The following is a 115,343-nucleotide window of genomic DNA, read 5'->3' as shown; positions in this document are numbered from 1 at the left end:
TTTTAACTCAAGCTACACAAAGTAAAATTTAGCTTTGCGTAGCTTGAGTTTTTAAAATAATCTTCAAAACATAAAATATTTATCTTTTTAAAACATCTTTTTTTAAGTATTTATAATTTAAAAATCTGGATTAAAATTTCTCTTAATAACCTCTTTTAGCAATATTGTTTTAGCAAGTTCTTGCATCAATAAATCAACTGATTTAAAACCACAAGAATTAAATGAATATAATTTAAAACTTAACTCTTTAAATCTAAATGTTAATAAACTAAGAGGTTTAATCAACACTTAAAATAGCAACTCTCCTTCTTCTCAACAACAAAAAATTAATGCAATAAATCACAATTTGCAACAATTTTCAAAAAATAAAAATATCAACAATTTAAAAAAGGTAGATGCTTTTATTTCAACAATTGAATCTTGGTTAAATATATTGTCAATTGAAATTAAAATTGCTCATGATAATCTTAAAAATAATTTTAACATGTTAGTTAGTTATTACAATTCCTTAGTTAAATCTCAACTATATGACCATTCTCTTTGATTGAGTAAAACATTTGAAAAAAATATCAGAAATTGAGCATAAATTAAAAGGAATACCAAACAATGAGTTACCATTACACTCTAAAAAATATTATCTAAACTTGAATTCCGAAATTCAGAATTTATACAAATCAATAATCAAAGAACAAAATTTCAATAAACAAACGTTGCAATCAGAGGGTAGTTATGAAAAAAATAGATTATCTTGATTATTAATCCCCATTTCTCTTCCATTCATAGCTCCCGCTTGCAATAACCACTCGTTATCACTCGATACAGACAACAACCAAACAGTTCTGCAAAAACAAGCACAAATCAATATATTAATCAATAAACTCAATAAAATTACTTTCAATAATTTAAATAACATTAGCCAAGATCTTAAATCCAAAATCAACTTAGCTATTGATAAAAACGGAATTTCGAAATCTTCTTCATATGATTACCAATTATTCAAAGTAGTTTATCAACACGCAAAAAAACGAAGACGGTATTAGAGCTGATACATTAATTTGGCTCGCAATCAATTAACAGCAAAACCGATTAGGATGAATGAATCCTCTGATAAAAATTATCAGATTGTGCCTGTTTTAAATCCTCTTGCTGAAATTGGATTTCCAGGCCGAGGATTTAAAACGGGTTATGTAATTTTTAGACCAAAACGAAATGGTGAAAAATTTACAATTCGCCAATATCCTAATTATTCACCACTCCAATTTGGACGAGGTAATTCAGGTTCATTATTATTTATTTGAGATGGAGATTATAGCGTGACTTGACAGGCTGAGCTAATGGCGTATTTAGCAATGGTAGTTTTTATCACACTATCAACAATAATTTTTACGGCATAAACTGGAATTATAATTCACCACTAGATTTGAAATCGTTTAATGGCTATATGATTTTAAGACAAGCTTAAACCATCCATTTAAATATGCTGTTTTATGATTTTACAAAGAAATTAAAATAACTAATCTATAAAAATACGCCCATTTAAATAGGGGCGTATTTTTAAATGATAATACTTAAGGCTTCGCTATATAAAAACCCTAAAAGTTTTCCAATTTATTGGACAAACTTTCAGGGTTCATCTTGTCAATAGACATTTTATTTTTTTGATTTATGTTGGATTAAATATTTATAAATTCCGCCGCCTTTATTTCGTGGCGCAACTTCATGTGCCAATTCTTTTAATTCTTTTGGAGAATTACTCATAGCTACTAATTTACCAACAACACCTTTCATACAAGCATCTGACATTGAGTCGCCAATATGTACTGAATTAGTTAAGTCAATTCCCTTAATGCGTGCATACTCAATAGCCGCTTTTGCTTTATTTGTGTTAATATCAGTAATTTCTATAACATAATTCTGACTAGATAGCGATCCATATACATCGTGTCCTAATTCCTGTTCAAGTTTTTTTAGCGTTCTTTTAGCACTAAAAGGACTTTTAAAAATAAATGAAATTTTAGTTATTGAATCAAACATATCAATATCAAAATCATTTACTAAGGCTATTGATTTCATTCATTTATTAACAAATAATTTTGCTAATACACGTGAATATGAACTTTTGACAAACAAGTGTTCCCCGTGAGTATCATAAACCACGAAACTTACTTTATTTTTCTTAGCAAAATTAACTAAATTATTAATTGTATCTATCTTAAAAGTAGTGAATGAAACAAGTTCGTTATTAATATAAACCTCAGCACCAGATGAGCAAATAAAATCTTCAACTTTTAGCAATTTACGAACTTGTTTTACCCGATAATCATTATAAGAACGCCCTGTAGAGACAACTACGTTAGCAAAATTATGCATAATTAAGATTGCAATTTGGTTGCGTGCAGAAACACGAACAAAACCACGTTGATCAAACAACGTGCCATCTAAATCAATAAAATATGTAGGTTTATAAATTAGCATTGTTTTATTATATAAGAAAGTTAAAAATTCAAAACATTATTTAATTAGCTGAATATGGTTTATAAAACCACAAAAAAATAAAAAAAGCAGCTCCCTATTTTCCCATCTCTGGTATCGTCGGCACTACAAGGCTTAACTACTGAGTTCGGAATGGTATCAGGTGATCCCTTGCGCTATAACCACTTGTGAATATATAATACTATAAATAAAAAATATCCAAAGAAAAAAATTATTTTTTATTTTCAGAACAATATCCTTCCTTTAGTTGTTCTATCTCTTCATTTGATAATTTAATATATTCACCTTTCGCAAGATTCTCAGGCAATACAAGATTGCCAAATTTAATTCTTTGTAAATAAACTACCTTATAACCAAAATAACGCATCATTTGCTTAACTTGATGAAATTTACCTTCAAAAATAGTAAGCAAGCATTCACGTGTGCTATCAGAAAACTCAAATTTGTATTTTTTTACACTATAACCTTCTATTTCGATTGGTTCTCTATAGGTTCTAATTCTTTCATCAAAATCTTTATCGACTATAACCTTATACACTTTTGGTACATGGTTTTTCGGTTTTAAAACTCAATTAGCTCATTTTCCGTCATTAGTTATAATCAATACACCTTCAGTGTCTTTGTCTAACCTTCCGACGCTGAAAAAAACATTGCGATCCAAGTCAATAAGATCAAAAATAGTTTTGTGTATATTATCAATATTGGCACACACAAAACCTGCTGGCTTATTTAATAAAAAATAGCTAAACTCTTCATAAAAAACTAGTTTATCATCAAGAAAAATTTGATCTATCTCTAAATCAATATTTATAATCTTTTTTACAGTATTTTCGTTAATTTTTACTCGTTTTTGTTTAATAAGCGAGTGTATTTGGGATCGTGAATATTGTGTTGCATTAGCTAAATACCTATCGATTCTGATTTTTTTGTTATTCATTTATCCTTCAGTCATCAACCGGAGTTGAATTTTTTAATCATTCAATAACTCTTGGATACTGTTTCTTTTTAAAAATAATATATTGAGACTTTAATGAATTTATAAGATAAGCTGATGCCTGAGGATTCACTTGTACGTTTGGACTAATATTTACGGCTGTTTCGTGTTGCAGTTTAATTGATTTTTGATTGTTTTTTAATCCCAAAGCAATTCTCTGTTTAAGAATGTTATTGCTAGAATTAAAATGCGATCATGTGCCTGCTACATATACTAAAAAATTCTCCTCAAAAAATTGTTCATCAAAAACACTGGATAATTTAATTGTTTTTAAACCTTCAAAATGAACATCGTCAGCATCTTCAACAGTTTGGAAATTCTTATAAATAAGAAAATTATTTGTAATATCACTCGCTTTTAAATCATTATCTATAATTACTGTTTCAAATTTATTTTTATTAAATTTTAAAAAATCAACATAACCAAATAATTTAGCGTCAATTCTTAAAGTTTCTATTTTTTCTTTTTTTAACACACTACATGACAACGGCAACGCAGAAGCAAAGAACCCTAGCGTGCTTAATGTTAATAATTTTAATTTACTTTTCATTTTTAAAATTTTATCAAAAAATATAAGAAGCTGTGTTCACACATAAATTTAAAGTTAACAAAAAAACACGCTTTTTAGCGTGTAAAAAAAATAAAAAAAGCAGCTCCCTATTTTCCCATCTCTGGTATCGTCGGCACTACAAGGCTTAACTACTGAGTTCGGAATGGTATCAGGCGATCCCTTGCGCTATAACCACTTGTGAATATATAATACTATAAATAAAAAATATCCAAAGAAAAAAATATTTTTTTTATAAATTCTTTAAGCAAAGTGCCCCCTGTAAAAAATGGGGGCACTTTGCTTAAAGAGTAAATAGTGTATTTTATGTCAGTAATACTTAATTAGCTTTAACTGGGTTTAATTTAACTGTTTGTACCTTATCATTAATTAATTTTTTGACAAAATCAGTTCTTAGATTACCATCAAAACCATTTTTATACTCGCCATGCCCCTGCATCAATGCCACGGCATTTGAATATGTGTCAGTATATGTTACATCTTTTGTAAACAAATAATTTATACCAATTAAATTAAAACTTGAATCAATTACCATTGATCCTGATGAGCCGGGGCCTAATATATTTTTCCTTTGCTCATATGGGGCATAAGTATAAAGTTGTGAATGTTGAGTTAAAATCGTCTTCGACATTCCGTGTTCATCTTTAATAAATGGTTTTAAATACTTCTTATAATTGTCATTGTGAGAATTTCAATCTTTATTTTCATTTTCGTCATATTTTACTCATAACGACTGAAATACGTCTTTATTAACTATTCGATTTTGCGTGTTTATTATCCCACCAGTCGATTTGTTATATTTAAATGAGAAGGATGCTAAACCTTGACTAAAATCCGGATTAAAGTATTCATCAACATTTACTGGATAGCCGCCGTAAAACTGTGTTTTAATTGGATGAAATAACTCATTTTTACCAAGTCCAATATATCAATCTTTTTCTTTTTCTGGGTAATATTTCAAAATTTCATCCAGTTTTGGCAAAATATGCTTTAGGTTGTCTTTATGTATTTTCAAACGCAATATCACAAAATCAGCCCCGGCGTTTTTAGTGCCACCAATTCTTGTTGATTGGTCATAAACTTCAAGGTGTTTTTTACCAGTTTCTGCATCAATATCTCAAAAACCATCAGCATAATAACGTGGAGTATAATAAGGAGAAATTAAATATTGTTCATATGCTTTCGCAATTGGGAAATATGAACCACTTTCTGAGTTGACAAAATTATTACCTTTTAGACTTCTTGTTTGATAGCCTCTGGTTCCAAAGAAGAAGCCTCCTTGTCTTGGGGTTACTTGCTGATTAAGATCGCTAAAACTAAAACCACCATTTCATTGTTTAGATTTTTCATTGTTACTATCAATATCGAAATACAGTGATTTATCAAATATTTTGCGTAAACTAAAAACGTGAATATTTGTAGCAACTAAAAATTCATAAAAACCTTGTTTTTCGACTTCAGGATTAATTACTCTATCAACTACTCACATCGTGCCATTTTCATTGACGTTTTGGATACCTTTATCTTTTTCAAAAAAGTTTCTTTCTCACCCTTTGGCATATCAACTAAACATAAAGCTTCTATCATAAATATAATTATAAAAATCATCATTCATTTTAAGGTTATTAACTTTTTGTTTATCAGCCTCTATCAAGAATTTTTCACCATTTATATTTTCAATCAATATTGCAATTGATCCTACTTCATCATCAAAATTAGCTTTAATATATTTAATATTTTTAATATCTAAATTTTTTGAAATTGATTGCAAGCTGGCATAGTAAAAAAATTGACTTAAATTAGAAGGTAAAAAACCAAAAGGATTTTTTGAAACCAATTTATTAATAAATTCTGATTTATCAATGACTTTAGCATTTAACTTGTCATTTTCATCAAATTTATCTAAATAAACTTGCTTAACCATTCCATCTATTGATAAAGATCGATTATAAAATTCTACTTTTTCATGGGTTGTTTGACCATAATCGCCATATACACCTATTTTGTTTGTAAAACTTCAAAACTTATCGGTTTGCGATTTATCAAAACTGCCCGTAAAATCAATTGAGTTGCCATAATTTCCCGTTTTTAAAAAATTATTGATTCCTAAAAGCGCTTCATTATAACTTTTAGTCATTTTAAAAATCTCATTTGAACTGAATTTTTGCATTAATTCAATTTCTAAGAAATGTTTGTCGGCAATTCTACTTAATATATTTTGTTTTGATTCTTCATCACTGTTAATATTTGGCTTTGAAGGATTGATTATTTCCTCTTTTTTCGGTTTAGCATTCATATTGTTTAGCTTAGAATCATCTTCGCTTTGAGAGCCTAATGGTTTAGCTATTTGTTCATTTTTAGTATTAGAATTAATTTGGCTATCAGGATTTTGTGAATTATTTGGCAGAGCACTATTTAAGTTTTTATTTGTCGGATCATTTGTATCGCTATTATTATTATTTGGTTTTGGATGTATCACTTTTTTGTCACTCATCTTTATTGGTGATGTTTTATCTTTATCTAAATTTATTTGGGGTTTTAGTTTTTCATCTTGTTTAGAATCACCATCCTTGTTCAAAGGTAAATTTGTGTCATCTATCGTATCTTTATTCTTAACTTTGAAGCCCTCAATTAAAAATATTTTTTCGTGTTCTTCGCTAAAATTATTTTTTGAGACCAGTCTTATTAAAATTTTTGCCGAATCATCTTGCTTTGAAATTATTAATATTTTTTTAACTTTAACTGCATCGCTATTTAATTCAATTAAAATATCTTTATCTTTAAGATCATCTACATAAATATTTTTCTTATTTTTAACAGTAACTTTTAAATCAATATTATTTCAATCGATACCCTCAGTTAATATATTATGTTCTTCTTTAATACAAGAAGAAACCATATTAGAAGGTACAACAACCAAAAAACTAAATAAGGGAAGTTTTAATTTCATAAGCCTCCAATTTCTTTACTTAATATAACATTTTTTTAAAAAAAATAAAAAAAATGACCTAAGTCATTTTGGTCACTTTCATGAAATGGTACGTCCTAGAGGATTCGAACCTCTGACCCAATGGTTAAAAGCCATTTGCTCTACCTGCTGAGCTAAGGACGCATTTGTTTTTTTAGGGTGGGCTGTGCCCGTATGGTACCCAGAACTGGACTTGAACCAGCACGGAGTTAACCTCCGAGGGATTTTAAGTCCCTTGCGTCTACCTATTCCGCCACCTGGGCAACTTAAAAATTGCTACTTAATTATAAGGTATTTTAAATATTACAAAAATATTTTTTTATTTATTTTTTTGAATTGCTAATAATCAAAACTAGCAAGAAAATTGTAGCACAATTAAATTATTAACAAAATTTAGATTAACTAAATATTTTTTTTGAAAAAAATTTTTTTCATGGTAATATTTTTTAGTAACTTATTTAAGTTACAAAATGTTATCCTTTTTATATCTTAATTTTTTTATACATTCTTAAACGACTAGATATAGTTGTTTTTTTATTATTTAACCTTAAATAATGCAAAAATATGGAAAAGGGCGCTATTTGCTTCCTTTTTTTTTTTTTTTTTTTATGATAGTGGCACATTTATTAAAAAACAAAGAGATGATAAGTCTGCTTGTCATAAAATGAAAGGAAAAAATGAAAAAATCATTAAAATTAACACTATTTTTATCTCCAATCGCTTCATTAACAGCATTACCGTTACTTGCTGCATCGTGTAGTAAAGTTAAACAAATTGAAGATCTAAATAAATCAGGTCAAAATGATTCGAGATCAAATACAGATCAAGAAATGCAAAAGGACTCAACTACCGGAAATACAGCAGATAATGCTGGAAAAAGTGGTGATCAAGCTCAAAAACAAAACGCTGATACATCAAGCTCAACTTCTCAACCTGGAGCAGGTTCAACTACCGGAAATACAGTAAATAATGCTGGACAAAATGGTGGTGAAACTAAAAAACAAAACGCTGATACATTAAATTCAGCGCCTCAAGCAGGAGCAGGTTCAACTACCGGAAATACAGTAAATAATGCTGGAAAAAGCGGTGATCAAGCTCAAAAACAAAATGACCAAACCGGAAGCTCAACACCTCAGGCAGGAAATGGTTCAACTACTGAGAATGCAGCAAATAATGCTGGAAAAAGCGGTGATCAAGCTCAAAAACAAAACGCTGATACATCAAGCTCGGCTTCTCAACCTGGAGCAGGTTCAACTACCGGAAATACAGTAAATAATGCTGGAAAAAGCGGTGATCAAGCTCAAAAACAAAATGACCAAACCGGAAGCTCAACACCTCAGGCAGGAAATGGTTCAACTACTGAGAATGCAGCAAATAATGCTGGAAAAAGTGGTGATCAAGCTCAAAAACAAAACGCTGATACATCAAGCTCAACTTCTCAACCTGGAGCAGGTTCAACTACCGGAAATACAGTAAATAATGCTGGACAAAATGGTAGTGAAACTAAAAAACAAAACGCTGATACATCAAATTCAGCGCCTCAAGCAGGAGCAGGTTCAACTACTGGAAATACAGTAAATAATGCTGGACAAAATGGTAGTGAAACTAAAAAACAAAACGCTGATACATCAAGCTCAACTTCTCAACCTGGAGCAGGTTCAACTACACAAAGTTCGGCAGATAAAACCGATGAAATCAAAGACGTTAATACCGAAACATTAAATAGCGGAAATCATTCATCAAACGCTATTATTTCACAAAAATCTAGCAAATTAGAAATGTTCCAGTTCGGACTATGAAAACCAAACCAGAATATCGACCAACATCATTTTTTCTTAAATTTGAAAACATCAATAGAAAATTACGAGCAGTCTATAAAAAATAAAAAACTTTATGCTTACATAAAAAGTCCAAACGGGAAGGTTTTTGTTACCTATTTAAACCAAGGTGAGACAATAACAGAAATAAAAAGAGAAAACAAAGATATATGATTTTCAGTCCCTTTATTTCCTTATTTAGATAAAAGCGATCCTCGTGGTACATATATTATTTTTGCCGTAAAATTAGAAGATAAAGATAATGCAGAAAATTTATTATCCAGAGAAGCATCAACTGAGTTTAAATTAAAATAATCAATTTCATGTATTCTTAATTAACTTTCGCAAATTTTTACTGTTAAAAATTATATTAAATCAAACTAAAACACAGTTATGAAAATTCATGATTGTGTTTTAGTTTGATTTAAAAAAATAATAAATTCTAAAATTTTTATAATTAGTTGTAAAATGAAAGAAAATCACAAACATAAATAAAAAGTCTCAATTCAATTAAATTACTTAGAACTAAAAATGTAAAATATTTATATTCTGGAGAAAACATGAATAAAAATAAATTTGTTAAATATAAAGTGTTTGGTAAGCCTTATTTTTGAACATCAACTATTGCTTCTATTCTTGCGGTTTTTATTTCTTTTATTTGAACCTTAAATTATTATCCCTTTTCAATTGCCTCAAATTCAGAATCTAAAAAAACTTGAATAATTATTTATTCTGTAATTATAGCTCTAAGTGCATTTGTCGCTTTTTATGCTTTTGTTGTTTTAATTTTGATTAATTCATTTGTTGTTAAGATTGAAAAAATGTACGATCCACGAAGTGAAGCTGAGTACGAAAAAATTCAAAAAAATATTGAAAAACAAAGCAAAATACTGGACATTATCTCACTTAATAAACATATTTCCTATGATATTTATTTAGTTAGTAAAGAATAAATTTAGCACTATAGAAAGTGATTAATTTGTTCTATCTTTAACTTTTTTACCTTAAATAATGCAAAAATATGGAAAAGGGCGCTATTTGCTTCCTTTTTTTTTTTTTTTTTATAATAGTGGCGCATTTATTAAAAACAAAGAGATGATAAGCTTCGCTTGTCATAAAATGAAAGGAAAAAATGAAAAAATCATTAAAATTGACGCTATTTTTATCTCCGATTGCGTCATTAACAGCATTACCGTTACTTGCTGCATCGTGTAGTAAAGTTAAACAAATTGAAGATCTAAATAAATCTGGTCAAAATGATTCGAGATCAAATACAGATCAAGAAATGCAAAAGGACTCAACTACCGGAAATACAGTAAATAATGCTGGAAAAAGCGGTGATCAAGCTCAAAAACAAAACGCTGATACATCAAGCTCAACTTCTCAACCTGGAGCAGGTTCAACTACTGGAAATACAGTAAATAATGCTGGACAAAATGGTGGTGAAACTAAAAAACAAAACGCTGATACATCAAATTCAGTGCCTCAAGCAGGAGCGGGTTCAACTACTGGAAATACAGTAAATAATGCTGGAAAAAGCGGTGATCAAGATCAAAAACAAAACGCTGATACATCAAGCTCAACTTCTCAACCTGGAGCAGGTTCAACTACCGCTAATACAGCAGATAATGCTGGACAAAGTGGTGGTGAAACTAAAAAACAAAACGCTGATACATCAAATTCAGCGCCTCAAGCAGGAGCGGGTTCAACTACTGGAAATACAGTAAATAATGCTGGAAAAAGCGGTGATCAAGATCAAAAACAAAACGCTGATACATCAAGCTCAACTTCTCAACCTGGAGCAGGTTCAACTACCGCTAATACAGCAGATAATGCTGGACAAAGTGGTGGTGAAACTAAAAAACAAAACGCTGATACATCAAATTCAGCGCCTCAAGCAGGAGCAGGTTCAACTACTGGAAATACAGTAAATAATGCTGGAAAAAGCGGTGATCAAGCTCAAAAATCAGGTACAACTGAGCAAGCAGACTCAACCAAAACACAAGCGCAAGGACAACAAAGTGCTTCATCAGCTCAAAAACCAGGCGCAACTAAGCAAGCAGACTCAGCTAAAACACAAGGGCAGGGACAACAAAACGGTCAAAAAACTATGATACCTACTCAATTCGGAATTACCAAGATAGGTAGTCAATATCATTTTTATTTAAATTTAAAAACATCAGTTAAAAATTATGAGGAGCTAATAAAAGATAAAAACCTTTATGCCGAAATAGAAACAACTAATGGATACTTAGATGTTTATAAAAGTCCTTATGCCGATATTAATGTAATAAAAGATGGCGAAAATGTGCGATTATCTATTCCTTTATTCCCTTACATAACCAAAGATGGATACCCAAAAGGTCTATATAAAGTCAAATCTTTATCATTAAACAAGGATTATAAAAACAATTTGCTAACGCAAGAGAGTCCAACAGCAGAATTTAATCCAGAATAATTAATTTAATTTTATTTTTACACAAAATTATCACTTTTTCTATCTTAAAGCTAAGAAAATTATAAACCAAATTTAAATACATAACTTATCCCTTATTCTCATGTTGATTTATAGCTTAGTGTATACCCGTTTAAATTAAGTATAAATTAAAACTAAATAAAACTCATTGTATGTTGAAGCCACGCAAATAAATATTATTGTGTGCCTTGAATTTTTAATTGCTATTTTTAATTTTTTAAAAATCTGTATTATGCTAGCAACTTATTATCATTCATTCCATTAAAAGACACTATCAATAGACCCAATAATTTAAATAAAATATAACCTTTATTCCCAAAGGTTATATTTTTAATTTTAGTGGATATACCATATGGCGGGGGTTAAAGGAATCGAACCCTTGCAAACAGTTTTGGAGACTGCAGTACTACCATTATACTAAACCCCCAAAGTAATGGTTATTTAACCAATACATTGATTTTATAGTGTTTTTTACTATTTGCCAAATTTAAAGTGGCAAATATCACCATCTTTCATAATGTAATTTTTTCCTTCTGAGCGAATTTTGCCAGCCGCTTTTACATTAGCTTCTGAACCATAACTTATAAAGTCATCGTATGAAATGATATCAGCTTTAATGAATTTATTTTCGAAATCACTATGAATTATTCCTGCGCACTGCGGAGCTAGCATTCCGTCGTTAAATACCCAAGCTCTAACTTCAACCTGACCAACTGTAAAATAAGTTTTTAGCTTTAATAGATCAAAAGCTTCTCGTGTTAACAAATCAAGTCCGCTATATTTAATTTCGTATGAACTTAGCCATTCTTGCGCTTCTTCATCGGCCATTTGCGATATTTCACTTTCCAGTTGCACGCAGATTGGCAATATTTTTTCACCATTGACGCATGATTTTTTAAAACTTTGAAAAAGAGGATCTTCTTCATAGTTTGCTATTTGTTCAGCTGAAAGATTAGCCACATAAATCATAGGTTTAAAAGTCAAAAGATGATAACCCTTGATAATTTTGATTTCATCATCAGTTAAATTGCTTAAAACTCTTGCGGCTTGACCTTGTTCAAGTAATGATTGCAATTTTAAACATAAATTTTGCTCTATAATTGCCATTTTATCGCCCGATTTAGCTTTTTTAGCAATTCTATTTAGAACATTCTTGACAGTGTCAAGGTCAGCTAATGTTAGTTCCATATTGATTACATCTTTATCATTTACCGGATTAACTTCATTGGCTACGTGCATAATATCCTTATTCTCAAAGCAACGAACAACATGAATTATTGCATCTACTTCACGGATATTTCCTAAAAATTTATTTCCTAGCCCTTCACCTCTTGATGCGCCTTGAACTAATCCCGCTATATCGACAAAGTCAAAAGTGGCAGGGACAATTTTATTTGGGTTAACAAGTTTAGCTAACTCATATAATCTTTTATCTTTTAGCGGTACTGAGCTAATATTTGGTTCAATTGTCGTAAATGCATAATTACTTGCTTCAACTTGATATTTTGTTAAGGCGCTAAACAGCGTGCTTTTACCAACGTTAGGTAATCCAACAATTCCAGCTTTTAGTGACATCTGACCTCCAAATAATAGTTATTTTACCAAAAAACAAAATTTCACCCGATAAAATTAATCAATTATCAGTTCTTTATACTGATAAATATTGAAAAAAATATGCGCTTAGCGCATATTGCATCTATAAGCCACGTTCTGTACCTGTTTAGGCGCCGGTAATTTATCTAATCAAATGATTTTTCGTTTTTGTTCAGTTTCAAAAACGAAATTCCCCTACCAAAATTTGGGTTTCTAGCTCATGGAGTTTACCGCGTTTCACAATTCTCGTCTCTGTGGCACTAGTCGTCTAGGCCTAAGCTTATTGGGCTTAGCATGAACACTACTTGCGTCGCAGCAAGTGCTAGCGTGGACTTTCCTCTACTTGTTAAGCAGCTACCGGCCAATGCATAAAGAATTATATTACTTTTGTAATTTAACTAAAACAAAGTGCATTTTTAATAATCATTATTAAAGTAAAATGCAAAAATCAGGTTTTTTGTTCTTTAAACAATGTTTATAAATTCTGTGCAATAATTAAGTAAAAAGTTAATGGGTTATATTTTACGTATATAAGTTACAACTTATAGAAGTAGCTGTTAATAAGTAGTAAATTTGTAAATAACATGTCTAAACTTTAATGCGATGAAGTATTTAATAAGATAATTAGTACTTTAAAATTCGGTAGTATTTAACTTATTTTTACCTGAAATAATGTAAAAATATGAAAAAGGGCGCTATTTGCTTCCTTTTTTTTTTTTTTTTTTATGATAGTGGCACATTTATTAAAAAACAAAGAGATGATAAGCTCCGCTTGTCATAAAATGAAAGGAAAAAATGAAAAAATCATTAAAATTGACGCTATTTTTATCTCCGATTGCATCATTAACAACATTGCCGTTACTTGCTGCATCGTGTAGTAAAGTTAAACAAATTGAAGATCTAAATAAATCTGGTAAAAATAATTCTGGATCAAATACAACTCAAGAAATGCAAAAGGGCTCTGCTTCTGGAAATAAGTCGGGTAAAGCAGATGCAGAAAACGCTAGTGGATCAGGTGCTCAAACACAACAAGGTCAATCATCAGCTTCAACAGTAACAAGCTCTGCTTCTGGAAATAAGTCGGGTAAAGCAGATGCAGAAAACGCTAGTGGATCAGGCACTCAAACACAACAAGGTCAATCATCAGCTTCAACGGGAACAAGTTCTATTTCTGGAAATAAGTCGGGTAAAGCAGATGCAGAAAACGCTAGTGGATCAGGCACTCAAACACAACAAGGTCAATCATCAGCTTCAACGGGAACAAGTTCTATTTCTGGAAATAAGTCGAGTAAAGCAGATGCAGAAAACGCTAGTGGATCAGGTGCTCAAACACAACAAGGTCAATCATCAGCTTCAACAGGAACAAGTTCTGCTTCTGAAGACACTGCAGGAAATACTGAACAAAAGGGCATTAATAGCTCTAAGTCACAAAAAGAAAATGACGATCTAAAAAAAATTCTAACTCCAACTAATATCAAAATAAGTAAAAAGGGAAGTAATCAAGATCAATACCATATCTACCTTGAATTAAAAACATCAATTAAGTATTTTGAACAATTTATAAAAAATAAAGAATTTTATATCGAATTAGAAGGTTCTAAGGGTTATAGTGATGCTAAGGCTAATGATTTAGTTGACCAAAAAGGTATGACTACTACAACAGTAGAGTTAAAAAGAAATGCTGAAAATGTATGGTTTCAAATTTCTTTATTCCCTTATTTAAATAAATCCTTAGGCGATACAGAGGGTAAATATAGAGTAACTATTATAAAATTTAAAGATACAGATAAAAACAACCTTTTATCTAAAGTTTCAGAACCAGTTAATTTAATTTATTCATAAATATCTAGTACAAAATAAGCCTAAAAATTTTATTCATCCTTAAAAGAAATACTAAAAATCAATTTCGCGATGCAAAAATAGTAACAAACGTATTTAAGGGAATTGAATAAAAAAATCCGCCAAAAAGCGGATTTTTGATTATTAATCTTCGTCGTTGTTTTGAATATTTCTTGTTTTAATAACTTGGTCAGCAATATTTTTTGGAGTTTTTTCGTAGTGATCAAATTGCATTTGGTAGTTTCCACGTCCTGCTGTCATACTACGTAGATCTGTTGCGTATCCAAACATTTCTTTCAACGGAACATGAGCACGAATAATGTGAGCACCATCATTACGTGTTTCGTTATTTACAATTTGTCCTCTACGACGTGTTAAATCACCCATAACATCACCGAAGTAGTCTTCAGGAATAACACAAGCAACGTCCATGATTGGTTCTAGAAGAACTGTTCCTAATTGGTCTTTTGCTTTTGTAAGTGCTTTAGAAGCCGCAATTTTATAAGCCATTTCTGATGAGTCGACATCATGGTATGATCCATCAAATAATGTAGCTTTAATGTCAATCATTGGATAGCCAGCTAAAATACCACTAGCCATTTTGTCTTCAAGACCTTTTTGAATTGATTTAATGTATTCTTTTGGAATTTTTCCGCCAACGATTTTATCAACGAATTCAAAACCTTTATCTTTGTTTGGTTCAAATTTAATTCATACGTGACCGTATTGACCTTTACCACCAGATTGTTTAATGTGTTTACCTTCAACCTCAGCTTCTTTGGTAATTGTCTCACGGTATGAAACCTGTGGTGCACCGACTTTGGCTTTAACACCGTGTTCGCGTTTTAAACGGTCAACAATAATGTCTAAGTGTAGCTCACCCATACCGGCAATAATTGTTTGCCCTGTTTCTTCATCAGTATATGTTCTAAATGTAGGGTCTTCAGCAGCTAGTTTTTGTAGACCTAGAGCTAATTTTTCCATAGCATCTTTTGATTCTGGTTCTAAGGCTTGTGAAATAACTGGTTCTGGGAAAACCATTTTTTCAAGCACGATTTTTTCCGCTTTTTCAGCAACTAGAGTATCACCTGTTGTAGTTGCTTTTAAACCAACTAACGCACCAATGTCACCAGCGTAACATTCATCGATTTCTTCACGTGAGTTTGCGTGCATTTTAATTATACGGCCAATACGTTCTTTAACGTCTTTTGTTGTGTTATAAACGTATGTTCCTTTTTTCAAAATACCGGCATATGTACGGAAGAATGTTAGTGATCCAACGAATGGGTCAGTCATAACTTTGAAAGCAAGTGCCACAAAATCGTGGTCATCTGTCGCTGGAACGGCAACTTCTTTATCACCTAAATAACCTTTAATAGCTGGAACGTCTAGTGGGCTAGGTAGGTAATCCACAGCTGCTTGAATCATTTTCTTAACACCTTTGTTTTTAAAACTTGTTCCACAAATACATGGGAAGAAAGTAGATGTTAAAGTCGCTTTACGAATCATTGCTTTAATTTCATCTTCTGTTGGCTCATGACCTTCAAGAAGCTTCATCATAAATTCATCATCGTATGTTGAAATTGCATCAATCATTAGCGCTCTTTTTTCTTGAGCGATTGGCAATAAGTCAGCTGGAATTTCAGCAATTGTTGGGTTTTCTTCCGGTTTTCCATCATAGTAGTAAGCTTTCATTTCTACTAAATCGATGATACCTTCAAATGTAGATTCGGCACCGATTGGTACTTGAATAGCAACTGCATTTCCGTTAAGTCTTGATTTAACTGAGTCAACTGACATGAAGAAGTCAGCACCCATTTTATCCATTTTGTTTACGTAAACAATTCTAGGAACCTTGTAGTTTGTAGCTTGTCTTCAAACTGTTTCGGTTTGAGGTTCAACACCACTTTGGGCATCAAGTACAGTAACTGCACCATCTAATACACGAAGCGAACGCTCAACCTCAACTGTAAAGTCAACGTGTCCTGGTGTATCGATAATATTAATTCTTGTACCTTTTCAAAAAGCTGTTGTAGCAGCTGAGGTAATAGTGATACCACGTTCTTGTTCTTGGGCCATTCAGTCCATTTGTGAAGCACCATCGTGTGTTTCACCTAGTTTGTGAATTTTACCTGTGTGTAGCAAAATTCTTTCTGTTGTGGTAGTTTTACCTGCATCAATGTGGGCCATAATACCGATATTACGGTAATTTTTTAATTCATATTCTCTTGCCATTTTATTACCTTATTATCATCTAAAGTGAGCAAAAGCACGGTTGGCTTCAGCCATTTTGTGTGTGTCTTCACGTTTTTTGATTGCTCCACCTGTTTTATTTGATGCATCAATAATTTCGTTTGCTAAACGAACATCCATTGTTTTTTCATTTCTTAGACGTGAGTATTGAACTAGTCATCTTAGTGACAATGTTTGTTTTCTACGTGCTGAAACTTCAGTTGGAACTTGGTAGTTTGTACCACCAATTCTTCTTGTTCTTATTTCTAGTTGTGGAGTAATATTTTCAATAGCTAATTGAAATACTTCCATCGGGTCTTTATTTGTTTTTTCTTTAATAATATTGAAGGCTGAATACAAGATATCTTGGGCGATAGATTTTTTACCATCTAGCATAATTGAGTTAATCAATTTTGTAACTAGAACAGAGTTAAAAATTGGGTCAGCTAATACTTCTCTAACTGGAGCTTTGTGTTTTCTTGACATAATTTCCTCTTTCCTATTCTAATTAATTAGATGCTTTTTCTTTCTTAGTACCATATAGACTTCTACCCTGTTTACGGTTATTTACTCCCGCTAAATCTTGTGTCCCTCTAACGATGTGGTATCTAACACCAGGAAGGTCTTTAACTCTACCACCTCTAATTAAAACTACTGAGTGTTCTTGAAGGTTGTGTCCTTCTCCCCCGATGTAAGCGGTAACTTCCATACCGTTTGATAATTTAACGCGAGCATATTTACGCATAGCTGAGTTAGGTTTCCTAGGAGTCATAGTAGCAACACGAGTACATACACCACGTTTAAATGGTGCTGATTCTTTACGAGAAGCTTTTGTAAGTGTGTTAAAACTTAAATTCAATGCAGGAGCATTTTGTTTACGCACTTTTTGCACTCTACCACTATTAACTAATTGATTAGTTGTTGGCATAATATTCCTTTCTTAAATAAATTTTGTCCAAATATTGCTATTTAAAATAACGAAAACATTATACAACAACTAAGCCGTGTGTATCATAATTTTTAAATTTATTTTTTTGTCGCCAAAATGTCTATAAATAAGGGCTTTTTAATAAAAAAATTAACCTCGCCAAAATATTTTTATAAGTTGCCTTACATAATTATTATTTTTTTTATTACACTTTAATAAATATAGAACTGCGCTCTTGAGCAATTAGAATATAATAATTATTAACATAAATAAAAGGGGTAAAAATGATTGAATACACAAAAAAATCACAGAAGTTTATTCTTTCTAAATCAGACATAACAAAAGAAAAAAACAAAGTTTTGATGCAAGCACTTGCAGAAAATATTAAAGTCTCACCAAAAGAAATTAAAGATTATGCAAAACATAATTTAATAAATGCTCGGTCGCAACAATTTCAAAAAGATGTATTGGAGAATGCCGGAGATATTTTGCCTTTTGGTCCAGTGAATATTGAGTATTTAAACGATGACGACAATTGCGAAGTTCAAATCAGTGTTGAATATTATGAGAAAGACCAAATTTACAAGTTAGATGTTGAAAAAGTTGCTACAGAAACTAATTTTGAATTCAAATTGCCTACAAGAGAAGATTTGGATCACATTTTCAACTCATTTATTGGGAATTACACATATAAAAAAGAGATTGCAAATCGAGAAGTGCAAGAAGGCGATATCGTTCAAGTTAATATTCAATCAACAAAAGATAAAGAAGTAGTACAAAATTTAAAATCAGTAATATTGCAAGCACAAAAACACAATACTTTTTCAATCAACGCAGAACTTATTGGCAAAAATATCAATCAAAAATTCAGTGTGAATGACCCAGATAACACACTATGAACAATTGAAATTGAGAAAATAATGCAGGAAATACAGGTTAATCTTGCAAGTTCAAACGACCAAAAAGAAATTGAAATGCTAAAAGAATTGAACGAACAAAAATCTGATTTAGAAGCTAATTATTTAAAAGAATTTAGTTCAGGTTTATTAAAAAAATATTTAATGAATTTAGTTTTAGCTGTTGACAAATTAAATATTATTGATTTTAGTGAAACTTTTTTAAAAAGCGAGTTAGTCAGATCAATTAATAATCAAATCGGACCTATCCATTTAATCCATGGAGTTTCAACCAGCGAGAATTTGGATGAAGACAACCCTCAACATGAAGAATATATTCAACAAATAGCCTTAAATACACGTTTAACATTGATTCATGAGTTTATTTACTATATTTTATGAAGAAAATATCCAGTTGAAATTACACAAGAACTTTTCGATAATGAATATCGCTTTGCTAATGATATTATCCCTTTAATCAATCCAAATTTTAAAAAACCTACTAATGAAGAAATAAATAATGTTTTATATAAGCAACTTTTAATTCTGCAACTAATTAAAATTCACCACCCGCAAGCATTTGCTCCATTGTGTACTTCATTAGGATTTTCATCAATAATCCATAGTTAATATTTATCAAATAAGCTTAAAAATGAGTGTTTGCGTCTATTTATATTGAGCAAAAACTCATTTTTTTAATAACTAAATAGGGCATCATAATATTTTCGAGTTTTGATATAATTTAAAATATTTATTTGGAGGCTTTATGTTAGAAGTTAGAAATTTAAGTAAAATTTTCAGCGATAAAAAATTATTTGAAAACGTTAATTTGAAATTTACTGAAGGCAACACATATGGAATCATCGGGGCAAATGGGGCTGGTAAATCAACCTTTTTAAAAATGTTGGCCGGCGAAGTTGAACCATCTGGCGGACAAATCATTATTGAAAAAAACCGTCGTCTGAGTGTTTTAAGTCAAGATCATAACGCCTATGATAATTTACTTGTTACTGATGTTGTAGTGATGGGTAATACTGATTTATTTAAAATTAAAACTGAAAAAGATGCAATTTATGCCAATCCAGATGCTACAATGGACGATTACACAAGAGCAGGAGAATTAGAAGAAAAATTCGGGGAACTTGGGGGTTGAACGGCTGAAAATGATGCTCAAGAACTTCTTTCAGGGTTGCAAATTCCAAAAGAAAAATGAGATGTTCCAATGAACCAATTAACTGCTAATCAAAAAATTAAAGTTTTACTCGCTAAAGCCTTATTTGGGAATCCAGACATTTTGATCATGGACGAACCTACCAACCATCTTGACCTACGTTCAATCAAGTGATTAGAAAACTTTTTAGCAGATTATCAAAATGTTGTTATAGTCGTTAGCCACGACAGCGACTTTTTAGATAACATTTGCACTCACATTGTTGATATTGATTATAATGAAGCTAGGGTTTACACTGGCAACTACACATTTTGAAAAGAAAGTAGTCAATTAGCCCTTGAATTAATGAAACAACAAAATGCAAAAAAAGAAGTTCAAATTGAAAAATTAAAACAATTTATTGCACGTTTTAGTGCAAACGCTTCTAAATCACGCCAAGCAACATCACGTAAGAAATCATTAGAAAAAATAACTCTGGATGAAATTAAACCTTCAAACCGTAAATATCCATATATAAACTGAGATATTAACCGTGAACCTGGAAAAGATATTTTAAGCGTTGAAAACCTAAGCTATACCGAAAATGAAAAAGTAATGTTCCAAAACGTGTCTTTCAGTTTATCAAAAGGTGAAAAAATGGTTTTAATTGGTGAAGATGATATTGCTAAAACAAGATTTTTAGAGTGCTTACTTGGAATTAAAAAGCCAACAACAGGCGAGGTAAAATGAGGCCAAACAATTAAAACTACATATTACCCAAATGAAAACCGCGAATATTTTAAAGAAGAAATGTCGATTTTAGAATGAATTTCAAAATGACCTCTTGAAAACTCAACAGAAGAAACAAGAGATGTCAGCGATCAAAGAATGCGTGGATTTCTAGGTCGTATGTTATTTTCAAACGATTCAGTTTTCAAAAGCGTAAGCGTTACAAGTGGTGGTGAAAAAGCCAGATTAATGTTCTCAAGAATGATGCTTCTTGAAGCAAACTTTCTAATTTTAGATCAGCCACTTGACCACTTAGATGCCGAAAGTATAGATTCTTTAATTGCCGGCTTGAAATCTTATCGTGGTGGAGCTATTTTCACAACCTATAACCGCGCTCTTGTAAATCAAGTTGCGAATGTTATTTTGGAAATAGCACCCGATAAAAGTTTTATTTATCACGGAACACTTGATGAGTATGAAAAAATAATGAACTACTAATCATTTTGCTAAAAATACTGTTAAATAACTGATATAAGTAAAAAACAAGGATTTATATTTCCTTGTTTTTTTGAACTTTGTAAGTAAATTTCTTTTTAGATGCATATTCCTTGACTAACTTATTATCCGATGGAACAAGAAGAATTATATTGCTTGGAACCATATTAAATGCATAATCAGAAATTTTTTTAACACTGTTAGGAATAAATACAGATTTTAAATTTTGTAATCCATTAAAGGTAAAATCAACTAACTCTGTGATGCCGTCTTCTAAAATTACTTCTTTTAAATCGGGTTTAGAAGAAAATTCATTACCACCAAATTTAACATTTTTATGTGCAATTACTTTATTTTTGCCACCTTGAACAGTAATTAATTTTGAAAAATCATTATTATAAAGCACACCCTGATAAGATGCGAAGGAGTAGTTTCCTGGTTCAACAATTATTTTTTCTAGTGCTGGAGCAGAAAAGGAATTCTTCCCATCCTCAATTTCATTTAATTCCTTGGGCAAAATTATTGATTTTCTCGGGTTTAAAACAGGTGTAGAAATCAATTTTGAATAATCTTTCGAGTATAAAATACCATCTTTTGCAGCGAAATGTTTATTTTTACTTGAAACTATGTATTCTTTTAAGTGTTGAGGTGCTATTTCATAGTCAATTTTTTCAACATTATCCCCAATATGTAAATGAGTCATATTTTTGTTCGAATATACACGAATACTTATTGATTTAACAGGCATCCCTTTAACGTTTGCAGGTACTTTTAACTCAGTATTTGATCCTTCTTTAAGTTTTAATACTGATAATCCATGTCAATATTTATACAAAATTTGACCTTCTTCAATTGTCGTGTCTAGAACTTCGTCAGCGCGATGATCATTTGAGATCTCAGAACTCGATTTCATAAAATACTGGCTATTAACTATTCCTCAGGTTGCGTCTGAATGAACTCATTTTTTATTTTCTTCATTGTAAAACATAACTCATTGATGTGCTCCTGCAGATGACCAACCCGTAACCATAACGCTCTTAACCCCAATTACGTCTAACATGGCTTTGTATAACGAACTTATTCCACCGCAAACTGCCACTTTATACTTGAAAACATCGTGTGGACTTATATATTGTTTCTCGTCACCTCTTGCATATTTCACGCTCGATATAATTCAATCATAAATGTGCTTAATTCTACCAATAAACGAATCATTTGTACTTTTTTTCATCAGATCATTAACAAATGCTGCGATCTCATTTCTTTCTTTTACACTATAAGAATTGTCCTGATAAGATGTTAAATTCTGTGGCTGGACAATATTTAAAAAATCCTCAACCTGAGTATTTAGAGCAGTGTTTACATCATTTTTTGAGTTATTTTTATTGTTTTTTAAACTATTTTCAATTGCTAATAACTCAGGGTATTCAGGAGTTGAATTTTCTTTTTTTCCTTTTCCTTTATTAACTACACCACTGCCTTTAGTTGGAGCATAGTCTGGTTTTTTGTCTTCTGCGTTTTTCAACTCAGAAGCAAGCGCATTAATTTTATTAAATTCTTCTTCTAATTTGATATTCGAAGCAACTAATTCTTTGTGTTCAGAATTAGCAAAAACAGCTTTGTTTTCATCTAAAAACAAATCGATACGGTCGAGTACAACCTCATATTTATACATTGCGTTTTCATTTGACAATGAAATTTTTAAATCTTTAGCTCGTTTTAATAAATCTTTTCTTTTTGCGATTGCTTCCTGATATTTTTGTAGCTCTTTTGTTTTTTCAGCTTTAATAGGAGCATTAGTCTCTGGTGTGGTTGATAGTTTTTGACTTTTTTCAGCATTTTTAGTAGGTGCAACGCTCGCATTATCACTGTCATTTCCTGTGTTATCCTTTCCTTCTTTATCAGGTTCTGGTTGTGATTTTTTAGCATCTTTAATCTCTGGATTATCTAGTTTTTTCGTTTGGTTACAACTTAAAACTAGAACAATGCTTAAAAAAGTGCTTAAACCGGCTAATGGTATTAATGTCTTTATTTTTTTCATATTAATTTATTTTATAAAAAAATAAAAATTTAATGTTGAAATAAAAAATAAAAAATCTCGCATATGCGAGATTAAATTGTTGTGAAATTATTTGAATTCTACTGTAGCACCAGCTTCAGTTAGTTTTGCTTTTAATTCTTCAGCTTCGTTCATTGAAACATTTTCTTTAACTGTTGCTGGAAGTGCAGAAACTAGTTTGTTTGCGTCCATTAGAGCTAATCCTAGAGTTTCTTTTACAACTTTAACAATAGCTAGTTTTTTGCCATTGTCAGCTGTAATAACAACATTAACTGATGATTTTTCTTCAGCAGCAGGACCAGCAGCAGGAGCTGCAGCAACAGCAACAGCTGATGGATCAATACCGAATTCTTCTTTCATTGCTTCAACTAATTCCATAACTTCTTTAATTGACATTTCTTTTAAAGCAGAAATAAAAGTATCTTTTTCTAATTTAGCCATTTTTAATTTTCCTTTCAATTTACTTAATTAAATATTTAAATAATTATTCACTTTCTTTTTCACTGTAAAGTTTTAAAGAAAGGGATAGTTGTTGTAAAGGTGCAATAAGCGAACGTGCAAGTATCCCCAATGCTTCTTCGTAGTTTGGTAATGAAGCAACCTCGGCAACACCTTGTGCATCAAGTACTTTTCCTTCGAAAATACCAGCTTTAAGCACTAATAGTTTGTTAGTTTTCGCAAAGTTATTTAAAACCTTAGCAGCGGCTAATTCATCTTCATTACTAAAAGCATAAATATTAGGCCCTACTAAATGATCACCTAACGATTCAAAATCAGTGCCAGTTAAAGCATGTTTGAAAATACGGTTTTTATAAACAACAAGTTCAACACCCGCTTTTTTAGCTTCGATACGTAAATCAGTTAATTCTTTAACTGTTAGTCCACGATATTCAGCAACAACAAGTGCTTTAGAATCAGCAAGTTTTTGTGAAATTAGTTTTGCTTGTTCTTTCTTCATTAATTTTGAATGTGTTTCTTTTGCTTGCATAAGCATCCCCCTTTCGTAAATAAATATCGCAATACGAAAAGTCAAAATATGTATGGATATACACTCGGTAACAAATTAAGTTTAAACAGTTACTGTCTTTATGTATTGCAAATGCAATTATATATTAAAATAATAATTTTAAAAATTTTTTAGTCATATAAATTCAATATGTATATAAAGCCATAATAAGTTAACTTTTATCAGTAAAAATACTGAAAAATTCGAATATTTTCACTTTATATCATTAATATATTTAGTTAAATAATAAAAACACCAAAATAATTATTATTGATATAATAAAAAAGATTTATTACTTACTAAATAATATTATCACAACAACTTATAATTCTTCACTATGATAGGCAAATATGGAAAAAAGGAAACTAGTAAAAAATTCACTTGGATTTGATTCGAATTTATACATTTATCAGGATAAAGATATGTTCAATTATTCAGTAGACACAATTTTACTGGGTAATTTTGTCTTTCTTAACAATCGGATTTTACGAATGCTAGAAATTGGAACAAATAATGGTGCTTTATCAATATTTATCAGTGAACGCAATCCGAAATTAAAAATTGATGCAATAGAGATTCAGTCAAAAGCTGTTGAATTAGCTGAAAAAAATGTTAAAATGAACAATAAAAAGGAGCAAATTAACGTTATTCACGCTGATTTTAATGAGTTTTATCAAGAACAAACCAAATTAAATGCAAATAAATACCAATCTATCGTAGTTAATCCACCATTCTATCCACCTGAAAATATGAAATTGAGTGCAAAAACCAGCGAAGAAATGATGATTGCTACTCATGAAATAAAAATAAATCTTGAACAAATTATTCAGGGCAGTGCAAAAATCATAGAACAAAAAGGATACTTGACAATGGTTATCCCTGTCGAAAGGATGGTTGATTGTTTTCAATACATGCGTGAATATAAATTTGAGCCAAAACGAATACAATTCATCATTCCGCGTGTGGATGACAAGCCAAAATTAGTATTAATTGAGTCACGTTATCAAGCTGGTTGAGGAGTACATTTTCTTCCAAATTTATATCTTCATGATCCTGATAACAAAATAGACCACGAGTACTTACCACAAATAAAAGAATTATATAAACCTAAAAAAGTTAAGGAGTTGTAATGAAAAAAACATTTTATATAACTACACCTATTTATTATGTTTCTGGTCCATTGCACATTGGGCATTTATATTCAACAATTATGGCCCGCATAATTGCTAATTATAAAAATATTATGGGCTATGATGTTAAGTTTTTAACAGGGAGCGATGAACATGGTCAAAAAATTCAAAATAAAGCTCTAAAATCTGGATTAAAACCTAAACAATTTGTTGATGAATTAGTCGAATCTTATAAAGAAACCTGAAAAAAATGGTCTGTTCCTTTTGACTTTTTTTCTCGTACAACTTCACCCCGCCATGAAAAAGTAGTAAAAAAAATTTTTAGCTGATTTTTAGAAAATGAATTTATTTATAAAGGCAAATACGAAGGATTATACTCGATTGAGGATGAAGAGTTTTTGACAAAAGCACAAGCTCTTGAAATTGACGGCAAATTTTACCATCCAAGTTCAAAACATGAACTGGTACAAATGAAAGAGGAATCGTATTTCTTTAAAATTGAAAAAATGCAGCAATGATGAGAAAGATATATTGCGCAAAATCCACAATTCTTGCTAACGGAAAAAACACTTAATGAAATTAAAGTCAATTTTGTTGAGCAAGGATTGTCTGATTTATCTGTAACACGTACAAATGTTGAGTGAGCAATCCCGATTGACGAAGATTCTAATCACACTCTGTATGTGTGGTTAGATGCATTATTTAACTATGTAACTGCACTGGGTTATGATCTTGATAATCCGAGCGATAATTACACAAAATACTGAAAAAATGGAGATGAAATAGTTCATATACTAGGAAAAGAAATTTCTAGATTTCACTTTATTTACTGACCTATGTTTATTCAAGCCTTAGGTCTAAGGCAACCTAATCACATTGTCAGTCATGGATTATTACGAGATAAAGATGGTCGTAAAATGTCAAAATCACTGGGTAATGCAGTTGATCCTGACTATCTTTTTGAAAACTATCACCCTGAAATGATTAAATATTACTTTGCAAGTCAAATAATATTCGGTGAAGATGGTAATTTTAGTGAAGAAAAACTAAGAGAAACTATTAATGCTGACTTGGTTAATAACTATGGCAATCTTGTATCGAGAACATTAAAAATGATTGCTAATTCTTTTCAAAATGGTACAAAATATACTCACTCAGACACTGCAATTCACCTTGAAATTGAAAACCAAATTAAAAAATTTCAAGGTGAATTTAGTGAATTGATGGATACATTTAAAGTTGATAAAGCATACCGCAAAATGATTGAATTAAGTTCTAAACTAAACAAATATATTGATGAAACTACTCCGTGAAAATTAACTGATAATTTAGATGAATTAAATTTAATATTAAACAGATTATTAAATGGTATATACGCTGTTTCATGAGCTCTGCAAGCGATTATGCCACAAAAAGTAGCAGAAGTTGCAACTGCATTAAATATTATTTCATTTGACAAAGAAAATATTAATAATTTCAATAAGTTTGATAATATTAAAACTGCTGATAAATTTATGTTTTTTGCTCGTTTAAAATAGAAAGGATGAATTATGATTTGTGTTGTAACAAAAGAAATAAAAATTAAAAAAGAGTCAAGAAAAGACTTTACAGAATATATTAAAAAATGAATGTATTTGTCAAAACAACAGGAATTAAACCTTTCAATGGATGGCTTTTGAATTTCTGATCGCTTCAGTATTATAGAACGTTGAAGTAGTGAGGATAGCTTCCATAAATTTACTAAAACTGCTGAATATAAAGATTTTTTGAACCAAATTGAACAATTTGGTATTGGCGAAATCAAAATTAAAAAATACAAAACACTAATTTAACAAAACACACAATAACCTGTGAGTTTTGTTTTTTATTATTTGCAAAATGAGCTTTATAATGGAGTGTAAATTTTATACAAAAATCTCCTCATTAAGGAGATTTTGATTATGCTATTGTTCATCGTTTTTATCATTTTTTGATTTTTTTGCGAGGTTTTTTAACTCATTTTTTTGTTGTAATTCATATTGCTCACGCCAACGTGGCAATGCAATAATTGAAGTTAAAATAAAAAATATATTAAACCAGGTTAGTAATTCATCTCCAAGTTCAAAGAAACGATAACGATAATAATTTAATGCAAATGGAATGGCAATAATATGCATAATTACAAACAGTATTAACAATGCAAGCATAGACCATATCAAACCATAAGCTAAAATTTCTCCGTTTTTTATTTTGCTACCATAAACCTGAGAAATAATTATTAAACTTAATAAGATTAGAAAAGCTAATGCAAAGCAACTTAAAGAAAACGAGTGAAAAATGAAATATAAAACTTTGTCTTTTTTATGCTTTTTCATTAATTAAAAACTATTTAGCTCTTTTTCTTTTTCAGCAGTCATTTTATTGATTACTTCAATTTTGGCATCAACCTCTTTTTGGACTGCATCTTGGTATCTTTTTTGTTCATCCTCAGTTAGTTCTTCATCATTTTTGATTGATTTCATCACCTCCTGACGAGCATTTCTGATACCAACTTTTGCCTGTTCTGTAAATTTAGTAAGACCTTTAATCAATTCTTTTCTTCTTTCAGAAGTTAAAGCAGGGAATTTTAGTCTCACTTGATGACCTTCATTGATTGGGTTTACACCAATATTTGCATCAGTAATTGCTTTAGTCACTTCTTTCACAATTGAAAAATCATAAGGTTTAATCAATAACTGTGAAGCTTCTGGGACACTAATGCTTGAAAGCTCTTCTAACTTAGTTGGAGTACCAAAATAATCTACTTTAATACCCTTAACAATCTGAGGATTAGCTCTCCCAGTAGAAACTTTTGATAACTCAAAACCGTAATGATTAATAGCTTTTGTTGCGCCTTCTTCAAATTCTAATAAATATAAATCTAGTTCCATTATCTAGTTACCTCCGTAAATTCAATAGTTCCTTCAATCGCTCTTAAAATTGCGTTTTCTTCTTGAATATCAAAAACAATAAGACCGATATTATTATCTCTGGCCATCGCCGTTGCAGTTAAGTCCATAACTTGCAATTTTCTTTCTAATATTTCATCATAAGTAATTTTGTCAAACTTCACCGCATTCGGATTAAATTTTGGATCGCTGTCATAAATTCCTTTAACGCCATTTTTACCCATCAAAATTACTTCTGCTTGTATTTCAGAGGCATAAAGAGTTGCGGCGGTATCAGTTGTAAAGTATGGTCGGCCAGTTCCTCCTGTAAAGATTACAACTTCACCTCGTTCTAAATATTTATCAGCTTTTTCGTTGATATAATATCCCGCTACACGTTCGTCAATGTTCAACGATGAAACGACACGAGTTTTAAGTCCAACTTTTTGAAAACCACTTTGCAAGGCTAAGCCATTCATAATTGTCGCGACCATACCTATATAATCAGCTCTGTTTCTAGGTATCCCATTTTTTTCGGCGCTAGCTCCTCTTCAAAAATTACCACCGCCTATTACCACGCTAACTTGGACGCCTTTTTCAACAATTTTTTTTAATTGTAATGCAATATTTTCGACAAGATTATAATCAATAGCTAAACTCTTAGACTTATTCGCTAAACCTTCGCCCGACAGCTTCACTAATATTCTTTTAAATTTCATTTAATTCTCCCGATATTTAATTATATTATATATAAAATTTATTCATACGCGCGTATGTAATAGCAGTATGTCTATAATTTTTCATCTACACTCATTTTTCAATGTATTTGGTAAAAAATAAAGAATAAATGTGTTTAATTCTTTATTTTATTTATTTAATAAAAAAGCCAATATATTTTATATGAAACCGGATGTAATAAAAAATCCCTTTGAATATACTTATTTAATTGGAACATAATAATTAACATAGTATAATTTAATTTAGAATATTATTTTATGAACAAATTTTTAGTAAAAAGAATAATGCCAGGTATTTTATTTGTCGTAATATTACTAGCAATGTTAATACCTTTATCAATTTTTTCACACAGCAATTTAGTTGCTCGTATTTTTTCTTTTGTATTTATTTGAACCATTTTGTCAATGATTGCCTGAGAATTTTTTACTGCTCAACGACTAAAAATATATTGATCTATAACGCTTACTTTTTTATTTTCGATTGTAGCTTTTTTGCCGCTCATTGAGACTACCATCCCGTGAATGACATCTCCTAAAATTGAACAAGAAAAATCTTCTATTCTTTTAGCTAGATTTATTTCTTATTTATCAATGGATCCTTTCATTATATTAGTCGCACTAGCCATATCGATTTTATTTGTAATTATTGAGTTATTTACGCGCACAAACACACGCCCTGTTGACCGTTTTACTCGTTTTCTTTTAGCTTTTATCACAACATATATCCTCGCAATATTTTCAAAAGTATTTCACGCATTAATTGTATTTGAAGGGCAGTGAAAATACTGATTATCTATCTCATTGATTGCGGCTTCAGTGGATACATTTGGCTATCTTTTTGGTTCAATGTTTGGCAAAAAATGAACATCGGTTCCTTTTGCCCCTCATATTTCGCCACGTAAAACCTGAGAAGGTTTTGTTGGCTCAATATTTATTGGGACGGCAACTGGGTTTGGATTGGTTTTTGCATTCGATTTGTTCAATCACATTAGCTTAAAAATAGCGTTTGCCTTAATCTCACCTTTTGTAGCAGTAATTGGAGATCTTTATTTCTCCGCAATTAAAAGGTTAAATGGTATAAAAGACTATTCAAAAATTATGCTTGGACATGGTGGAATTCTTGATCGTCTTGATTCGATATCCTTTGTCTGTGTATTCACATATATTATCTTGCTTATTAATACTATTTTTGTCGTTTAAAAAAACAAAACCCATTAGTTTTGTTTTTAGTTTGCTTTATTTTGCGAACCGAATTCAATAATCTTATCACGCACAGTCTCTTTAATAGCTTTTACTCCACTAGCTAATAACTTGCGTGGGTCGAAATTTTTGCCTTCAAGATCTTTATTTGCTAAAATAAACTCCCTCATTGCCGCGTGAAAGGCAACTTGTAATTCTGTATTGACATTTATTTTGCTAATACCTAATTTAATTGCTTTTTGGGTTTGGTCTTTTGGAATGCCAGAGCCCCCGTGCAATACCATTCCAATTTGGCAATTATTAGAAAGAGCTTCTAAACGTTCAAAGTTAAGCGATTTTCAACTTGCTGGATATTTACCATGAATATTCCCTACACCAGCAGCTAACATATCTATACCTAAACTTGTAAGAAGTTTTGCTTGTTCAATATCAGCTAATTCTCCTTCACTTGAAACACCATCTTCTTCTCCGCCAATAGCCCCAACCTCAGCTTCAACACTAATATTCAGTTCTTTACATTTTTTTACCAATTCAGCTGTTATTGAATAGTTTTCGACAAAATCTAGGTTAGAACCATCAAACATTATAGAATTAAATCCTGCCTCAATCGCTTTAATGCAACCCTGTGCTGTCCCGTGATCTAAATGCAAAGCAACTGGAACTGAGATATTAAGGTCTTTAACTAACGAACTCACAAGAGCAAATACAACATTATACCCGCCCATGTATTTAATCGCACCTTCACTAACACCTAAAATTATTGGCGAATTCATTTCCTGAGCCACCTCTAAAATAGATTTAGTTCATTCTAAATTGTTAATATTAATGTGTGGCACTGCATAACGTTGTTTATATGCTAGTGCAATCATTTCTTTTGCGTTTACTAAAGCCATTTTATTTTCCAAATCCAGGTCTAATTGATCATTTACCTTGTTGATTGCGAACAAAATTTGAATCAACAGTTAAAAGGCGATATAACTCGCCTAACTTATTAATTCTAATTTTTTCATATTCGACTTCTTTTTCTTCAGCTTCATTAAATCATTTAGATTTAAGCTCAGCTTCAACACCTTCAAAAAGAGTATTAAATTCAACATATACACCATTATCACACTCTTTTAAAGCGATTTCAGATACAATATCAAGCATTGTTTTCATATAACCCCCATTAAATTTATGCACATATTCCTCATTTAAGTAAAAATGCAGTTAAGCTGCAATTTTACTTATTTTCAATACAGAGTAAATAACCCATTCATGTATAAAGAAAGTAGGATAATGCAAATAATCGCAATTAAACACACGATGCCCAGTGTTAAGAATGCCGCTCAAGTTCAACCTACTCTTGGAACGTGGTAGATATAGTGAAGTGGCATATTTTCTGAACTTTCTTTTTTAAAACCTTTTATTACAGTAGTTAATTCTTTTGACTCTCGATTGCCATCACGAAGTAGATATGTCACAACAACTGCATCTTCTTCACGTCTTAATGATGTTGCCACAAAATTAAATTTAGATGTAGCTTGAACATCATCCAATGTGACTTCGCTTAATAATTTCTGTTCTTTATCAGTAATATAAACTGAAATTTCTTTAACCTCTGTGTTTAAGTCATCAACTGAAATTGACATTGTTTTTACCACAGGAGTTTGACGTTTTATTTCTTCTTCAACTTCTATTTTTTTTGTAATAACCGGTTGTTTTTTTGTTTTCGAAGAACTGACATCCACTAATTGTTCTCTATTAATAAACTCAATTGCTTCTTCATCTTTAATTTGAGCTTCTCTAACTTTTTCAAGAATTCTTATAGCAGTTTCTGGTGACGCTGACCTCTAAACGCTCCATCACGGTGGAATCAAACTTTTGAATCACCATCCAATGTGGTTGCTATTCTATTGAATTCCTCAACGCCTTCTGCAAAAGTTTTGAAATTAATAAGTTCTTTGCTATTTGCTTTTTTTAGATTAAAAGAAATATTTCTATCTTCATCAAATTTTTCAGAAAGATAAAATCTATTTAATTTTGTTTTGTCCATTTTTCCTCCAATTTCACTCGTAATATTAGTTTGCGTTTCTTACTAGAATCATTGTGCAAAGAAGTAATACAACTGCTAGTAATACTACTGTTAAAACAAATAAACCTAGAATTTTTTTATCTCTTGGGTCTGTGAAGTGAATAGTGTGATTTTGCTCCAACAAATCAGAAGCTATAATAAATTCCAAAACATCTGGCGTAGCAATATTTTTTTTATCTGCTAGTTTAATTAATGCTTCTAAGCCTCCTAAACTCAATGAACCTAAGGGCATTTTATTTTTATAAATTCAAACTCTTGCATCATTACCTTCAGTCATTTTTAATAATGCTTGGTGTAATTCTTTAATTGAGTCAAAATGTGTTTTTGCTGCCGTTGATGCGTCTTCTAAAACAAATTTTTGATCACTTTTAGACTTAGATTCATAAACAAAGTATTTTAATATTGTGTTTGTGGGCATCTTGTTCCCCTTTCTTTATAAATTTAAATTTAATATTTAATGTAATAATTATACTATATTTTATATCTCATATAAATTACAGCTTTTCTGTATTCACGCACAAAATTAACTACTTATTGCTTTTTTGAGTTGTCAAATATTAATACTTTTTCAGTATAAATTCAGTCAAATTTATAAAAAACAAATTAAAAACGAATATGAAAACTAAAATCAAAATATTAAGCATAACTTTATTACATCTATAGTGATTGACATATTTTTTCAAAAAAATTTCGCATTATTAATTTTTATAATATAATTTATTCACAAATATGGCGATTGTGGTGAAGCGGTCTAACACAGCGGGTTGTGGTCCCGTCATTCGAGGGTTCGAATCCCTTCATTCGCCCCATTTTTTTTATACCTTTTTTCTCTTTGCGTTTCATTAATTTATAATTTTAAAAATGCGCTTACAAGAATACGAAATAAAAAAATCAAGGTTTTATAGTGTTGCTATCACAATAAATTCTAAAGAAGAAATTAAGGATATCTACAATAAACTTTGATCCGAGCATAAAAAAGCTACTCACATTTGCTATGGATATTCATTTATAAAAAATGGGGTTGAAAATGCAGGATACGAAGATGATGGCGAACCTAAAGGTACAGCCGGAAAGCCAATAAGAGACTTATTAATAATAACTAAAACTAACAATCTTGTTATTTTTGTAATTAGATATTTTGGCGGGATTAAGCTTGGTGGTGGCGGTTTGATTCAAGCTTATCGAAATAGTGCAAATATAGCATTAAAGTCATATAGAAATGAGGACAGAAATGATAGCGTTAATCGGTAAAGTGGGAGTTGGAAAATCAACTTTTTTGCGAAATTCTGGTTTAAAAAAAGAAAAAATATTTATATGTGACGAATTTGTGGCAAAAGAATATAAAAAATATGGCATTTTGTATAATGAAATAAAACAAAAAATAGGTACTTTTTTATTAGACGAAAAAGGTGTTTCCAAAAAGAAAATTTTGAAATGATTATTCGAAAATACCGACAATATAGATAAATTAGAAAGAGTTGTATTTCCTAAAATTTTTGATGCGATAAAAAATGGGAATTTTGCGATTGTTGAAATACCAGTTTTAGTTAATAAAAATTTTAATTTTTTATCTTTGTTTTCTGCAGTTTTATGCTTATCTACAAGTGAGCAAAAACGATGAAAAAATATTCAAAAACGCTCTGTGGATAAATTAACAATAAAAGCAATAGATCAGAAAAACAGTACAATTTTAGCTAAAAATCAACTTTTTGGTCAAATACCTGTTGTGGATATCTATTTGGAGAACTTCGAAAGTTATGATCGAAATAAAAAAATTTTAGACCTTGTTAAATTAATCAACTAAAATGATTTTACTATCTGCCTTTAGGCCGGTTTTTTAACGGAGGTTTCTAATGTATAAAAGTATTACTTATCCATATTTTTCGGTTGAGAATTCTACAATCATCTCTGGCGAAGATTTGAAAAATTTGCGTAAGTTTTATGCTCCTATTTTAGGTGCACATGCTATTCTTCTATATGAATACCTTAGAGACCTAGCGATACAAGATGGAAATGAAATAGGTTTTTATGACTATGACAGTATCACATATATGTTGAAAATGGATATAAAAGATGTAAATAATGCCCGTACTATGTTAGAAGCTTTATCACTTTTAACTACTTATGTTGATAATAGGAATCGTAAAACCTTTTTTGTAATTGAAAAACCTTTAGATGCAGATGGTTTTAAAATGAATTTAATTTTAGCTAATAAGCTACTAAAAATTGTTGGTAAAGAAAATTATGATCGTTTAATTAATCGTAAACGCAATTACAAATTAGCTCGTGCAATTGAATTATTAGATAGCTCTGCTCGCTATGAAGATGTTTTTGATGCTGGAGAAGATTTTGATATTCTTTCTAATTCATTTGAATTTAATGAAGAAGCAATGAACACTCAGGTCATGAACGAACTTGTACAAGAAAAAATTGATCTCAATACTTTTGAATACCCAAATGTTTATGAGGCAATTTTGAAAACTGATTCTAGGTCTTTTTTTGGACAAATACAAGGTCAAATTCCAACTGCGGAAATTATAAATTTAATAAAAGATGCTTCTGATAAAGGTTTTAGTTATCAGTGTATTAATTTAATTTTCTTTTACGCTAATGAAGTCAATGGAAAAATTAATTATCAATATGTTAAAAAAATAATTAAAGACTTAATTGCAAAAAATATCTATGATTTTAATCCTCTTGAGAAATATATTGATTCACTTATCCGACAACGAAATAATGTTATTGTTAGCAAAAAAGATTTATATAAAGCTACATACATCACTTCCTTAGAACGTCAGCAAAATGATATGAATAGGTCACATTAATGAAAACACAAGAAACTACTTTTGACGGCATTATTATAAAAGACGTCAAACAATATCGAGAGCTTGCACAAAAAGTAGCTAAGAGTTCAAAACCATTTCTTCGGGTTATGGCAGATTTAAAAATTACTTGGGATGAATTTGATGAGCACTGTGATAAGTTGTTAGAATTAAAAGATATATTGGACGCCCCTAATAATTTTCCTTATAAAATAGAGGTTAAAAGAGATCGATTTAGAAAATTACAATTCTCAAAGACTATTGTTGATAATAACATTACCAAAAACATTAACCTAATTAATCATCTATGATTAAGCGATATAGCAAATGTTCGCACCAATTTAGAGATTTCAAAGACTGCAATCATTTCAGTTCAGCAAAAACAATTAGAAAGTCGAATTGAACTTCTTAAACAGTCATTATTACAAAAATCACATGATTTTCACGTAAAAAACCTTTTTATTGTTAATAAAAAGCCTATTCATTCTGCATCCCTGGGTCAAGCAATTGCGATCAATTTTGCAAAAGAAAAAATTAACTCAGCTTACATCACAACAAATACTCTTTTTAATCATCTTAAAAAAGGTTTTAATGACCCAAGGAATAACAATGTCGAAATAATAAATAAACTTAAAGAAGTTGATATTCTAGTTATTAATGATTTAGGAAATGAGCAAGCAAGTGCATGATTTCTTTTTGATGTAATTAGCGAAATAATTAAGACACGAATTGAAGCTAATAAGCCAAATATAATTTTTAGTACTCTTCTGTTAGAAGAGTTAAAAAATTACTATTCTAAACATAGGGCTTATGTTCAAGATGCACATAAGGTCAATTACTTAATAAATTTTATATCTGAAACATCAATTGAATTTCAAATATAAACACACATTTTCAGTCAAAAATGTGTGTTTTTTATTAAAAAATTAGCAAAAAGGTTATTTAACTACTTCTTAATTCTTCTTAATGTCGGAAATAATAATACATCTCTAATTGAACTGGTTTCAGTTAATAGCATGACTAAACGGTCAATCCCGATTCCACACCCACCTGTTGGCGGCATCCCATATTCAAGGGCGTCAATAAAATCTCAATCAATATCACTAGCTTCATCGTTGCCGGCTGCTTTCTCCTCAATTTGTTTTTTAAATCTTTCTAGCTGATCAATTGGATCAGAAAGCTCGGTATACATATTCGCATACTCTTTTGTATTTATGAATAATTCTGCACGCTCAGTGAATCTTGGATCCTCGCTTTTAGCAGAAAGTGGCGAAATTTCAATAGGGTGTCCATAAACAAATGTAGGTTGAATTAAATCTTCCTCAATTAACTCTTCATAAAGCGCATTTATAATGTGTCCAACTGAGTAAAATTTTTGTATTTTTGCTCCATATTTTTTAGCAACTACCACTGCATCCTCAAGAGTTATATTTCTAAAATCCACACCAGTTTTTTCATTAACTGCATCAACCATATTAATACGTTTAAAAGGTCTTGATAAATCAACTTCTACGCCATTATTAATGAATTTTCACTTACCTAATTTTTCACACAACTCTTTAAATAAAGCTTCAGTACGATTCATCATACCCTCGACATTTGAATATGCTTCATAAAACTCTATTGTTGTAAATTCGGGGTTATGTGTTGTGTCATAACCTTCATTTCTAAAAATTCTTCCTAACTCATAAACACGGTCAAATCCGCCTATTACAAGTTTTTTCAACGGAATTTCAGTTGCAATGCGCAATACAAATTCCTGATTCAATGAATTGTGGTGGGTTGTAAATGGACGAGCTGCCGCTCCAGAAATATAATCGTGTAAAAATGGAGTTTCAACGTCTAAGTAACCTAAATTATTAAAATAATCCTTAATTCACTGTGTTATTTTAATTCTTTTAATAAATTTGTCTTTACTTTCATCATTAACAATTAAATCAACATAACGACGTCTATATCTTTCTTCAGGATCAACAAGACCGTGATACTTTTCTGGTAGTGGTTTTAATGCTTTCGACAATAAATCAATCTTGTCGGCTTTGACAACAACTGCACCAGTCATTGTTTTCATCACTTCACCGCTTACTCAGATAATATCGCCGATATCAAAAGTAGAAACTAAATCAGCATACTCTAAGTTTTCTTTTTTGTTAAAGTATGCTTGAATTTTTCCACGAAAGTCTTTTATTACCAGAAATGGACCTCTTTTAGCAATTAATCTACCTGCAATAGTTCTTATAATGTGTTTTTCGTGCAATTCTTCCTTAGAAAAACTTGAAAATTCTGCTTCTATATCGTCACTGTAGCTAATTTCGCCCAGGTCATAAGCCTTTTTATAAGCGATAACATTTTCCTTTTCGTATTGAATTAACTTATCACGGCGAACTTGTTCTTGTTCAGTATATTTCTCCATTTTTTTCTCCTTTTAATATAGTTAATTTACTTTCTAATTGTACTAGATTATACACTTTATAATATCCCGATAATTTTCATTTCATTTTTTTACTTTTCAAAAACTAAAAAAGATATAAAATAATAGCACGTGGTCGCGTAGCTCAGCAGGATAGAGCACAAGCCTTCTAAGCTTGTTGTCAGAGGTTCGAATCCTCTCGTGATCGCCATTTTTTTATTTTTTTCATATAAAATACAAGATAATTTTGACTAAATACACCCTATATGCCCCGATCGCAACTTTAATCAACCTCTTAATCCAGATTTTTTATTAAACTATTTATTTTAAAGCACTGACACTCAAATATTTTTCAAACTTATACCTAAATTAAAATATATAATTGTACATATATTGTTAATATGGAGAAAAAAATGAAATTTGAGAATATTTTGTTATTTGGGATGCCAAATTGCCAGCCTTTAACAGAAAGAATTGCTAAAAAATTAGGAATCCATGCATCAAAAATTGAAAAAACTGTTTTTGCCGATGGTGAAAGAATGCTAGTAAGTACAGAAACAGTCAGAAGTAAGGATGTTTACGTTGTCGCTTCTACATCAAGACCTGTAAATGACAATTTAATGGATTTATTGTTGTTTATCGACTCACTAAAAAGAGCGAGTGCGCGTTCAATTACTATTGCATTAAGCTACTACGGGTATGCTCGCCAAGACCGTAAAGCCAGCGGGCGCCAACCAATCGGTGCTAAATTAATTGCTGATTTAATTCAAACAGCTGGTGCTACAAAAATTATTGCCGTTGATCTTCACAACCCTGCTATCCAAGGTTTCTTTAATATCCCAATTGATGACCTAAGGGGAGCTTATCCTATTGCACAAGCAGTTAAAAGTTTTAAAGAGCCATTTACAGTTGTTTCACCAGATCATGGGGGTACAATCAGAGCTCGTAAACTTGCTGAATTAATTTCTAATTCAATAAAAATATCAATTATTGACAAACGTAGAGTCGGAACAAACCAAACAGAGGTTATGGGATTAATTGGTAATGTTGAAGGTGAAAACACAGTTATTATTGACGACATTATTGACACCGGAGGTACTATTTTAAAAGCTGTAGATACACTTAAAAATCATGGTGCTAAAAAAATTGTTGTTGCAGCAACACATGGTATCTTTACACGTGGCTTTGAAATGTTTCAAAATAACCCAAATGTAAGCAAAGTCATTGTTACAGATTCAATAGATAATTCAGAGTTAGAAGCAAAATACGATAAACTACACGTAATCAGTCTTGACACATTCTTAGCAGGCGTGATCGAATCGTCTATTACGGGCAAATCTGTAACTGATTTATACGATAAATTAGCAAAAGATATAGCTAAGTAATGAACTCAAAAATTACTGAATATATTCATTTAATTCATGAATTTAACCAGCATAAAAATATATCTGGCTTTAAAACACTGCATGATATTGAAATCTTGGGTGTAAAAGACTCAATAAACACACTCTCAATCGCTGAAAAAGCGGGAGTTAATTTTGATAATGCTAATGTTGCCGATATTGGAGCTGGCGCTGGATTCCCTAGCCTACTTTTTTGCTTCAACGGGACAACTTTAAGTTAACTGTCATTGAAGGTATGGCTACTCGTTGCGACTTTTTAAATGACGTAAAAAATATTTTAAATATTTCAAATCTAGTTGTTTTAAACAAAAGATCAGAAGACACAATTTCACTTTCTGAATCATTTGATATAGTAACAGCCCGTGCAGTTTCAAGTGTTAAAAACATGTTCCTTTTAACTCATCATTTATTAAAAATCGATGGTATACTGTGTCTGCCAAAAGGGAAAAATTATATAGCTGAAGTTGAAGAATTATTAAATCTTTTTCCTAATGAAAAAAATAATATTTCAATTCACGAATATAAAAATGATTCAAATGAGATCTCAGCAATTGTTTTAATTAAAAAAACCAAAAGCACTCCTAAAAAATGACCATTGAGTTGAAAACAAATCTCAAATTACAAATCAAAAGCTCTTTAAGGGCTTTTTTATTGAATTTTTACCATAAAAATGGTAGTTTTTTCCAATTTTAAATAAATTTCAAAATTCTTCAATATCTATAAATGAAAGGAAAAAATGAATTTAATAAACAACCAGTTTAGTGGCGCAACTATGAGCCCCCATCAAAGATACAACGTGGTCAAGGCGTTGGCATCATTGGAAAAAGACAATATAACAAAATCACTTGACCCAATCGAACTTAATCCGAATGCATTTGAAAAAGCTAATAAGAAATATTCAAAATTTATGCAGACCCTTCGTTTATTAAGCCCGGCAAGTGAGCTTATTATAAAAAATGAATTCTGCACTAAAACATATGATAAAGAATGATATGACAAACATTTTTCACGGACCACATACTACAAAAATAGAAAAAAAGCTATAGAGGAGTTTTTGTATTTTTACCTTAATGAATAATCCAGTTGTTGAAAATACAACTGCTCAAATTAACAAAACAACTATTGAGCCATATCATTTTATAACTAAAAAAATATCAAAATGAAGCAATGCAATAAAAGACCAAGATTATAAGTTCGATATTTATAAATTTGGCGACTACTATGTAAACAATTTAGGTTATCAAATATTACGGGGGCGGATTGATGTAAGAAGATTTTTTAATAACGATGCTTTTGTTGTTGCTTTTGTAATTATTGCCCCAAGGATTCAAGATAAAGAAAAATGAGAAAAAACAATAAATACAAATGATATTATCATTAGTGTTAATAATAAAATAATTGATAATAAAGCCGTTAAAATACAACATGCTGAGTACACACTAGATTATCGTCCGGATACTTTGGATACTTTATTTAACTTTCAAAAAACCTCAATTAGTAGGAAACCAGAGGGTCCAATAGATGTTTATTCCGTGGTATTAACCAGTCAACAACTCGGCATTAAATTTAGCGAACTGAATTCCTTGATAATGCAGTCTAGCGATAATGCTGAAATTTGAGAAGTGAAAAAATCGGATAATAAAATTTTTAATTATCGGGTAAGCGCTATTGATGACAAGGTAAAAATAAAAATACCTGAACGTTATCAATTTGATTTCGGCGAACTTAATAACGACACATTAAGTACAGATAAGTTCTATATAAATACTGAAATTTCATTAAAAAAACTTAGTCACAAAAATTTAAACCATTTAGCAACATCAAAATCTTGATTAGAAGATGATGTTCATAAATACAAGGGAGCTAATGAATTAGAGGATGAATATTTTTGACCCCATTTTTGATTAAGTGATTATGGTACTCAATTTCTAAAAAACTCTTCACTGCCCGACTACGGTATAAAAAATTTTGATGGCCCAGTATGATCAAACTTAACAACAAAATCAAACATAAATAAGAAGATTCAACACAATTTATATAGCGGTTCCGAAGATGTTGTTGAATATTATTATAACGCTCCAACCAGGTATGATTATTCAACAAAAACAATAATTGATGATTCCGATAGTGATACAAACGGATTATTCATCCCTTATAGTCAAGCTGGCGAAATTAAAACTTCTTATAATTGATTCTTCAAAAATAAATACAACAATAATGACGCGGACTTAATCAAAGTACAAATTTTAAACAAGAACTTGATTGATAAACCTATTTTAGATTTTGTCAACGGCCAAATCTCCTTGTCAATTAGTGATAGTCCCATCGAACCTAAATTATTGCGATATTCGCTTGATACTAAACAAATTGAAACATATATAAAAATGAATCCTGTTGACCCTAGCTACTTTGAAAAATTCCGTAAAATAGCTAAAAATACTGAAAAAGAAGCAAAAAATGAAGAAAAAAATTCTAATACCATTAGTTAGCGTGGGTTTAATCGGAGCTATTGTTGTGCCTGTTGCAGTAATATCAGCTACTCGTAAATCAGGTTCAAAAATAGAAGAAGCGGAATTTAAAAATATTAACTCTGAAAATGTGTTTCCTAAATTAGAAAATGACGATATCTATCAGTGTATTAGGTATAACGGCAATGATTTTTGACTAGATAAAAGTATTATTGATAAAGTAGTTAGATATGTGAGTTCAAACTTACAAACTAACGCCGACACTTTTGATTTTTCATATAAATGAATAAATAAATATACGATTATTTTTGACTTTGTAGTTAAGAGTGGTGTCGAAACCTATTCACACCAGTATAAAATTGAAGCAAAAATGTAAATAAGTAGTCTATAATTAAAATATGATTTTAAAAGACATTAAAATGGTTTTTATTGATTTAGATGGCACAAGTTTAGACAGTAGAAAAAAAATGTTAAGCCCTCAAAACATTAAAGCAATCAAAAAATATGAAGAACGCGGAATTAAAGTCATTATATCTACAGGTAGATCTTTAAATCCAACAACACTTAAAATAACCTCTCAGATAAGTGAAACGAGAGATATTATTGCCTGAAATGGGGCAAAAGTTGTTAAAAATTTTGTTGAGGTTTTTTCAGCGTCAATTGATCCTCAAATAATTAATGATATAGCTTCATTAATGCAGAAACACAAAATTAACGCCATTGTTAACTCAGATTTTAAAAAACAAACATACACTGATTGTCTATTTATTTCTTGTGCAATTAAATTTAAAAAAGGAACAGTCAATAAAATAAGTGACTTTAACCCACAAGAACCAGTGTATAAAATTATATTTTGGTCTAGAAACAAAAAGAAATATATTCTTTTTAAACAAGAATTGATTTTAAAATTTAGTAATCAATTAAACATCGTTAGTTCAAGACATAATCATAGTGAAATTTTGGAAGTAACAGATATTAAAGCGTCAAAGGGTGATGGTAATCTTTTATTTGCTAAATTATCTAATATAAATAGTGATAATTGCATCCATATCGGTGATACCATGAATGACTCAACAACAATTGGTAAAATGAAATATGTGATCGCAATGAAAAATGCCACAAATAACTTTAAAAAGGTAGCTACTCATGTAAGTCCGTTTAGTTACAAACGTGGTGGGTTGGCTAAAACTTTAAAACATTTCTTGGGATAATACAAAAAAAGACCTAGTTGGTCTTATTTTTTGTTTCTAATCAAGACTCCAACCAATTCAATGTGATGAGTTTGCGAAAACATATCACAAGGTTGTAAAAAAACTAATTTATAACCATTATTTTGCAATAAATCTACGTCACGACACATAGTATGCACATTGCAAGAAATATATCCTATTTTTTCAGGTTGCATTTTTACAATGGTTGCTAAAAAACTTGAACTCAATCCTGCTCTCGGTGGGTCGACAATAACCGTTGTAACTTTTTCTTTAACTTTAAAAATAGTGCTATTTACATCACCAGTTATAAATTCTGCATTATCAACCCCATTTAGTTTGGCATTTTGAATAGCATTTAAAACAGCTTGATTTATTATTTCTAAACCATAAACTTTTTTCACTTTATCAGCAATTCTCAATGCTATTGACCCAGCCCCTGAGTATGCATCAACCACTACATCTTCATTGGTAAGTGATAAATTATCAATTAATGTTGTGTATAAAATATTCGCTTGTTGCGTGTTAACTTGAAAAAAACTATTTCAACCATAATTTATTTGAACATTACCAACCAAATCTTTTAGCGAAGCATCGTCACAGAGTAATGTCTGGTAATTCATTTTTTTCTTATCGTTCCAGGTTACAATTATATTTTTTATATTACTATTTTGACTGATAAATTCCCGAATAAAACTTTCAGTAAAGAGCATTTTATTTTTGACATTAAATATAACAAGCATTTTATTTTCTAATTGCGAAAATCTAAATGTTATCGATTCCAATAAATCGCCCTGTCTTACTATTTTATAATACTTATTAATATTTTTTTGTAGCCATAAAATTACTTTATTAATCTCAGAATATGCTAAATCATATGAAGATTGCTCAACTAAATCATGAGTATTTTTTCTGTACAATCCAAGTTTAATTACATTATTAACAACTTTTACAAATACAGTTAATTTATTTCTATAGCCTCATGGTTTTTGATTAGGAATTATTTTTTTAACATCTTCAAAATGAATATTACGCCCAAATAAATACGTTACAAAATTTTCCTTGAATTCTAACTGTTTTTCATACGGTAACATTGCTAGCGATGTTGAGCCAGAATCCATTAGCGCTTCATTAATAACTTCTTGACGTATCGGGGATAAAACCACTCTTTTGATAGAGCGAGCAAATCCGAACTTATTATTAGCTTTTTGAATAAAAATATCTGCTTTTTCACCAGGTAATAAATTTTCAACGAAAATAGAATAGTTATCTATTTTAACTACACCCATTCCTTCATATGAAAGTTGAGTTGCTTCAACATCTTTTAAAATTTGACCCTTTTTAAATTCCATAATATTTTAATTATATAAAAAAAGATGCAATAGCATCTTTAGTGATTAACATATAAGATAAGTAAAGATAATAAACATTACGCATAAGGTTTATTGAATTATTTAAGTGAAAGGAGCAATATACTCTTAAGCAACGATTCCTGTGGATATCGTAATCGTTCAAATTAGGAACGCATCGTAATCATTATAACACTAGTTTTAGTTTACACAAAATAATTTTCGCCCTTTTTAAAAAATATATTAATAAATGTAACTATTTTTGTATTTTTTTAGAATCCTGACTTACAACTTCATACAGTCTGGTTGAATAAAAATCTTTATAGTCTAACTTAATGTCTGGCTCTACGCCATCCTCTGTATATGGTAAATCTTCAACTGAATTAGGTTCAACATCGCGCGACCCTGTAAATCCATTTGTGCTTGAAATATCAACATTAGTGCCGTCGGGTAGTACCGTCGGGAATACAGAAAACATCCCACCACCGCTTTTTTGGCCAATAACTTTTGCTATTTTTGTGTTTTTAACTATATCGGCAAATAAATTGGCCGCACTAAATGTATTAATTCCTGTTAAAACATACCAATTATACTGAGAATATGAATCATTTTGATTGTATTTGCCATCGCCATTAGTGTCGATATTAAATTTAGTTTCTATATAACTTTGTGAAATTCTATCCTGTAATCAAAATGACAGCTCTTTGTTAGTCAAAAATCCAAGTGATTTTTGCAATGCAGCTAATTCTCCACCACCGTTTAATGAAATGTCTAAAATTATATTTTTGATTCTATTTTCAGGGTCTTCTTTTCTAATTTGAGATATTTTATAATCTAACTCTCAATAAGTGTCGTGTCGTCAACGTTCTTGGGTGTTATTTTGGTTAATAGTTCCAATCTTGAAATCATCTAAAATTATTCTTGCTGTATCACCATAAAATTGAAGAGCATTTCCTTTATATGCTTTTTCTCTTTTCGAAAATAAAAGTTGCATAGTTTGTTGATGATCTGAACGTTTTTGTGAATATTCTTCCCCTTCTTCATTAATTATATTAGTGTACTTATTTGCAAATGAATGTGTAATTAATCTCGAGTGTAAATCGTTAAGGTGTTTATATCAAAGATCTATATATGCTCGTCTATATTCGCGCTCATTTGTGCTTAAAATTTTTTCTTTTAGCTTAATCTTATCAATGAATTCATAAAAATTATTTACATTATACTTAGCATAAATTCTTTTTGCTAGTCCATAATAATTATCAAATAAAAATGCCATAAAATTGTAATTATTTTGGCGCATCAACGGATTCTCCTGAGCGGACGTTTTATAAAACTTAATGTACGAAGAAGGCATGTCAGCACGATTTGCTCGCGACTCATCAAATGATGAACCTAAGAAATTAACACCATTAAATTGTAAATTGTAATAATTTGGCGAGCAAAATAATAAGTTAAAAATCGAAATCGGTAAAAAGACATCACCATCTTTAACCACAACATCTATACCGTACTTTTTGAATTCAAATACACGCAAGTTCTTGCCGTTAAATGTGTAATAGTCCTCTGAATTTGTTCTTAGGAATTGATTATAATCTCTCACCTCTGATTGTTTAACAAATGAAAATGCACTCGCACTTTCAAATTCGACCTGCTCATTTTCACCATTAAAAATCAACTTTTGTTGATTAGCTAAATAACTCACAACATTTTTATTATTTTTATTATTTTTTGATATCAAATTAAGATCAAATAATCCACTTAATTTAGTTATAACCTCACCAACGTTTACATAATAATCTTTGTTTACTTTATGTTTATAAAGATTGATATTATTGCTTGTTATTGAGTATGCTGAACTAATATTATTAAAATTTTTAGCACCTAAATCTTCCAATTCTTCGGGAATATTTTTATTTATTTGTTTCTTTCAAATCGTTTTAGGTTGTAGGCAACTCTGAGTCAATAATACAACTGGCAGAGTTAAAGATAATATCCTAAAACTTTTTAGTGTCCTTAGATTTTTCATAATTTTAATTTTATACTAATTAAAAAATAGTGCAAATTATGCACTAAATTCTTAGTTAACAGGCTTCATAAGCTCTAAAATATTGTCTTTATAATAATCATCATATGAAAGTGTGTAATCTACTGGAACTCCATTTTCTGTATAAGGCATTTCTTTTTTAAATTTAGGACTATAATTTAATCCTCCAATCCATGCATTTACACTTGAAATATTAACGTTTGTTCCATCCGGTAATACTGTCGGCATAATAGCATACATTCCCCCGCCACTTCTATTACCTATTATTTTGGCGGTTCCTGATACTTTAGCTCAGTGTGCAAATAAATTTGCAGCACTAAATGTATTTCTACCAGTCAAAATGTATCAATTATACTCAGGAAAACCATCATTGCCATTAAATTGATTATCTTCATTAGTATCTACACGGAATTTCATATCAGTGTATTGGTTTGCTAAGTTATTCTGAATATATAGATGTATAGGTTTATTACTTAAAAATCCAGCAACTTGTTGCATAGCAAGTGAAGAACCGCCGCCATTTATTGAAATATCAATAATTATATTTTTCACTTTATTTTCTTTATCATCAGCTCTAATTTGCTTAATTGCGTCTTTGAATAAGTAAAATGAGTCGTAAAATGGTCAATATTTTCTTTCAATTTCCATACTTGGTAAATGATGAAATTGATTAAAAATAATTCGAGCAGTATCACCAATTATATGAGTAATTTTATTACTATAAAAATGTCCATTTGGAGATAAAGTATTTTGCCTTAATTTTATAATCTTTTCAAGCGTTTTGCTTGCTTCAACACTTTTTTGTGGAATTATATGAGACCCCGCCGCCAAAGAAGCATTCTTTCTATAATAGGAATTAGTTAATAAGGTTGAATGTAAGTCATTAAGGACTTGATTTCATAAACGCTGATACGCATTATTATATACAGTAAAATCAGTACTTAGCAGTGCATCTTTTAACTTTAATGATTCGGCTAACTCATAAAAATTTTTAACATTGTAACGTTCATAAAGATCGTTTTTAATACCATAAAAATAATCAAACATCAATGCTAAGAAGTTGTAGTTATTTTTTCTTTGTTGAAGATTTTCAGAATTAAATCTTTTTAAATCATAAAATTTAGCAAAACCTGAAAATTGTTTTCAATTAACTCTTGCATTGTTATCTGAAACTAAAATTTTACTTCCATTAAATTGTAAATTGAAATAATTATTTGACAGAAATATTAGGTTAAGAACTGATAACGGAATATACACTTCTCCTTGGTCAACAATTAAATCAATATTGTATTTGCCTAAATTTATCTCCCTTAATTCATTCGGATTATCTAATAAAAAATGATTTCAACTTTCAAATTTTAGACGAGGGTGAAGAGCTACTTTTGAAAAGTCAGGTTTCAAAAACAAATTATTGTAGTATTTATACTGAATTTTGTCAGTCTTTTCATTGAAAATCAATCTGTTTTTAAGGTCAATATTATAGGTTATACTTTCATTCGTTTTAACTGCGTTATTTAAATTACTACCCAAAAAATATGTTGTGATCAAGTTAGCAACATATCCATATGATACATAAACATCTTGATTTTTATTGTGTCGATAAAGCGGTATTCTGACATTATTATTCAAATTATTCTGTTCTTCATAAACAGACTCTAAGGCAACATTATCTATATGCGTCAATGTATTTTTTACAGTCTGATCAACAAATTTTTGTTCTTTTTTTGCATCAAAAATTTCTTTATTGGTTTGAGTGCTTGTTCCACTGTCGCTTTTTCCTTTATCTGGGCTTGGGATAAGTTTTTTAGGCTTTGTTGGATCTAATGTTTTTTTGGGTTTGGTATCTTTAAGATTTGAGTTTCCAACGGATGGCTTATGATTTTTATCCTTAACATTGCTATTGTTCATTTCGTTTATTTTGTCAGAATCATCCGTCAATGGATTCTGCTGTTGCGACTCATTTGATATTGTTTGTTTAAAATTAAAACAAGAAACACTTACTATTGCCGGTAAAATTAGCGAACTACTTAACAAAATTTTTTTAAATTTAATTTTAAACATCATAAACCTCCCTCTTGTTAATTCATTATACTAATAAAATTCTATATATGATTAAAAACTTATAATTAAATTCGATATTTTTTAATAAAAATATTAGACTGCTGTCTAATATGTAATATTGCGATTTTTATAAATTGATGGAGCAATTATTTTATAAGTGAAAAATATAATAAACATATTTCCTCATATTTTCACAGGGCTAAGAACAATATGTTGAAACATATATACAAATAGAGAACCTTCAGAGTTAGACGTCTCAATACTTTGCTTCTCTGCAAAAGATAGAATAGGAACATTAAATAACTCGATTAAAGCTGAAAAAACAACAATCGGAACAATAATTAAATACAATTTCGAATTCAATTTAAATCTCGCTATTAAAATAAACACCAACATTGCCAAATATCCTGAAACCATCATAATAATTAAAGCTATTCTATTTGGCACAATACCTTTTTGAATGGTTACATTATCAACTTTATAACCCACTATATAAGTAACTAGCATTATAACCGTAACTAAAATAGATATGCAAGCAAACATATTAATATTCATCAAAACACTTGTTCTTTTAGCTAATTTATGTTTGCTGTTTTGAGCAACATAAAGACTGATTACTTTATTTTCTAATTTTCTTATATTTTTTTGGTTATCGACTGCATCGAGCGACAATTTATCAATCTTTTTCAGTATTCTTTCAATCTTTTCTGTAATCAATGTATCTCTAAACTTACCACCGAACAAAAAACGAATAAGTCTTAAAAATACTCAGCTTATCATGCCAGGAATAATCCCGTCTAACATTGCGGCAATAGTAAAATAAAAATTGTAATAAGTAGGAACCAATGCAAAAGAAAATAAATCAGAAACTAAACCAACAAAAGCTCCGATAACTGGCCCAAAAATAAAGCCGGTTATTTTAATTGGTAGTCCTATAATACTAATTTTATAGGCCGGTAAGGAAACTATTGGCATTAGCTGAAAAACTATGAGAAAAAAAGCAACCGAAATTGCGATTAAGATTGCAATAAACGTTATTTTTCTAATAGATCACTTTGAAAATGATCTAAAATCATCATCAGGTCCTCTGTATTCCATATTTGTAATTATAAAAATAAATTAAATTTATGTATGATTTTTTCTCAAAATTTTTAATATATTTCAATACTTATTAAATTATCATTCCACAATTCATATAAATGCTAAAATTTATAATATCAAACATAAAAAAGGAGAGATTATATGTTATTTGAAAAAATATCTCAATCAAGAAATAATGACGTTTTATTAAAAGCTCATTTTAAAGAAGATCAAAAAATTGAGCATTTAATTGAAAAAAATCAGGTAATTACTGAATATTTAACCAAGAATGAAGCATTTGTGTACTTCGGAGAAAAAAGTAAGCTAACATTTAAAAGTTTAGTTGATTTTTTTGGTAATTTAGCTACCTCTCTACCGAGAAACTACCAATTTGACGTGGATTCGTTTACTACTGAAAATCTAGATGCAACAAAAGTTATGGAAGCATTTATTCGTGGTCTATACTTCCAAAAAGCTGAATTATATAACTTAAAAAGCGAAAAAAAAATAACAGAATTTACTTTAACACCATACAAAACAAATGTTGATAGCTCACTTGAAGCCGCTATTCAAAAAGCTATTATTATTGCCGAAGCTACTAATTATGCTCGTAATTTGCAAGTAACTCCGCCAAATGTTTTGAACTCGGAAAAATTAGCCCAAACTATCGTCGATGATTTTAAGGTATACGACAATTTAAAAGTAAGCGTATTAGATAAAAAACAAATTGAAGAATTAAAAATGGGGCTTCTTCTTTCAGTTAACCGTGGGTCAATGTATGAAGCAAGAGTTGTTGTCGTTGAGTACAATGGCGATCCTGAATCAACTGAAAAAACAGTATTAGTCGGAAAAGGTATTACTTTTGACTCAGGTGGATATTCACTAAAACCATCTCGTTCAATGTTAGGCATGAAATTCGATATGTCCGGTTCTGTCATTGTTGCTTCTACATTAAAAGCAATTGCACAACTAAAACCGAAGAAAAACTTTACAGCAGTTATGTGTATTACAGATAACCGTGTAAATGGTGATGCATCACTTCCTGATTCAGTTTGAACATCAATGAATGGAAAATCAGTTGAAATCAATAACACAGATGCTGAGGGTCGTTTAGTTTTAGCTGACGGAATTACCTATGCCGTGCGTAATTTAAAAGCTACTCGCATTATTGATGTCGCTACACTAACGGGAGCAATCGTTGTTGCCTTAGGACACACATACTCTGGTGTTTGAGCAACAAGCGAAAAAGCGTGAGAAGATATCTCAAAAGCTGCCAAAAACGCACATGAATTGATTTGAAGAATGCCTTTTGATGAAGCTTTTGGTCAAAATATCAAAAAATCACAAGTTGCTGACCTTAAAAACACAGATCTTTCTGGAAATGCTGGTTCATGTTCTGCAGCGATGTTTCTAAAAGAGTTTACAGAAGATGTTGAATACATTCATATTGATATTGCTGGTACAGCAGATATTAGTGAAATTCCACAAGGTGTAATGGTTAAAACATTAACTGAATTGGCACTTATATAATTATTTTTCAGCCTATGCCACAGGTTTATACACAAAAATACGCAAATTATGCGTATTTTTACTTTTTAACTTGCTAGCTTAATTACTCGTTATTTCAATAGTTTCAACAGATTTTACTTCTTGAATCTCCGTCATTATCGAATATAAACGGAAAGGAACTATTAAGCCTAAAATAAATATTATCGCACTAAATGATTGAATTGCGTAATTGACATTTTGTTCTAATCCTGAGTACATTTGAAATAATATTAAAACATTGTAAACAATATTTCATAGCATTATTACTCATAAACAAATGAAAACTGTTTTATTTTTCAATTTAAATGCTGGAAATAAAGCTATGATAATGTATCTTAATACAACAATTGACAAAGGTACACCTATAATTAATTGAATATATTTAAAAAGGGAAATGCTATTTCCTTGTGTAATTGATGAAGCTGTTAAATAAGCTAATAAAAGAAAAGAAATTGGTACAATTGTGTTTAAAATAAGCAATATTTTTACGTCTCTAATTTCGTCTTTTGCAAACATGTTACTCCTAAATTATTTTGCGTTATATAGTCTCTTATATTTTCGCTAATCAATTATATATTAACTAGCAATATTTAATTGAATAAGAAAACTCAGTATTTTAACTGAGTTTTGTTTATTTAAAAGGAATTACGTGAATATGAGTGTGAAAAATGGATTGTTCAGCACTGCGTCCTGTGTTTATCACAATTTTAAAACCAGGGATACCTTTATCTAAAATTTCTTGCTTAGCTAACTTTCTTGCAACATTAATTAAGTACCCTGCTAAATTATCATCCATTTCAGTAATATTAGCTGTTTTTTCACGTGGAACAACTAAAAAGTGTCCGGGTCTAAATGGAAACTTATCATAAAAAGCAACGCACTTCTCATCTTTATATATAAATTGAGCTTCAGCTTTACCTGCAATAATATCAAGAAAAATATTGTCCATTACACTAACTCCACAAATGTTAAATCTTTAGCTGCTTTTCTCAAGGTTTCACTCACTTTATTAATTTTTATTTTGTGTCCAATTTGAGCAAAACTTTTTATCGCCGTTTCATATAAAGTTGCATCATTTAAGAAGAACAAGAAAGCTAATAAATCGAGTTTATCTTTATACATCGTATTATCAAATGATAAAAGAGTTACTTTTGTTTTGTTTTTTTCATCTTTTTCAACAGTTGGCAATTCAACCTCAGTTGTTGATGCAATTGGTGCAATCTGATTAACATAAACTAATGTTGGTGTGTTAGTCTGCTCAGAATTGGTTTTATATGGGTTAATAACAAAATTTGGTTCAATCTTGGTATTAACTAACCGATTGTTATTAACATCAAAATAACCATACAATTCCTTAGGATATTTTTTCGCCTTTAATGATTCAAAATCTCATTTCAATGAATAAGAATTAGTATTAGATTTAAAACCTTTATAACCGTATAACTTTTTATCATCTTCATTGCCACTTATATGCTCAATTTCGTTTTTAAGCACAATTTTAGGTTGATTTGAGTAAGTTCAAAAGGCATTAAATGAATCGGCACCTCTTAAATTATTGTATCCTTGGGTAAAAAATGAATCGTCCGCTTCTTTTTCTGGATCCTTTGACCATACTTGAGCAAATTTCTTTTCAACCGCATATTTAGCTAATAGGTAATTTTTCAGTTCATATTTAATATCTTTGGTGTATTTAAAATTTTTGTCCATTTTTTTTAAATGGTCTTTATCTGAAATCGCAAAGTATTTATTTACAATTAACATTTTTTCTAATTCATCTCTAATTCCAGTTTTTTCATTAATTCATAGAATTTCAAATTGATTTTCTGTTGGAATTGTATTAGGTTGGATAGGACCTAAACTTTTAATTTCTTGCGGATTTAACGTTCTATCACCTGATCAGCTAACTACCTTTTCCGCAAAATAATATTGATCAGTATTAATTTTATTTAATGCATAAAATTTAAATGCTTTTAATGAATCTTTATAAAGCTGGCTATTTTTATCTTTAAAAGTATTAATATAAATTTCATCTACCTTTGACGAATCTGAAAATGGAATTTTATATTCTGTCAGTAATACTGAGTGAGTGAATAGCTTTTTTAACTGATTTGATGCAGTTTTTGTAATTTCTTCGTCTTGTTTAATTTTGCCAGGAGTATTAACATTTTGTCCGCAAGCAACAACCGCAAAAGGCGCTCCAATAAGCGGCGATGCCAATAAATATTTAATTTTACTCATTATCCCCTCCTATTAATTTGCCTTTCTTGCCTGTTTTAGTGCTTCAAATATAGTATGTCCGGCATCTTTTTTGTAGCTGTCATTATTGTGTGCAAAATAAACCTTATTTTCTTTTGTCTCAAAAAATGAATCATATTTGCCCTCAGCTCTATCTTTCATTCACTTGTCGACTGCTTTGGTTAAATCGTATGCTGATTTAATTTCAAATGAGTTAAGAATGCTATTGTTCATTTCTATAATTTCCGCTAAATCTTTATCATTGTATTTAGTTTTTGGAGCTAATTTTCCATTATTATCTAAAGCATAAATGTTATTTTGGTTTTTCAAATAATTCTTAAATGATTGTTCTTTCAATAACACATTTAAAACATTCTCAGGTGTTGATAGTGATTTATTCACTTGATTTAAAGCATTATATTTTTTACCATTTGCCGCTTGGTATTTGTTCGAAATTAGGAAGTCATTTCGAATCATTTCTTTAATAATTGCTTCATGTGAATTATCAGAGTTATTTTTTGCAAATGAATTCAGGTCATTAACTTTTAATAAAGTGATGCCTTTACTACTTAAAACTATTAAAGTATCCTGTGAATCTTTAAGTTTATAAACTGTATTAATTTTCCCATCAGTTTCGAAAAGTTGGGTTAATGGTTTTGCAACTAATTCATTAAATTTATCACTTCAAAGCCCTTCTTTTTTAACATCACTAGCATCATCGAACACTTTTTTAAGCGCTTTATTAAAGTCTCCTATCGCCGTTTGTGCTTCAGCCTGATTTTTGCCAGTCAAACTATTTTTAACGTCAGTTAAATTAAATGTTTTTATAATATTTTGCCTGATTTTTTCAAGTTCGCCGAATAAATCAACTTCTTTTAACGAAGATGAAGAGTCTTTAATCAAAATATCTTTATGTTTAGCAAAAGCCTTAAGTGTATTATCGCCGCCAGCCTTAAATAAATCACTCACTGATGTTAAGCCAGCTGAGCCTCAGTTTGACTTGATATCTGCATCATCTAATGATAAAGTAGCTAACACAGTGCTATAATCAACAATTTCCTTTGCTAATGTTGAACCAGGAGTGCTGATTGCAATCTTGTTATATTCTTCATAACTTTTAAATGTGTCCTTAATTTTATTAAACGATGGAATGGCCTCAATTTTCGCTTCTTTCTCAATCGGTCAGTAAAACATAAGTTTTTTTACAGCTTCTTTATTGAAATTTCATTTCGCTTCTTTCCCATTTTCTTTTTTAGTGGGCGCGATACCAGAAAGGCTAAATTGACTGAATAATACAGGATTATTGTGTGCTAAATAGTGTTTAATGAATGAATCAGCACCTTTATAAGCTTCGTTGTATTCTTTTGGGTTAGAGGTTGATATTACATAGCTATTAGTCATAAAAGTCATTTTTTGTTTTATATCTTGAAGTTCAAAAAAGTTTTTATCTTGTTGGAAGAACGGGAATACTTTTTCACCTTTTTGGAATAAGACTTCATTAGTTTGTTGGCCATTTGCGTCCAATTTGTAAATAGTTGATGTTGCAGTACGGTCCGCATCATTAATGTTAAAAGTAGTATTTAATGTAAAACGGCGTAATGCGTCACGTTGAATTTCAGAATATACCCTGAAATCAACAGCTTCTTCAATATTTTTAGCACCATTGAATGATTTAATTAAAAAATCATTAAATGCTTGTTCTCATTTTGAGTATCCGTGTTGTTTAATCATCAACTCTTTAACATCTTTAATTAAATCGCGGTGTTTTTTACGAAGTTCATCAACACTTTTCAGTGCAATGTCATTTCTTTCTTTGTCGTTATCTTTACGCGATGCATTTCATAATCTTTGATACTCTTTTGAAGCTTTAACTTCTTGTTCGTATAGATAAAATACAGCATGTTTGTATGCTTGTTCTAGTACTTTCTTAGGATCTTTTGCATCTTTAACTAACTCAGACGATTTAAGATCTTTCATTTGGAATTGAACTTCTGACCCATCAGGTCTAACATATTTAAATAAATCAGTATCCCCTTTGATTGGTTCAATATAATTTTTCACAACAGTATTAGCAACCAACGGAATAGTAATCCCAGCTGAAAGAGCACCAACTAATAATGAGCTAATTAACCAAAATTTTCAATTCTTGGTTTTTCTAACTCTTGGATTCTGATTTTCTTGTTGTTGAGCGTTCTTTTTAGTTAAACGCTCAAAAAAAGTTTCTTTCTTTTTTCCCATTATTTATCCTTCCGATAATTATCAATAATATGTATTCTATTATATACTAAACTTAATATTAAGTATTAATTTGGATTAGAACAAAATTTAAACATTTTTAGATCCTTTTTATAAATTTATTTCACATAAAGCAGATAATATTTTAAATTTTTGAGCAAAAAATTGTACTATAATGAAGTGTATGAATGATAATTTAGCCATCATAATAAAGCAATTAAAAGTAATACTTATCGAGAATAAAATTAATTGATCAATTTCCCCATTCACCTATAAACAAATTACTTCGAAAAATACTCATTTTCGTCATTTTAGTATTTGTTTATATTGAGAAAATTTTATGAGACTGTCAAGACAATATCCTGATAAATTTAAGTATGAAATGCAAGCCCTGAAGGAACGGACTTTAATGCCTTTTTTCTACTTTAATAAAACTAAAATTTTTATAAATTTAATAATTGGCACATCACAGGTAAACATTGTAGATAAAATTAGTTCTAAAACTTGAAATAGATTGCTAAATTGAGGGAGTGGAAAAAGAAGTTTTTGATTGAAGCTAAAAGCATTACGTTCGCAATGCGTCTTGCCCAGAGATCTTGCTACTATTTTTGCTAGCTCAAAACCAACTGAATACATTGTTTGTGATTCATCCGTAAATACTTTTACTATTTGGCCAAACCTAAATTGAAATAATATTAAAATAGTAAATTACAATGGAATTGAGGTTCCTGTTTTTAAGGAATTTGATCAACCTCTAAAATTCTTAAATAGTATATAATTCACTAATTATGAAACAAAAAAATGTAATAAAAAATTATTCAACACCTAATTGAGTGCTAAGTTTTTTTGGTTGTATAATTTTGACGACCACACTCTGTTTTATTATTTTAAACGCAACAGCATTTTATAATCCAGACCAAAATTTTTATAGTGGATTGCCAACTATTGGTGCCGTATTTAAACAATGAACAAGTATTTTTTATTTTACATACCTAACTAATATTTTTTTAGGTGTAATGCTAATACTAATTGGTTGAAAACGTCAAAGTACAGTCATTAAGAGATTATTTTTTCTTTCAATTACCCTAATCACTGTTACTTTTTTAGTTTATTGAGCATTAATCTCATATAAAAAAAGTACATGAGAAACAGCATATTCAGCTATCAAGTCACTTATAACGCACGAAATTCATCCTATAATTGGATTTGTCTTTTTAATTTTGCTACGAAAAGAGATTGTTTTAGGCAGAAAAAATGTTTATCTAGCTATCGGAAGTGTTTTAGTTTATATATTATTTGCATTCGTTCTTTATTGAGCAACATACAATGTTTTCATACAAAATGACGGAGCAACAATCTATACCTTCTTAAATTTCGCTCACCCACTATTTTATAAAGGGGCAAATATTGGCGTCATAATTGTATTAAATGCGTTGATTATAATATTAGCAATTTCTCTTCCAATTGGGTTGACATTATTTTGAAAAGCAGTATTAAAGATTAAATTTGATACTTCTAACTCAAAATGTAAAAAACAAGATTAGTTCTTGTTTTTTTATTTTATACACAAATTATCATAAAAAAACATACTTTACAGTATGTTTTGAAGTCACAAAATAATTAATTAAATATAAATTATCCGTTACGTTTAATTTCTTTAAGTCTTGCTGACTTACCACTTCTTTCACGAATGAAGTTAAGTTTTGCACGACGTACTTTATTTGAACGAACAACCTCAATGTTTGCAATAAATGGTGAGTGTAATGGGAAGGTTCTTTCTACTCCGATACCAAATGAAATTTTTCTAACTGTAAAGTTTTCACGTGTTCCTGACTCAGTTTTACTAATAACTAAACCTTCAAAAATTTGAATACGTTCTTTTTCACCTTCACGGATACGAACGCTAACTTTAACATTATCCCCAACACGAAATTCTGGATGGTCTTTACGTAGTTGTGGTTTTTCTACTAATTCGATTAATTTATTTCTCATTTTTAATCCTTTCAATAATGTCGGGTCTATTTTTTAAAGTCTTTTCTCAAGACATTCTCATTTTCCATTTTTCAATTTCAGCATGATTACCACTAAATAAAACTTCTGGTACTTTCATCCCCTTGTATTCTCGCGGTCTAGTATATTGCGGATGTTCTAATAAACCTTGACCTTGAAACGATTCATTTACATGCGACTCAGTTCTAATTACGCCATCAGCTAGCCTGATAATAGCATCAGCCATCATCATTGCAGGTAGCTCACCGCCAGTTAAAACATAATCACCAATCGAAATTTCTTCATCGACTAGTTCAACAATACGTTCATCAAAACCCTCATAGCGACCGCAAATAAATGTTAATTGTCTTTTATTAGCAAGCCTATTGGCAATATCCTGACTGAATTTTTTTCCCTGAGGCGAAACTAAAACTTTATAGCCACCTTTTTCAGGCAATGATTCAAGTGCTCGATCAATAGGTTCAACTTGTAACAATAACCCATGACCGCCTCCGTAAATTTCATCATCAACTTTACGGTGTTTATCGAGACTAAAGTCTCTAAAATCGATTAATTTAATCTCAATAACACCTTTTTCTATCGCCTTAGCAATAATAGATTCTTCAATTAACGGCTTAAAATAATTTGGAAAAAGAGTTAAAAAATTGACTTTCATTATTTATTGTGTTTTGAATTTTTAGCTAATTTAGCATTTAAACCATGTTTTCTGAATAAGTCATATACAACTTGAGTTAGTTGAGCACCGTTATCTACTCATTTTTGCACTAATTCTTCTTTTACAAAAAATTCTTTTGTGTGTGGGTTGTATTGACCTAATGCTTCAATGAATCTACCATCACGTGGAGCACGTGAATCGGCAGCGACAATTTTATATTGTGCATTGAATTTAGATCCTGTTCTTTTTAATCTAATTTTAACCATGAATATCTCCTTAAATTTGTGACTTCTTATGTCAAGCAAAAGTGCTTGACACCAAGCAATTTGCATTATTATTTTATAATAAAATTAAAAATATAAAAATTTTTTTAATTTACTAATTCATAAGGCAAACGTGATTCAATTGGAATAAAAAAATGGCAAATACCAATTTTTTATTAATCTAAATTTATGTCTTCTAATTCTTCAAGTATTTTTGACAAGCCAGCATTTGCATAGTCAGGCCCTACAATATCAGCCACTTCTTTAACAAAATCTAATGACCCCGCCATACAAATAAATTTACCTAAATATCCGACAACAGGCATATCATTTGCACTATCTCCGATGTGAAATGCATCTTTAGGATCAATACCAAGAAATTCGCACACTTTTGAATTCGCTTTTCCTTTGTTAGCATCGATTGGACCTACTTCAATAGTTGTTCCATTTGATACTAAATAAAAGGCTAACTCAGGATACTTAATTTTCAATTCTTCTCAAAGTTCGCGCGTTTCTTCAACACTCAAACCAAAAACAAGTATTTTTGAAACCACATCAATTTTATCCAAGTCTGCATAGCTCAAACGTGGATTTTTCAGTGCCCAAGTTTTCATGTATTGGTTATCAACATTTCCATCTGTGTACAAGTGCTTAATACCATTTAAATAAATGTACATCTTCTTTTCTTTAAAAATTTTAAGAACTTCGCGAACAAACTTAATATCCATAATTTCACGATAAAGTTCATTATTATTAATATCCACTATTAAAGCACCATTTAAACAAACAACATATTTCGAACCGACTCTACGTGCCAAATCCATTGTGTATTCTGTATTTCCGCGCCCTGTAGAAAAAATTACTGGTTTAATTTTATTTACTTCAATTGCAGCTCTTACATTTCGCTCACTTACTGTTTGATGACCTTGGGGTTTATCTAAAAAAGTACCGTCCATATCTAAAAAGTAAGCTTTTGCCTTATTCTTTAAATTCTTCATATGAATTATTATAGCAAACTCAATACTTTTGTAATGCTTTTTGTCTAAACTATCTATTTAAAATAAACAAAAAGTCAGTATTTAACTGACTAAATCATTGATAATGGATCTCATGGCTCAATTTCAATTTCTTTATTCACCTTAGATTCCTCAAGAATTTGAGCTTCAATAAATTTCGGGCTAACAATTATACTATACATATACTCATCAAATCACTCATCGCTCATTGAAAAGTACCCTTTTTCTCCATTGTCATCGCCTCATGAATTTTCAACTTCTCATTTAATTGGATTATTATTTTTATCTAAATCAACGCCAACAAAAGTCATAGCATGGTTTGGTGCTGACATCTTAAATTCTAATCTATCTGCTTTTGTTAATTTAGAGCCTATATTGAAAGCTTGTTCATATTGATATAGATTAGTATCCATAATTCCAGCTTTTCTGTCTAATTGTGGACCCATATCACATGCAAATCATACTGGCTCGCCTGCTTTTAAACTTGCAATTGTTGCATTTTTAAGCGTTTTTAAATCAACATTTATAAATGAAAGAGATCTTGATTCAATAGGACCACGGAAGTATTTTGCCTTAATTACAGTATTTTTTGTGTATTTATCACGTGGATCGGCATATAAATTAACTAATTCTTTGTAGTCTTCGCGTGCATATTTTGACAAAAATTCAAGCGGTGTTATATTTTCAATTTTTTGGAACTTTTTATCCTTGTCTGTGTATTCAAAATCAAATGTTTTTGGTGGAAGACCCAGTGCTTTTACACATATTTCAAACACTTTATTCAAGGTTTTTGTTTTAAATTCTTCTTTTTGCTGACCTGTTACTGTTGAAGTATTTATTCCTTTAAATTCTTTTACTGCATTTAAAAGGCAAATTTCTAAAAGACTATTTAGCTGAGATGTATTTGATGAATTAAATGTCTCAGGCATTAAATTTTTAGGCACTACTCCATATTTACTTATCAAGCCCTCAGCTCATTCTCAATAACCACCGTCTTCATGTCCGAATTTTAAAAACATTTCAAATAAACGATCTTGATAATCTAAGTGACTATGCTCAATTATCAGATTTAAAAAAGTGTTGGCTTTTTCCATTTTTTCTCAAAACATTGTATATGCCTGTGAAAATTCAAACGAATCAACATTAAGAGCACTCATTGTGCTTGGTTTTAAAACATTCAAAGCCGCAAAAATTCAGCATCTCCCAGACTGCTTTTGATTAGTTATTCCTCCTTTTTTAGTTTCAACGCTGAACTTATTATTGTGAAATTTTCTCACTTCATTGTTATAAACTGCGTTATTTACGCCGTTTTTAGTTACTGCATTTTCAACTATTTTATTAACTGGATTAGATGTGTACGATTTATAAAAATTATCAATTATTTCTATTTTTAAATTCATTTTTATCTCCTATTTTTTACTCATCAATTCTTCAAAGCCGCATATCGTTTTTGCTAAACCGCCATTCAAATAATCAGCCCCAACATAAACTGACGCTTTTTTTACATCGGGGTGAGCATTCCCCATAGCAACTAAATAACCCACTTGCGGCAGTGCATTTAAATCATTTTTCGAATCGCCAATGTGTGCGCTTTTTTTAATATCAACTCCAAGTAAATTAGCAACAAAAGCATTAGCAATCCCTTTACTTGCATTTTTATGAGTTACCTCAATTGAATAGCCGTGTGAAACAATATGGGTGCGTAAATCTGGAAAATTTGTGTGTATATATTCCTCAATTTCTTTAATACCGTCAATCTCAGGACCAAATACTAAAAATTGTCTTATGTCTTCCTCAAAATTAAATGTATCATAATTTTGTTTTTTAAATCTATTTACTCAATCCCTTTTATTTCAATTGAATTCTGCGCCGTAGTAAATAATTCCACTGCCATTTGCCATAAAATAAAGTTTTTTACTCATAAAATACTGAACAATTGCATTTTTAGTCTCATTTTCAATATCAACCTTATGAATAATTTCACCCTTATTATTAACAATTAAAGAACCAGTTGAACAAACGGCATATGGAGCTTTTATCATTTTCATTAAATCTTGAACAGCACCTTCTGGTTTACGTCCTGTGGAAATTATTACTGGTTTTACTGCTTGCATTTTAAGTAAATAATCTCGATTAATCTCGGAAATATAACCAAAATCATCCCCTTTATCTAACATCGTCCCATCAAGGTCTATAAAATATGCTTGGATACTATTTTTATTCATAAAATAATATTACTTTATTTTAATGAAATATTAAGAGACAAATTTAAAAACCATTATTCTTGACTAAGATTAATTGGATTTTGAAACATTTTTCAATTAAAATTTTAAAAAAGTGCTGAGCACTTTTTTTAAAAATTATTGACGTTTAATTACACTTATAGCCTGCACAATCTCATCATCAGTTTTTATTGAATTACCTTCGTGTTTAGTTGAATTGAACAACTCTGTCTCAATGGCTTTTGAAATTTTTGAAGTGATATCATCAGTTACCATTGACATTGGAACAACTTTTGGATTACTTTGACTTAATTTTAAAATTGATTGCAATGAAACTAAACTTGAACTTAATAAGTTCTTAGCTGATATCGCCTTAGTTTTAGTTGCTTCATCCACAGCAGGAGTGTTTGAAATAATTGCTTCTTGACGTTTGATTTCGTCTTTAATTCACTGTTCATTTTCTTTTGTAATAACTGTTTTTAAAGGAATAATATAACCTGATGTTCTTGCTAATGTTTTTCAGTTTTCTTCTAAAACCCCAGGATTTGAAACATTATTTTTACCTGTATATAATCATTTTAAGAATGTTTTTGTAGCTGTATTTTTGCTTTCGTCATCCAATTTAATCGGAAGAATGCTTGAACCCCCTTCTTGGAAATAATGGCGTCCATTTTTAGATGTTTTTGTAATTTGTGGCAACATCCAAACATCTTCATCCTTCGCATTTTTACTAAATTCTTCAGCTGTTTGTTTTTTAATAATGTTTACAAAAAAGTTTTTTGCTCATGGCGTTTGTTTAGTTTGGTCAGCACCAACTGATGCGGCATAACTAATTGCGCTCTTGTAAAATAAAATATTTCACGAGCCTCATTCGCTATATTGGTTTTCCATATATTTAATTGACTGAAATACTTTTTTCGTTTTTGAGTTTGCTGGGTTGTGTTCAAGACGTTTAATTGAATTATTGTATTCAGTTCATAATTCTTTAAATTTAGCTAACGTATCCTGATCATCTAGTAAATTATATTTTATTTTAGTTGGCTCATTTACATTGTTTGTGGTCACTAATTCAAAAAGCTCTTTATTTTCAGCAATCTTGCCATAAAGTTCTTTGAAAAATGTTTGTTCCTGGTAGTCCACTGATAGTACTTCACCGCCAATGGTTTTATCATTAACTTTTGATGCATCAATCTCTACACCTTCTGCAAATTTTTTTGAAAATTCTCTCACACTTTGCAATGAACCAAATGTTTCTGAATCCACACGGAAGTTTTTAAATGCATCATTTTTAACTTTTAAGGCATTGTAAATACTTTCAGCAGGGATATTTGAACCTTTATCTTTTGACTCCTGAGCTTTTTTGTAAATTTCCAAATTCTTATCAATTGTTCCACCGCCAGCTTCAATTAACTCAAAAATCTTACGCATTAAATCAAGATTGAATACTAATGAATCTACATCCGCATTATCAAATGGCAAGTTATACAACTTTTCGTCTTTTTGCCCTGATAATTTTGAATGTAAATTAGCAATATGAGATTCAAATAAATCTTTTGTAATTCCGCTATCACTTACATCTAATAATCTTGCGTCTTGATTAATTAAATATGCACCTGACTGAGCACCTAAAACAATATTAGGAATTTTGTCTAGATTTTTCGTTTCAAAGTTTTCTTTAACATTTTTTATTAAATTAAATTCACCTCAAATTTTATGTTGTTCCTGAAATTCAAGAGGAACAGGAAGAAAACCTCTTGTTTCTTTTTGTGTTGTGTTGTAATAGTCTACTAGCGGTTTAATGGCCAATGACAATGGTCATTGTTTTCCTTGAGCAGTTCTAAATACAATATTTTTACTTTCTGTTTTTACTGTTCCACAAGAGCTCGCAACAAGTGGCAACGCAGTGGCACCAAGTGTAACTGAACTCAATAGTCACTTTTTATTTTTTTTCATTTTTTTATCTCCAAATATTCATAACAAATCAAAATTACTTTTTAAATTATATATCCAAAACAACCTTAAAATCACTGTTTTATAACTGAAAAAGTAAAAAGTGGAATTGTTTTCATAAAAAACACTTTAATTTTATTTAGCGATTCAGAAATTAATCTATATTCACTTTATATTAGATTTATATAATGATATATATCAGTTTAAAATAAAAAGCGCTTTCAATAGCGCTTAAAGAAATTTTAATTTTTAATTAAATTTATTGATTTTTCTAGAAAAAATCGCATAAATTGTTAAGGGTATTATAACCGAAATTGTAGCTCCTGCTGCTTGGATATTAAGCAAAATTCCACCTGAAGTTATACCTAAATTTAAATATCAAATGGTAATATTCGTTTTTGGTGTCGAACGCAGTAAAAATGAAGGTCATAAATAATCATTTCACACAGATATAAATGTAAATATTATTAATAAAAAGTAGGCAAGTTTTAATTTAGGTAAATATACAAACACTATTTTTTGATGTCATTTTAAATTATCATTTAATATTAACTTCGCTTTTTGAGTCGCTGTGTGTTTTGCTATATTGAACACATATGTAAAAGAAAAAAATGAGAAAATAGCATTTGTTACAACTGCAAACAACGAAGAAGCTATATTTAAATAATTTAATACAACTTGTAAGCTTAAATATATTGAAAATTCGGGGATTAAACTAATAATTAAAAAGAAATATAAAAATATCTTTTGTAGTGTTGGCGGCATCTTTAACAAACCAGCTATAGCTAAAGAATAAGTAATTACTCTTAAACAAATTAAAATACCTACAAATACAAATGTATAGCCAACAGCAATCCAAAATTCTGAATTAAATAAACCGAAAAAATTTGCTCAATTCCATTCTTGAATAACTAAACCATATTTCGCCTCATGAAAAGAATGAGTTGGCAAAAGAGAATATAATAATAAATAATACAGAGGGAATAAAATTACAATCACAAGACAACCAATTGCAAAAAATTTGCTAACCTCTTTAAAAATATTCTTAAAGCTCATTTTTTACCACCTTCGCTTTATTTCTCTTAGTCTTTTTAAATTTAATAAATCTAATAAACTTTCTAATTGATGATGGCAGCAACATTAAAATTAACATTAATAAGAACACTAAATAAGCGAAACTAAAAAAAGCTGATGCATAACCTTTTTCAAACTTTAACACAGGATTTGCGCCACCGCCTGCAAATTTAATTGTGTAACTTGTTAACGTGTGAGCTTGATGAACGTCTATATTGTAACTTTTTTCCACAATTGCATCAGGTAACAGCAATGCGGCAAAAATAAAATTAGTGAATAGTATTGCAAAAAATACCTTTTGTATTTCATTGAAATAAATATATTTAGTTTTTTGTCAGATGGTTAATTTATCATTTAAACTAAGTTTTGTATATTTAATGTTTCCTCGATTAATTGCCGAGGCAAATAAAACTAGATTAAAAGGTAGCGATCTTCAAGTTTGAAAAATTGAATAATATAGTCATATAGGAAGTCTTTTTGATCCACTAGTAAATCCATATTCAGTCCTAATTAATTTAAAAAAAAGACTTTTACTACCAAAAAACATTGTAAAAGCGATACCAACCGCAAAACTAGAAATAAAAAATTGTGAGTAGATCAGAGTTAAAAAAGCACTTCTCGCTCTTTTAGACACCAAATGTTCAACTATGATTGCAAAAATCAATGCTAAAATCATTGATGTTGCAGTACCCAAGAATAGTGCTAAGGTTGTATTTAAAATTGCAGAACCAAATTGCGGGTCATTAAAAATGTTTTTGTAGTTACCAAAATTATATGAATATATTGTTTTATTAGACTGATATGGATAGAACTTTAATGATTTTTGAAACGTAAGAATTATCGGAATAATAGTAAAAACAAGTATGCAAATCAACAGTGGCGCTACCAAAAGTGTTATTTGAACAATATTTCATACTTTTTTTTCGTGTGTTTTATTCATATAACCTTTCTCCATTTTTGTCAAAAACAAGAACATCGGATTTTAAATATTTAATATTTACACGCTTGCCAACCGCAATAGATTCATCTTTTAAAATTACTGTTCAAATGTTTTCAGGATTTATTTCTATTTGGTAGTGTACTCGATCACCAAAATCTTTTTTACCAACAACTTTATATTTACCATTATTCACTTGCTTGACTTGGACTTTATTTTGGCGAATATAAAACGACTTTTTATCATTTTTCTCAATAAAATTAATTTCAGGAGACCCAATAAATTTAGCTACAAATAGATTATTAGGATTTTCATACATTTCCCCACCAGTTGAAAATTGTTGTACTTGGCCTTTGTCAAGCAAAATAATTTGATCGCTTATTTTCATTGCATCTTCCTGATCGTGGGTGACAATAATTATGCTTAAATTAAATTCTTTTTTAATTTTTAACAGCCAATCAATAGTCGACTCTTTAATTTTGGCGTCAAGAGCTGAAAATGGTTCATCCATTAAAACTAAGTTTGTTTTTTTGATAATACCTTTTGCAAATGCAACCCTTTGTTTTTGTCCACCTGATAATTCATTTACATTTTTGTGTATTAAATGGTCAATACCTAATTTTTTTGCAACCTCTTGAAGTTCTGTTTTAAACAAATTTTTCAACTTTAAATCTTTTAAAATTTTAAATTTTGATGGTAAATTTTTTGCAAAGAAAATCTGCCATCAAAATTTAAAATAACGTCATTTTTTCTTTAAAAAATTGTTATTTTCGCAATACAATACAGATGCATACTGCATATATTTTTCTAATAAATTGAAATTAATGTATTCTTCAAAAAAAGAATCAAAATATCTTATTCTTGAACTGTCGATTCACTTTCTATTGTTCCGAGCACTTAAAAATATGTTATTGAAAACAGAGACGTTTTCATAAATTGAATTCTCCTGCATAATATAAGCGATTTCGTGTATTTTTGGACTATTTTTTATTGTTATCTTTCCGGATTCCGGTTTTAAATAACCTAATAAAATATTTAAAAGCGTTGTCTTACCAGAACCCGATGGCCCTAGCAACGATACTATTTGTCCTTCTTTTATCCGTAGCTCTGGAATAATAAGATCATAATTTTTTGACTTTTTATTGTATTTGAACTTTAAATCTTTTATATTTACAAGATTGTACTCATCTTTTAATTCTTTTAACACCATAATTTTAAATTATAAACAATATATTATTGATAAATTCAACTATTAAAAATTTATCGTTCTAAATTACTAAAAAACTCGTTTTACAACTCATTTAGTAAAATTAAAAAATTGAAATGTTGTAAAAAACAACATAATAAGAATTTATAATTAGTATTTAATATATTTAAATTTTGAATTAAAATTTTATTTATGAATAATAAATATTATGATGCAATCGTTGTGGGGGGTGGACATGCGGGTTTAGAAGCCGCATTCGCTTTAGCACATCAAAAACACAAAACACTGTTAATTTCATTCAATAAAAACAAATTGGGTATGATGCCTTGCAATCCGTCAATTGGTGGTCCGGCAAAAGGTATTATTACTCGGGAAATAGATGCACTCGGCGGAATGCAAGGACTTTGAGCTGATATGGCAACCATTCAACTGAAAATGCTAAATCAATCAAAAGGTCCTGCAGTTTGAGCGCTAAGGGCTCAAATTGATAAGGAAAAATACTCTAAAATTGCAGCAGAATTTGTAGAAAAAGAAGAATATCTAGATTTATTAGAAGCAGGGGTTGAGGAATTAATTGTTGAAGACAACACTTATAAAGGCGTTGTGATTGACACTGGTGAAAAATTATATTCAAAAGTTGTTGTAATAACAACTGGAACATACATGGCCTCAAAAATTCTTCGTGGTAGCGAAGCGATTTCAAGTGGTCCAGACAATGAAAAAACAACTTCAACACTGTCAAATTCCTTAAAAAAACACGGTTTTAACCTTCAAAGATTAAAAACCGGAACTCCTCCGCGTATTTGATCAAATTCAATAGATTATAATGAAGTTCAACAAGAAGTCTTAGAAGATATTAATTTAAGTTTTTCATCCCGCTCAAGTGTTATCACACCTAAACAAATCGCCTGTCACTTAACATACACCACTCCCCAAACACACGAATTAATTAATAAAAACTTGCATAAAAGTGCAATGTATTCAGGTTTGATTGAAGGAATTGGGCCAAGATACTGTCCTTCAATAGAAGATAAAATAGTTAAATTCGCTTCCAAAGAAAGACATCAAATATTTTTCGAACCAGAAACAGCCGATGGCACAATAACCTATGTTAATGGATTATCAACTTCTTTGCCAATTGATGTTCAAAAAGAACTAATCAAAACTATTCCTGGACTCAAAAATGCAAAAGTTCAAAAATGAGCTTATGCTATTGAATACGATGCAATAGATCCTTTACAATTACACCCGTCATTGGAAACTAAAATTATTAAAAATTTATTTACTGCTGGACAAATAAATGGAACCAGCGGCTACGAAGAGGCCGCTGGCCAGGGTTTAATCGCTGGTATTAATGCAGGTTTAAAAATTATCGCTAAAGAGCCAATAGTTATTCTGAGAAATCACGGATATTTGGGCGTTTTGATTGATGATTTAGTCACAAAAGGCACTAAAGAACCTTATCGCATGCTAACTTCACGAGCTGAATATAGACTTCTTCTTCGTAATGATAATGCAGATATACGACTTGCTGAATACGGCTTGTATGCAGGTACAATTTCACAAAAACAATACGATGAGGTAATTGAAAAATACAAATTAATTGACGATGAAATTGAACGTTTACACTCAACATATCTTTCTGGCAAGTCAGAAATAGCTCACAAATACAAAATTTATGATGGCGTAACAATGCTAAAAGTTTTATCTCGCCCCGATGTCGATCCAGATGACATTATTCCTGACTTCAAATATAAACGCGAACTAACCATAATGGTTAGATTGCATGGCTATATCGAAAAACAAAAAACAGATGCAAGCAAAATGGTGCGTCTAGAAAATCTAAAAATTCCTGTTAATATTGACTACGAAAACATAAAAAATATTGCAACCGAAGCAAGACAAAAACTCTCTAAAATCCGCCCTCAAACTATTGGGCAAGCAAGTAGAATCAGCGGCATTAACCCTGCTGATATTCAAATGCTAATGTTTCATATTGAAAGTAACAAAAATGAAAAAAATTAGGATAATTTCTGTTGGAACACTATCGCCCGAATTTAAGAAATTATTTCAACACTATGAACAACGAATTACTCATTTTTACTCAATAAATTGTGTTGAAACAAAAGAATTTAGCGAAGAAAAAAATATCGAAACTAAAAAACTAAAAGAAACTAATTTAGTTTTATCTAAAATACCTAAAAATTCTACAATTATTTTGTGTAGTCTCCGAGGCAAATTGTACAGTTCGGTTGAAATAAGCGAATTTATCAAACTAAACGATGACATAACATTTATCATTGGCGGTTCAGACGGGCTGTGCGAAGAGCTAATAAATTCAAAATATAAAATTTCATTTTCCAATATGACCTTCCCTCATCAATTATTCCGAATTATGTTAGCTGAACAAATTTACCGTAGTGCAACAATCATAGCGAATAAAAAATACCATAAATAAAACACACAATCATTTAACTTGTGTGTTTTATTTGCCAAAATACACAGAAAATCAGTTTTAAAGCAGTATATTTTGACTATTTTTACAAAGATATATAATTGAAATAGATATAAAATTAGGAGATAAAAGTGAATAAAAATCTTAAGTTAATTCTTTCAACATCAACATTTTTTGCACTACCCGTTTTTGCTATTTCTTGTCAAAAAGAAAGCAAAAACAATCCAAAATCATTGAGTGAATTATCTAAAATAATAAATAATTTAAGTAATGATGAAAAGGTTCAGCTTGTCTCACGTTTAAAAATATCAACAGATGACAAAGCTAAATTAATTCAACAGTTTAATCAAGGCGCTGGAATTGCTTCATCAATAATTTGATATATGAAATCTGCTGAGCAACGTACAGCATCATTACAAGCATATACATTAGCAACCCAAGCTTTTGACAATCTTAAAAAGAAAAATACTGAGGGTTTTGACTATTCAAAAGTAAATAAAGAAACAGGTGTTGTTTCTAACCCCGAATCAACAAAAGCGATACCAGTTGTTTTCATGGATTTAGATGAAACAGTATTTATAAATGAATACGCTGAAGCTTACGGTGTTGTTAAAAATAATGGCGTCTTCTCATCTTCTGAAAAAGAAAAAACTGATGCCGAGGGGAAAAGAAAAGCTGTTCCTGGTGCTATCAAGTTTATTCAACACGTTTTTGATAACGGAGGAATAGTTTTATTTAACTCAAACATCGATCAAAAACAACACGTTATTGAAGGTATTAAAAAGAATCTTGAAGGGGCTGGCTTACCTAAAAAATACATACACGACTGAATGTTTTGATGTCGTGGAGTTGTGCCAACTGATGCCGAGGGGAAATTTAGCGATAAAACACCTTGACTAACAGCTTTTGAAGCATATAAACAAAATAAAAAAACGCAAAAAGTATCAAAAAATAAACGAATGAATGCAGTTACCGATAATATCGATGGTTGAGACTTTAGTAAATCTCAACAAGGCGCAGGAAATAAAGTTGTGGGTAAAGTTATAATGAAAATCGGGGACGATTATAGTGATTTCTTTGATGATGCTTATAAACCACTAGAAAATAACTCAAAAACAGTTGAATTTTCAAAAAAACCTGAAATTGAAACGTTGTTCACGAACATTAACGGTGCTGATGGTGTAAAGGTTACTGGTGAAGGTGAGCGAGCTAAAATCGAAAAATTAAATTGAGCTCAATTCAATGTTCAAATTCCAGGTAACGGAATGTATGGAAGCTGATCAAAAGAATACAATAACGCTCAATACATGGAATTGTGAGAAGCTCTTAAAGAAATTATTGAGAAAAAATAATTTATCACGGTGTTGCAAACACCGTTTTATTTTAATTTTTGTTGCATTTTAATAATATCTAAAATATATATAATATAGTTTTAAATTAAAAAATTTTATATAAAATTATAATTATATTAATAACTTATATAAGGAGCATTATATGCCAAAAAAATCAATCACAATTGATGAAAACAAAGTAGAAATAAAAAAATCAATTAAATTAGAAGGCAAGATTTGAGAAGAATTTCAATCAAAAGCTACTGCCGGATTAACTAAAAATTTAAAAATCAATGGTTTTAGAAAAGGGAAAGTTCCTGCTAATATTGCTTTAAAACACATCTCAGAAGCCACAATTTTACAAACAGCACTTAACAATTACATGAATTCTGAATACAAAAATATTCTTGATGAATTCAAGAAGGAAACAACACGCCTTGTAGCTGTTGAACCTCGTGTTAATGTTAAATCAATTTCAAGAGAAGTAGTTGATTTTGAAGTTATTTATCCACTTGACGCAGACTTATCAAAAATTAGTGATAAAGATGTTAAAGTTAAATTTGAATTACCAAAAGTTACAGATGCAGATGTTAAAAAATACATTGAAGATAAATTAAAAGAAACTGCTCTTCAAATGCCATTAGATAAAAAAGAAAAAACAGCCTTAGGTGATACAGTTACTTTGAATTACAAAGGGTACGTAAATGATGAAGCATTTGATGGTGGGCAAGCCGAAAAATTTGAATTAAAATTAGGTTCAAAAACATTCATTGACACTTTTGAAGACCAACTTGTTGGAAAAACTATTGGTTATAAAGGTGAAGTGGTTGTTACATTCCCGAAAGAATATCCAGTAGATAAATTAGCGGGGCAAAAAGCAACATTTGATGTTGAAATTTTAGACGCTAAAAGACCTGAAAAATCAGAACTTACTGAAGAAAACTTATATATTCTAAGAGCAGGACAATCAAAAACTGTTGAAGAAGCTAAAAATGTGCTTAAATGAGTAATTTTGAACAATGAAATTGAATTCTCGCTGAATAAATACATTGAGACATATGTTTCAGAAACATTAGCTAAAAACGATGTTAAAATCAATGATATTTTCATCCATTACCAAGTAGCGCAAAAACGTCAACAAGTTATAGAACAACTAAAACAACAAGGAATTAAGTTTGATGAATACCTTAAAGTTCTAGACAAAACTGAAGCAGAATTTAATGAACTTGTGTTCAAAGAGGAAAAACAAGCAGTAGCCTTTTCAATGGTTGCTCAACACCTTCTAGGGGCTGTATCGGATAAAAATCAAGAAGTAACTACTGAAGAACTTACAAATTGAGCTAATACAATGTCAATGTCAACAGGATTACCTGCAAGCTTTTTATCAGGATTCTTCATGCAAGACGAAAACAACAAAACTCAAATGACACAACGTCTTCTTGAAAAGAGACATATTAAAGCTTTATTAGCTGCTAAAGACAGCGAAGCGGCTACAAAACTTTCTAAACTAGAAGAAGAATTAAATTCTGAAGCTGCTAAGATTGCTGAAGAATGATTAAAAAGAGCAGAAGAATTAAAATCATCAAAAGAAGAAGAATTAGCTGAACAAGCTGTTGAAAAACAAGCTGAACTAGATGCTAAGATTGCAGCTAAAACTAAAAAATCATCTAAATAAAGATAAATGCCAATAACGGCATTTTTTTGTAAATTTTACTTGCTTAATATTTATTTTGCTATTATTTTTAATAAACTAAATTTCTAATATTTTGTCTGTGAACAATTAAATCATTTCTTATTTGTTAAAATATAAAAAGAATAGAGGTTAAATGTTAAATATTGTATTATACCAACCAGAAATTTGTCCAAATACAGGAAATATAATCAGAACTTGTTATGCTTTAGGTGCTAAACTACACATTATAAAACCACTAGGTTTTGAACTATTACCTACTAAACTTTCACGCCCTGCGGCAGGTAAACTTTTAAGTGATATTCAGCACGAAATACATGCTTCGTACTCAGATTTTGCTAAAAAATACAGCGATAAGAATATATTTTACATAACCCGTTACGGCTTAAAAAGTTATAATGAACCTGACTTTCAACACTACGCCAAAACTGATGGTGAAATATGAGTAATGTTTGGTCGTGAGTCAACAGGGATTGATAAAAATATACTAAGCACAAATATTAAAAACTGCCTAAGAATTCCGATGGTCTCAGCAATGCGCTCAATGAATCTGGCTAATTGTGTAAGTATAATAGGGTTTGAAATTATGAGACAATTAAACTTTGATGGATTAAATTTTTTTGAGACTCAAAAAGGAAAACATTTTTTGGAGAATCCAAATGAATAAAATAATTTCTAGCACTTCAAATAATTTAATCAAGAAAATAGCAAAAATACTTGCAAAAGGTGATAAAGATTATTTTGTAATAGAGGGTTTAAATTTCATTAAAGAAGCGATAAATTCTGGTGCAAAAATAAAATACATTTTTGAATTAACAACACAAAACAATTTTACAAATAGCATTAAAATTACCGAAAGTGTGTTGAGAAAAATAACATTTACATCAAACCCACAAGGTTGCGTAGCTCTAATCACTAAACCATTAAGCAAAAAAAATGGTAAAAATATAGTTTTTTGTGATAATGTTCAAGACCCGGGGAATATCGGGACAATAATTCGTTCTGCCTTAGCATTTGGATATGACACAATATTTACCAACATTAATACATACAACCCAAAAATACTTAGAGCTACACAGGGTGCTATTTTTAAAATAAATATAATTAATTATAAAAACGCTGAGGATGAATTAAAAATACTGAAAAATACTCATAAAATTTACATATCTACACTTTCAAACGATGCTGAAAATATTGAAAAAATTAAATTCCCAATCCACAATAAGGTTATTGTTTTAGGTAATGAGGGGCACGGAGTTAGTGAAGAATTATATAAATATGCTGATAATAAAATTTATATTCCAATTGATTTCGAAAGTTTAAATGTGGCTGTCGCTGCCGGAATAATATTACATAGAAGTAGGAAATAACATGAATAACAAAGATAAAATTATAGATAAATTTAATCGCGCTACCAGAGAATTTAATGGATATAGCGTTTCTAATATGAATGAAATAGTTAATGATTTCGTAAATCTCATAGATCAAATGGAGGTAGAAATTAAATCCTTTAAAGATGTGATAAATAATCTTACTATTGAAAATAGTAATCTACAAAGCACAATCAGTAAATATAAATTTCAACAAAAAACAACTAAATTAACTTAATTAACTTGCAATATTAAGCAACGAGAGGTAAAGATGAAAATATCAGACAAACATAAAAATTTAATCAATTGATACCCAGGCCATATGGCAAAAGGTATGCGGGAAATTAAACAAAATGCAAATCTTGCTGATATTTTCATCATTGTTCTTGATGCTCGGTGCCCAATAAGTAGTTACAATGAGGATTTTGACTCAATTGCTCCACAAAAACCAAGGCTATTTATAATAACTAAATCTGATATGATGGATTTAAACAAAAAAAGCATGATTCAAGCTCGCTTTAAAGGTTCGACTTTGCTTTGACTTGATCTAAGGAAGCAAAGTTCTCGTTCAGTAATTATTAAACAAATGCAAAAAATAATGAATCCTAAAATTTTAAAAGATAAAGAAAAAGGTTTATTAAATACAAAAATTAAGGCTTTTGTTGTTGGTGTGCCAAATGCAGGTAAAAGTACATTAATAAACTTAATTATTCAAAAAAAATCACTAAAAGTAGCAAATTATCCGGGAGTTACAAAAGCGAAACAATGAGTTTCAGTTGATAATTTTTACTTTATGGATACACCAGGAATATTAATACCAAAACAGGATAACCAACAAGCCGCAACAAAACTTGCAATGATAGGTTCAATCGAGACTAAAATATTTCCAATAATGTTTTTAGCATATAGCTTTCTGGATATTATTCACCAATATTACCCAGAGAAATTTCTTGACCATTTCAATATTGATATCAGTATATACGATAAATTAACAGAGGTCGATAAACACAATATATTTAACTTAATTGCATTAAATAAAAACTTTAAACTAAACAATAAACCCGATTTATCCAAAGTTTATAAATACTTTTTAAATTGAACACGCGAATTAAAAAATGTCACTTACGACTAAGCAGGTATATATGAAAAAATATTCATTTGAAGATAAATTATCTATTTGAGAAAAAGTTTTAGACAAAAACTATCCGTTACTAAAAAGCCGTTCTACTATCACAATGCAATCAACAGGTTTAATAGCTTTTTTGTTTGGATTTGTTTTTTGTATTATTTTATATTCTTTTACCAAAGGAGGTGCAACACCTACGAATATAGTATTCGCAGTTCTTTTGGGTATGTGTAATTTTTGAGCAATTTACTTTTTTGTGGTGAATGCTTTATTACTAGTGATTACTCGCAAAATTAATAATGGTAATAGTGCTAAATCTCAAAAAAAACTCATTTCCACTTGATTAAAAATGGGTTTCATAAGATGGCCTAATAAATATATTATTCCAACTGATGATGCGAAAAACTTTAAATCAGATGCACAACAAAAATAAACTCGGTATTACTGATTCGCAGAATTGGCTAAGACTGAAAGGTTAGTAAAAAAACAATAAACTTTTGAGTCTCTTGCTGAAATACACAGGTATTTATTTGATTAAATTTATGATTTTGCTGGATAAATCCGAACTGTTGATGTTGAAAATGCAATTTCCGTTTTCTTCTTGTGTGCTTAAGTTCACAGAAAATATTAATGACCGTGAAATTTATATCAAGGGTATTTTACATTTAAGACAAGAGATTTATATATCAACCGGAAGTATTATGAAAATAACAGCTGTTGTTTGTCGATTATCAATACGGAGTATTGACTATAAACAAAAATGTGTTTTTCAATGAATTTTCTGGAAATGACAACTAATGAAACCAAATATCGTAAACGATGTTACAATACATTTTGCTCTACCCATAAATCTTTAACTTACCGTCACCGACTGGGTACTAAATTATTGTTTATTTTTCAAAACAAAAAAAGCGTAAAACGCTTTTTTTATTCATTGTATAATCCAATTTGATCTGGATGAAGCGGATTTTTATTAATCTCAACACTTTTTATTATACCTTTATCAATATTAATAATACGATGGCACATTGCACTCATCGCCGGATTATGACTTACCATTACTACTGTTGTGTTCCATTCTCTGTTAGCTTTATATAGAGAGTTTAAGACTATTCTAGTGGTTTTTTCGTCTAATGCCCCTGTTGGCTCGTCAGCGAAGATTATTGGTGCATTTTTTGCTAAAGCTCTCATAATCGAAACTCTTTGTTGTTGCCCGCCAGACATCTGTGGAGGAAATTTATTAATTTCTTCCGCCATTTCATAGCGATTAAACAACTCTTCTAAATTTAGACGTCTTTTTTTGTCTTTTTGCAATCAAACTCCCGTCATAACATTGTCAAAGGCGTTTAGATTTTCTAAGAGATTATAGTTTTGAAATATAAAGCTCACTTTATCACGTCTAAACTTTGTCAATGCACGATCAGAATAATAAGGGAAATTCATATTATCAACTATAACATCACCTAACGTAGGGCGATCTAATCCTGAAATTAAGTTTAATAATGTTGATTTACCACCACCACTAACACCTAAGATAAGTACTATTTCTCCTTGCTTAATTTCAATATCAATATGACTTAAAACTTTGGTTATAGTTTGGCCAGTTACATAATATTTACTCACATTTTTAACTTCAATAATATTATCGCCACTATTTTTAGCTAATTCTCCTCCATCTTTCCGACGTTTTTTTGATGCAATACGCTTAATGTAAGAACAAACACTTCTTGGTGCAATTATATTGCGAGCACTCCCGCTTGCGTCTATAACATCAAAAATATTATTTTTATTAACCTTAGTTTCAACAACATACTCAGAGGTTTGAGATTGCAAGGTTATTAATGATTTTTCTTCAACTGAAAGATTGCTATCTTTAAGTTTTTTCAGTCTTTTTTCAGTCTTTTTACTCATTATTTTCCTTTCAGCAAGTCAACAGGTTTCATTTTATTAATCGTAATTCAAATTGTAAATGATGTAACAATAAATATCGCAATTAACAACAATGTTGTTAATAATATATGTCAAATATTTATATGAAATACTAACGCAACACCTGTAAAACCTAATAATGCAGCGGTAAATAAATATTTAATAAATAGCACTAGTGGTATCGCTAAAATGATAGCAAATAGAATAAACGGAATATACACACTAAAGTACATCTTGATTTTTTCTTTTTGATTGTATCCTTGTATTGATCAAATTGCAATGTTTTTTTGATTTTCGCCAATCATGATTGTTGACATAATTATCAAAATAATCAATGAAATTGAGAAGCTTAACGCAATTATTGCCACCGTTATAGTTTGAATTGTTTCACCTACTTGAATAGCAAAACCTGACTCAATATCCTTAGAATCGATTGTGGTTGGCAATGCAACATACAACTTATCGTTGTAAATTTGTGCATATTTAACTATCGCTTCTTTTGGTTGTTCACGAATTGAATCATAAACATTTTGATTAAACTGGACTTGGTTTTTATCAAGGATTTTAATAATAATATTATCTATTTCTTGTTGTGATTTAATGCCGGCTAACGATTTGGCAATTACGCCGTTTTGTGGGTGGTATATCTGATCAAACATTGCCCGCATACTTTCAATAGAAGCTGTTTCAGTATCAAAACTATCAATTCCCGATCAATATCCACTCTTAGAATATAAACCTGTAGAATTAGTTACCTGTAATGGATAATTATTATTTGTTAAAACTCCGTTAAATTTAACAAAATCATTCGGAAGATTTAAAGAATTAAATCCAATAACTTCATTTGCCACGTCATACCTTGTTATAAATTCATTATTAATAAAAGTTTGATTTATCCCGATAACCTCAAATTTAGCTGGTTTAACCGTTTGCGTTTTTATCCCTGCTAAATTCAATAATTTATTTTGGTACCTATCAACGTGGTTGTTTATTTCTAGGTCTATTTGGTCACCGACTTTTAATGAATATCTTTTGGCTGCAACTTCATTAATTACCAGTGGAAATACTGAATTTTTACTGAAATTGTACATTTTCTTCATTAAATCTTGATTATAAATATTTGACAATTTTACATAAGGAGAATTATTCTGGTATCCATAAATTTTAATATCTTTACCATTATATTTCGACTGAATGTATGTATAAACTTCATCATGAGAATTCTCAAAATAGACTCCGCCAAAACTAATAAAGTAATCATTAATAGTCGGACCATAAATAGGGCCTGGATCTTCAAGTCAATAATTCATGTGAATTCGATCTTGTTCAATACCATTTGGAGCATGCTTAATAAGTTTTGGATTCTCTTTTTCAGCTTTAATTTTTTTATCCAAATCAGCATATCCTTCAACTAAGAATTTACGGTATTGGGCTCTTATTTTTCGCTCAGTAGTGATTTGCCTCATTTCATAATCTGTACCACTTCAATGAGCTCAAACAAATTTACCTTGTTTATCAAATGGGGAACGATAATATTTAAAGAAATCTAGTTTTTGACCTTTTTCATCAACAAGTGAAATATACTTGGTCTGTGGATCTATAATGAACTGCGCTCCGTTTTTTTGTTGTGTTCGTTCAAGTAAAATACCCACTTTATCTCTTGATTTGTCTATTTTAGCTTTTTGTGAATCGGGCATTGAATTATAGGCAACTAACCACGGATCTGCCGAAACACCAGCATCAACCTTAATCGAAGCTGAAAATTGCGTTAAAACGTGTGAATCATATCACGAATCAGTAGGTTTTTTAATTCCATTATGCCCTTCTGCATTCACGATTGAAGAATAACCCGGCTTAAAGAAGTCATTGGCTTCTCGTTGCGATTCTATTGATAAACCAATCGGCGTATAGATATTTTTGTTCAGGTTTTGTGGGCTGTAAAGTTTATATGGCCCTCCTTCTCTTGTCGGAGTTTCCATATCAACCTTAAAAGTGTAATGTCTATTTTGGTAAGTATTATTTACAGTTTTGCTAAAAATATTATTAGTTACCATTCCAAAAATAGTTGCTGATGCAGTTAATAAAGCGCTTATGCCAAACGCAATCAATTTTCAAAAGTTGCTAATAAATAGCATAAATGAAAAGCGACCTTTAACATTCGATTTTTTAGTAAATTTACTGTAATTTGACGCAAATTTAGATGTCGGAATATTAATTGATCCACTCATTAGTTGCACTGGGCTATGACGTAATGAAATTAACGATACAAGATAAATTAATAAACTCATACCCATAAACGGCATAAACACAGTAACAACCATTGAAATTCAATCAAAACTAATCGTTTCCTTCGGTAACGTTCAATAACTTCCAAAAACATTTAACAAGGTTAATTGCAAACTATTACCGATTGTATAACCCATCACTCCCCCTATAATTGAGGTAACAAGAGCGAATACAGTCAGCGATAAAGCGATCTGGCTAGCTGTGTAGCCTTGTGAAACAAGAATTCCCAGTACCTTGTTTTTATTTGAAATATAACGCTTAATAATAAATACAATCGAAACACCAACTACAAGGGTAAAGACGATTAACAATATAATTGTTGCTACTGAAATAATATTAATAATTGAATCAACCGTACTTAAACGAAGAGCACGCTCAGGGTTAATCGGATCTAGTTCGTTCGCTAAAAATACACGTTGTAGATTATTCGAATCACTTATTGAGTCGTCTACAATTTTTGTAATTTCTTTTTTCAAATCGGTGTCGGATGCTGTTCCATTATTTTTAACTAAAAGTGCTTGTTTAACAACATTCCCTGAATAAGCAAGTTTAATTCGAGCAAATCCATATTGATTTACATAAACTAAACCTTGATTTTTAACATTTACTTGCAAATTATTTTCGTCAATAACCGGGTACATATAATCAACACTAATTTCTTCGCCGACAATAATAAATTTAATACCATTGACGTCAATTGTGTATCTTGAATCCAAATTATTGATAAATTCACTTATTTTTAGTGGATCTAGTGGAATTTTTCCGTTGAAAATAGCTTTATTATTGGCACTTAAATATGCAAAGTTTGCTTTTGCCACAAAACTTGCTGGCGAATTAAAAACTACTTCTTTAATTGCTTTTGGCTCCACGATCTGATTTATTAATTCAGGTATCATTTTTAAGAAATTTATACCAAAAACATTAGGTAATGTGTCAGCAATTTTTCTTAGATGCTCAATTTCGGGGCCGTCTATGACTAAATTAACATTTTTATCTAAATTTAACGGCCTACTAGATGTGTCTCCCGTTGCAAATATTGCATCCAATTTTTGATTCAATGCGGTGTTAGTTAAGTTATTTTCTTGTGCTAATAACTCAAAATTACTTATTTTATTTAAAACTAGATAGGCAAGATTGCCATTTAACAAGCTTTTTTCATTTTTTTGCGAAGCTAAAAATGTTAATGGTACTTCTGGAAACACTAATCGCATGACAGGATTTATCAATGCCTTAGACAACCCAAATATTTCAGCTGCAAAAGAGGGAGATATTGATTTTAACATTTTATGTGCTGAGTTTCTTATTTCATAAAACTGAGGAGTTAATAAATAGTTTTCAACAAAATTACTGATTACATAGTGATATATGCCATTTCTCTGTGTTGAATTATTTGAGCTAAATTTTTGACTAGCACCGATGTAGGCAATTTGCGTTTCTAATATTTTTTTATTTTGAATTACTCAATCACGGTATTTTGGATTTTTACTCAATAATTCTTCAACCGAAGAATTATTGAATTTGCCGTCAGCTTTTTGACTGAATAACGTAATCAATTCAGGATTTTGCAAATATTCAGTAATGTAATAATTCAGTGACTTATCAAAAGGGATATTATCAGCAGTGGAACGTGCTTGACTTAACTTCAAAATCTCAGGCTTTAATGCAAAATTTAAGAAATCGCGTACAAATTTAGAAGACTCTACATAATTAGCTATCGGATTTAACAACATCTCAATATATGGAGAATAAATATCAAAAGTTTGAGCTCCTAGTGAGTATTCATTTGTAATTTTTGGTTTTGTCACACTTGAAATCAAATTTTTAATTAATTGTCATGAACTATTACCATCCGAAAACCGCATTAATTCAAATATTCAGTCAGTTCCTGTTTTATTTGCATTAGAAACAAATGGATTGGTGCCCCCTTTGGTTTGTTTTATAAAATCCAAAAGAGATTGCAATTTGGATAAAGCATCCTCTTTTGTAGTTTTTGCGTTAAACAAGTTTAATTCCGAAATTAAAGCTAGTCCATCATTTGAGATTACACTGAAATTAAAATCTGAAGCAGTTTGTATTTCTTTTTGTAATTTTGTCAGTCGTTGTTCATACTCATAATTTTTAAAAATTTTACTGTTTTTATCCTTCAATAAAGAATTGAATATTCCAACAAAATCTGTGAAGGATACTCGTTTTACGTCAGAATCGGGAATATATATTGCTTGTGATGTCCCGTTCAATTTTATTTCTTTTGTTTTACCAGATAGATTAAACATTTTAATCAAATTATCTTTGAAAACCCGACTTGAACCTTGAATACTAAAAATAGATTTTATAAATGCATTAATGCCAGCACGCGGTGTAATTCTCTCCAATAAAACTCTATGTATTTTTGAGGTTTTTTGACTGGTGTTTGGGTTAATTTCGCTAGTTTGGTAATCAATGAATTCAGTAGTTGTCGCTTTTGACAACTCCAAATATAACTTATCAAAATTTATTAAATTAATAATATTAATTAAACCCTCTTTAAAATTAGAATAGGGTTCTAAACCATTTTCACCACTATTAATCTTTTTAATTATCGGTTTTAAAGCTTGAATTAAATTCGGGGCAAATTTACCTAATACTTGATGTAATAAAGAATCTTTGTTATCTAAATTTAAAGATAATTCAAGGTCTAGATTTTTAATAAGCATAACTAGGGCGTCCTTTAACCTTTTTTGGTCAATTGACGAAAACACTCATTTAATGATATTAGCAGAACTTAATTTAGTTGTATATTTCTCATTAGTTTTTTGATTTATCACCACTTTATTGTTGTTATTTATAAATCAATCTCTTGCTTGCTCGCTGAATTTTTTAAAGTTTATTGAATCAATTATTCTTATGAACGATTCAACGACTTTATTTGGATTTTTAGAAGCATAAACGATTGCTCTTGCGTTAACAATTTTTTGAATATCAATCTGTGTTAATTGTTTAACTGTATTAAGTAAGGTTTCAACCTCTTTAACAAGTTTTTCTTTTTGTTTGTGAATATTTCCATTAGCACTTACATATTCAAGTGCACGTTGCATAACGTTAGTAATAATATATTTTAATAAATCACCTTTTGGATCATGACTTAATTCATATAAAAAATCATTGATTAGTTCTGGCATAATTGCTTGGTTTAATTTACCATTCGCAAAAACCGATGCAAAATTGTGTTTATTCAGAACCTTTTTTAATATTTTTCCAATATCTAAAACTTGAGTACTACTAATGAAACCGTATTTAACAAAAGTTGAATTTAATAAGTATTTTTCAATTGTTTTTGCCAAAATATCAATTCGTCCGTTTTTTAGAACATCATACATCAATTCATTTTTAGGAGCCAAGAAATAAATTGGTATATAGTGAACATTTTCAAATTCATTGTCTTTAAGTGCTCAGCCACCTTCACTCGTTTTAATGTGGTTAGTTGCAATAGTCAATTTATTTTTTTCAAGAAACTTAGCTAAAAGACCGGTGTCCATACTAATGTTATTAAACTCTTGAAAATATACAACATTGTATGTTCCGTCATTTATATTTTTCTCAACAATTCTAAATTTATTGTTTGAACCAATGACACCATAAATTGTTGATTTTCCGTTTGGATTAGCTGTATTTTTAGGATCATAATGAGCTAATTTAACAATTTTGGTATTATAAATTAAATTAGAATCTAAGCCATTAGGATTTGTGTCATGCACTGTTGCAAAATCATAAATTGGACTTATATAGTCAGGATCGGGATATAAATTTTTGAAAATAGATTGAATTAATAAGGAAGAGACAAAAGGATTTAATTGTTGCGCTGTATAAATTGAATTTGACGATTCAGAAAGTTTTGTAAGTGCAGTTGGTTGCTTAACCTCATTATACAGCCCTCCCACATTTAATTTTAAGCCATTGATTTTAAACTGTTGGTCTCCTGTATTTATAAAATGAAAAGTATTTTGCTTACCATTTTTTTCATCAACAGCATTTACCGTGACAGACTGTCTTAACCCAACGTTTTCAGCACCTACTCTCTCAACTATTTTATCTATAATAACTTTTTTAGTCGCTTCATAAGCACGGGAACTTATAAATGAATATTTTTGCGACAAAATATTTTCATTAGTTAGAGTGTGGTGTAATAACTGTTTATTTTCAAGATAAAGCTTGTTAAAATCTTCTTTTGCCTTGCCAATTAAATTATCTGATTCAATTGAAATTATTGATTTTGACTGCGATTCGTCAATTGCGTATGCTTTTCCAAGTGGACTAAATCGATTATCATTTGTATATAGTGAAACCTTGTCAATATCAGCATAAAATGATGCAGTACTTAATGGTAATTCGGTTCTTACTACTTCTTGTTTAGAACTGTCAAGTACTCATTTATTAGTGATTTTATCAAAAACATATGGTGTCGATACTCTAATCTTAACTTTTCGTCAGTTAGCAAATGTTTCTAATTTATCTCATTCAGCTTTTCGTTTCAAATCGCGTGGATCGCCCAATGATTCAATGTAAGTTTTAAAAGCACCTGTTCATTTGTCTTTCAAATCGCCTACATAACTTGTATAGTAGTGATTTCTTAAAAATTCCACACTCGTAAATATATTATTAATTCACACAGGTTTTAAAGTGTATTTTTGACCAGAACTCAGTAAATAATACTGGTTTTTAGGAACAAATATCAAATCCCCGGTTAAATCTTTTAAAAATAGTGATTCCTTAAATTCAAGCGTTTCACTGACAACGCCATTATAATTTTTAAATAAATTATTAAGTTTTGGTGAATTTAAATCAACTTCATAAAATAATTGTGACTCAATATTTTTCTTAAATCCAAGCGCCCCTGCAATACTAGATGGCGTAATTATAAACGCATTTTGTTCGTCAATCCAGCTTCTGCCTAATGTATAATCAGATGTAATTTCACGTGTTTTTACATTCAAATATAACTCAGAAATTTGGGTGGCATATTGCTTGCCGGCTATTGATTTTAGAGTTAAAATATCACCTAATCTAATTGGTTTTTTTATCGAGATCTTGGTATCCTCAGAAAGAGTTTGAATTGTTTTAACTTGGGTAAATTCTTTGCCGTTTTGAATATAAACCGGTAGTTTACGAGTGTTTTTAACACTAAAATATGCATCATTAATATTTTTAAGATTAAAAATATAATCTGATTTTACATCATTAAATTGTTCAGCACTATTTGCTGCTCCATAAATTTGAATTAAATCAAGCTTTTTAAAATATTTATCACTAAAACTAGGATTGGTGATTCCAATCTCACTTAACTTAATAAACTCATCAGCTTTTGAAAGATTTAAAATATTACGTTCAGCGTCAAGGTATTCATTAGCTATCTTAGAATATTGTGCAATTTTTCCTTGGTCTACACGATAAATAATTGGCTCATAATTCCGACCCCTAGATAAATTATCCAGAGTTTCGCCATTAATAATATAACCTTGATTGTAGGCTTTTCCTTGTGTGGGTAAATTTAAGTCAACGCTAATATCATGTAGTTTAGAAACAGTTTTGTAATTATTATATCCACCAACAACCACATTCCGAACACTTGATAGTAAAGTAAAAATAGCTGATGTTAAAAACACTAAAATACTTAGTCCAATTACAACAACTTTATTCTTACTTAATGACTTAAAGACTTCTTTGAATAAGCGTCACATGTCACTCCTAAATATATTAATAATATTTTATATTAATATTAAATTATTCAAATATTTACAACTTAATCACCACAAAGACTAAAATACATAATAAAAAAACAAAAAAGTACTGCTGTTAACAGTACTTTTAGGAATGTTTTTATTTTTCTTCGATTACAAAGATTTCATCACCAACTGTGATTTCTGATCCTGCTTCGATTAAAACTTCAGCAATAACACCTGTTGTAGGAGCAGGAATTTCTGAAGTCATTTTGTCAGTTTCAACTGAGAATAGTAAATCACCTTCTTTAACTGAATCACCAACTTTAACAAAAACTTCAGCAACTTTTCCTTCGTGTAGTCCTTCACCGATGTCTGTAAATTTCATTCTGAACATAATTATAATTCTCCTAATAATTCTGGTTTTTCTAATAATTCAAAAATTCTGTTATTTAAACGAGCCATGTCCGCACCATCAACTCAACGGTGGTCTGCAGCTATACTTAAATATAGTTGTTTAGTTGCCGCAAATGACCCATCTTTATTAACTTTAACTTCGTCAGCAATTGCTCCAACAGCTAGAATCGCAACCTGTCCCAAGTTAGGAATAGGAGAACCATGCATAACGCCAACTGAACCAACGTTTGTAATTGTGAAGTGTCCACCTGACATATCTTTCATAGTTAATTTTTTAGCTTGAGCTAGACCCGCTAAACGAACAATTTCTTTTTGTATTTCAACAATACTAATTTTTTCTGCATTTCTAATAACTGGAACAACTAGACCATATGGCGTATCAACAGCAATGTTAATATTTACGGTTTCTGGGTAAGTAACTTCTCCAGTTTCATTATTTCAAGCACCTAAAAATGCTGGAAATTCAGTCAATGCAATAGCTGTTGCCTTAACTATTCAAGATAAAAATGTTAATTTAACACCTTCTTTTTCTTGAATTGTAGCAACGTGTTTTTTACGATGATCTCACAATGCATTCACTTCACCTTTACGTGTTAAAGCACAATATGCAATTGTATCCATCACTGTTTTTAAGTTTTTAGCAATAGCTTTACGAATTGGAGCTATTTTTTCAACTTTAGCTTCTAAAGGTTTAGGTTGAATAATTTCTGCCATTTTAAATCCCTTTAACTATTTAGCTTCTTTAGCTTTTAGTCTTTCCAAAATTGCTTTTTCACGTGGTGAAAGTTCGCAATCACTTTTAGCTTCTTCCATGCATTTTTTGTCATCTTTTGCACAAGCTTCTTTTTTCTTGTTAAAGCATGAAAAATCTAAAACTTCATCTGATACTTTAATTAAACCAACAACCGCAGGAGCTGATTCTGGTTTTTTGTCTTCTGAATTTGACATATTATTTTCCTCCAATATAGAATAGGTAAGATCTATAAAATTTGAATTTTTTATACAGCAATTTAACGTTTTTTGTTGCCTGATGCATCAATGGCTAAAACATTAATATTGCTATGTTTATTATAATATAAAACTAAATTTACGATTTTAATTTCATAAAAGATTTTGTTTAATTTTGAATACCTCAAAAATTTCGCAGATAAACTAATCAACGCTTTTCCGCCATTTCAATTCTAAAAGCTTCTTAAAAATTAAATGTGTTAATTTTGTGAAATATGAAAAACATATATGGAAAAAATTTTTCGTGTTTTGTAAACGCCTATTTTTATTGATGTATTTACTTATGTACCTATAATATAGTCTTGAACAGAAACTACCTAAACACATTAAAAAAATAAAAAAATATTTTGTTCATTAAGAACAATTATTTTTGTCTGAAAATCAAATCCAAAAATAATAAAATTTAGTTAATACATATCAACAAAAAGGAGATGTAAAAATGTCAAATTTTAGTGAACACATACAAACATTACTTGCTAAAAAAGCAAAAAATAAAATATTATCAGTTCTATTTATTGATGGTGATGATAAAAGAGCACGCGAAGCAGCTCTATACCTTCAGGAACACAATTTAGCAAATCCAATTATGCTTCTTGAAAACGAAACCCAAGTAGTTCAGGATGGATTAAAAAACATTATTTTAACTCAGGAAACTGAAAAAATTGAACAATATGCTCAAAAAATGGCAGAAATTAGAAAAGGGAAAGAAGATTTAGAAACCTGTCGAAAATTAGTAAGTTATCGTCCTTATTATGGTGCTATGATGATTAAAAATAAAGATATTGATAGTGCTGTCGGGGGATTGATATATTCAACGCAAGATATCTTGCGTGCTGCATTTAAATGCGTTGGCCCTAAACCTGGAATAAAAACAATGTCATCAGTTATTATAATGCACAAAGGGGAAGAAAAAGTTATTTTTACCGATCCTTCAACAGTTCAAAAACCAGATGTAAATCAATTGGTTGATTTGGCATCTAATGCAATAGATTTTGCCAAATCAATGGACATGAACTCACTGGGAGCATTCCTAACATATTCAACAAATGGCTCAGGTAAAGGCGAAAATCCAGATTTAGTTAGGGAAGCTGTTAAGATCGCTGATGAAAAAGGCTTAAATATTATTAAAGGTGAATTGCAATTTGATTCGGCTTATGATTTAGGTGTTCGTGGCAAAAAATTCCCTTCTGCTTCACAAGAACCAGTCGGAGTTTACATTTTTCCAAATCTTGAAAGTTGCAACATAGGATGTAAAATAGCTCAACGAATGGGTGGATATGGAGCTGTTGGAGCAATTATGGTTGGTGTAAACGGTGCAATTAACGACTTTAGTCGTGGTGCAAGCGTTCAAGATGTTATCGATGTTACCTCAATCACTATTTTGAAAGGTTATGAATTTCTTTAATTATGCAAAAAATACTAACCGTTAATGCAGGTAGCTCAAGTTTAAAATGAGCACTATATTCATACACAAAAATGGAACTTTTAGCAAAAGGTATTTGCGAACGTATTAGATTAGACGGCAATATTATTATTAAGCATCATAATCAGACTATTGAATATAAAGTAGATATGCCTGACCATGTTATAGCTGTTAAAGAACTACTAAAATTGTGAGAAAAACACGGTATTATTAGAGATTTTAGTGAAATATTAGTCGTTGGTTTTAGGACGCCTTATGCAGGCCACAAATTTCTTTCCCCAGTAATTTATACAGATGAAGTTAAATCAGGTATTCAAGAAGCTGCAAAATTTATTCCCTTACACGCGCCAGCAACTCTTGATGCCGTACAGGCATTTCAAGTTGCATTGCCAAATGTAACTAAAGTTATTTGCCAGGATACCGCTTTTCACACAACAATTCCACTTATAAATCAAACTTTTCCAATTAATCGGGAATGAGCTGAAAAATTCCATATCAAAAAATTCGGTTACCACGGGTTAAGTCATGACTATATCACCTGAAAAATGCAAAAAGTATTGAACAAGAAAAAAGTTAATATTGTTATTGCTCATCTTGGTTCAGGTAGTTCAATTTGTGCTGTAAAAGACTCAAAATCATACGATGTTTCAGTAGGTTTCAGTTCATATGACGGTTTAATGATGGGTACGCGTCCAGGCGGAATTGATCCTGGTATTACTGATTATTTAGTAAGAGTTGAAAATCAGGACGCCCAAGAAGTACAGGACATGATGGTTAAACAATCAGGATTATTAGGAGTTTCTGGTATTTCAAACGATATTAGAGACCTACATAAAGTTTATGATAAGGAACCACGTGCAAAATTGGCTATTGATATATTTGTTTCCAGAGCAGTTGATTATATTGCGAGCTACCTAAATAAAATAGGTAAAAATGTTGATGCTCTTGTTTTCACTGCTGGGATTGGCGAAAATGATCATATAGTAAGAGATATGGTTGTTAAAGGTTTACATGCCTACGGCATCAAAGTCTCAGGACCTAAAAACAACGCTAATTATGATGATTATATGGTTATTTCTACACCTGGTTCAAAATTTCCAATCTATAAAGTTCGTACAGATGAAGAAATTGTTATTGCACGCTATGCAAAAAAGCTAATTAAATCTAATTAAAATTTCGTAAATATAAAATCCACAATATAAAATGTGGATTTTTTGATATTTATTAAAAAATACTGTTAATTAATCAGTATTTATACTGCTAAATATATTTAAGACATTATGTTAATTAGACTTTTTGAATTTATTTTTACTAAAATAGCTTCCAACTCATTATTATATTTTATGTCTTGATTTTTAAATTCACTATTTTCTCGTAAATATTTTGAATTTTTATAACCATTTTTAATACCTTTTCTTAAATTAGGTATTATTTCGCTAATAATTACTTTTTTTCTATCTTCGGTTAATGATGTTAGATTTCTTGTTTCGTTTCTTAATGTAAACAAATCAAATATTACGTGAGCAAATTTTGCAAGAGCAATATTTTCATTATAAATTAGTTGATTATTAAGTCTTGTTAAAAATCCAGGGAATGTTTCTAAAATATCCTTTGATTGATTCATTTTTTTAATTAAATCTATGTCAGAATTTATTTTTGGTTGACTATATAACAACTCATATAAATCGATGAAAGCTTTATAATCTTCTAATGCTTTTTTATAATCGCCATCAACAAAATCAGATGATGATAATTTATTTTTATGGTCATTTATTTTTTTAATGTTTTCATCCAACAATTTAATTACCTCATTTTTAGAATTTTTCTCTATTTTTGACGCAACTGAAACATGTATTATAGTAGCACTTAATGCCGCAATCGATGAAACAAATCCAAAACCAACTAGAATTTTTAGTTTATTATTCTTCATAATTCACTCCTTAACATAAATTAATTATATTTTAATATTTTTTACTAAAAACATACAACAAAAAGCACGAAATACTAACTTATTGATATTGAAAAAAAGAAAAAAGGCCTACACAGCCTTTAACATCATATGGTGCCGATTACGAGAATCGAACTCGTGGCTACTGATTACGAGTCAGCTGCTTTACCACTAAGCGAAATCGGCATAAACAAATTATATTGTTTTTAACAAAATAGTTTGTTTTTTACCTTTTTTAAGTATAGCAAATTTACCTTGATAAAATTTAGGATTAAAGTTATAAGACTCGGTTACTGCCTCACCATCAACTCTTAATGCTTGCGTTTGGATAAATTCTCTTGCTTCACGTTTTGAATTAAGGATCTTATTGCCAATTAATTCTTCAATTAAATTTGCGTTTTTATGCACCTGCACAACTTTTAAATAAGGTTGCATTAACTCAATATCTGAGACGTTTAATTGAGTTGCATCAAAGTCCTTAGAATATAAAATAGATGCTATGTTTTTTGAAATTTGAGCATCTTCTTCCCCGAAAATATCTTTAACAACCTCATAAGCTAAACGTTGCTGGGCGTATTGTTTTGCTGGATTTTGTGAATGTTTTTCAATAATTTTGGCAATTTCTTCAATTTTTAAAAAAGTAAATCAGTATAACATTTTTTCAGTAACGAAATCACCTTGCGTCACTAAATATTGGTACATATTATATGGGGAAGACATTGTTTTATCCAATCATAAGGCTCCACCACCAGTACTTTTACCAATTTTATTTCCATTTTCATCAGTTAAAAGATTTAAAGTAATACCTACGGCTTTTGCATTCGCATCGCCGAAAACTGTCGAAATCATGTCTAATCCTGTCGTAATATTACCTCATTGGTCCGATCCCCCAATTTGAACTCTAATATTATCATTTGTGTATAAGTTCAAAAAGTCATTTCCTTGAAGCAGTGTATAAGCAAATTCAGTAAATGATAACCCTCTATTAATTCGAGAAGAAACAGAATCTTTTGCAAGCATATATGAAATATTAACTAATTTACCAACATCTCTTAAAAATGTCAATATATTCATATCTTTATAAATTTCGTAATTGTCGATTACATCTAAGCCAATTTTGCTTAATTGTAATTTAATTTTGTTTTTATTTTCATTAACTTGCGAATTATCAAGCAAAATTCTTTCAGAATCTCTGAACGAAGGGTCGCCAATCATCCCGGTCGCTCCCCCTACCATTGCATACGTTTTAAATCCCGCAATCTGAAATCTTTTTAAGGTCGCCATTATAATATAGTTCCCTAGGTGTAAACTTTTAGCAGTAGGATCAAAACCTGCATAAACAGCTACCTCAGAAGGTTTAAGTTGATTGAATTTTTCTTCATTTGAAATCTGTTTTAAGATTCCTCTATCTTTTAATTCCTTTAGCACATTCATTATCACCTCTTTTTATAGTCCGACTAACTCAGGTCAAAAATTAGTAATATTTTCGCCTAATTTCATATCCTTTTGATTATTTTCTATGGATGCTAACACATCATTTTCAAATTCTTCTTTAAAATCAGTTAACCCTAAAGAGTCCGCGGAACAAAGCATACCCTCGCTACTAACCCCCATTACCTCACCTAATTTAATTTCGTTTCCATCAGGGCTAAGTGAACCTGCATTGTATCAAGCTAAATATTTACCTTTAGATGTGTAAGTTGTATTTGTAATAATTTGTTTAACTTCATTACCAAAATCGACTTTTAAAACAAATAATTTTTCACTTTTGGGATGCGGTGAGCGCTCAATGATTTTTCCAACATTAATAGTAGCTTTATCAGTAAAAATGTATTGTTTTTCAGTATTTTTATTGATATTTTCTTCTATTTTGCTTTTAAAATTATCGCTAGCTATTGATCATTGTTTTAAATGATTAATTGAATTTTGCTCAATAACCACTGACGCTACATTCATTGTATTTTTATCATAATGAACAATTAATTTAGATTTTTCTAGATTGATAATCTCATAATCATCACTAATTACGCTTGTGTTATAAATCAATTCAAAAATATTATTAAATTCTATATCATATTTAACTAAAATGGCCATAGGAAAATTATACACACAATTATCAATTCCAAAAGTGCAACATCACTTTCCAGATGATAAAAAAGTGCCAATTGCACTTTTTTAGTAATTAAATCTTAGCTTTTTCTAACTCTAATTTTAAGTGTGCTGAACGCGCTGCTTCTCAAACAATTTCATTAAATGTTGGGTGAGGGTGAGTTGTATAAGTAACATCCGAAACACTTAATTTATGTTCCATTGCCATTGCAATTTCTGCAATATAATCTGTAGCATTTGCACCAATAATCGACCCACCAACAATTAATCCACTTTGACGGTCAACAACAAGTTTACAGAACCCTTCTGTATCTTTTGTCGCAATTGCTTTTCCTAAATATGCAAATGCATATTTTGAAGAAAATACATCCATTCCTAGTTCTTTTGCTTTTTCTTCTGTTAAGCCAACAACCGCAATCTCTGGGTGCGTGTAGATGCATCCAGGAGTAGGTTTTGAAAGAAGATATTTAACATCATGGCCTAAAATATGTGCTACGGCAACTAAAGCGTGTTGATAAGCAACGTGAGCTAACATATTTTGTGCTGTTAAGTCACCAATTGCATAAACATTTTCAACGTTTGTTCTCAAGTATTCATCAACAATAACTTCACCTCTTGGGCCAATTTCAACACCTGTTTTTTCTAGGTTTTGAGAACTTGGGACACGACCAACAGCTAGCAAGTAAATATCACTTTCTATTGTTTTTTCTTCTCCATTCACTGTATAAACAAGCTCTTTTTTATCGTTTAACGCAGTAGTTGATGCTCCATAAATAACTTCAATACCACGAGCTTTAAACGCTTTTGTAATTTCCTTAATCACATCTTTGTCTAAACCTGTTAATAAACTATCAGTGTTTTGAATAATTGTAACTTTTGAACCAGCAGTTGCAAAAACCTGAGCAAATTCAACACCAATAACACCTCCACCAACAATAGTTACTGATTTTGGCAATTCTTTATCTCAGTTAATCGCTTCACGTGATGTTATCACCTTAAAGTCTTTGTACCCTTGCTCAAAACCTTCTAAATTTAATTTACGAGCACGGCTACCCATAGCCATAATAATATTTTGACCTTTGTAAACTTTATCGTTTACTTTCACCACGTGTGAACCTAATCATTCAGCTTCACCTTCTTCAATAGCTACTTTGCTACCTTTCATCAACATTTTTACACCAGCAGAAATTTGCTTAACAACAGCAGCTTTTCTTTCGTGCATTTTTCTTCAAGTTTCTTCTAAATTAATTTTTAAATCTTCTAAATTAGCAACAACACCATAGTCAGCAGCGTGTTTTAATGTGTCAATAATGTGTGCCGATGCTAACATCGCCTTAGTTGGAATACATCCAACGTTCAAGCAAACGCCGCCTCAAAATTCTTTTTCAATAATTAGAGTTTTTTTGCCTGACTTACCTAATTCTTCAGCTGCTAGATATCCACCAGGACCCGCTCCAACAACGATAGCATCAAATTCAGCATCGATGTGCCCTGTATAAGCAACTCCTTTTTCGCTAAAAGCTTTTTTCATTTTTATACCTCTCATCAATTTTAAATGTCAAAATTAACTATATATGTCTATTATTATAAAATTATTTCCTTTATTTGGTATTAAATTTCACTTTAATTAATAAATTTGCACATTACGTTTAATTTATTTGCTTCTTTATGTTTATAATTAAACTATGTCAAAAGAAAATATTATTGAAATTAAAATTGAAATCCCAAAGGGATCTAATATCAAGTACGAATTCGATCGTGCAGATGGTCAAATTCACGTAGACAGAATTCTAAGAGGAGACTTTGTTTATCCAGCCAACTATGGCTTTATTCCAAACGCCCTTGACTGAGACGGTGATGAATTAGATGTTTTAGTTTATTCACCAGAAAAATTTATTCCTGGCGTTGTTTTAAATGCAAGAATTATCGGCGCAATGAAAATGATCGATTCAGGAGAAACAGACACAAAATTAATTGCAGTTCATGCAGATGATTATCGCTTAGATAATATCAATTCCCTTGCGGAATTACCTGAACCATTTTTAAAAGATATTGAAACATTTTTCAACAACTATAAAAACTGAAAAAAACCAGGAGCATCAAAAGTGACAGGTTTTGAAGACGAGCAATGAGCAATGGAAGAACTTGAAGAATGTAAACAACTAATGGTTCAACATGGATCTTTACCTAAAAAAGAATTTGTAGCTAAAATGATGTCTGAACACCCAGAAAAATATGAATTCTAACTTCAACTTGCCTTAATGGCAAGTTTTTTTACCCAATACACACAAAATGCTATTGAATTTGAAAAATTAAATTGCAATGAATTCGCTGTATACCAGTTATAGTTACCTAATTTAATTTATTATAAATATTTATCAATCTAGCCTTATTGTCTTATTTAAGTAATATAATTTAAGTAAAGAATAAAAATCCTAATAACAAAGAAAGGAAGAATTATGAGTAAACACATAAATTCATTAAGAAAAGAAAGTCAGTTGAAAACAATGATTGCTCAAATTGTGACTACTGAATTAACAAACGCAAATATTATCAATCCAACAGTTGTTGACTGTGAACTTTCTGCAGATTCTTCACACGCAAAAATCTTTGTAACCTTTAGCGAAAAGCAACAAGAAGGTCTTGAAGCTATTCGAAATGCATCGGGTTATATTAGAAAATCAATCGCACATTCATTAGATTGACGTAAAGTTCCCGAGTTGCATTTTGAATTAGATACAGTTATTGACGGTGCAATGAAAATTGAAAAAATTTTGGAGCAAATCAAGAACGAAAAATAGTAAAAGACGGTTTGAATACCGTCTTTTTATTTAATTTCAAATTTTTTCAGTATTGCATCAACATCCATATCAAGCAAGCTGTCAATCTCTTTTTGAGCATGCTCAATAATTTCCGTTTCTTTTTCACTGTTTTTTTCATATGAAATAGGCTCAATAGAACTTGAATCACCCGCTATAACAGATCGTTTAAAATGTAGATCTACAATATTATCGACTTTAATACGTGAAAAAGAATCGCTGTTTTGTGGTAGTGAGTAAGCTTTTAATTTATCAAGTAATAATTGACCTGTATTTAAACGAACAAAAATCTCAGTGTTTTCAGTAATAATTTCAATATCTTTAACTATAATCAACTTATTTTTAGATTGATTAAACAAAGGTTTTCCTAAATGTTTTTTGGATACTGGATTGATTGAGCTAACCTTTAAGCGTTTTACATAGCCGCCCTGTGAAACTAACATAATATTTTCCTTTGGCTCGACCATTGCAAATGCCATAACATAATCACCACCTGATAAAAAGCAACTTTTTACCCCGTTTGATTTCGTTCCATAAACTTGCATCTCATTTTCACTATACATTGATGCTAATCCACGTTCCGTTAAAATAAGAATATCTTTATATCCATTTGAAAGTTTCGCACTAATTAAAACATCATCATCTCGCAATTTAATTGCTGTAAATGTTTTGTTGTATCTTGATACATGAAAATCTTTTAATAAAACCCTTTTACCATTTCCTTGCTTACTTAACAGCACAATAAATTCAGTTTTAGTAAAATCTTTAACATTAATTACTGAAACAATTTCTTCTCGTGGGGCTAACTCCACAAACTCTGATAAATGCGAGCCATAATCTTTTCACTTGCTTTCCGCAATTTTAAATACAGGAACCATTGCGTAATTACCAAAATTAGTAAATGCCAAAATATTATTTGTTGTGTTAACTCTTCCATAAAACTCAATTTGATCTTCTTCTTTTAATCCAAAAGTATCTCAGTCATTTGAATCTTTTACTCGTTCCGAAAAACGTTTAATATAGCCGTGTTTTGTCACAGATAAAATTACTTCTTCGTCAGCTACTAAATCTGCTTGGTCGTATTTAATTTTAAACATTTCTTGCTTAATTTCCGTTTTTCTTTCAACACCAAATTCTTTTTTTATACCCTTCAAAAGCTCAATAACTCACTCATCAAATTTTGATGGGTGAGTTAATAAAATATCGCATCTTCTGATCAGTTCTTCTAATTCAGTTTTTTCCTCAATGAACGCTTGTTTATCGGTTCGCGATAATCTATATAATCTTAATTCAGCAATTGCGATTGCTTGATTTTGAGTAAAATCAAACACTTTTATTAAATTATCAATAACTCCTTGTTTGCCATTTTCGCTCTCGCGAATTACTTTAATAACTGCATCACTTATTTCACTAACCTTAATAAAACCTTCTACAATTTCTAAGCGAGCCTTATATTTTGCTAAATCAAACTTTAATGTTTTTATCTTAATATCCTTGACGTGTAAAATGTATTCACTAAGCAGTTTTTGCAAACTGCAAAGTTTAGGTGAATAATCAACGATTGCCACATTATTAATATTGTAATATACTTGCATATCAGTTTTTTGCAGTAAAAAACTCAATAAAGTGTCAATATTTGCTGACTTATCCAATGTTATAAGAATACTTATTCCATCACGATCTGACATATCTTTTACTTCCAAAAGACCATTAATATTTTCATCGCTAATTAAAGTATCAATATCCCGAACTAATTTACTCTTAACAACCCCATAAGGTATTTCCTTAATTTCAATATATTTGTTTTTGCTATCCTCGGAAATCTTGTATTTTGAGGCTAAAACTATTTTTCCTTGCCCTGTTTCGAATGCATCAATAATTCCTTGTTGCCCATAAATTACTCCTCCTGTCGGAAAATCAGGGCCTTTAATATAGTGCATTAACTTTGACAAAGAAGCATTCGGATCTTTTATCATTTCAATTGCCGCATCAATAACTTCGTTTAAGTTATGTGGAGGAATATCGGTCGCAAAACCTGACGCAATACCTTTTGCGCCGTTGACCAATAAATTAGGAATTATAGAAGGTAAAACAATCGGCTCTTTTTCGCTATCATCAAAGTTTGGAGCAAATTTTACTGTGTTTTTCTTTAAATCCCCCAGTATATACTCACTAATTTTCTCAAGTCTGACCTCAGTATAACGCATAGCCGCAGCAGGGTCATCATCAATACTACCAACATTCCCGTGCATCTTAATAAGAGTTCGACCCATTTTCCAATCCTGAGCCATCCGAACCATCGCTTCATAAATCGAACTATCTCCATGTGGATGGTACTTACCGATAACATCTCCAACAACTCTTGCCGATTTTTTAAACGGTTTATTAGCAAACAACCCCAATTCACTCATTGAGTATAAAATACGTCTTTGTACTGGTTTTAGTCCGTCACGAACATCGGGTAATGCACGTTGCTGAATAATATATTTCGAATATCGACTAAAACGATCGGCCATTATCGAATCAATATTTTCTGAAACAATTTTGTCAACTAAAATATCTATTTTCGCTTTATTTTTTTCAGTCATTTCAGCCCCTTTCCCTATAATTCATAATCGTCTTCAAGCGTAAATTCGACATTGGCGTTAATCCATTCTTTTCTCGGCTCAGATTTATCACCCATCAACGTAGACACTCGTCTTTCAGCTAAGGTTGCATCGCTTATTATTACCTTTACAAGTGTTCTAGTTTCTGGATTCATTGTTGTTTCTCAAATTTGGTCAGCGTTCATCTCACCTAACCCTTTATATCGCTGAACTTCTGCATTTTTATATTCAGCCTGAGCTAAAATTTCCTTAAGTTCAGCCTCATCCCAAGCATATACTATATTATTTTTTGATCTAGCGGATTGAATTTTAAACAAAGGGGGTAGTGCTAAATAAACCATTCCCGCATCAACCAGTTGACGCATATGTCTGAAGAAAAATGTTAACAGCAAAATCTGAATATGAGCCCCATCGGTGTCGGCGTCAGTCATTATAACAACCTTTCCGTACTGAGCTTTCTTAATATCGAAATCTTCGCCTACTCCTGCGCCAATCGTGTTTATAATTGTTGCGATTTCTTCATTTTTTAAGATTTCATACAATCTTGATTTTTCAGTGTTTAGAACTTTTCCTCTTAGTGGCAAAATAGCTTGATATCTTCTATCACGCCCTTTTTTAGCAGTCCCGCCCGCCGAATCACCTTCGACTAAGAATAACTCCTTTTCGGCAGGGGTTTTTGATTGAGCTGGGGTTAATTTTCCACTTAAAATTTGTTTTTCTTTTAAAGCATTCTTAGTTGAACGTGCTTCAGCACGTGCTTTACGGGCATTAGCTCTTGCTTCTGCCGCTTTTTTAATTTTTTCCAAAATTTTTTTAACAAGCGATTTATTTTCGATAGACCAGATTTTTAGGTATTTTAAAGCAACCTCTTCAACTACACTTTTAGCTTCGGGTGTTCCGAGTTTATCCTTAGTTTGACTAACAAACTCAAGGTATTTCTCCGGAATTTTAACGCTAATAATGATTGTAAGACCTTCGCGGATGTCATCGCCATCAAACGTATTTTTCCCTTTTATCATATTTTCGTTAAGCGCTATTTCATTAAATGTTTTAGTTAAAGCAGTTTTTAAACCAACTTCATGAGTTCCACCGTCTTTTGTTTTTACGTTGTTTACAAAAGATAAAATTGTTTCGTTGTAGCTATCTGTGTACTGAAATCCACACTCAACTTCAATATCTCTTCTAGTTTCTGAAAATGTATAAATTTCTCCAATCGGGTTCTTAGAATCATTCATAAATTCAACAAAAGCTTCAATTCCATTTTCATACTGAAATTCAGCTTTTTGTTCCCTAACCTCGTCATAAAGCTTAATATTTAAACCACCAATCAAAAAACTGCTCTCTCTTAATCGCTCAGAAATTTTTTCATAACTAAATTTAGATTTTTTAAAGACATCATAATTAGGTCAAAATTCAACTTTGGTTCCTCTTTTCGAGGTTTTACCAATCACTTGTGTTCTTTTCTCAATAACTTCGCCACCATTTATAAAAACAGTTTCGTAAATAAAACCATCTTTATATACAGTTGCTATAAGTTTTGTGCTAAGAGCATTCACAACTGAGGCGCCGACACCATGAAGCCCACCTGATGTTTTGTAAGCCGTACTGTCAAATTTACCTCCTGTGTGTAGCTCAGTAAACACTCGTTCAACAGCTGATTTTCCAGTTTCGGTTTTACCAACAGGAATACCACGACCATTATCTTCAACTATAACTGAACCATATTTTGTTAAAGTAACCAAAATAACATTAGCAAATCCAGCCAACGCTTCATCAATAGAGTTATCTACGATTTCTCAAATAAGATGGTGTAATCCATTTACATCCGTGCTCCCTATGTACATTCCCGGACGTTTTCTAACAGCTTCTAAACCTTTTAATTGTTGAATACTTGTTTCATCATACTTTTGCATATTTAATAATAATACTCTTTTTTAATACTAGTACTTAGAATTAAAAGTGCATATATTTAAAATATTAAATCTCATGATAGTCTTTTTAAGATAAAAATTTAATTTTTACTCATTAAAAAGACACGAAATCAATTTTTTTAAATATGATGCAAATGATTAAAAAAAATTAATACTTGAATTCACATTGCAACTTTACCTTTTCACAACTAATTTAATATATAATAAAACTATGTTAAAAATATATATATGTGGTCCTACCGTCTATAATGATCCTCATATCGGAAATTTGCGACCAATTGTTACTTTTGATTTAATTTTAAAGGCTTTTAGGTTTTTAAATAAACCTTTTCTTTTTATTCACAATATCACAGATATCGATGACAAAATTATTAATAAAGCAATAAAAGAAAATACAACTGAAGAAAAAATCGCTGAAAAATACACAAAAAAATATCTTGAACTCTTAGATATATTAAATATAAACACAATATCACACATCGAAAAAGTCACTGATAATATTGACCTAATAAATAACTATATTTTGCGTTTAGTAAATTCAAATAATGCTTATAAAGATAGTCAAGGAAATGTTTGATTTGACGTTCGAACGAATGCCCAGAACTATGGTGTTGTTTCAGGTCAAAACCTAGATAAAATGATTTTTGAAGAAGAGTCATCTGAGAAAAAATTTAGTGCTGATTTTGCGTTGTGAAAAAAAACTAAAATTGGTATTAAATATCAATCTGATTTTGGTTTAGGAAGACCAGGTTGACATACAGAATGTTGTGCATTAATTGATAAACATTTTGGCGCCCAAGGAGTCGATATTCATGGAGGGGGCATGGATTTAACATTCCCTCATCATGAAAATGAAAATATTCAACACTGATCTTTATATAAGAATGATATTGCCAAAAATTGAATTAGGTGTGGGCAAATAAATTTAGATGGCGTAAAAATGTCTAAATCACTCGGTAATGTTATTTACCCTGAAGATTTCTTTAATCAATATGGAGTAAATATATATAAATTGTTGCTTCTAACATCAAAATTGAGTGCGCCTATTAATATTTCAGATGAATTAATCAATAATTTAAATTCAATTCAAACAAAATACAAAAAAGTATTATTTTCAATATTTTCAAAACATGGAGTTAATTTTAAAGTCGATAATCAAAACGAAGAAGCGAAAAATATATTCACGGCATTATCAAATTATGACTTCGCTAAATACAATCTTTTATTAAATGAGCAGATAAAATTATTTAATAAAACTAAGGAGCTTAAACATGCGACCGTAATCTACACAGTTTTACACATAATACACCCCGAATACACTGATGTAAATCAATATAAAGAAGCACTTAATCTTTTTTACCAATGAACACATTTTACAACTGAAAAAGATTATTTCAATGCCGATTTAATCAGAGAGAAATTGCAAAAAACAGGACTTTATTAACATATACTGAAACGGGAAAAAATAATGAAAAACAAGTCTCAAAAAATGGAAAAATTATTGGTGTGTGGACGAAATTCAGTGGCTGACGCCATACGAGCCAAACTCCCTATCTCGCAGATATACGTCAACTCTGATAAGTTTGCACAAAAAATAAAAACTCAAACTGACGCTCCAGTAAATATAAAAGATGATGCGTTTCTTTCTCAACTAACAACTGATAATCATCAAGGTATTATCGCAATACTTAAAGATTTTCCAATTTACGAATTAAATTCCATTGAAAGTGAAAAACCTAATATAGTATTGGTTCTTGACCATATTCAAGATCCTCATAATCTAGGTGCTATAATGAGGACTGCAAATGCCTTTGGAATATCTCATATTGTAATAACAAAAGATAGAAGTGCTAGTATAACTTCTTCAGTTTTAAAAGTTTCTTCCGGTGGTTTTGTCGGCCTTAAAATTATTAAGGTTAATAATCTAGTTGCAGCACTAAAAAGATTGAAAAAAGCTGGTTATTGAGTATATAGCTCTGCAATTGATAATCAAGCAATTCATTTTGATAAAGTTGAGTATAATCGACCGTCTGTACTAATTGTAGGCAATGAAGCTAACGGCATCTCTCAACCCGTTTTAAACGAAAGCGATGTTAAAATTTTTATTCCACAAAAAGGAAATGTGCAATCTTTGAATGTTTCTGTTGCGGCAGGTTTGTTAATTAATGAAATAACCAAGGGGTAAAATGCCTTTTTCAGTTGCATTTTTCGATCAACTTAACGATAATGAAGTTGGTCGGTTCTTAAAACAATTATCAAAAAGCGCTCAAGTAAATTATATAAATCATCGTTATCGCAATTATCTAATGGTAATAATTAATAAAACCTTAGCCAATTCTCCAAAAATACCATTAGAAAATGAAGATATTTATAACGAATTTTTAGCACAACTTAATAAAATTATTGCTTTGTATAACTCAGAATATCCAAGCACATTTAAAATATATTTGTCGTGTTCGCTTAAAAATATGATTTTTGCTCACATTAATTTTTGAACTCGCAAAAAACGCAATACCCCACTTTTATCTCCCCAAAACGAAGAGCATTTTGATGTCCCTGACCCATCTTGAGAACAAAATTTAAACAATATGATTTCTAAAATTGATATTTACAATTTTTCAAAACATATAAAAAATAGCAGTAAAAAAATTCTTTCTAAAATATCAGCAAACAATATCTATTTCAACATGGATCTAATGACCAGTACTAAACAAAAAGCTTTACGATCTTCACTACTAAAAATGTTTTCTGCATTCATGAATTAGTGTAAAATAATATTAAGTGCTTGAGCACTTTTTTATTTAACGCTAATCTAGGAGTAAAATATATAATTATGAAGAAAACAAAAATTATATTATGTTGCTCAATCTGTTTTGCTAATAACTATTCTAAAAACAAGAGTTCGCAAAACCCGAGTCGTGTTGAGTTAAAGAAATTTTGCCCTAGATGCAAAACACATACAGCTCACAAAGAGGAAAAATAATGAATAAACAGCCAACTAAGACAAAAAAATATCGAGTAAGACGCTTTTTTAAGGAATTAAAAAGGGTACGCTGACCATCAAATTCACACAATTGAACATCATTTTTTAAAGTTGTTGTTTTTACAGTCGTTTTTACAATAATAATTGTGCTTTTTGCAACATTAATTGGTTTGCTGTGAAAAACTTTAGGTCTTAAATAGGAGTAAATATGGATAATCAAATCGAACAAAACATTACACCACAGGATGAAAAAAAATTTCTGTGATATATGATTTCAACAGTTTCCGGTAAAGAAGATATAGTTGTTGAATCATTGAAAAATAGAATAATTAGTGAGCAAGTTGATGATTGTTTTGACAATAACGCCACACCAGATGGAGCTTTTAAAATTTTTAAAAAACCTTCACTTTCAGCCAAAGAAGCGGAAAAAAAACTAAACGGCGAGCCATACACTATTAAAATGATAAATATGTATAGCGGCTACATTTTCATTCACATGTACATGAGTGATGAAGCATGATTCGTTGTTCGGAATACTCAATATGTCACAGGATTGATTGGTTCATCAGGTAAAGGGGCTAAACCTACACCAGTAACAAATCGTGAAATTCGTAAATGTTTCGAGTCAGAGCAAAAAATGTTAGATGATTTCAATGCTGGTAAACTCGAAACTAAATTCGCTGTTGGTGAAATCGTTGAAATTATTGGAGGGCCGTTTAAGGGACAAAGTGGTAAGGTTATTGATGCTGATGACACACGCAAAATTGTCTCTGTTGAGGTTGAATACTTTGGCCGTAATGTGCCTACCGACTTTGAATATGATGTAATTAAAAGTCAAGAAAAATAAAGACAAATTGTCTTTATTTTTTTACTTAATAATATCCACTCCCATGTAAGGAATAAGTTTTTGTGGCACGCTCACCGACCCATCTGGATTTTGGTAATTTTCTAAAATTGCTGCAATTAATCTATCAATTGCTAATCCCGATCCGTTCATTGTGTGCGCGTATTGAGTTTGGCCGTTGTCGTCTTTGTATCTAATCATTGCCCTTCTCGCTTGGAAGTCACCCATATAAGATACTGACGAAATCTCTCTAAACTTAATTTCCGAAGGTAATCAAACCTCAATATCTATTGTTTTTCTTGAAGAAAAACCAGTATCTCCAGTACATAACAGCAATTCTCTATACGGCAACTCTAATAGTTCAAGTACTTTTTTGGCTTGTTCTAACATTTGATTAAACTCGCTAATCGCATCTTTTTCACTTGTTATTTTAACTAGTTCCACTTTTTTAAATTGGTGTAAACGGATAATCCCTTTCGTGTCTTTTCCACCGCTACCTGCTTCTGACCTAAAGCATTCAGTAAAAGCGGTATATCTGTGTGGTTTACTTAAATCAACTATCTCATTATTTAATAAATTAGTTAATGTAACCTCAGCAGTAGGTATTAAGTATCAGTTATTCCCATCAACTGAAAATAAATCATCTTTAAATTTTGGTAATTGACCCGTTCCAAAAAGAATATTGGGTTTAGTAATAACTGGCGTGCTAAACTCAATATAATCATTTTCTGTGTGTAAATCCAGTAAAAAGTTCTGTATTGCGCGCGCTAGTCTTGCCCCTAAACCTTTATAAACCACAAAACGAGTTCCAGAAAGTTTAACACCTCTATCAAAGTCAATAATATCTAAATTTTTAGCTATTTCATAGTGTGGTTTTATTTTCGAAATTAATCCACGACCTAGTTTATCGTGAGTAGATAAAACTACATTTTCTTGATCACTTACACCAAAAGGAACATCATCAAGCGTAATATTCGGAATAGTTTGCAACAACTCATTTGATTTTTGCTCAATTAAATCTGATTCTGAACTTAATTTTAATTGTTCCTTTTTAATTTCGTTAGCCTTAGCTCTCAAATCATCTAATTTAGCTTTATCTTCCTTAAATTGAGCAAAAAGCTTACTAAATTGGCTAAGCTCTGCTTTTTTACTTTGTGCTAAAAACATTAATTCACCACGTTTTTCAAGTAGTTTCAGCAACTCGTCATAGATTGAAATATCAAAATTTCTTTTTTGTAGACTTTCACGTACTTTTTCTTTATTCTCCAGAATATATTTAATATTTAGCATATTACTCCTGAAATAACTTATATTTTGTTATTATATCATTTTAAATTAAAGTACTTTATCAGTAAAAACACTCTTTTTTACTGATAAATTAATTATTTCTTAAATTCCTTTTTCGAAGAGTGCTGTCGTTTTAATGCTTCCGTCAAAGCCGTTTGGATATATTTTTTTCAAATTTTCTCTATATGACTTAGTTTGTTTTGGAAATAGCGATTTATTTGAGCCATCGATTAAATTATATGCAAAAATTGTATTTTCTCCTGCCTGATAATCTTTCGATAGTAATAATGGCGTGAAACCAGCGGTCTTACTTAAATCTCCAAAGTTCACATTACCCGCCACTTGACTATATGCACCGACCATTTGACCAAAATCGTTATAAACTAAAGAACCAGAAGCGCCATAATATAAAGAAGAAAAATTAATTCTCATATTAAAACCATAATGTTCAATTAAAGTTCTTCCAAAAGCTTTTGTTCAAGGTTGATAATTAACACTCACTTTTTCCTCAAAATTATTTGTCGACAGCGCAAAAGCATCTTTATTTATAGGTGCTCTATTATCTCACTTCTCATTCGAATTTCTCTCAATTGGATTGTTTCTTGATCAAACCGGATGCAAAGCTCCTGAATTTTTTGGATATCCTGCAATATATAACTGCTGTGAATTGGTTAAACTATTACCATCGTTTAATCTACCTGCTGAAACATAATCAGTAGTTTGCATATATTCAGAAATTTTTTTGTCTTGATTTGGTAAATTAAGCTCTTTATTTCTTTTTAAATATTTATCCAATGCTTGAATAGCGTCTTTAAACATTTTTGAATTTGGTTCGCCTAATTTGGTAAAATCAACCTCAACTTCTAGTACTGCAAAATCAGTATAAAAAGGTATAAAATCATTGTTTTTTAATGATTTTTTAAGAACGTTTACTTCTACTGATTCATCATTTTCATCTGTAATACTATTTTCTTTTTCTAAATAAGAAATTCTCTCTTTTATAATTTGTTTAATTGGTTCTTGAAATTTCTGAATTTCATCCTGATTAATAAAATCATAACCCGCAAAAATTAATTTAGGTGAACTTATACCCTTTGTTTTCGTTGTATTATTTTTATCTTCAGAAGCAATTTTTTCGCTATTCGACAGATATTTAACAGCGTATTTTGGATCACCATAATTAAAATTATTATTTTTTGCTGAAAAATCTGTTAAATTTAAAGCTTTTCCAAGTGCAATACCATCTGCTTTAAAACCGGACCTTTTATCATCATAATTCAGTTCTTTAGCAATATTTGTATCTAAAGTGTTCGATAACTCACCTATAACGTGTAAGTTGGTTGCTATAAATAATTTATATTTATTATCGTTTAATTTTGCATAATCTAGCAATCATCCTGTACCTGAGTCAGTAGTTAAATAACTCGTGTTTTGCTGAACTCCAAATTTAATTGAAAAAGATCTATCATAAATTTCTTTATAGGCTTCTTCCTCTTTTATTTTCTGAAAATTATTCACAAATACAGGGTATGTATGTCCATTATTTAAATTGCGCTTCGGAAACTGAAATGCTTCTGGTAATTTAGGGGGTAAAATCAGCTTTTCAGGCTTATTTAATGGATTTGTAGGTTTTGGTTCCATTGGGGTTGGGGGCACTGGAGAAGAATTTGTTTTTTTATCATCTTCCAAACCAATATCATTAGGAACAAGATCACTTAATCCTTCATCATCTTTTTTAAGAGGTTTATTTTCTTTTTCTTTTTCAATAGTAAAATCAGTATTATAGGTAAAACTTGCTATTATTTTTTTATTATCTTTATTAATAATTTCAAATCTATAATTGCTTTTTTTCAATAATTTATTAAAAGGTATATTTATTTCTTTTTTTCTATCGGAAATAGAATTTAATTCTAGCTCCTCACCCGATTCAAGTTTTAGTGAAATATTATTAATCGTAGAATTTAACTCTAATAATAAATTAATTGAATTGTCTCTTTTTTCAATTTCGTGGTCTAATAATTTAATTTCTGGTTCTTTTACATTTTTAACGCACGAAGCTAATAAAAAACCGCTCAAAAGTGGCGACACCGCACCAATCAAAACTTTATTTATTTTTTTCATTTTTTACTCCTTAAGATGAATGAAATATTATCTTAAATGAAATAATTAATTTTTAATCGTTTTTATTATAATATAAACACATTTTAGTATAAAATTTATATTTATATGTATATAATCACACACAGGAGGTTAAAATGAGTTTAAGAACATACCAACCAAACAAAAGAAAACACGTTAAAGTCACGGTTTTCGTGCAAGAATGAAAACAGCTAACGGTCGTAAAGTTTTGGCCGCTAGAAGAGCAAAAGGTAGAAAAAGATTAACTGTTTCAAGTTCTAACCAATTAGTTTGGATTAAAAAATGAAAAAGCAATATAAATTACAAAAAAGTTGAGATTTTGACGCTGTAATCAAATCTAAAAAACAAGTTATTAATAAATTTTTAATAATTTATTACAAACCGGCAAAAGAATTTAAAGTTGGAATAACTGTACCTAAAAAGTTTTGTAATGCAGTATTACGCAATTACTACAAACGTCAACTTAAATCAATAATTCATAAAATGAATATTTATAACATGAATTTTCATTTTGTAATTATTTTGCGAAAAGATTTTTTAAATCAAACATTTCAAACTAAATTAGCAACAACCGAGGGATTAATCAAAAAAATAAAATATGGAAAATAGATCAAGTAAGTTTGATTATTTTAAACAAAATCAATCAAAAAAGAGTTCTAATAACAAAAAAGCTATTTGAAATAAAGTTTGATTGGTTATTAAAATTATCTTATACGTTTTATTATTCGGGCTTACGCTTACTGGTTGCATTCAAACAACAGTTGTTAAAAGTTCAACATTTACTGGGGCGGGAACTGAATTTTACAGTTCAGAAAATAAAATTTCACCGACAGTCGCGACCTTCAAACAAAAAAAATCCACACCGGATGATAAAAATTTAAAACAGGGACAATACTACGAAATTTATTACTCTCCGGAAACAAACTACCATTTATCTTATAAAAAACACGCTGATACAATAAATGAATTAAGAAATCAAGCGAATAACTTGTCGAAGGATGGCAATCCTGCATATGGTTCAGGGATAAAAAACTATTACACATCCGCTATTCAATATCTCGATCAAAACGATAAGTTCACTAACATCGCCGAGTCAAACAAAACAGAGGCGCCAATTATAAATGCTGGAACTAATAAGAACTTATTTAAAACTTCTGCAAGTTCTTATAATTCAATTTATGAAAAATATAGTGAAATTAAAGTTTTAGATCAAGATTTTAAATTTGATGAAATGTTTGATTTAAAGGATGGCGTATATCACATTAAAGATGATGCTTTAACTTGAAGTGACAAAAACAATGCTAAAATTACTAAAAAAGCATCACTACACACTGTTGATAATACTTTAAATAAAGATGATAATAAAACTTTTGCCCGTGATATTTTAGAATTTTTATATAGAGAAACTTTTATTAAAAAATCTAATTACTATGCAAGTAAATTTACTGAACTTGGTACATCGTACGAAAAAATTATGGGTGAAATTCTAAAAGGAGATAAAAAAACGCTCTCAAAAGATGAATTCAATCTTTTATCAAACTACAATAGAGTTCTGCAAGGATACATTAAATTAACCACTCCTGCAGAATATAGTGTTGTTGAGTCAGAAGTAGATAAAATGTTTTTAGCACAACGTGATAAAAATGGAGAAATTGTTAAAAATAGCGCAGGAAAAACCCAATATACAAAAATATTGAGAGAAAATGCGCAAATCGGTATAGCGCGAACTAATTTTAATAAAATTTTGTTCGCTGCAAACGAACCACAAATTCCTTTTACTTCGTTTAAATCTACATTAAGTTATGGTCCTTTCTTTTCATTTATCATTTACCCAATTGCCGCTATAACCCTTTCAGCTCGCGAAAATCTTCCGAGTGCCGGGGGCTGAAGTTCAATTCTTGTTATTATTTTGGCTGTTGTTATTACACGTTTAATTGCGCTTGCAATAACCTGAAAAGCAACAATGTCTCAATCAATGCAAGAAGAATTGCGTGCCAAAAAAGCTAAAATAGATGCAAAATATGCAGAATTTAAAAATAATAAAGAAATGAAAGCACGTCATCAACAAGAAGTTGCTGACCTTTACAAAAAAAATGGTATTAGCCCATTAGATGCAATCCTTTCGCTTATTGTTTCATTCCCTATTTTCATCGCTATGTGGCGTGTTATTCAATCTGTTCCCGAAATTAAATCAACAAACTGGTTATGAATTGACTTCGCTGCTACTTCATGACGCCGTTTAATTACTCACGGTGAATGATGATACTTAATATTGTTAACTGTTACAATCGGTACTCAAGTACTTTCAATGATTGTTCCACGCCTACTAAACAAAAGAAAAACAAAGCATTTAACAATTGAACAAAAGCAAGCTATGCGTAAAAGTGATAGAATGCAATGAACAGTAATGGCAGTATTTATGTTTATAACCGTTATTTTTACGGCAGGTGTTCAAGTTTATTGAATTTTCTCAAATATTTGATCAATTCTGCAATCAATTGGAATACACTTCTTCAAGAAAAGTCAATTTTATCAACGTAAATATAATAAAAAATTAAAAACATAAATTAAAACAACCTTTTTATAGGTTGTTCCTAAATAGTAAGCTCAAGTGCAACACATGCACTTGGCTTTTTTTATTTTAACATTTTAATGATTTTTTTCTCATTTTTTGCAAATATTAGTTACGATAAAAGCCCCTTATGTAAGGGGTTTGGGGTTAGAAAATAAAGAGGCGGATTGTGTAAGTGGATAGAGCTTATGCAACATAATAAGCGACTATCATACTAGGCCGTAAAAGTTAGCCTCGATAAATAAATCATTGGCAGATTTTCAACCCAAAATTTCTCTTGGCATATCATTTATTCTTTTGGTAATTTGGTCTAATATTTCTTGCGAAATTTGATTAAAATCAAATCCTTTTTTGTATTCGCGTCTTATAAGTCCATTTCAGTGTTCGTTTGATCCTCTTTGAAAAGAGGCGTATGGCTCAGCTCTATATATTTTTATATCGAGTCATTTTGCCAAAATACCTATTTTTTCGAATTCTATGCCATTATCAATAGTTATAGTTTTTACTATTAATTGTCTTTCTAAAACGAGTTTTCTTAATGCTGCATTCACCTTCATTGGGTTTTTACTTGGTATCAAAATCGCAAAACCGACTCTGGTTTTTCTCTCTGTTAAAGTAAGAATGTTGTTATATCCAGTAGCTCTTTTCCCAACTATCATATCAGCTTCTCAATGACCATATTCTTCACGATTATCTATCGATTTAGGTGTTGTTCATATCGGGAATACATAATCAGCTGATGTTACAAGGCGACTAATTACGCTTGCATGTCTTTTTCCACCCTTTTTATATGAGGAACGCAATAAATTTGATCTTTTGATTATTCATTTATTTGTTTTGATTCAATTGAATACTGTTTTTAAGCAAGGGATTTTAATTTTAAAATTCTCTTTTATATATTTATGGGTAAGTTTTACCCCATAATATTTTTTGTCAAATTTTTTTAGAAATAATTCACTAAATTCACTATATTTACTATTCAAAAATTTAAAATAATATTTATGATAATGACGTCTTTGGGCTTTGATATCAGCATAAAATGGGGAATATTTCCCAAATTTATCTAAATTTCTTTTTATTTCTCTACTTACTGTAGATGGGTTTTTATGTAATATATTTGCAATTTTTCTTATTGATAAATTTATTTCTAAATAACTTTTAATTGCTTCTCTATCACTTTTTGTTATATGGGTATATTTTTTAATGCTATAATTCATATGAAGTTCCTGGCCAATTTGGAGCTTTTTTCTTTTTTTTATTTTAAAGAATAATCGAAACAAAAAAGTTCAAGCCCCACAATTTAATTTTACATTAATTTGTGTTGCACTTGAACTTACAATCAAGCAACAACCTTTTTATAGGTTGTTTTTTTAAAACGGAGATATAAATAAGCATAAGTGGTAAAATTTAATTATTAAAGAAAGTAGGTTCAAAATGCAAATTTATCGTATTAAAGAAACGAGTCCTTATATTACTTTACCTATAGAAAATTTAATCTTAAACGATCCTGAAATGACAGGAGATATTTTGATTTTATATCAACACGACAATGCTATTATTATTGGAAATAATCAAAACGCTCATGAAGAAATTAATAGACAATATGTCTTAGACCATAATATAAAATTAGCACGTCGTAAATCTGGCGGCGGGGCTGTTTATCACGATATGGGCAATATAAATTTTAGTTTTATTACCGATTACAACAAGCAAGGTGGTTACGAACGTTTTTTAGCTCCAATTATCGATTTCTTGCGTTCATTAGGTTTAAACGCTGAATTCCACGGACGTAATGATGTTCACGTTAATGGCTGCAAAATCAGTGGAAATGCCCAATATTTAAGTAAAAATCGTATTGTAAGTCACGGAACAATTTTATATAATGTTGACTTAACTAAACTTTCGAGTGCGCTTAATCCAGCTCGTATAAAATATGAATCAAAAGGTATTCAATCTGTTCGAGCCCGTGTAACCAACGTATATCAAGAACTAAAAGAAAAAATGCCTGTTGAGAAATTTATAACTAAATTAATCAACTATTTTATTCAACACAACAACGGTGAATTAAAAGAGGTTCCTTACGAAAAATACAAAATCCAGCTGGAAAAAATGATGAATGAAGTAAGCTCTGAAGATTGGATTTTCAACAAAGGAGCAACCTTTACATTTAGAAGCGGTGATAAATTCAAGGGTGGAATAGTACATGTAAAAGGAAATATTGAAAAAGGTATTATCAACGATCTTCGCTTCGAGGGTGATTTCTTGAGCAAAAAAGACGTTAGAGAAATTGAACCATTATTCAACAATCTACCTTTAACAGAGAATAGTTTACGTCAAGTATTCAATTCAATTGATTTTATAGAGTATTTTGGCACTGTTACACAGGATGAAATTATTAAGCTAATATTAGGTTAATATGATCAGAAAAACTATTCAATTAAACACTGAAACAATAAGCTATTTAACTGATGATGAATTAGGTAATATTATAGTTTTATTTTTACATGGTTTTGGAGATGAAGCTCAGAGAGCTTTATCCCTTTTCAACTCCAAAGATAGAATATATTCAATAATAGCTCCCGATTTCCCAGGTTGTGGGCAGTCGTCTAATAATGTTGTTGCCCCATCAATTGAATATTATTGCCAAATAATTTCAGAATTTGTTAAAAAACACTGCCAAACAGAAAAATATACATTGTTACACACTCATTAGGTACTATCCCTGGATTGAAAACTGCATTAAGCAACCCTAATATTATTCATATTTTCGGCGTCGCTCCTTTAATGCCTCGGGACGAAACTCCTGAAACAATCGCGCTCAGAACAAAATGAATGTTGCCTTCAACAGCAGAAGAATGATATGAATCGCAATTAAGGTTATTTTGCGATGAGGATGATGATTGAATCACGACTCCATCAGTAAAAAACAAAATCCTTTCAACTCCGAAATCTTTTTATTCTGAACGTAGCAAACGTTTTTCAAAATTAGCAACCCAAATTTTTGATATGAATTTAATAAAACAAATTTACTCAAATTTTTACTCAAAACAAAACAATTTCACTGCTTTTATCAGTAAAAAAGACCAGTATTTTGATTTTTCGCGTGCTGAAAAATATATAAATCTATATAATGTATCAACGTGTGAACTTAATGATTCGGGTCACGCCATGTTTTATAAAAACACTCAAAAAATTCATAAGTATATCAATAATTTCATCATAAAAAAAGAAGGTTTATATTAATGAATGATTTTTTAAAAAATTTTTTTACACTCAATCCGCAAAATAAAGTGTCTGCTTATTTTGCGTTTATATTTGGATTTAGTTCAATTATTTTAACCATATCAGTCGGGATACCTCAATTAGTCAGCTTATTAAAAACAAAAAAAACACCTAAAGGAGTAAATTTTTACACATTCTGGATATTTTTTACCGGGGTTGTAGGTTGGGCTTTTATTGGTTCATGGGATCCTAATCCTGCTAAAATGGCTGCGGCGGCATACGCTAATATGGTTTCAGCATTTATATTTTCATTTACAATATTTTTCTCATATAAATACTCAGAAACAACGAAAATAAGAAAAAAAGCTTGGTTATCATTAGTAATATCTCTATTTATTTCAGGCGTAATCACTGCGCTAGCAATTTGAGGCATTGTCGAAAAAAAACAAATGAATAAACATTTATTTGACGTGTGCATAGTTCTTTTCCCAATGCTTACAACCTTAAGCTTTTTCCCTGTTGCTTTAAAATCATTGGAACAAAAAAGATTCACTGGAATGTCAAAAGGAATGTTATATACGCTATTGTTTATTAATGTGGCTTGATTATTGTATTGAATTTCATTAGCATTTAATAGAAACGGTTTAGATTCAGGTATTATTACATCAATAACTTGACAAACAGCTGCGTTATTAATTTATCTATCACAAGTTATCTTATTAATAAAAAATGAGCATGACGACAAAAAACAGACAAAAATAAAAATATAACATTATATTGTTATATTTTTTTAAATCGATTTCACAAAATAAGGAATGCCGTTAATTCATACAACATCATTTTTAAATATTTTTGTGTTTCTTCCACCAGGTTTATTATCATTTATTTTAATATCATTATGCATCAAATAATATTTTGATTGGCCTCCTGTTTGAACTAATCCTTCTTTTTTCAAAAATTGACCTATTGTAATGAACTCACCCTCAATTTTTACAATTTTAGCCATTTTATCTCCTTAATGGTGTGATTAACTGTTTTGAATATTTATTAGATGAACACAAAATCAATATTTTTTTCAAATCATCACTAATTAATATTGAAACTTCGTTTTCTAAAACTGAAATAGCATCTTTAAAAAAGATATAATTTAAATCCATTTCAAATGGCGTACCTTCAAATTTAAAATTCTTTGTAGAATCGACAAAAGAACCAACTTCACTTACATTATTTATTAATTTAAGCTCATTTGAATTTACTGATATTTGAATTCTATTTTTTTTATCTCCATTTGTCATTCAAATTTTATTTAGCATTTCATTCAATATTGATTTTTCAATTTGGATTGTATTTTTAACCTTAATAGTGTTAAAGACAGGTTCAGTGTCTTTAAAAGGAAGCGTAACTATTCTTGACACAATCGAGGTATTTGTATATTTAACACCAACTTTTAAATCATTATAAAACAAAGTAATATTTTTGGGTGCATCAGCTGGAATTAAATCTTTCAAATCTTTTGCATCAATTGAAATGTCAAATTCATTTTCTACAAAACTATTTATTGGCATTTTATATAAAGATAATCTAAATGAATCTGTCGCTGTAAATATTATCGCATTATCTTTATATCTTAAATTTATACAACGGTATATTAAACTATTATCTTCGCTTGTTGAATGTATAACGTTTTTTATAGCTTTTTTAAACTCATTTGTATTAATTTCAAAATTTTTTGTGTTAGCTAATATATCAAATGCTGGATAAGTTTTTTCATCTAATGTCGATAATTGATAACGCGAATTTCCTTGTGATATTTCTAAAATACCATTAATACTTTTATCAAAAGTAATAACGTTGTTTAATTTTTTAATAATTGATTTCAATATATTTGATTGAACAAGAAATTTTCCTGTTTTTTCAATTTTAATTTTTTCATCGTCTACTGGAAGTTTTTTAATTATACTTGATGAATCATTTGCTGCTCTTAGAGTTATAAATTCATTATCAACATCAACTAAAACACACCGAAAATTTAAATAAGCATTATTGCTATCAATATATTTTGATACTATCTCTAAAGCTTCATCAAATATTTTTTTACTTATATGAAATTTCATCTTACCCACCTTATTTTAAATAATAATAATATAAATTGCGTTTATGTGTACAACCACAAAAAACATAAAAACAATAATATTTTTTCCATATAAAATGCTTTTTTGACATTTTTAATATGTGGAAAAGTTCTATGCTAGTTTATACAAACTATCCATTATTTCAGAAATTGCCCTATCACAACTTTGGTCTGATTGTTCTTTTAGTGTTTCTATTTTCTTCAATGCATTAAGTATTGTTGAGTGATCTCTATTTCCAAAAATTTGTCCTATTTTTTCAAGAGGTATGTTCATCTCATCTCTAATTATATAAATAGCCATATGTCTTGCTAAAACAACATTTTTTTGTCTGCTTTTTCCCAAAATGTCTTTTTTACTGATCTTATAGTATTTAGCGACATGGTCAATTATCGAATCAGTAGTCACACGTTCATTATTTGAAGCAATAGATTGAAGAATATTTTTTAAAATCGATTCTGTATATCTACCATTTGTTTTTGAAGCGATATCTTCTTTATATCAAGAAAGTCTTCCTATTGCCCCGATTAAATTTCTGATTGAACTACTAAAATTTCTAGTCACAAACTCTTTTGCCGTTTCTTCTCATTTATCAGGATTTAATTTTTTAACTTCAATATAATAATCTAAAATTTTTAATAAATCTTCATTTTTAGGAGCTTTTATTTGGACTTGAAGACCTGCAGTTAAACGAGTAATTAACCGTTGGTCAAATGTGCTGTTTAATGCGTTAATTGATTTATCTGAACAAAAAATAGTTAATTTTCTATCTTTCATTCGTTGATCTAAGACTTGATTAATAATTTGCAAGGTGGATTTTTTATTTCCTTGACCGTAATATTGAAAATCATCAAACATTAAAACATCGGCCTGTAATAATTCATCAACTCTTTGCTTAATTTTTTTAGGGTTATTTTCTTGCAAAAGAATAGATATTTCAGGACTGAAATCTGGTGGATTTATATAGATAACATCACTATTTTGTTTTTGTAATTCATTTCCTAAAGCGTGTAATAGATGTGTTTTCCCCAGCCCTGAATTAGCAGTCATAAATATAGGATTATATTCGCGTTCTCCTTCAAGAACTGCTCGAGCCATTCGTAAAGCTTCCGAGTTAAATTTACCCTCAACATAAGTTTCGAAAGTATATTCTCTTGAAAAATCATTAGTCTTTTTACGTAAATTTTTAGATATACTTTTTCTAATTAATTCTTGTTGTTTTTCTATTTCTAATTCTTTCTGGGAATTTTTTTTAAGTGTTTTATCAATTATATTATAAGAAACATTTTGACCTACGATATCAGCCAAAACCTTTAAGATTTTGTCGTGGATAGGAGTTCTACTAAGAACATTTAAGATATCTTTGCTTAAAGAAGAACTAAAAAAAACAACATTATTTTCTACTTTATCTATTTTTAAGGGAAGAACAAAAGTTTTCATCATCATTTTATCTGATATTTCAACACTCATTGACTTATAAAAAGATTCATTAAGCGATAAAATATTATTTTTTTCAATTTCTGATTTTCGCATCCCCAC

Annotated in this window: 108 protein-coding genes, 6 tRNA genes, 2 rRNA genes, 1 other RNA gene and 2 pseudogenes; 54 read left to right on the top strand and 65 right to left on the bottom strand. The window is 30.1% G+C overall.

What is annotated here, in order from left to right; translation table 4 throughout:
* Nucleotides 1-117: 117 nt before the first annotated feature.
* On the bottom strand, nucleotides 118-288 hold the full coding sequence (locus MCFN_RS03540) for a hypothetical protein (protein ID WP_158419983.1): 171 nt from the start codon (nucleotides 286-288) through the stop codon (nucleotides 118-120).
* Nucleotides 289-557: 269 nt separating this feature from the next.
* Here MCFN_RS03540 and MCFN_RS00560 point away from each other — a divergent pair, with 269 nt between their 5' ends.
* Both MCFN_RS00560 and MCFN_RS00555 read left to right on the top strand, forming a co-directional pair.
* Entirely contained in the window at nucleotides 558-1,040 is a 483-nt protein-coding gene (locus MCFN_RS00560) for a hypothetical protein (protein ID WP_038561127.1), read from the top strand.
* A gap of 15 nt (nucleotides 1,041-1,055) precedes the next feature.
* Entirely contained in the window at nucleotides 1,056-1,394 is a 339-nt protein-coding gene (locus MCFN_RS00555) for a hypothetical protein (RefSeq protein WP_220094636.1), read from the top strand.
* A gap of 256 nt (nucleotides 1,395-1,650) precedes the next feature.
* Here MCFN_RS00555 and MCFN_RS00550 read toward each other — a convergent pair whose 3' ends face one another.
* The 8 genes from MCFN_RS00550 to MCFN_RS00515 form a co-directional block, all read right to left on the bottom strand.
* Nucleotides 1,651-2,475 carry an HAD hydrolase family protein gene (locus MCFN_RS00550; protein ID WP_038561121.1) on the bottom strand — a complete coding sequence of 275 codons (825 nt, stop codon included), beginning with the start codon at nucleotides 2,473-2,475 and terminating at the stop codon, nucleotides 1,651-1,653.
* An 81-nt stretch (nucleotides 2,476-2,556) separates the two neighbouring features.
* Nucleotides 2,557-2,662: ribosomal RNA gene (rrf, locus tag MCFN_RS00545) — 5S ribosomal RNA — on the bottom strand.
* A gap of 42 nt (nucleotides 2,663-2,704) precedes the next feature.
* Nucleotides 2,705-3,430 carry a pseudouridine synthase gene (locus tag MCFN_RS00540; protein WP_038561118.1) on the bottom strand — a complete coding sequence of 242 codons (726 nt, stop codon included), beginning with the start codon at nucleotides 3,428-3,430 and terminating at the stop codon, nucleotides 2,705-2,707.
* Nucleotides 3,423-4,037, bottom strand: a complete 615-nt coding sequence (locus tag MCFN_RS00535; RefSeq protein WP_041103319.1) for a hypothetical protein — start codon at nucleotides 4,035-4,037, stop codon at nucleotides 3,423-3,425. Before MCFN_RS00535 ends, MCFN_RS00540 begins: the two co-directional genes overlap by 8 nt.
* Nucleotides 4,038-4,131: 94 nt before the next feature.
* A 5S ribosomal RNA gene (gene rrf / locus MCFN_RS00530) occupies nucleotides 4,132-4,237 on the bottom strand.
* Between the two features lie 137 nt (nucleotides 4,238-4,374).
* Nucleotides 4,375-7,005, bottom strand: coding sequence for an MAG2960 family serine endopeptidase lipoprotein (locus MCFN_RS00525; protein WP_051604536.1), 2,631 nt, complete (start codon nucleotides 7,003-7,005; stop codon nucleotides 4,375-4,377).
* 86 nt (nucleotides 7,006-7,091) lie between these two features.
* Nucleotides 7,092-7,167, bottom strand: a tRNA-Lys gene (locus MCFN_RS00520).
* A 31-nt stretch (nucleotides 7,168-7,198) separates the two neighbouring features.
* A tRNA-Leu gene (locus tag MCFN_RS00515) sits at nucleotides 7,199-7,286 on the bottom strand.
* Nucleotides 7,287-7,700: 414 nt separating this feature from the next.
* On the opposite strand from MCFN_RS00515, the gene MCFN_RS00510 reads away from it, so the two are divergent.
* From MCFN_RS00510 to MCFN_RS00500, 3 genes are all read left to right on the top strand, one after another.
* On the top strand, nucleotides 7,701-9,155 hold the full coding sequence (locus MCFN_RS00510) for a hypothetical protein (protein WP_038561112.1): 1,455 nt from the start codon (nucleotides 7,701-7,703) through the stop codon (nucleotides 9,153-9,155).
* 245 nt (nucleotides 9,156-9,400) lie between these two features.
* Nucleotides 9,401-9,793 (top strand): hypothetical protein, encoded by a 393-nt coding sequence (locus tag MCFN_RS00505; protein ID WP_038561109.1) that lies wholly within the window; start codon nucleotides 9,401-9,403, stop codon nucleotides 9,791-9,793.
* 179 nt (nucleotides 9,794-9,972) lie between these two features.
* On the top strand, nucleotides 9,973-11,298 hold the full coding sequence (locus MCFN_RS00500) for a hypothetical protein (RefSeq protein ID WP_038561106.1): 1,326 nt from the start codon (nucleotides 9,973-9,975) through the stop codon (nucleotides 11,296-11,298).
* Between the two features lie 371 nt (nucleotides 11,299-11,669).
* Here MCFN_RS00500 and MCFN_RS00495 read toward each other — a convergent pair.
* From MCFN_RS00495 to rnpB, 3 genes are all read right to left on the bottom strand, one after another.
* Nucleotides 11,670-11,743, bottom strand: a tRNA-Trp gene (locus MCFN_RS00495).
* A 47-nt stretch (nucleotides 11,744-11,790) separates the two neighbouring features.
* Entirely contained in the window at nucleotides 11,791-12,891 is a 1,101-nt protein-coding gene (gene ychF / locus MCFN_RS00490) for a redox-regulated ATPase YchF (protein ID WP_038561103.1), read from the bottom strand.
* Nucleotides 12,892-13,010: 119 nt separating this feature from the next.
* Nucleotides 13,011-13,278, bottom strand: an RNA gene (rnpB, locus tag MCFN_RS03475) — RNase P RNA component class B.
* A 426-nt stretch (nucleotides 13,279-13,704) separates the two neighbouring features.
* Here rnpB and MCFN_RS03380 point away from each other — a divergent pair.
* Nucleotides 13,705-14,751 (top strand): hypothetical protein, encoded by a 1,047-nt coding sequence (locus tag MCFN_RS03380; RefSeq protein WP_051604535.1) that lies wholly within the window; start codon nucleotides 13,705-13,707, stop codon nucleotides 14,749-14,751.
* Nucleotides 14,752-14,892: 141 nt separating this feature from the next.
* Here the strand turns inward: MCFN_RS03380 and fusA are convergent, their stop codons facing one another.
* The 3 genes from fusA to rpsL are packed head-to-tail and all read right to left on the bottom strand — an operon-like array spanning nucleotide 14,893 to nucleotide 17,908.
* Nucleotides 14,893-16,983 carry an elongation factor G gene (fusA, locus tag MCFN_RS00480; RefSeq protein WP_038561099.1) on the bottom strand — a complete coding sequence of 697 codons (2,091 nt, stop codon included), beginning with the start codon at nucleotides 16,981-16,983 and terminating at the stop codon, nucleotides 14,893-14,895.
* A 12-nt stretch (nucleotides 16,984-16,995) separates the two neighbouring features.
* The gene (gene rpsG, locus MCFN_RS00475) at nucleotides 16,996-17,466 is read right to left on the bottom strand and encodes a 30S ribosomal protein S7 (protein WP_038561096.1); all 471 of its coding nucleotides are present in this window, start codon (nucleotides 17,464-17,466) and stop codon (nucleotides 16,996-16,998) included.
* Nucleotides 17,467-17,488: 22 nt separating this feature from the next.
* Entirely contained in the window at nucleotides 17,489-17,908 is a 420-nt protein-coding gene (gene rpsL / locus MCFN_RS00470) for a 30S ribosomal protein S12 (protein ID WP_038561093.1), read from the bottom strand.
* Nucleotides 17,909-18,192: 284 nt separating this feature from the next.
* On the opposite strand from rpsL, the gene MCFN_RS00465 reads away from it, so the two are divergent.
* The gene (locus MCFN_RS00465) at nucleotides 18,193-19,434 is read left to right on the top strand and encodes a trigger factor-related chaperone (RefSeq protein WP_038561090.1); all 1,242 of its coding nucleotides are present in this window, start codon (nucleotides 18,193-18,195) and stop codon (nucleotides 19,432-19,434) included.
* Nucleotides 19,435-19,570: 136 nt separating this feature from the next.
* Nucleotides 19,571-21,181 (top strand): ABC-F family ATP-binding cassette domain-containing protein, encoded by a 1,611-nt coding sequence (locus MCFN_RS00460; RefSeq protein WP_038561087.1) that lies wholly within the window; start codon nucleotides 19,571-19,573, stop codon nucleotides 21,179-21,181.
* A 52-nt stretch (nucleotides 21,182-21,233) separates the two neighbouring features.
* On the opposite strand, the gene MCFN_RS00455 is transcribed toward MCFN_RS00460, so the two are convergent.
* From MCFN_RS00455 to rplJ, 3 genes are all read right to left on the bottom strand, one after another.
* Complete coding sequence (locus MCFN_RS00455) at nucleotides 21,234-23,219, bottom strand: transglutaminase domain-containing protein (protein WP_038561084.1); 1,986 nt, start codon at nucleotides 23,217-23,219, stop codon at nucleotides 21,234-21,236.
* An 87-nt stretch (nucleotides 23,220-23,306) separates the two neighbouring features.
* Nucleotides 23,307-23,678, bottom strand: a complete 372-nt coding sequence (gene rplL, locus MCFN_RS00450; protein WP_038561080.1) for a 50S ribosomal protein L7/L12 — start codon at nucleotides 23,676-23,678, stop codon at nucleotides 23,307-23,309.
* A gap of 43 nt (nucleotides 23,679-23,721) precedes the next feature.
* Nucleotides 23,722-24,225 carry a 50S ribosomal protein L10 gene (gene rplJ / locus MCFN_RS00445; protein WP_081817272.1) on the bottom strand — a complete coding sequence of 168 codons (504 nt, stop codon included), beginning with the start codon at nucleotides 24,223-24,225 and terminating at the stop codon, nucleotides 23,722-23,724.
* Between the two features lie 368 nt (nucleotides 24,226-24,593).
* Here rplJ and MCFN_RS00440 point away from each other — a divergent pair, with 368 nt between their 5' ends.
* From MCFN_RS00440 to MCFN_RS00430, 3 genes are read left to right on the top strand one after another with little or no spacing between them, the layout of a single operon-like run.
* Nucleotides 24,594-25,373 (top strand): tRNA1(Val) (adenine(37)-N6)-methyltransferase, encoded by a 780-nt coding sequence (locus MCFN_RS00440; RefSeq protein WP_038561075.1) that lies wholly within the window; start codon nucleotides 24,594-24,596, stop codon nucleotides 25,371-25,373.
* Complete coding sequence (metG, locus tag MCFN_RS00435; RefSeq protein WP_038561073.1) at nucleotides 25,373-26,911, top strand: methionine--tRNA ligase; 1,539 nt, start codon at nucleotides 25,373-25,375, stop codon at nucleotides 26,909-26,911. Before MCFN_RS00440 ends, metG begins: the two co-directional genes overlap by 1 nt.
* A gap of 12 nt (nucleotides 26,912-26,923) precedes the next feature.
* Nucleotides 26,924-27,205, top strand: coding sequence for a putative quinol monooxygenase (locus MCFN_RS00430; protein ID WP_038561071.1), 282 nt, complete (start codon nucleotides 26,924-26,926; stop codon nucleotides 27,203-27,205).
* A gap of 111 nt (nucleotides 27,206-27,316) precedes the next feature.
* Here the strand turns inward: MCFN_RS00430 and MCFN_RS00425 are convergent, their stop codons facing one another.
* From MCFN_RS00425 to MCFN_RS03535, 4 genes are all read right to left on the bottom strand, one after another.
* Nucleotides 27,317-27,727 (bottom strand): hypothetical protein, encoded by a 411-nt coding sequence (locus MCFN_RS00425; RefSeq protein WP_038561069.1) that lies wholly within the window; start codon nucleotides 27,725-27,727, stop codon nucleotides 27,317-27,319.
* Nucleotides 27,728-27,730: 3 nt separating this feature from the next.
* A complete protein-coding gene (gene frr / locus MCFN_RS00420; protein ID WP_038561068.1) occupies nucleotides 27,731-28,282 on the bottom strand; it encodes a ribosome recycling factor in 552 nt (183 codons plus the stop codon).
* Nucleotides 28,282-28,998 carry a UMP kinase gene (gene pyrH / locus MCFN_RS00415; protein WP_038561066.1) on the bottom strand — a complete coding sequence of 239 codons (717 nt, stop codon included), beginning with the start codon at nucleotides 28,996-28,998 and terminating at the stop codon, nucleotides 28,282-28,284. The genes frr and pyrH overlap by 1 nt, the downstream gene beginning before the upstream one ends.
* Before the next feature lie 269 nt (nucleotides 28,999-29,267).
* On the bottom strand, nucleotides 29,268-29,531 hold the full coding sequence (locus MCFN_RS03535; RefSeq protein WP_158419982.1) for a hypothetical protein: 264 nt from the start codon (nucleotides 29,529-29,531) through the stop codon (nucleotides 29,268-29,270).
* Nucleotides 29,532-29,538: 7 nt separating this feature from the next.
* On the opposite strand from MCFN_RS03535, the gene MCFN_RS03375 reads away from it, so the two are divergent.
* Complete coding sequence (locus tag MCFN_RS03375; protein WP_051604534.1) at nucleotides 29,539-30,216, top strand: phosphatidate cytidylyltransferase; 678 nt, start codon at nucleotides 29,539-29,541, stop codon at nucleotides 30,214-30,216.
* Between the two features lie 26 nt (nucleotides 30,217-30,242).
* Here the strand turns inward: MCFN_RS03375 and fba are convergent, their stop codons facing one another.
* The 5 genes from fba to MCFN_RS00385 all read right to left on the bottom strand — a co-directional run bounded on the left by fba (nucleotide 30,243) and on the right by MCFN_RS00385 (nucleotide 32,708).
* On the bottom strand, nucleotides 30,243-31,109 hold the full coding sequence (fba, locus tag MCFN_RS00400) for a class II fructose-1,6-bisphosphate aldolase (RefSeq protein ID WP_038561060.1): 867 nt from the start codon (nucleotides 31,107-31,109) through the stop codon (nucleotides 30,243-30,245).
* 1 nt (nucleotide 31,110) lies between these two features.
* Nucleotides 31,111-31,374, bottom strand: coding sequence for a DNA-directed RNA polymerase subunit delta (gene rpoE, locus MCFN_RS00395; RefSeq protein ID WP_038561057.1), 264 nt, complete (start codon nucleotides 31,372-31,374; stop codon nucleotides 31,111-31,113).
* A gap of 68 nt (nucleotides 31,375-31,442) precedes the next feature.
* Complete coding sequence (locus MCFN_RS03370) at nucleotides 31,443-31,946, bottom strand: hypothetical protein (RefSeq protein WP_051604533.1); 504 nt, start codon at nucleotides 31,944-31,946, stop codon at nucleotides 31,443-31,445.
* Between the two features lie 74 nt (nucleotides 31,947-32,020).
* Nucleotides 32,021-32,251 carry a hypothetical protein gene (locus MCFN_RS00390; protein ID WP_051604532.1) on the bottom strand — a complete coding sequence of 77 codons (231 nt, stop codon included), beginning with the start codon at nucleotides 32,249-32,251 and terminating at the stop codon, nucleotides 32,021-32,023.
* Between the two features lie 25 nt (nucleotides 32,252-32,276).
* The gene (locus MCFN_RS00385; protein WP_038561055.1) at nucleotides 32,277-32,708 is read right to left on the bottom strand and encodes a hypothetical protein; all 432 of its coding nucleotides are present in this window, start codon (nucleotides 32,706-32,708) and stop codon (nucleotides 32,277-32,279) included.
* A gap of 314 nt (nucleotides 32,709-33,022) precedes the next feature.
* Here MCFN_RS00385 and MCFN_RS00380 point away from each other — a divergent pair.
* The 5 genes from MCFN_RS00380 to MCFN_RS03365 all read left to right on the top strand — a co-directional run bounded on the left by MCFN_RS00380 (nucleotide 33,023) and on the right by MCFN_RS03365 (nucleotide 35,996).
* Nucleotides 33,023-33,099: transfer RNA gene (locus MCFN_RS00380), tRNA-His, on the top strand.
* Between the two features lie 58 nt (nucleotides 33,100-33,157).
* Nucleotides 33,158-33,541 carry a YigZ family protein gene (locus tag MCFN_RS00375; protein ID WP_408633511.1) on the top strand — a complete coding sequence of 128 codons (384 nt, stop codon included), beginning with the start codon at nucleotides 33,158-33,160 and terminating at the stop codon, nucleotides 33,539-33,541.
* A complete protein-coding gene (locus tag MCFN_RS00370; protein ID WP_038561049.1) occupies nucleotides 33,522-34,094 on the top strand; it encodes a dephospho-CoA kinase in 573 nt (190 codons plus the stop codon). Before MCFN_RS00375 ends, MCFN_RS00370 begins: the two co-directional genes overlap by 20 nt.
* 49 nt (nucleotides 34,095-34,143) lie before the next feature.
* Nucleotides 34,144-35,115, top strand: coding sequence for a DnaD domain protein (locus tag MCFN_RS00365; RefSeq protein ID WP_038561046.1), 972 nt, complete (start codon nucleotides 34,144-34,146; stop codon nucleotides 35,113-35,115).
* On the top strand, nucleotides 35,115-35,996 hold the full coding sequence (locus tag MCFN_RS03365; protein ID WP_051604531.1) for a P-loop NTPase family protein: 882 nt from the start codon (nucleotides 35,115-35,117) through the stop codon (nucleotides 35,994-35,996). Before MCFN_RS00365 ends, MCFN_RS03365 begins: the two co-directional genes overlap by 1 nt.
* Nucleotides 35,997-36,058: 62 nt before the next feature.
* Here MCFN_RS03365 and lysS read toward each other — a convergent pair whose 3' ends face one another.
* Nucleotides 36,059-37,525, bottom strand: coding sequence for a lysine--tRNA ligase (gene lysS / locus MCFN_RS00355; RefSeq protein WP_038561043.1), 1,467 nt, complete (start codon nucleotides 37,523-37,525; stop codon nucleotides 36,059-36,061).
* A 131-nt stretch (nucleotides 37,526-37,656) separates the two neighbouring features.
* On the opposite strand from lysS, the gene MCFN_RS00350 reads away from it, so the two are divergent.
* From MCFN_RS00350 to MCFN_RS00320, 8 genes are all read left to right on the top strand, one after another.
* Nucleotides 37,657-37,733 (top strand) — tRNA-Arg (locus MCFN_RS00350).
* 202 nt (nucleotides 37,734-37,935) lie between these two features.
* Nucleotides 37,936-38,907, top strand: coding sequence for a ribose-phosphate pyrophosphokinase (locus MCFN_RS00345; RefSeq protein ID WP_171816657.1), 972 nt, complete (start codon nucleotides 37,936-37,938; stop codon nucleotides 38,905-38,907).
* Entirely contained in the window at nucleotides 38,907-39,146 is a 240-nt protein-coding gene (locus MCFN_RS03675; protein WP_051604530.1) for an RsmG family class I SAM-dependent methyltransferase, read from the top strand. Before MCFN_RS00345 ends, MCFN_RS03675 begins: the two co-directional genes overlap by 1 nt.
* 14 nt (nucleotides 39,147-39,160) lie before the next feature.
* Nucleotides 39,161-39,565 (top strand): RsmG family class I SAM-dependent methyltransferase, encoded by a 405-nt coding sequence (locus MCFN_RS03670; RefSeq protein ID WP_051604529.1) that lies wholly within the window; start codon nucleotides 39,161-39,163, stop codon nucleotides 39,563-39,565.
* Between the two features lie 96 nt (nucleotides 39,566-39,661).
* Entirely contained in the window at nucleotides 39,662-40,003 is a 342-nt protein-coding gene (locus tag MCFN_RS00335; RefSeq protein WP_038561037.1) for an MG284/MPN403 family protein, read from the top strand.
* Entirely contained in the window at nucleotides 39,996-41,414 is a 1,419-nt protein-coding gene (locus MCFN_RS00330; protein WP_038561035.1) for an MHO_1580 family protein, read from the top strand. The genes MCFN_RS00335 and MCFN_RS00330 overlap by 8 nt, the downstream gene beginning before the upstream one ends.
* On the top strand, nucleotides 41,383-41,769 hold the full coding sequence (locus MCFN_RS00325; RefSeq protein ID WP_038561033.1) for an MHO_1590 family protein: 387 nt from the start codon (nucleotides 41,383-41,385) through the stop codon (nucleotides 41,767-41,769). The genes MCFN_RS00330 and MCFN_RS00325 overlap by 32 nt, the downstream gene beginning before the upstream one ends.
* 22 nt (nucleotides 41,770-41,791) lie before the next feature.
* Nucleotides 41,792-42,604 (top strand): HAD-IIB family hydrolase, encoded by an 813-nt coding sequence (locus MCFN_RS00320; protein WP_038561031.1) that lies wholly within the window; start codon nucleotides 41,792-41,794, stop codon nucleotides 42,602-42,604.
* A gap of 23 nt (nucleotides 42,605-42,627) precedes the next feature.
* Here MCFN_RS00320 and rlmD read toward each other — a convergent pair whose 3' ends face one another.
* From rlmD to MCFN_RS00300, 4 genes are all read right to left on the bottom strand, one after another.
* Nucleotides 42,628-43,953, bottom strand: coding sequence for a 23S rRNA (uracil(1939)-C(5))-methyltransferase RlmD (gene rlmD / locus MCFN_RS00315; RefSeq protein WP_038561029.1), 1,326 nt, complete (start codon nucleotides 43,951-43,953; stop codon nucleotides 42,628-42,630).
* A gap of 253 nt (nucleotides 43,954-44,206) precedes the next feature.
* Entirely contained in the window at nucleotides 44,207-45,976 is a 1,770-nt protein-coding gene (locus MCFN_RS00310) for a S41 family peptidase (protein ID WP_081817270.1), read from the bottom strand.
* Nucleotides 45,977-46,027: 51 nt separating this feature from the next.
* Nucleotides 46,028-48,055 carry a S41 family peptidase gene (locus MCFN_RS00305; protein WP_038561022.1) on the bottom strand — a complete coding sequence of 676 codons (2,028 nt, stop codon included), beginning with the start codon at nucleotides 48,053-48,055 and terminating at the stop codon, nucleotides 46,028-46,030.
* A gap of 105 nt (nucleotides 48,056-48,160) precedes the next feature.
* The gene (locus MCFN_RS00300; protein ID WP_038561019.1) at nucleotides 48,161-49,153 is read right to left on the bottom strand and encodes an ECF transporter S component; all 993 of its coding nucleotides are present in this window, start codon (nucleotides 49,151-49,153) and stop codon (nucleotides 48,161-48,163) included.
* Between the two features lie 144 nt (nucleotides 49,154-49,297).
* Between MCFN_RS00300 and MCFN_RS00295 the strand changes: the two genes are divergently transcribed.
* Nucleotides 49,298-50,665, top strand: coding sequence for a M17 family metallopeptidase (locus tag MCFN_RS00295; protein WP_038561016.1), 1,368 nt, complete (start codon nucleotides 49,298-49,300; stop codon nucleotides 50,663-50,665).
* Between the two features lie 78 nt (nucleotides 50,666-50,743).
* On the opposite strand, the gene MCFN_RS00290 is transcribed toward MCFN_RS00295, so the two are convergent.
* The 4 genes from MCFN_RS00290 to MCFN_RS00275 form a co-directional block, all read right to left on the bottom strand.
* Nucleotides 50,744-51,199, bottom strand: a complete 456-nt coding sequence (locus tag MCFN_RS00290; RefSeq protein WP_038561011.1) for a hypothetical protein — start codon at nucleotides 51,197-51,199, stop codon at nucleotides 50,744-50,746.
* A 115-nt stretch (nucleotides 51,200-51,314) separates the two neighbouring features.
* Nucleotides 51,315-51,632, bottom strand: coding sequence for a histidine triad protein HinT (hinT, locus tag MCFN_RS00285; protein WP_038561008.1), 318 nt, complete (start codon nucleotides 51,630-51,632; stop codon nucleotides 51,315-51,317).
* Nucleotides 51,632-52,921 carry a HinT-interacting membrane complex lipoprotein P60 gene (locus tag MCFN_RS00280; RefSeq protein WP_038561005.1) on the bottom strand — a complete coding sequence of 430 codons (1,290 nt, stop codon included), beginning with the start codon at nucleotides 52,919-52,921 and terminating at the stop codon, nucleotides 51,632-51,634. The genes hinT and MCFN_RS00280 overlap by 1 nt, the downstream gene beginning before the upstream one ends.
* 12 nt (nucleotides 52,922-52,933) lie before the next feature.
* Entirely contained in the window at nucleotides 52,934-55,156 is a 2,223-nt protein-coding gene (locus MCFN_RS00275) for a HinT-interacting membrane complex protein P80 (RefSeq protein WP_038561002.1), read from the bottom strand.
* Between the two features lie 181 nt (nucleotides 55,157-55,337).
* Between MCFN_RS00275 and MCFN_RS00270 the strand changes: the two genes are divergently transcribed.
* Nucleotides 55,338-55,931 carry a hypothetical protein gene (locus MCFN_RS00270; RefSeq protein ID WP_038560999.1) on the top strand — a complete coding sequence of 198 codons (594 nt, stop codon included), beginning with the start codon at nucleotides 55,338-55,340 and terminating at the stop codon, nucleotides 55,929-55,931.
* A 10-nt stretch (nucleotides 55,932-55,941) separates the two neighbouring features.
* A complete protein-coding gene (locus MCFN_RS00265) occupies nucleotides 55,942-56,697 on the top strand; it encodes an MAGa3780 family membrane protein (RefSeq protein WP_038560997.1) in 756 nt (251 codons plus the stop codon).
* Between the two features lie 91 nt (nucleotides 56,698-56,788).
* On the opposite strand, the gene rplS is transcribed toward MCFN_RS00265, so the two are convergent.
* The 10 genes from rplS to MCFN_RS00215 all read right to left on the bottom strand — a co-directional run bounded on the left by rplS (nucleotide 56,789) and on the right by MCFN_RS00215 (nucleotide 66,490).
* Nucleotides 56,789-57,145: a 50S ribosomal protein L19 gene (gene rplS, locus MCFN_RS00260; RefSeq protein WP_038560994.1), complete on the bottom strand. Its 357-nt coding sequence runs from the start codon at nucleotides 57,143-57,145 to the stop codon at nucleotides 56,789-56,791.
* Nucleotides 57,135-57,818: a tRNA (guanosine(37)-N1)-methyltransferase TrmD gene (gene trmD, locus MCFN_RS00255; RefSeq protein ID WP_038560991.1), complete on the bottom strand. Its 684-nt coding sequence runs from the start codon at nucleotides 57,816-57,818 to the stop codon at nucleotides 57,135-57,137. Before trmD ends, rplS begins: the two co-directional genes overlap by 11 nt.
* On the bottom strand, nucleotides 57,818-58,084 hold the full coding sequence (rpsP, locus tag MCFN_RS00250) for a 30S ribosomal protein S16 (RefSeq protein ID WP_038560988.1): 267 nt from the start codon (nucleotides 58,082-58,084) through the stop codon (nucleotides 57,818-57,820). Before rpsP ends, trmD begins: the two co-directional genes overlap by 1 nt.
* Nucleotides 58,085-58,257: 173 nt before the next feature.
* Entirely contained in the window at nucleotides 58,258-59,079 is an 822-nt protein-coding gene (locus MCFN_RS00245; RefSeq protein ID WP_051604528.1) for an HAD-IIB family hydrolase, read from the bottom strand.
* An 89-nt stretch (nucleotides 59,080-59,168) separates the two neighbouring features.
* Nucleotides 59,169-60,497, bottom strand: a complete 1,329-nt coding sequence (locus MCFN_RS00240) for a C1 family peptidase (protein WP_038560985.1) — start codon at nucleotides 60,495-60,497, stop codon at nucleotides 59,169-59,171.
* Between the two features lie 9 nt (nucleotides 60,498-60,506).
* Nucleotides 60,507-61,322 (bottom strand): Cof-type HAD-IIB family hydrolase, encoded by an 816-nt coding sequence (locus MCFN_RS00235; RefSeq protein ID WP_081817268.1) that lies wholly within the window; start codon nucleotides 61,320-61,322, stop codon nucleotides 60,507-60,509.
* Nucleotides 61,323-61,457: 135 nt separating this feature from the next.
* Nucleotides 61,458-63,272, bottom strand: coding sequence for a P68 family surface lipoprotein (locus MCFN_RS00230; RefSeq protein WP_038560982.1), 1,815 nt, complete (start codon nucleotides 63,270-63,272; stop codon nucleotides 61,458-61,460).
* A gap of 246 nt (nucleotides 63,273-63,518) precedes the next feature.
* Entirely contained in the window at nucleotides 63,519-64,325 is an 807-nt protein-coding gene (locus tag MCFN_RS00225; RefSeq protein WP_038560979.1) for an ABC transporter permease family protein, read from the bottom strand.
* A complete protein-coding gene (locus MCFN_RS00220) occupies nucleotides 64,315-65,283 on the bottom strand; it encodes a carbohydrate ABC transporter permease (protein WP_038560976.1) in 969 nt (322 codons plus the stop codon). The genes MCFN_RS00225 and MCFN_RS00220 overlap by 11 nt, the downstream gene beginning before the upstream one ends.
* On the bottom strand, nucleotides 65,276-66,490 hold the full coding sequence (locus MCFN_RS00215; protein WP_038560973.1) for an ABC transporter ATP-binding protein: 1,215 nt from the start codon (nucleotides 66,488-66,490) through the stop codon (nucleotides 65,276-65,278). The genes MCFN_RS00220 and MCFN_RS00215 overlap by 8 nt, the downstream gene beginning before the upstream one ends.
* Before the next feature lie 189 nt (nucleotides 66,491-66,679).
* Here MCFN_RS00215 and mnmG point away from each other — a divergent pair, with 189 nt between their 5' ends.
* From mnmG to MCFN_RS00170, 9 genes are all read left to right on the top strand, one after another.
* On the top strand, nucleotides 66,680-68,512 hold the full coding sequence (gene mnmG, locus MCFN_RS00210) for a tRNA uridine-5-carboxymethylaminomethyl(34) synthesis enzyme MnmG (RefSeq protein WP_038560970.1): 1,833 nt from the start codon (nucleotides 66,680-66,682) through the stop codon (nucleotides 68,510-68,512).
* A complete protein-coding gene (locus tag MCFN_RS00205; protein WP_038560967.1) occupies nucleotides 68,499-68,945 on the top strand; it encodes a 23S rRNA (pseudouridine(1915)-N(3))-methyltransferase RlmH in 447 nt (148 codons plus the stop codon). The genes mnmG and MCFN_RS00205 overlap by 14 nt, the downstream gene beginning before the upstream one ends.
* A gap of 128 nt (nucleotides 68,946-69,073) precedes the next feature.
* The gene (locus MCFN_RS00200) at nucleotides 69,074-70,294 is read left to right on the top strand and encodes an HAD family acid phosphatase (protein ID WP_038560964.1); all 1,221 of its coding nucleotides are present in this window, start codon (nucleotides 69,074-69,076) and stop codon (nucleotides 70,292-70,294) included.
* Between the two features lie 142 nt (nucleotides 70,295-70,436).
* Nucleotides 70,437-71,948 (top strand): trigger factor, encoded by a 1,512-nt coding sequence (gene tig, locus MCFN_RS00195; RefSeq protein WP_051604526.1) that lies wholly within the window; start codon nucleotides 70,437-70,439, stop codon nucleotides 71,946-71,948.
* Between the two features lie 151 nt (nucleotides 71,949-72,099).
* Nucleotides 72,100-72,630: a tRNA (cytidine(34)-2'-O)-methyltransferase gene (locus tag MCFN_RS00190; RefSeq protein ID WP_038560961.1), complete on the top strand. Its 531-nt coding sequence runs from the start codon at nucleotides 72,100-72,102 to the stop codon at nucleotides 72,628-72,630.
* The gene (locus tag MCFN_RS00185; RefSeq protein WP_038560958.1) at nucleotides 72,623-73,333 is read left to right on the top strand and encodes a TrmH family RNA methyltransferase; all 711 of its coding nucleotides are present in this window, start codon (nucleotides 72,623-72,625) and stop codon (nucleotides 73,331-73,333) included. Before MCFN_RS00190 ends, MCFN_RS00185 begins: the two co-directional genes overlap by 8 nt.
* A gap of 1 nt (nucleotide 73,334) precedes the next feature.
* Nucleotides 73,335-73,571 carry a hypothetical protein gene (locus MCFN_RS00180; RefSeq protein WP_038560955.1) on the top strand — a complete coding sequence of 79 codons (237 nt, stop codon included), beginning with the start codon at nucleotides 73,335-73,337 and terminating at the stop codon, nucleotides 73,569-73,571.
* Nucleotides 73,572-73,604: 33 nt separating this feature from the next.
* A complete protein-coding gene (gene ylqF / locus MCFN_RS00175; RefSeq protein WP_038560952.1) occupies nucleotides 73,605-74,465 on the top strand; it encodes a ribosome biogenesis GTPase YlqF in 861 nt (286 codons plus the stop codon).
* Between the two features lie 10 nt (nucleotides 74,466-74,475).
* Nucleotides 74,476-74,892 (top strand): hypothetical protein, encoded by a 417-nt coding sequence (locus MCFN_RS00170; RefSeq protein WP_038560949.1) that lies wholly within the window; start codon nucleotides 74,476-74,478, stop codon nucleotides 74,890-74,892.
* A 494-nt stretch (nucleotides 74,893-75,386) separates the two neighbouring features.
* Here the strand turns inward: MCFN_RS00170 and MCFN_RS00160 are convergent, their stop codons facing one another.
* The 5 genes and pseudogenes from MCFN_RS00160 to MCFN_RS00140 all read right to left on the bottom strand — a co-directional run bounded on the left by MCFN_RS00160 (nucleotide 75,387) and on the right by MCFN_RS00140 (nucleotide 85,732).
* Nucleotides 75,387-76,370, bottom strand: a complete 984-nt coding sequence (locus MCFN_RS00160; protein ID WP_038560943.1) for an ABC transporter ATP-binding protein — start codon at nucleotides 76,368-76,370, stop codon at nucleotides 75,387-75,389.
* A complete protein-coding gene (locus MCFN_RS00155) occupies nucleotides 76,370-84,388 on the bottom strand; it encodes an ABC transporter permease (protein WP_038560940.1) in 8,019 nt (2,672 codons plus the stop codon). The genes MCFN_RS00160 and MCFN_RS00155 overlap by 1 nt, the downstream gene beginning before the upstream one ends.
* Before the next feature lie 145 nt (nucleotides 84,389-84,533).
* Nucleotides 84,534-84,764: pseudogene (locus tag MCFN_RS00150) on the bottom strand (biotin/lipoyl-containing protein); the annotation flags it as partial.
* Nucleotides 84,765-84,766: 2 nt separating this feature from the next.
* On the bottom strand, nucleotides 84,767-85,498 hold the full coding sequence (locus MCFN_RS00145; protein ID WP_038560934.1) for a 2-oxo acid dehydrogenase subunit E2: 732 nt from the start codon (nucleotides 85,496-85,498) through the stop codon (nucleotides 84,767-84,769).
* Nucleotides 85,499-85,513: 15 nt separating this feature from the next.
* Nucleotides 85,514-85,732, bottom strand: coding sequence for a hypothetical protein (locus tag MCFN_RS00140; RefSeq protein ID WP_038560932.1), 219 nt, complete (start codon nucleotides 85,730-85,732; stop codon nucleotides 85,514-85,516).
* Nucleotides 85,733-86,231: 499 nt separating this feature from the next.
* On the opposite strand from MCFN_RS00140, the gene MCFN_RS00135 reads away from it, so the two are divergent.
* Together MCFN_RS00135 and MCFN_RS00130 are read left to right on the top strand one after the other, a co-directional pair.
* The gene (locus MCFN_RS00135; RefSeq protein WP_038560929.1) at nucleotides 86,232-87,197 is read left to right on the top strand and encodes a phosphate acyltransferase; all 966 of its coding nucleotides are present in this window, start codon (nucleotides 86,232-86,234) and stop codon (nucleotides 87,195-87,197) included.
* A gap of 2 nt (nucleotides 87,198-87,199) precedes the next feature.
* Nucleotides 87,200-88,387, top strand: coding sequence for an acetate/propionate family kinase (locus MCFN_RS00130; RefSeq protein ID WP_038560927.1), 1,188 nt, complete (start codon nucleotides 87,200-87,202; stop codon nucleotides 88,385-88,387).
* A 98-nt stretch (nucleotides 88,388-88,485) separates the two neighbouring features.
* Here the strand turns inward: MCFN_RS00130 and MCFN_RS00125 are convergent, their stop codons facing one another.
* From MCFN_RS00125 to lpdA, 5 genes are all read right to left on the bottom strand, one after another.
* The gene (locus MCFN_RS00125) at nucleotides 88,486-89,145 is read right to left on the bottom strand and encodes a hypothetical protein (protein ID WP_038560924.1); all 660 of its coding nucleotides are present in this window, start codon (nucleotides 89,143-89,145) and stop codon (nucleotides 88,486-88,488) included.
* Between the two features lie 130 nt (nucleotides 89,146-89,275).
* Nucleotides 89,276-89,349 (bottom strand) — tRNA-Thr (locus MCFN_RS00120).
* A gap of 9 nt (nucleotides 89,350-89,358) precedes the next feature.
* A complete protein-coding gene (gene tyrS / locus MCFN_RS00115; protein ID WP_038560922.1) occupies nucleotides 89,359-90,597 on the bottom strand; it encodes a tyrosine--tRNA ligase in 1,239 nt (412 codons plus the stop codon).
* Between the two features lie 12 nt (nucleotides 90,598-90,609).
* On the bottom strand, nucleotides 90,610-91,257 hold the full coding sequence (gene tapR / locus MCFN_RS00110) for a TyrS-associated PheT N-terminal domain-related protein TapR (protein ID WP_038560919.1): 648 nt from the start codon (nucleotides 91,255-91,257) through the stop codon (nucleotides 90,610-90,612).
* A gap of 88 nt (nucleotides 91,258-91,345) precedes the next feature.
* Entirely contained in the window at nucleotides 91,346-92,803 is a 1,458-nt protein-coding gene (gene lpdA, locus MCFN_RS00105; RefSeq protein WP_038560916.1) for a dihydrolipoyl dehydrogenase, read from the bottom strand.
* A 154-nt stretch (nucleotides 92,804-92,957) separates the two neighbouring features.
* Here lpdA and MCFN_RS00100 point away from each other — a divergent pair, with 154 nt between their 5' ends.
* Both MCFN_RS00100 and rbfA read left to right on the top strand, forming a co-directional pair.
* Nucleotides 92,958-93,518: an inorganic diphosphatase gene (locus MCFN_RS00100; RefSeq protein ID WP_038560914.1), complete on the top strand. Its 561-nt coding sequence runs from the start codon at nucleotides 92,958-92,960 to the stop codon at nucleotides 93,516-93,518.
* 213 nt (nucleotides 93,519-93,731) lie between these two features.
* On the top strand, nucleotides 93,732-94,073 hold the full coding sequence (gene rbfA / locus MCFN_RS00095) for a 30S ribosome-binding factor RbfA (RefSeq protein WP_038560911.1): 342 nt from the start codon (nucleotides 93,732-93,734) through the stop codon (nucleotides 94,071-94,073).
* A gap of 26 nt (nucleotides 94,074-94,099) precedes the next feature.
* Here the strand turns inward: rbfA and parC are convergent, their stop codons facing one another.
* Nucleotides 94,100-96,679, bottom strand: coding sequence for a DNA topoisomerase IV subunit A (gene parC / locus MCFN_RS00090; protein ID WP_038560908.1), 2,580 nt, complete (start codon nucleotides 96,677-96,679; stop codon nucleotides 94,100-94,102).
* 14 nt (nucleotides 96,680-96,693) lie between these two features.
* Nucleotides 96,694-98,610 carry a DNA topoisomerase IV subunit B gene (gene parE, locus MCFN_RS00085; protein WP_038560905.1) on the bottom strand — a complete coding sequence of 639 codons (1,917 nt, stop codon included), beginning with the start codon at nucleotides 98,608-98,610 and terminating at the stop codon, nucleotides 96,694-96,696.
* Nucleotides 98,611-98,839: 229 nt separating this feature from the next.
* On the opposite strand from parE, the gene MCFN_RS00080 reads away from it, so the two are divergent.
* The 6 genes from MCFN_RS00080 to nusG all read left to right on the top strand — a co-directional run bounded on the left by MCFN_RS00080 (nucleotide 98,840) and on the right by nusG (nucleotide 102,458).
* The gene (locus MCFN_RS00080) at nucleotides 98,840-100,072 is read left to right on the top strand and encodes a class I tRNA ligase family protein (RefSeq protein WP_038562392.1); all 1,233 of its coding nucleotides are present in this window, start codon (nucleotides 98,840-98,842) and stop codon (nucleotides 100,070-100,072) included.
* Between the two features lie 45 nt (nucleotides 100,073-100,117).
* The gene (gene rlmB / locus MCFN_RS00075; RefSeq protein ID WP_038562388.1) at nucleotides 100,118-100,813 is read left to right on the top strand and encodes a 23S rRNA (guanosine(2251)-2'-O)-methyltransferase RlmB; all 696 of its coding nucleotides are present in this window, start codon (nucleotides 100,118-100,120) and stop codon (nucleotides 100,811-100,813) included.
* 1 nt (nucleotide 100,814) lies between these two features.
* Entirely contained in the window at nucleotides 100,815-101,393 is a 579-nt protein-coding gene (locus MCFN_RS00070) for a hypothetical protein (RefSeq protein WP_038560901.1), read from the top strand.
* A gap of 68 nt (nucleotides 101,394-101,461) precedes the next feature.
* A complete protein-coding gene (gene rpmG, locus MCFN_RS03470; protein WP_081817267.1) occupies nucleotides 101,462-101,611 on the top strand; it encodes a 50S ribosomal protein L33 in 150 nt (49 codons plus the stop codon).
* Nucleotides 101,611-101,811, top strand: a complete 201-nt coding sequence (secE, locus tag MCFN_RS00065) for a preprotein translocase subunit SecE (protein ID WP_038560897.1) — start codon at nucleotides 101,611-101,613, stop codon at nucleotides 101,809-101,811. The genes rpmG and secE overlap by 1 nt, the downstream gene beginning before the upstream one ends.
* A gap of 8 nt (nucleotides 101,812-101,819) precedes the next feature.
* Complete coding sequence (nusG, locus tag MCFN_RS00060; RefSeq protein ID WP_051604525.1) at nucleotides 101,820-102,458, top strand: transcription termination/antitermination protein NusG; 639 nt, start codon at nucleotides 101,820-101,822, stop codon at nucleotides 102,456-102,458.
* A 21-nt stretch (nucleotides 102,459-102,479) separates the two neighbouring features.
* Here nusG and serS read toward each other — a convergent pair whose 3' ends face one another.
* Complete coding sequence (gene serS, locus MCFN_RS00055; RefSeq protein WP_038560894.1) at nucleotides 102,480-103,745, bottom strand: serine--tRNA ligase; 1,266 nt, start codon at nucleotides 103,743-103,745, stop codon at nucleotides 102,480-102,482.
* A 99-nt stretch (nucleotides 103,746-103,844) separates the two neighbouring features.
* Nucleotides 103,845-105,863, bottom strand: coding sequence for an MIP family Ig-specific serine endopeptidase (locus MCFN_RS00050; protein WP_038560891.1), 2,019 nt, complete (start codon nucleotides 105,861-105,863; stop codon nucleotides 103,845-103,847).
* 134 nt (nucleotides 105,864-105,997) lie between these two features.
* On the opposite strand from MCFN_RS00050, the pseudogene rpmH reads away from it, so the two are divergent.
* The 3 genes and pseudogenes from rpmH to yidC form a co-directional block, all read left to right on the top strand.
* Nucleotides 105,998-106,134, top strand: a pseudogene (gene rpmH, locus MCFN_RS03465) (50S ribosomal protein L34); the annotation flags it as partial.
* Between the two features lie 29 nt (nucleotides 106,135-106,163).
* The gene (gene rnpA, locus MCFN_RS00045; RefSeq protein ID WP_038560888.1) at nucleotides 106,164-106,490 is read left to right on the top strand and encodes a ribonuclease P protein component; all 327 of its coding nucleotides are present in this window, start codon (nucleotides 106,164-106,166) and stop codon (nucleotides 106,488-106,490) included.
* Nucleotides 106,480-108,447, top strand: a complete 1,968-nt coding sequence (gene yidC / locus MCFN_RS00040; protein WP_051604524.1) for a membrane protein insertase YidC — start codon at nucleotides 106,480-106,482, stop codon at nucleotides 108,445-108,447. Before rnpA ends, yidC begins: the two co-directional genes overlap by 11 nt.
* A gap of 212 nt (nucleotides 108,448-108,659) precedes the next feature.
* Here yidC and MCFN_RS00035 read toward each other — a convergent pair whose 3' ends face one another.
* Nucleotides 108,660-109,670 carry an IS30 family transposase gene (locus tag MCFN_RS00035; protein ID WP_038560885.1) on the bottom strand — a complete coding sequence of 337 codons (1,011 nt, stop codon included), beginning with the start codon at nucleotides 109,668-109,670 and terminating at the stop codon, nucleotides 108,660-108,662.
* Nucleotides 109,671-109,887: 217 nt separating this feature from the next.
* Between MCFN_RS00035 and MCFN_RS00030 the strand changes: the two genes are divergently transcribed.
* Genes MCFN_RS00030 through MCFN_RS03350 form a run of 3 tightly spaced genes read left to right on the top strand, consistent with a single transcriptional unit; the run spans nucleotide 109,888 to nucleotide 111,696 of the window.
* Complete coding sequence (locus MCFN_RS00030) at nucleotides 109,888-110,868, top strand: lipoate--protein ligase (RefSeq protein WP_038560882.1); 981 nt, start codon at nucleotides 109,888-109,890, stop codon at nucleotides 110,866-110,868.
* 1 nt (nucleotide 110,869) lies between these two features.
* Nucleotides 110,870-111,166 (top strand): alpha/beta hydrolase, encoded by a 297-nt coding sequence (locus MCFN_RS00025; RefSeq protein WP_051604523.1) that lies wholly within the window; start codon nucleotides 110,870-110,872, stop codon nucleotides 111,164-111,166.
* A gap of 14 nt (nucleotides 111,167-111,180) precedes the next feature.
* Nucleotides 111,181-111,696: a hypothetical protein gene (locus MCFN_RS03350; RefSeq protein WP_051604522.1), complete on the top strand. Its 516-nt coding sequence runs from the start codon at nucleotides 111,181-111,183 to the stop codon at nucleotides 111,694-111,696.
* Nucleotides 111,697-111,862: 166 nt separating this feature from the next.
* Here the strand turns inward: MCFN_RS03350 and MCFN_RS03605 are convergent, their stop codons facing one another.
* Nucleotides 111,863-112,108 (bottom strand): hypothetical protein, encoded by a 246-nt coding sequence (locus MCFN_RS03605; RefSeq protein ID WP_235619443.1) that lies wholly within the window; start codon nucleotides 112,106-112,108, stop codon nucleotides 111,863-111,865.
* 16 nt (nucleotides 112,109-112,124) lie between these two features.
* On the opposite strand from MCFN_RS03605, the gene MCFN_RS03600 reads away from it, so the two are divergent.
* Nucleotides 112,125-112,445, top strand: a complete 321-nt coding sequence (locus MCFN_RS03600) for a hypothetical protein (protein ID WP_235619442.1) — start codon at nucleotides 112,125-112,127, stop codon at nucleotides 112,443-112,445.
* 20 nt (nucleotides 112,446-112,465) lie between these two features.
* Here MCFN_RS03600 and MCFN_RS00015 read toward each other — a convergent pair whose 3' ends face one another.
* From MCFN_RS00015 to dnaA, 3 genes are all read right to left on the bottom strand, one after another.
* Nucleotides 112,466-112,681: an RNA-binding S4 domain-containing protein gene (locus tag MCFN_RS00015; protein WP_038560877.1), complete on the bottom strand. Its 216-nt coding sequence runs from the start codon at nucleotides 112,679-112,681 to the stop codon at nucleotides 112,466-112,468.
* 1 nt (nucleotide 112,682) lies between these two features.
* Nucleotides 112,683-113,789, bottom strand: a complete 1,107-nt coding sequence (dnaN, locus tag MCFN_RS00010) for a DNA polymerase III subunit beta (protein WP_038560874.1) — start codon at nucleotides 113,787-113,789, stop codon at nucleotides 112,683-112,685.
* 129 nt (nucleotides 113,790-113,918) lie between these two features.
* Complete coding sequence (gene dnaA / locus MCFN_RS00005; RefSeq protein ID WP_038562380.1) at nucleotides 113,919-115,337, bottom strand: chromosomal replication initiator protein DnaA; 1,419 nt, start codon at nucleotides 115,335-115,337, stop codon at nucleotides 113,919-113,921.
* Nucleotides 115,338-115,343: the final 6 nt, after the last annotated feature.

Source organism: Mycoplasmopsis californica, assembly GCF_000695835.1.
In the GTDB taxonomy this organism is placed as follows: Bacteria; Bacillota_I; Bacilli_A; order Mycoplasmatales; family Metamycoplasmataceae; genus Mycoplasmopsis; species Mycoplasmopsis californica.
Note: the sequence above shows the minus strand (reverse complement) of the source record. Positions and strands in the feature narration are given on the sequence as shown.